The sequence below is a fragment of the Streptomyces sp. NPDC043952 genome (assembly GCF_056435325.1).
This window is the reverse complement of the sequence record NZ_JBWKES010000004.1, coordinates 169961-280593: the sequence shown is the minus strand read 5'-3', so window position 1 is coordinate 280593 and position 110633 is coordinate 169961. Positions and strand designations below refer to the sequence as shown.

General features: G+C 71.7%; 112 protein-coding genes and 1 pseudogene (2 of these 113 running past the window's edge). 63 read left to right on the top strand and 50 right to left on the bottom strand.

The genetic code is table 11. The features are described 5' to 3' along the window. Nucleotides 1-263: the 5' end (the start) of a tetratricopeptide repeat protein gene (locus AC069R_RS06860; RefSeq protein ID WP_478765177.1), read on the bottom strand. It extends 1192 nt beyond the left edge of the window; only the first 263 of its 1455 coding nucleotides appear in the window; it begins with the start codon at nt 261-263; its stop codon lies beyond the left edge, outside the window. A 232-nt stretch (nt 264-495) separates the two neighbouring features. Here AC069R_RS06860 and lipB point away from each other — a divergent pair, with 232 nt between their 5' ends. The 4 genes from lipB to AC069R_RS06840 all read left to right on the top strand — a co-directional run bounded on the left by lipB (nt 496) and on the right by AC069R_RS06840 (nt 3580). Then, the gene (gene lipB / locus AC069R_RS06855) at nt 496-1293 is read left to right on the top strand and encodes a lipoyl(octanoyl) transferase LipB (protein WP_478765175.1); all 798 of its coding nucleotides are present in this window, start codon (nt 496-498) and stop codon (nt 1291-1293) included. Nucleotides 1294-1410: 117 nt separating this feature from the next. Then, nucleotides 1411-2376 carry a lipoyl synthase gene (gene lipA / locus AC069R_RS06850; protein ID WP_478765173.1) on the top strand — a complete coding sequence of 322 codons (966 nt, stop codon included), beginning with the start codon at nt 1411-1413 and terminating at the stop codon, nt 2374-2376. Nucleotides 2377-2618: 242 nt separating this feature from the next. Continuing rightward, nucleotides 2619-2816, top strand: a complete 198-nt coding sequence (locus tag AC069R_RS06845) for an SCO2195 family GlnR-regulated protein (protein ID WP_397987314.1) — start codon at nt 2619-2621, stop codon at nt 2814-2816. A gap of 62 nt (nt 2817-2878) precedes the next feature. Further along, nucleotides 2879-3580, top strand: a complete 702-nt coding sequence (locus tag AC069R_RS06840; protein ID WP_471059258.1) for a DUF4191 domain-containing protein — start codon at nt 2879-2881, stop codon at nt 3578-3580. 93 nt (nt 3581-3673) lie between these two features. Here AC069R_RS06840 and AC069R_RS06835 read toward each other — a convergent pair whose 3' ends face one another. Then, complete coding sequence (locus AC069R_RS06835; protein WP_397986303.1) at nt 3674-4141, bottom strand: RDD family protein; 468 nt, start codon at nt 4139-4141, stop codon at nt 3674-3676. A 210-nt stretch (nt 4142-4351) separates the two neighbouring features. Between AC069R_RS06835 and glnA the strand changes: the two genes are divergently transcribed. Continuing rightward, nucleotides 4352-5761 (top strand): type I glutamate--ammonia ligase, encoded by a 1410-nt coding sequence (gene glnA / locus AC069R_RS06830; RefSeq protein WP_478765171.1) that lies wholly within the window; start codon nt 4352-4354, stop codon nt 5759-5761. Between the two features lie 96 nt (nt 5762-5857). Here the strand turns inward: glnA and AC069R_RS06825 are convergent, their stop codons facing one another. After that, the gene (locus AC069R_RS06825; RefSeq protein WP_478765169.1) at nt 5858-6109 is read right to left on the bottom strand and encodes a hypothetical protein; all 252 of its coding nucleotides are present in this window, start codon (nt 6107-6109) and stop codon (nt 5858-5860) included. 347 nt (nt 6110-6456) lie between these two features. Here AC069R_RS06825 and AC069R_RS06820 point away from each other — a divergent pair, with 347 nt between their 5' ends. The 3 genes from AC069R_RS06820 (at nt 6457) to pspAB (ending at nt 8410) form a co-directional block, all read left to right on the top strand. Continuing rightward, nucleotides 6457-6714, top strand: a complete 258-nt coding sequence (locus AC069R_RS06820) for an SCO2583/SCO2584 N-terminal domain-containing protein (RefSeq protein ID WP_478765167.1) — start codon at nt 6457-6459, stop codon at nt 6712-6714. Between the two features lie 125 nt (nt 6715-6839). Continuing rightward, nucleotides 6840-7763 carry a zinc metalloprotease HtpX gene (gene htpX, locus AC069R_RS06815; protein ID WP_478765166.1) on the top strand — a complete coding sequence of 308 codons (924 nt, stop codon included), beginning with the start codon at nt 6840-6842 and terminating at the stop codon, nt 7761-7763. Between the two features lie 62 nt (nt 7764-7825). Continuing rightward, nucleotides 7826-8410 (top strand): PspA-associated protein PspAB, encoded by a 585-nt coding sequence (pspAB, locus tag AC069R_RS06810; protein WP_478765164.1) that lies wholly within the window; start codon nt 7826-7828, stop codon nt 8408-8410. A gap of 68 nt (nt 8411-8478) precedes the next feature. On the opposite strand, the gene AC069R_RS06805 is transcribed toward pspAB, so the two are convergent. After that, nucleotides 8479-8793: a hypothetical protein gene (locus AC069R_RS06805; RefSeq protein WP_397986297.1), complete on the bottom strand. Its 315-nt coding sequence runs from the start codon at nt 8791-8793 to the stop codon at nt 8479-8481. 164 nt (nt 8794-8957) lie between these two features. Between AC069R_RS06805 and AC069R_RS06800 the strand changes: the two genes are divergently transcribed. Beyond that, a complete protein-coding gene (locus tag AC069R_RS06800; RefSeq protein WP_478765162.1) occupies nt 8958-9332 on the top strand; it encodes an arsenate reductase family protein in 375 nt (124 codons plus the stop codon). A gap of 157 nt (nt 9333-9489) precedes the next feature. Here AC069R_RS06800 and AC069R_RS06795 read toward each other — a convergent pair whose 3' ends face one another. Beyond that, the gene (locus AC069R_RS06795; protein ID WP_478765160.1) at nt 9490-10347 is read right to left on the bottom strand and encodes an alpha/beta fold hydrolase; all 858 of its coding nucleotides are present in this window, start codon (nt 10345-10347) and stop codon (nt 9490-9492) included. Nucleotides 10348-10562: 215 nt separating this feature from the next. On the opposite strand from AC069R_RS06795, the gene glnII reads away from it, so the two are divergent. The 11 genes from glnII to AC069R_RS06740 all read left to right on the top strand — a co-directional run bounded on the left by glnII (nt 10563) and on the right by AC069R_RS06740 (nt 21685). Next, nucleotides 10563-11594 carry a glutamine synthetase gene (gene glnII / locus AC069R_RS06790; protein ID WP_478765158.1) on the top strand — a complete coding sequence of 344 codons (1032 nt, stop codon included), beginning with the start codon at nt 10563-10565 and terminating at the stop codon, nt 11592-11594. Nucleotides 11595-11905: 311 nt separating this feature from the next. Continuing rightward, on the top strand, nt 11906-12028 hold the full coding sequence (locus AC069R_RS06785; RefSeq protein WP_397986293.1) for a hypothetical protein: 123 nt from the start codon (nt 11906-11908) through the stop codon (nt 12026-12028). 117 nt (nt 12029-12145) lie between these two features. Further along, nucleotides 12146-12799, top strand: a complete 654-nt coding sequence (locus AC069R_RS06780) for a winged helix-turn-helix domain-containing protein (protein WP_478765156.1) — start codon at nt 12146-12148, stop codon at nt 12797-12799. 65 nt (nt 12800-12864) lie between these two features. Beyond that, a complete protein-coding gene (locus tag AC069R_RS06775) occupies nt 12865-13908 on the top strand; it encodes an NAD-dependent epimerase/dehydratase family protein (protein WP_478765154.1) in 1044 nt (347 codons plus the stop codon). 101 nt (nt 13909-14009) lie between these two features. Next, entirely contained in the window at nt 14010-15269 is a 1260-nt protein-coding gene (locus AC069R_RS06770; RefSeq protein WP_478765152.1) for a sensor histidine kinase, read from the top strand. Next, nucleotides 15254-15913 carry a LuxR C-terminal-related transcriptional regulator gene (locus tag AC069R_RS06765; protein ID WP_478765150.1) on the top strand — a complete coding sequence of 220 codons (660 nt, stop codon included), beginning with the start codon at nt 15254-15256 and terminating at the stop codon, nt 15911-15913. The genes AC069R_RS06770 and AC069R_RS06765 overlap by 16 nt, the downstream gene beginning before the upstream one ends. A gap of 61 nt (nt 15914-15974) precedes the next feature. Further along, the gene (locus tag AC069R_RS06760; RefSeq protein WP_478765148.1) at nt 15975-16481 is read left to right on the top strand and encodes a tetratricopeptide repeat protein; all 507 of its coding nucleotides are present in this window, start codon (nt 15975-15977) and stop codon (nt 16479-16481) included. A 423-nt stretch (nt 16482-16904) separates the two neighbouring features. Beyond that, nucleotides 16905-18830 (top strand): hypothetical protein, encoded by a 1926-nt coding sequence (locus tag AC069R_RS06755; RefSeq protein WP_478765146.1) that lies wholly within the window; start codon nt 16905-16907, stop codon nt 18828-18830. Nucleotides 18831-18920: 90 nt separating this feature from the next. After that, nucleotides 18921-19835 (top strand): metal-dependent hydrolase, encoded by a 915-nt coding sequence (locus AC069R_RS06750; protein WP_478765144.1) that lies wholly within the window; start codon nt 18921-18923, stop codon nt 19833-19835. Further along, nucleotides 19835-20884, top strand: coding sequence for a PDR/VanB family oxidoreductase (locus tag AC069R_RS06745; protein ID WP_478765142.1), 1050 nt, complete (start codon nt 19835-19837; stop codon nt 20882-20884). The genes AC069R_RS06750 and AC069R_RS06745 overlap by 1 nt, the downstream gene beginning before the upstream one ends. A gap of 84 nt (nt 20885-20968) precedes the next feature. After that, complete coding sequence (locus tag AC069R_RS06740; protein WP_478765140.1) at nt 20969-21685, top strand: TetR/AcrR family transcriptional regulator; 717 nt, start codon at nt 20969-20971, stop codon at nt 21683-21685. Between the two features lie 7 nt (nt 21686-21692). On the opposite strand, the gene AC069R_RS06735 is transcribed toward AC069R_RS06740, so the two are convergent. From AC069R_RS06735 to AC069R_RS06705, 7 genes are all read right to left on the bottom strand, one after another. Continuing rightward, the gene (locus tag AC069R_RS06735) at nt 21693-22055 is read right to left on the bottom strand and encodes a 5-carboxymethyl-2-hydroxymuconate Delta-isomerase (RefSeq protein ID WP_478765139.1); all 363 of its coding nucleotides are present in this window, start codon (nt 22053-22055) and stop codon (nt 21693-21695) included. A 31-nt stretch (nt 22056-22086) separates the two neighbouring features. Further along, nucleotides 22087-27504 (bottom strand): pullulanase-type alpha-1,6-glucosidase, encoded by a 5418-nt coding sequence (pulA, locus tag AC069R_RS06730; RefSeq protein ID WP_478765137.1) that lies wholly within the window; start codon nt 27502-27504, stop codon nt 22087-22089. A gap of 192 nt (nt 27505-27696) precedes the next feature. Next, nucleotides 27697-29070: an alpha-amylase gene (locus AC069R_RS06725; protein ID WP_478765135.1), complete on the bottom strand. Its 1374-nt coding sequence runs from the start codon at nt 29068-29070 to the stop codon at nt 27697-27699. A gap of 135 nt (nt 29071-29205) precedes the next feature. Beyond that, nucleotides 29206-30945 carry a glycoside hydrolase family 13 protein gene (locus tag AC069R_RS06720; protein WP_478765133.1) on the bottom strand — a complete coding sequence of 580 codons (1740 nt, stop codon included), beginning with the start codon at nt 30943-30945 and terminating at the stop codon, nt 29206-29208. Between the two features lie 234 nt (nt 30946-31179). Next, a complete protein-coding gene (locus AC069R_RS06715) occupies nt 31180-32085 on the bottom strand; it encodes a sugar ABC transporter permease (RefSeq protein ID WP_478765131.1) in 906 nt (301 codons plus the stop codon). A 19-nt stretch (nt 32086-32104) separates the two neighbouring features. Next, the gene (locus AC069R_RS06710; RefSeq protein ID WP_478765130.1) at nt 32105-33109 is read right to left on the bottom strand and encodes a carbohydrate ABC transporter permease; all 1005 of its coding nucleotides are present in this window, start codon (nt 33107-33109) and stop codon (nt 32105-32107) included. A gap of 96 nt (nt 33110-33205) precedes the next feature. Beyond that, nucleotides 33206-34477, bottom strand: coding sequence for an extracellular solute-binding protein (locus AC069R_RS06705; protein WP_478765128.1), 1272 nt, complete (start codon nt 34475-34477; stop codon nt 33206-33208). Nucleotides 34478-34801: 324 nt separating this feature from the next. On the opposite strand from AC069R_RS06705, the gene AC069R_RS06700 reads away from it, so the two are divergent. Further along, entirely contained in the window at nt 34802-35836 is a 1035-nt protein-coding gene (locus tag AC069R_RS06700; protein ID WP_397986276.1) for a LacI family DNA-binding transcriptional regulator, read from the top strand. Nucleotides 35837-35905: 69 nt separating this feature from the next. Continuing rightward, nucleotides 35906-36778 (top strand): phosphatase PAP2 family protein, encoded by an 873-nt coding sequence (locus AC069R_RS06695; RefSeq protein WP_478765125.1) that lies wholly within the window; start codon nt 35906-35908, stop codon nt 36776-36778. Here AC069R_RS06695 and AC069R_RS06690 read toward each other — a convergent pair. Continuing rightward, nucleotides 36760-39765 (bottom strand): bifunctional [glutamine synthetase] adenylyltransferase/[glutamine synthetase]-adenylyl-L-tyrosine phosphorylase, encoded by a 3006-nt coding sequence (locus AC069R_RS06690; RefSeq protein ID WP_478765123.1) that lies wholly within the window; start codon nt 39763-39765, stop codon nt 36760-36762. The two genes, AC069R_RS06695 and AC069R_RS06690, sit on opposite strands and share 19 nt — an antisense overlap. 321 nt (nt 39766-40086) lie before the next feature. Next, on the bottom strand, nt 40087-40941 hold the full coding sequence (locus AC069R_RS06685) for a DUF72 domain-containing protein (RefSeq protein ID WP_478765121.1): 855 nt from the start codon (nt 40939-40941) through the stop codon (nt 40087-40089). A gap of 125 nt (nt 40942-41066) precedes the next feature. Here AC069R_RS06685 and AC069R_RS06680 point away from each other — a divergent pair, with 125 nt between their 5' ends. Further along, nucleotides 41067-41954, top strand: a complete 888-nt coding sequence (locus tag AC069R_RS06680; RefSeq protein WP_478765119.1) for an alkaline phosphatase family protein — start codon at nt 41067-41069, stop codon at nt 41952-41954. A gap of 18 nt (nt 41955-41972) precedes the next feature. Here the strand turns inward: AC069R_RS06680 and AC069R_RS06675 are convergent, their stop codons facing one another. After that, a complete protein-coding gene (locus AC069R_RS06675; protein WP_478765117.1) occupies nt 41973-42602 on the bottom strand; it encodes a hypothetical protein in 630 nt (209 codons plus the stop codon). Between the two features lie 183 nt (nt 42603-42785). On the opposite strand from AC069R_RS06675, the gene AC069R_RS06670 reads away from it, so the two are divergent. Beyond that, nucleotides 42786-43145: an ASCH domain-containing protein gene (locus tag AC069R_RS06670; protein ID WP_478765115.1), complete on the top strand. Its 360-nt coding sequence runs from the start codon at nt 42786-42788 to the stop codon at nt 43143-43145. A gap of 201 nt (nt 43146-43346) precedes the next feature. Here the strand turns inward: AC069R_RS06670 and AC069R_RS06665 are convergent, their stop codons facing one another. Then, on the bottom strand, nt 43347-44708 hold the full coding sequence (locus AC069R_RS06665) for a glutamine synthetase family protein (RefSeq protein WP_471059205.1): 1362 nt from the start codon (nt 44706-44708) through the stop codon (nt 43347-43349). A gap of 268 nt (nt 44709-44976) precedes the next feature. Between AC069R_RS06665 and AC069R_RS06660 the strand changes: the two genes are divergently transcribed. Next, entirely contained in the window at nt 44977-46158 is a 1182-nt protein-coding gene (locus AC069R_RS06660) for a globin domain-containing protein (protein ID WP_478765113.1), read from the top strand. Nucleotides 46159-46218: 60 nt separating this feature from the next. Here AC069R_RS06660 and AC069R_RS06655 read toward each other — a convergent pair whose 3' ends face one another. Then, nucleotides 46219-46671 carry an RrF2 family transcriptional regulator gene (locus AC069R_RS06655; RefSeq protein ID WP_478765111.1) on the bottom strand — a complete coding sequence of 151 codons (453 nt, stop codon included), beginning with the start codon at nt 46669-46671 and terminating at the stop codon, nt 46219-46221. Between the two features lie 141 nt (nt 46672-46812). Here AC069R_RS06655 and AC069R_RS06650 point away from each other — a divergent pair, with 141 nt between their 5' ends. From AC069R_RS06650 to AC069R_RS06640, 3 genes are all read left to right on the top strand, one after another. Continuing rightward, the gene (locus AC069R_RS06650) at nt 46813-47517 is read left to right on the top strand and encodes a DUF3105 domain-containing protein (RefSeq protein ID WP_478765109.1); all 705 of its coding nucleotides are present in this window, start codon (nt 46813-46815) and stop codon (nt 47515-47517) included. Then, entirely contained in the window at nt 47514-48161 is a 648-nt protein-coding gene (locus tag AC069R_RS06645; RefSeq protein WP_478765107.1) for a DUF305 domain-containing protein, read from the top strand. The genes AC069R_RS06650 and AC069R_RS06645 overlap by 4 nt, the downstream gene beginning before the upstream one ends. Before the next feature lie 235 nt (nt 48162-48396). Further along, complete coding sequence (locus tag AC069R_RS06640) at nt 48397-50352, top strand: S53 family peptidase (RefSeq protein WP_478765105.1); 1956 nt, start codon at nt 48397-48399, stop codon at nt 50350-50352. 103 nt (nt 50353-50455) lie between these two features. Here AC069R_RS06640 and AC069R_RS06635 read toward each other — a convergent pair whose 3' ends face one another. Further along, nucleotides 50456-50851 (bottom strand): hypothetical protein, encoded by a 396-nt coding sequence (locus tag AC069R_RS06635; protein WP_478765103.1) that lies wholly within the window; start codon nt 50849-50851, stop codon nt 50456-50458. Nucleotides 50852-51051: 200 nt separating this feature from the next. Here AC069R_RS06635 and AC069R_RS06630 point away from each other — a divergent pair. Together AC069R_RS06630 and cutA are read left to right on the top strand one after the other, a co-directional pair. Beyond that, nucleotides 51052-52222: pseudogene (locus AC069R_RS06630) on the top strand (epoxide hydrolase family protein). A 42-nt stretch (nt 52223-52264) separates the two neighbouring features. Next, nucleotides 52265-52597, top strand: coding sequence for a divalent-cation tolerance protein CutA (cutA, locus tag AC069R_RS06625; protein WP_478765101.1), 333 nt, complete (start codon nt 52265-52267; stop codon nt 52595-52597). Nucleotides 52598-52688: 91 nt separating this feature from the next. Here cutA and AC069R_RS06620 read toward each other — a convergent pair whose 3' ends face one another. The 6 genes from AC069R_RS06620 to AC069R_RS06595 all read right to left on the bottom strand — a co-directional run bounded on the left by AC069R_RS06620 (nt 52689) and on the right by AC069R_RS06595 (nt 55679). Further along, nucleotides 52689-53099 (bottom strand): hypothetical protein, encoded by a 411-nt coding sequence (locus AC069R_RS06620; RefSeq protein WP_478765099.1) that lies wholly within the window; start codon nt 53097-53099, stop codon nt 52689-52691. Nucleotides 53100-53298: 199 nt separating this feature from the next. Then, a complete protein-coding gene (locus AC069R_RS06615) occupies nt 53299-53853 on the bottom strand; it encodes a hypothetical protein (RefSeq protein ID WP_478765097.1) in 555 nt (184 codons plus the stop codon). Nucleotides 53854-53867: 14 nt separating this feature from the next. Next, entirely contained in the window at nt 53868-54455 is a 588-nt protein-coding gene (locus AC069R_RS06610; protein ID WP_478765095.1) for a VanZ family protein, read from the bottom strand. 42 nt (nt 54456-54497) lie between these two features. Beyond that, nucleotides 54498-54992: a hypothetical protein gene (locus AC069R_RS06605; protein ID WP_478765093.1), complete on the bottom strand. Its 495-nt coding sequence runs from the start codon at nt 54990-54992 to the stop codon at nt 54498-54500. Beyond that, nucleotides 54992-55225 (bottom strand): DUF397 domain-containing protein, encoded by a 234-nt coding sequence (locus AC069R_RS06600; RefSeq protein ID WP_478765091.1) that lies wholly within the window; start codon nt 55223-55225, stop codon nt 54992-54994. The genes AC069R_RS06605 and AC069R_RS06600 overlap by 1 nt, the downstream gene beginning before the upstream one ends. Further along, nucleotides 55197-55679 (bottom strand): DUF5753 domain-containing protein, encoded by a 483-nt coding sequence (locus AC069R_RS06595; protein WP_478765089.1) that lies wholly within the window; start codon nt 55677-55679, stop codon nt 55197-55199. The genes AC069R_RS06600 and AC069R_RS06595 overlap by 29 nt, the downstream gene beginning before the upstream one ends. A 227-nt stretch (nt 55680-55906) precedes the next feature. On the opposite strand from AC069R_RS06595, the gene AC069R_RS06590 reads away from it, so the two are divergent. Then, on the top strand, nt 55907-56131 hold the full coding sequence (locus AC069R_RS06590) for a hypothetical protein (protein ID WP_478765087.1): 225 nt from the start codon (nt 55907-55909) through the stop codon (nt 56129-56131). Next, a complete protein-coding gene (locus tag AC069R_RS06585; protein WP_478765085.1) occupies nt 56128-56565 on the top strand; it encodes an ATP-binding protein in 438 nt (145 codons plus the stop codon). The genes AC069R_RS06590 and AC069R_RS06585 overlap by 4 nt, the downstream gene beginning before the upstream one ends. Nucleotides 56566-56587: 22 nt before the next feature. Here the strand turns inward: AC069R_RS06585 and AC069R_RS06580 are convergent, their stop codons facing one another. Beyond that, nucleotides 56588-56836, bottom strand: coding sequence for a hypothetical protein (locus tag AC069R_RS06580; RefSeq protein WP_478765083.1), 249 nt, complete (start codon nt 56834-56836; stop codon nt 56588-56590). Between the two features lie 62 nt (nt 56837-56898). Next, a complete protein-coding gene (locus AC069R_RS06575; RefSeq protein ID WP_478765081.1) occupies nt 56899-58053 on the bottom strand; it encodes an MFS transporter in 1155 nt (384 codons plus the stop codon). Nucleotides 58054-58236: 183 nt separating this feature from the next. Between AC069R_RS06575 and AC069R_RS06570 the strand changes: the two genes are divergently transcribed. The 8 genes from AC069R_RS06570 (at nt 58237) to AC069R_RS06535 (ending at nt 63877) form a co-directional block, all read left to right on the top strand. Then, nucleotides 58237-58452: a helix-turn-helix domain-containing protein gene (locus tag AC069R_RS06570; protein WP_478765079.1), complete on the top strand. Its 216-nt coding sequence runs from the start codon at nt 58237-58239 to the stop codon at nt 58450-58452. Between the two features lie 236 nt (nt 58453-58688). Next, nucleotides 58689-59873 carry a helix-turn-helix domain-containing protein gene (locus AC069R_RS06565; protein WP_478765077.1) on the top strand — a complete coding sequence of 395 codons (1185 nt, stop codon included), beginning with the start codon at nt 58689-58691 and terminating at the stop codon, nt 59871-59873. Nucleotides 59874-60021: 148 nt separating this feature from the next. Then, nucleotides 60022-60234, top strand: a complete 213-nt coding sequence (locus AC069R_RS06560) for a hypothetical protein (RefSeq protein WP_478765075.1) — start codon at nt 60022-60024, stop codon at nt 60232-60234. Beyond that, nucleotides 60231-60605 carry a DUF6415 family natural product biosynthesis protein gene (locus tag AC069R_RS06555; protein ID WP_478765073.1) on the top strand — a complete coding sequence of 125 codons (375 nt, stop codon included), beginning with the start codon at nt 60231-60233 and terminating at the stop codon, nt 60603-60605. Before AC069R_RS06560 ends, AC069R_RS06555 begins: the two co-directional genes overlap by 4 nt. 238 nt (nt 60606-60843) lie before the next feature. Further along, complete coding sequence (locus AC069R_RS06550) at nt 60844-61437, top strand: hypothetical protein (protein WP_478765071.1); 594 nt, start codon at nt 60844-60846, stop codon at nt 61435-61437. After that, the gene (locus AC069R_RS06545; protein WP_478765069.1) at nt 61437-61736 is read left to right on the top strand and encodes a hypothetical protein; all 300 of its coding nucleotides are present in this window, start codon (nt 61437-61439) and stop codon (nt 61734-61736) included. Before AC069R_RS06550 ends, AC069R_RS06545 begins: the two co-directional genes overlap by 1 nt. Before the next feature lie 132 nt (nt 61737-61868). Then, nucleotides 61869-62735 (top strand): radical SAM/SPASM domain-containing protein, encoded by an 867-nt coding sequence (locus AC069R_RS06540; RefSeq protein WP_478765067.1) that lies wholly within the window; start codon nt 61869-61871, stop codon nt 62733-62735. A gap of 14 nt (nt 62736-62749) precedes the next feature. Further along, nucleotides 62750-63877 carry a methyltransferase domain-containing protein gene (locus tag AC069R_RS06535; protein ID WP_478765065.1) on the top strand — a complete coding sequence of 376 codons (1128 nt, stop codon included), beginning with the start codon at nt 62750-62752 and terminating at the stop codon, nt 63875-63877. 710 nt (nt 63878-64587) lie between these two features. Here the strand turns inward: AC069R_RS06535 and AC069R_RS06530 are convergent. From AC069R_RS06530 to AC069R_RS06520, 3 genes are all read right to left on the bottom strand, one after another. Continuing rightward, the gene (locus tag AC069R_RS06530; protein WP_478765292.1) at nt 64588-65547 is read right to left on the bottom strand and encodes an endonuclease/exonuclease/phosphatase family protein; all 960 of its coding nucleotides are present in this window, start codon (nt 65545-65547) and stop codon (nt 64588-64590) included. Nucleotides 65548-65815: 268 nt separating this feature from the next. Then, nucleotides 65816-66451 (bottom strand): TetR/AcrR family transcriptional regulator, encoded by a 636-nt coding sequence (locus AC069R_RS06525; RefSeq protein ID WP_478765063.1) that lies wholly within the window; start codon nt 66449-66451, stop codon nt 65816-65818. Nucleotides 66452-66577: 126 nt separating this feature from the next. Then, nucleotides 66578-68164: an MFS transporter gene (locus tag AC069R_RS06520; protein ID WP_478765061.1), complete on the bottom strand. Its 1587-nt coding sequence runs from the start codon at nt 68162-68164 to the stop codon at nt 66578-66580. 228 nt (nt 68165-68392) lie between these two features. Between AC069R_RS06520 and panB the strand changes: the two genes are divergently transcribed. Beyond that, complete coding sequence (gene panB, locus AC069R_RS06515) at nt 68393-69259, top strand: 3-methyl-2-oxobutanoate hydroxymethyltransferase (RefSeq protein WP_478765059.1); 867 nt, start codon at nt 68393-68395, stop codon at nt 69257-69259. 162 nt (nt 69260-69421) lie between these two features. After that, nucleotides 69422-70897 carry a HEAT repeat domain-containing protein gene (locus AC069R_RS06510; RefSeq protein WP_478765057.1) on the top strand — a complete coding sequence of 492 codons (1476 nt, stop codon included), beginning with the start codon at nt 69422-69424 and terminating at the stop codon, nt 70895-70897. Between the two features lie 36 nt (nt 70898-70933). Here AC069R_RS06510 and AC069R_RS06505 read toward each other — a convergent pair whose 3' ends face one another. Next, nucleotides 70934-71812, bottom strand: a complete 879-nt coding sequence (locus tag AC069R_RS06505) for a class I SAM-dependent methyltransferase (protein ID WP_478765055.1) — start codon at nt 71810-71812, stop codon at nt 70934-70936. Nucleotides 71813-71915: 103 nt separating this feature from the next. On the opposite strand from AC069R_RS06505, the gene AC069R_RS06500 reads away from it, so the two are divergent. Continuing rightward, on the top strand, nt 71916-72941 hold the full coding sequence (locus AC069R_RS06500; RefSeq protein ID WP_478765052.1) for an ATP-binding cassette domain-containing protein: 1026 nt from the start codon (nt 71916-71918) through the stop codon (nt 72939-72941). After that, nucleotides 72938-73762: an ABC transporter permease gene (locus tag AC069R_RS06495; RefSeq protein WP_478765050.1), complete on the top strand. Its 825-nt coding sequence runs from the start codon at nt 72938-72940 to the stop codon at nt 73760-73762. Before AC069R_RS06500 ends, AC069R_RS06495 begins: the two co-directional genes overlap by 4 nt. A gap of 14 nt (nt 73763-73776) precedes the next feature. Here AC069R_RS06495 and AC069R_RS06490 read toward each other — a convergent pair whose 3' ends face one another. Continuing rightward, nucleotides 73777-77346, bottom strand: a complete 3570-nt coding sequence (locus AC069R_RS06490; RefSeq protein ID WP_478765048.1) for an AfsR/SARP family transcriptional regulator — start codon at nt 77344-77346, stop codon at nt 73777-73779. 128 nt (nt 77347-77474) lie between these two features. Then, nucleotides 77475-77978, bottom strand: coding sequence for a DUF6578 domain-containing protein (locus AC069R_RS06485; RefSeq protein WP_478765046.1), 504 nt, complete (start codon nt 77976-77978; stop codon nt 77475-77477). A 157-nt stretch (nt 77979-78135) separates the two neighbouring features. Here AC069R_RS06485 and AC069R_RS06480 point away from each other — a divergent pair, with 157 nt between their 5' ends. Continuing rightward, complete coding sequence (locus AC069R_RS06480; protein WP_478765044.1) at nt 78136-78939, top strand: site-2 protease family protein; 804 nt, start codon at nt 78136-78138, stop codon at nt 78937-78939. Here AC069R_RS06480 and AC069R_RS06475 read toward each other — a convergent pair. Continuing rightward, nucleotides 78929-79168 (bottom strand): hypothetical protein, encoded by a 240-nt coding sequence (locus AC069R_RS06475; protein ID WP_478765042.1) that lies wholly within the window; start codon nt 79166-79168, stop codon nt 78929-78931. The two genes, AC069R_RS06480 and AC069R_RS06475, sit on opposite strands and share 11 nt — an antisense overlap. A 51-nt stretch (nt 79169-79219) precedes the next feature. Beyond that, on the bottom strand, nt 79220-79924 hold the full coding sequence (gene npdG, locus AC069R_RS06470) for an NADPH-dependent F420 reductase (protein WP_397986225.1): 705 nt from the start codon (nt 79922-79924) through the stop codon (nt 79220-79222). Between the two features lie 116 nt (nt 79925-80040). Here npdG and AC069R_RS06465 point away from each other — a divergent pair, with 116 nt between their 5' ends. After that, nucleotides 80041-81318, top strand: a complete 1278-nt coding sequence (locus AC069R_RS06465) for an MFS transporter (protein WP_478765040.1) — start codon at nt 80041-80043, stop codon at nt 81316-81318. Here the strand turns inward: AC069R_RS06465 and AC069R_RS06460 are convergent, their stop codons facing one another. Further along, entirely contained in the window at nt 81319-81594 is a 276-nt protein-coding gene (locus AC069R_RS06460) for a hypothetical protein (protein ID WP_478765039.1), read from the bottom strand. Between the two features lie 63 nt (nt 81595-81657). Between AC069R_RS06460 and map the strand changes: the two genes are divergently transcribed. Together map and AC069R_RS06450 are read left to right on the top strand one after the other, a co-directional pair. After that, the gene (map, locus tag AC069R_RS06455; protein ID WP_478765037.1) at nt 81658-82515 is read left to right on the top strand and encodes a type I methionyl aminopeptidase; all 858 of its coding nucleotides are present in this window, start codon (nt 81658-81660) and stop codon (nt 82513-82515) included. A 143-nt stretch (nt 82516-82658) separates the two neighbouring features. Then, entirely contained in the window at nt 82659-83306 is a 648-nt protein-coding gene (locus tag AC069R_RS06450; protein ID WP_478765035.1) for a biliverdin-producing heme oxygenase, read from the top strand. Between the two features lie 20 nt (nt 83307-83326). Here the strand turns inward: AC069R_RS06450 and AC069R_RS06445 are convergent, their stop codons facing one another. From AC069R_RS06445 to AC069R_RS06435, 3 genes are all read right to left on the bottom strand, one after another. Continuing rightward, complete coding sequence (locus AC069R_RS06445; RefSeq protein ID WP_478765034.1) at nt 83327-83971, bottom strand: PhzF family phenazine biosynthesis protein; 645 nt, start codon at nt 83969-83971, stop codon at nt 83327-83329. An 872-nt stretch (nt 83972-84843) separates the two neighbouring features. Beyond that, nucleotides 84844-86331, bottom strand: coding sequence for an HtaA domain-containing protein (locus AC069R_RS06440; RefSeq protein WP_478765032.1), 1488 nt, complete (start codon nt 86329-86331; stop codon nt 84844-84846). 39 nt (nt 86332-86370) lie between these two features. Next, nucleotides 86371-87759 (bottom strand): HtaA domain-containing protein, encoded by a 1389-nt coding sequence (locus tag AC069R_RS06435; protein WP_478765030.1) that lies wholly within the window; start codon nt 87757-87759, stop codon nt 86371-86373. Between the two features lie 138 nt (nt 87760-87897). Here AC069R_RS06435 and AC069R_RS06430 point away from each other — a divergent pair, with 138 nt between their 5' ends. The 7 genes from AC069R_RS06430 to AC069R_RS06400 all read left to right on the top strand — a co-directional run bounded on the left by AC069R_RS06430 (nt 87898) and on the right by AC069R_RS06400 (nt 95095). After that, nucleotides 87898-88866 (top strand): heme/hemin ABC transporter substrate-binding protein, encoded by a 969-nt coding sequence (locus tag AC069R_RS06430; RefSeq protein ID WP_478765028.1) that lies wholly within the window; start codon nt 87898-87900, stop codon nt 88864-88866. After that, complete coding sequence (locus AC069R_RS06425; protein ID WP_478765026.1) at nt 88863-89948, top strand: FecCD family ABC transporter permease; 1086 nt, start codon at nt 88863-88865, stop codon at nt 89946-89948. Before AC069R_RS06430 ends, AC069R_RS06425 begins: the two co-directional genes overlap by 4 nt. After that, nucleotides 89945-90787 (top strand): heme ABC transporter ATP-binding protein, encoded by an 843-nt coding sequence (locus AC069R_RS06420; protein WP_478765024.1) that lies wholly within the window; start codon nt 89945-89947, stop codon nt 90785-90787. The genes AC069R_RS06425 and AC069R_RS06420 overlap by 4 nt, the downstream gene beginning before the upstream one ends. Before the next feature lie 90 nt (nt 90788-90877). Continuing rightward, nucleotides 90878-92014, top strand: a complete 1137-nt coding sequence (efeO, locus tag AC069R_RS06415) for an iron uptake system protein EfeO (RefSeq protein ID WP_478765022.1) — start codon at nt 90878-90880, stop codon at nt 92012-92014. An 11-nt stretch (nt 92015-92025) separates the two neighbouring features. Then, entirely contained in the window at nt 92026-93267 is a 1242-nt protein-coding gene (gene efeB, locus AC069R_RS06410; protein WP_478765020.1) for an iron uptake transporter deferrochelatase/peroxidase subunit, read from the top strand. Between the two features lie 3 nt (nt 93268-93270). After that, complete coding sequence (gene efeU, locus AC069R_RS06405; protein WP_478765019.1) at nt 93271-94143, top strand: iron uptake transporter permease EfeU; 873 nt, start codon at nt 93271-93273, stop codon at nt 94141-94143. After that, nucleotides 94103-95095 carry an SCO2278 family lipoprotein gene (locus AC069R_RS06400; RefSeq protein ID WP_478765017.1) on the top strand — a complete coding sequence of 331 codons (993 nt, stop codon included), beginning with the start codon at nt 94103-94105 and terminating at the stop codon, nt 95093-95095. The genes efeU and AC069R_RS06400 overlap by 41 nt, the downstream gene beginning before the upstream one ends. A gap of 64 nt (nt 95096-95159) precedes the next feature. Here AC069R_RS06400 and AC069R_RS06395 read toward each other — a convergent pair whose 3' ends face one another. The 4 genes from AC069R_RS06395 to AC069R_RS06380 all read right to left on the bottom strand — a co-directional run bounded on the left by AC069R_RS06395 (nt 95160) and on the right by AC069R_RS06380 (nt 99679). Continuing rightward, a complete protein-coding gene (locus AC069R_RS06395; protein WP_478765016.1) occupies nt 95160-95903 on the bottom strand; it encodes a bifunctional DNA primase/polymerase in 744 nt (247 codons plus the stop codon). A 106-nt stretch (nt 95904-96009) separates the two neighbouring features. Beyond that, nucleotides 96010-97002: a small ribosomal subunit Rsm22 family protein gene (locus AC069R_RS06390; protein WP_478765014.1), complete on the bottom strand. Its 993-nt coding sequence runs from the start codon at nt 97000-97002 to the stop codon at nt 96010-96012. Between the two features lie 254 nt (nt 97003-97256). Then, nucleotides 97257-98438 carry a serine hydrolase domain-containing protein gene (locus AC069R_RS06385; RefSeq protein WP_478765012.1) on the bottom strand — a complete coding sequence of 394 codons (1182 nt, stop codon included), beginning with the start codon at nt 98436-98438 and terminating at the stop codon, nt 97257-97259. Then, on the bottom strand, nt 98378-99679 hold the full coding sequence (locus tag AC069R_RS06380) for a multidrug effflux MFS transporter (protein WP_478765011.1): 1302 nt from the start codon (nt 99677-99679) through the stop codon (nt 98378-98380). Before AC069R_RS06380 ends, AC069R_RS06385 begins: the two co-directional genes overlap by 61 nt. A 140-nt stretch (nt 99680-99819) precedes the next feature. Here AC069R_RS06380 and AC069R_RS06375 point away from each other — a divergent pair, with 140 nt between their 5' ends. Further along, nucleotides 99820-100578 carry an SDR family oxidoreductase gene (locus AC069R_RS06375; protein ID WP_478765009.1) on the top strand — a complete coding sequence of 253 codons (759 nt, stop codon included), beginning with the start codon at nt 99820-99822 and terminating at the stop codon, nt 100576-100578. A gap of 170 nt (nt 100579-100748) precedes the next feature. Here AC069R_RS06375 and AC069R_RS06370 read toward each other — a convergent pair whose 3' ends face one another. After that, nucleotides 100749-102029 (bottom strand): D-alanyl-D-alanine carboxypeptidase family protein, encoded by a 1281-nt coding sequence (locus AC069R_RS06370; RefSeq protein WP_478765007.1) that lies wholly within the window; start codon nt 102027-102029, stop codon nt 100749-100751. Between the two features lie 119 nt (nt 102030-102148). Next, complete coding sequence (locus tag AC069R_RS06365; RefSeq protein WP_478765005.1) at nt 102149-102475, bottom strand: nuclear transport factor 2 family protein; 327 nt, start codon at nt 102473-102475, stop codon at nt 102149-102151. A gap of 183 nt (nt 102476-102658) precedes the next feature. On the opposite strand from AC069R_RS06365, the gene AC069R_RS06360 reads away from it, so the two are divergent. Together AC069R_RS06360 and AC069R_RS06355 are read left to right on the top strand one after the other, a co-directional pair. Then, on the top strand, nt 102659-103216 hold the full coding sequence (locus AC069R_RS06360) for a DoxX family protein (RefSeq protein WP_478765003.1): 558 nt from the start codon (nt 102659-102661) through the stop codon (nt 103214-103216). A gap of 87 nt (nt 103217-103303) precedes the next feature. Then, nucleotides 103304-103465 carry a hypothetical protein gene (locus tag AC069R_RS06355; RefSeq protein WP_478765001.1) on the top strand — a complete coding sequence of 54 codons (162 nt, stop codon included), beginning with the start codon at nt 103304-103306 and terminating at the stop codon, nt 103463-103465. 51 nt (nt 103466-103516) lie between these two features. Here AC069R_RS06355 and AC069R_RS06350 read toward each other — a convergent pair whose 3' ends face one another. From AC069R_RS06350 to AC069R_RS06335, 4 genes are all read right to left on the bottom strand, one after another. Beyond that, the gene (locus tag AC069R_RS06350) at nt 103517-103990 is read right to left on the bottom strand and encodes a hypothetical protein (protein WP_478764999.1); all 474 of its coding nucleotides are present in this window, start codon (nt 103988-103990) and stop codon (nt 103517-103519) included. 6 nt (nt 103991-103996) lie between these two features. Further along, complete coding sequence (locus tag AC069R_RS06345) at nt 103997-104536, bottom strand: hypothetical protein (protein ID WP_478764997.1); 540 nt, start codon at nt 104534-104536, stop codon at nt 103997-103999. Nucleotides 104537-104660: 124 nt separating this feature from the next. Continuing rightward, nucleotides 104661-104882 carry a hypothetical protein gene (locus AC069R_RS06340; RefSeq protein ID WP_478764995.1) on the bottom strand — a complete coding sequence of 74 codons (222 nt, stop codon included), beginning with the start codon at nt 104880-104882 and terminating at the stop codon, nt 104661-104663. A gap of 317 nt (nt 104883-105199) precedes the next feature. After that, complete coding sequence (locus AC069R_RS06335; RefSeq protein WP_478764993.1) at nt 105200-105598, bottom strand: hypothetical protein; 399 nt, start codon at nt 105596-105598, stop codon at nt 105200-105202. Between the two features lie 28 nt (nt 105599-105626). Between AC069R_RS06335 and AC069R_RS06330 the strand changes: the two genes are divergently transcribed. The 5 genes from AC069R_RS06330 to AC069R_RS06310 all read left to right on the top strand — a co-directional run bounded on the left by AC069R_RS06330 (nt 105627) and on the right by AC069R_RS06310 (nt 109027). After that, nucleotides 105627-106295: an ATP-binding cassette domain-containing protein gene (locus tag AC069R_RS06330; protein ID WP_478764991.1), complete on the top strand. Its 669-nt coding sequence runs from the start codon at nt 105627-105629 to the stop codon at nt 106293-106295. A gap of 115 nt (nt 106296-106410) precedes the next feature. Then, nucleotides 106411-106695, top strand: a complete 285-nt coding sequence (locus tag AC069R_RS06325; RefSeq protein ID WP_478764990.1) for a hypothetical protein — start codon at nt 106411-106413, stop codon at nt 106693-106695. Nucleotides 106696-106724: 29 nt separating this feature from the next. Beyond that, nucleotides 106725-107699, top strand: coding sequence for a hypothetical protein (locus tag AC069R_RS06320; RefSeq protein WP_478764988.1), 975 nt, complete (start codon nt 106725-106727; stop codon nt 107697-107699). 386 nt (nt 107700-108085) lie between these two features. After that, entirely contained in the window at nt 108086-108628 is a 543-nt protein-coding gene (locus tag AC069R_RS06315; protein WP_478764986.1) for a hypothetical protein, read from the top strand. Nucleotides 108629-108646: 18 nt separating this feature from the next. After that, the gene (locus AC069R_RS06310) at nt 108647-109027 is read left to right on the top strand and encodes a hypothetical protein (protein WP_478764984.1); all 381 of its coding nucleotides are present in this window, start codon (nt 108647-108649) and stop codon (nt 109025-109027) included. A gap of 731 nt (nt 109028-109758) precedes the next feature. On the opposite strand, the gene AC069R_RS06305 is transcribed toward AC069R_RS06310, so the two are convergent. Next, the gene (locus AC069R_RS06305; protein WP_478764982.1) at nt 109759-110247 is read right to left on the bottom strand and encodes a hypothetical protein; all 489 of its coding nucleotides are present in this window, start codon (nt 110245-110247) and stop codon (nt 109759-109761) included. 107 nt (nt 110248-110354) lie between these two features. After that, a protein-coding gene (locus AC069R_RS06300) for a contact-dependent growth inhibition system immunity protein (protein WP_478764980.1) crosses the window boundary here: on the bottom strand, nt 110355-110633 show its 3' end. Its footprint extends 390 nt past the window's final position; only the last 279 of its 669 coding nucleotides appear in the window; its start codon lies beyond the right edge, outside the window; it ends in the stop codon at nt 110355-110357.

Here is a 110633-nt window from a genome sequence, read left to right as displayed (position 1 = left end):
GCGTCCAGGCCGAGGTCCTGGGCGGAGAGCCGGCGGCCGAGCCGGCGGGTGAACACCTCGGCGATCAGCGCGGGCGTCGTACCCCTCGGCTGCTGGCCGCGCAGCCAGCGGGTGACGGAGGTCTTGTCGTATCTGAGATCCAGCCCGTGTTCGAGGCCGAGCTGGTCGACGCGCCGGGCCAGACCCGCGTTGGAGAACCCCGCCTCTGCGATGAGCGCGGCGAGCTGACGGTTGGGGGTGCGCTGCGCGGGTCGGTCCGTCATCGGTGGTGCGGTCTCCTGCCTCCGGGCCTCGTTACGTGCCGGGATTGCCTGTGAGCAGCCCTTTTGGCCTCATGAACGGCGCGAATGTAGCGGAGAGTGAGCACCCGCTCGGATACTTCAGCTTTCATTCATCCGATCGTGTGAGGATTGCCCGCAGGGCTGACGTCCCACGGACGGACGTACAGTGGCGTGGGCGCGTGACGTGCCTGACATCGCTAGGGAGGCGCTTGCCGTGAGTGAATTGCGGTTCGTCCGTATGGGGTTCGGCGCGGAGGCCGTCGACTACCAGGAGGCATGGGACGAGCAGCGCCGGGTGCACGCCGCCCGGTTCGCCGACGAGATCCCGGACACCGTGCTGCTCCTGGAGCACCCCCCGGTCTACACGGCGGGCCGGCGCACCGAGGACAGCGAGCGGCCGCTGGACGGCACCCCGGTGATCGACGTGGACCGCGGCGGCAAGATCACCTGGCACGGCCCCGGCCAGCTGGTGGGCTACCCGATCCAGAAGCTCCCGCGCCCGGTGGACGTGGTGGCGCACGTACGGCGCCTGGAGGAGGCCCTGATCCGCACCTGCGCGGAGTTCGGCCTGGAGACCACCCGCGTCGAGGGGCGCAGCGGGGTGTGGGTGCTCGGCGACCCGGTCGAGCAGCGGCCCGCGCTCGGCGGACTCTCCCTGGACTTCGACCCCCGGCTGACCGACGAGGAGTTCGACCCCCGTCTCAACGGCCCGGAGTACGCGCCCTCCAACGCCGGCCAGCGCCGCGAGGACCGCAAGATCGCCCAGATCGGCATCCGGGTCGCCAAGGGCGTCACCATGCACGGCTTCTCGTTCAACGTCTGCCCCGACATGAAGTGGTTCGACCGGATCATCCCGTGCGGCATCCGCGACGCGGGCGTGGCCTCCCTGGCCGGCGAGCTGGGCCGGGACGTCACGGTGGACGAGGTCGTGCCGGTGGCCGAGAAGCATCTGCGGGACGTCCTGGAGAACGCCGACCTCCGGCCGCGGCCGGTCGAGAAGGCGTCGGCCTGACGGATCCCCCGCGCGGGAATGCGCCCTGCGGTCGTGAGGTTGATCTCGGCGCCAGGGCGTGCAGAACACGGGCGTACCCTGGGGGACGCCGAAGAATCAAAGCTGAGGGAGCCGGTCGTGTCCGCAGTCGCACCCGACGGACGCAAATTGCTGCGCCTGGAGGTCCGCAACAGCCAGACCCCCATCGAGCGCAAGCCCGAGTGGATCAAGACGCGGGCGAAAATGGGCCCCGAGTACACCAAGATGCAGAACCTCGTGAAGAGCGAGGGCCTGCACACGGTCTGCCAGGAAGCCGGCTGCCCGAACATCTACGAGTGCTGGGAGGACCGCGAGGCCACCTTCCTCATCGGCGGCGACCAGTGCACCCGGCGCTGTGACTTCTGCCAGATCGACACGGGCAAGCCCGAGGCCCTGGACCGCGACGAGCCCCGCCGGGTGGGCGAGTCGGTGGTCACGATGGACCTCAACTACGCCACCATCACCGGTGTCGCCCGCGACGACCTGCCGGACGGCGGCGCCTGGCTGTACGCCGAGACCGTGCGCCAGATCCACCGGCAGACCGCCGAGCGCGCGGAGGGCCGTACGAAGGTCGAACTGCTCGCCCCGGACTTCAACGCGGTCCCCGAGCAGCTGGCCGAGGTCTTCGAGTCCCGCCCCGAGGTCTTCGCGCACAACGTCGAGACGGTGCCCCGGATCTTCAAGCGGATCCGCCCCGGCTTCCGTTACGAGCGCTCCCTGAAGGTCATCACCGACGCCCGCGACTTCGGCCTGGTCACCAAGTCCAACCTGATCCTCGGCATGGGCGAGACCCGCGAGGAGGTCAGCGAGGCGCTGAGGCAGCTGCACGAGGCCGGCTGCGAGCTGATCACCATCACGCAGTACCTGCGCCCCTCCGTGCGCCACCACCCGGTCGAGCGCTGGGTGAAGCCGCAGGAGTTCGTGGAGCTGAAGGAGGAGGCCGAGGAGCTGGGCTTCTCCGGGGTGATGTCCGGCCCGCTGGTGCGCTCCTCGTACCGCGCCGGGCGCCTTTACCAGATGGCGATCGAGAAGCGCGGCAGCTACGTCGCGAGCCAGGCCGTGTGAGCGCCATGCGCCTCACCGTGTGTGAATTCGCGCACAAGTAATTACCGGCCAGTAGCGGCCGGTTCGACGCGGTCCTGACCGTCCTCGCTGATGAGGGCACCCGTCAGGGCCGCGTCAGGGTTTGCGGCCGCCGTATCAAGGTTTCATCGGTGTTTGACCGCTCGGACACGCCCTGGTAACACCAATCAGTGACCCTCGAATCACGCCTCGTACACCACCCGCTCGCAGGGGGTATCTCGATCATGCAGGCCCCGCCGGTACGCGCCACCGCCATCCCCTCCCTCACCGACGCCCTCCGCGCCGTCGAGTCGCTGCTGATGAGCGGCGGCCAGCGCACCGCCCGCCGCAACGCCTGGACCTCGGTCCTGGAGGACCGCCGCCGGGCCAGGGACCGGGTGGAGGCGCAGCGCTTCTACGAGCGGTCCGCGGACGGCTCGTAGCCCCGCCGCCCCCGCGGGCACTGCCGTCGTCCGCGCTCCCGGCGGCACGTAGACTTCGTGCCATGGCGAGGAAGGAAACCGCGGCGGACGCCGCGAATGCCGGGCGACTGAAGCAGATCGCCCTCACGTACAAGATGACCCGCAAGGTCGACTCCAAGATCGGCCTTGTGCTCTCGGCCGTCGGGCTCGGCACGCTCGCGGTGTTCCTCGTGATCGGCTTCTTGCTGGGCCACCCGGTCTACCTGGGCATCTTCGGTCTGCTGGTGGGCCTGCTGGGGGCGGCGGTCGTGTTCGGCCGCCGGGCCGAGCGGGCCGCCTTCGGCCAGATGGAGGGCCAGCCGGGCGCCGCGGCGGCGGTGCTGGACAACGTCGGCCGGGGCTGGACCACCACCCCCGCGGTGGCGATGAACCGCAGCCAGGACGTGGTGCACCGCGCGGTCGGCAAGGCCGGCATCGTGCTGGTCGCCGAGGGCAACCCGAACCGGGTCAAGAGCCTGCTGGCCGCCGAGAAGAAGAAGATGAACCGCATCGTCGCCGACGTGCCGGTGCACGACATCATCGTGGGCAACGGCGAGGGCCAGGTCGAGCTGAAGAAGCTGCGCACCACCATGCTGAAGCTCCCGCGCGTGCTCACCGGCCCCCAGGTGACCACCACCAACGACCGGCTGCGCGCGCTCGGCGACCTGATGAGCAACATGCCGGTGCCGAAGGGCCCGATGCCCAAGGGCATGCGAATGCCGAAGGGCGGCAAGAGCGGCCGCTAGGCCGCGCTGCTCGACGCGTTACGACGAGGGGGGGCGCCCGGTGTGACACTGGGCGCCCCCCTCGTCGTACTCCTCGTTCCCGGCCCCTACGGGTCAGACCCGGACCTCGACCGTCTTGGCCAGTCGGTCGTGCAGGCCGCGGCCGTCGCGGTCCCAGACCAGGGCGGGGATGGCGAGGCACAGCAGGACGGTGCGCAGCAGGGAGCGCAGCGGGTTGACGGTGCCGGTGCCCAGGGCCACGACCCGGATGCCGAACAGGCGCTTGCCCGGAGTGAAGCCGATGGTGCCGACCAGCAGGGCGCTCATGACGAAGAAGACGCCGAGGGCCCAGTTGCCGGTGCCCTGGTCGTAGCCATGCGTGATCAGGCTGTATGCGATCAGCAGGCACAGCGCCCAGTCGACCGCGATGGCCCCGAGCCGCCTGCCCGGCCGGGCCAGCGAGCCCGGACCCTCCTCGGGCAGCCCCAGCTGTTCCCCCCGGTAACCGAAGTCCGCGCCGGCGTCTTCCATGGCCGCGCGAGGGCCGGAGAGCCACGATCCGAGTGCCTGCCTGTTGTCCACCCGACCACGGTACTGCGTCCCCATATGACCGGGGGACGCCGGGGTGTCCCGGAGCTACGGTGGACGAGTGCCCGGTTAACTTCAGCGAAACAATCGGGTCACGCCGGAGAAATCACCCGTCCCTAGGGTCGGGACGAGCGTGTGCCACCGCACTGGCCGCACGAACGATCTACCACCCCGGCGCGGACGGCCGGGAGTAGGAGGAGCTGGATGTTCCAGAACGCCGACGAGGCCAAGAAGTTCATCGCGGACGAGGACGTCAAGTTCATCGACGTCCGGTTCTGCGACCTGCCGGGCATCATGCAGCACTTCACCGTGCCCGCCGAGGCGTTCGACCCGGACGAGGAGCTGGCCTTCGACGGATCCTCGATCCGCGGCTTCCAGGCCATCCACGAGTCCGACATGGCGCTGCGGGCCGACCTGTCCACGGCTCGGGTCGACTCGTTCCGCCGGGACAAGACGCTCAACGTCAACTTCTTCATCCACGACCCGATCACGGGCGAGCAGTACTCCCGCGACCCGCGCAACGTCGCCCGCAAGGCCGAGGCGTACCTCGCCTCGACCGGCATCGCGGACACGGCGTACTTCGGCCCCGAGGCCGAGTTCTACGTGTTCGACTCGGTGCGCTTCCAGACCAGCGCGAACGAGTCCTTCTACCACATCGACTCCGAGGCGGGCGCCTGGAACACCGGTGCGGTGGAGAACAACCGCGGCTACAAGGTCCGCTACAAGGGCGGCTACTTCCCGGTCGCGCCGGTGGACCACTTCGCCGACCTGCGCGCCGAGATCTCCCTGGAGCTGGAGAAGTCCGGCCTGAAGGTGGAGCGCCAGCACCACGAGGTGGGCACGGCCGGCCAGGCGGAGATCAACTACAAGTTCAACACGCTGCTCGCCGCCGCCGACGACCTCCAGCTGTTCAAGTACATCGTGAAGAACGTGGCCTGGCGCAACGGCAAGACCGCGACCTTCATGCCGAAGCCGATCTTCGGTGACAACGGTTCGGGCATGCACGTCCACCAGTCGCTGTGGAGCAACGGCGACCCGCTGTTCTACGACGAGGCCGGGTACGCGGGCCTGTCGGACACCGCCCGCTACTACATCGGCGGCATCCTCAAGCACGCCCCCTCGCTGCTCGCCTTCACCAACCCGACGGTGAACTCGTACCACCGCCTGGTGCCCGGCTTCGAGGCGCCGATCAACCTGGTGTACTCGCAGCGCAACCGCTCCGCCGCGATGCGCATCCCGATCACCGGCTCCAACCCGAAGGCCAAGCGCGTCGAGTTCCGCGCGCCCGACTCCTCCGGCAACCCGTACCTCGCCTTCTCGGCGCTGCTCCTCGCGGGCCTGGACGGCATCAAGAACAAGATCGAGCCGGCCGAGCCGATCGACAAGGACCTCTACGAGCTGGCTCCCGAGGAGCACGCGGGCGTCGCGCAGGTCCCGACCTCCCTCGGCGCCGTCCTCGACCGCCTGGAGGCCGACCACGAGTTCCTCCTCCAGGGCGACGTCTTCACGTCCGACCTGATCGAGACCTGGATCGACCTCAAGCGCACCCAGGAAATCGCCCCCCTCCAGCTGCGCCCGCACCCGCACGAGTTCGAGCTGTACTTCGACGTGTGACCGAGCCGTCGCACCACGTGTGACCGACCCGTCGCAGCACCGGGGCCGCCTCCCGCGAGGGAAGCGGCCCCGGACGTGTGTCACGGCGTGAGTGCGTCAGGGCACCACGACCACCACCACGGGCGAGTTGTAGCCGTAGCCGAAGCCGTTGTTGAAGCCGAAGAAGCCGCCGCGATTGAAGCCCCGGTCGAAGCCGAAGCAGTTACGGCCGTAGCAGCCGCGGTTGGTGGTGACGTGGGTCTGGGTCGACGCCGACGCGGTGCTCGCGGTGGCCACGGTGGCCCCGCCCGCCAGCAGCACGCCGACGGCGGACACCGCGGCGAGACGCCTCGCGCGCTGTGCATTCATCGAACTGCCCTCCTTCCATTCCCCCGGCGCCGTTTCGGGCACCGGAAGATGGCCGCACCCGCGCCTTCGGCGGGACACGGTCGTGGGTGATGCCGCCTGTGTTCAGGAAGCAGGGCTGACGTTCCCCTGGTCGGCGGGGATGGCGCACGTCCGGCGCACCCTGCGGCGCGGCTCTGCTGAAAATGCTAGCGGCCGGATCAGCACCCGGCATCCGGACGCGAATCGGGCGTAAACGGGCTGCTCAGGAGCCCTGTGCAACCTTTCGTACCGTTCAGGCTTCCTATTTCCGGGGGGCCGACCAGATCATGCTCCCCGCAGCTGTACGGACGAGAGAGGTTGAACGGGGAATGTCTGAACAGGACGACTGGCAGCGGGAGTTCGATCTTCGCTGGGCGGACTCCGCCCCGCACAAGGAGCCTTCCGCCCGCGCCCGGATGCTCGCCGCCCGCTGGAAGGAGAACCCCCCGGACCCGGCCCCCTTCCGCGCCGACCCGGAGCCCGTGCGGCCCCGCCGCTCCTCCTGGGTGTCCACCGCGGTGGTCCTGGGCTGCGTGGCCGCGGTGATCGTGCTGCTGGGTTACGCTCAGATACGGAACGGTTACTGACCGATTACGAAGCGTCACGGAAGCCGTCGGTCGGGTGAGCGGGCCGTCCGGCCCCCTCCCCACGGCGTGCGGCAGGTGCACACTGGACAGCGGGACGAAGGTGCCTGACTGCGGGGTGATGCAAGATGCAAAGCCGCTTGAGGACCGACCGGCGACTGACCGTGCGGATGACGGTCACGATGTTCCTGCTGGGACTGCTGTACGTGGCGTTCATCGCCGCGCTGCTCGTGCTGCTGAAGTCCTGGCTGCTGGTCGTGGTCCTGATGGGCGCGATGTTCGTGGCCCAGTTCTGGTTCTCCGACCGGATCGCGATGTTCGCCATGCACGGGCGGGTCGTGGAGCGGGAGGAGTACCCGGAGCTGCACGCGGTGGTGGACCGGCTGTGCGCGATCGCGGACATGCCGAAGCCGACGGTCGCCGTGTCCGAGATGGACATGCCGAACGCGTTTGCCACGGGACGCAACGCCGATCACGCCGTGGTCTGCGTGACCACCGGGCTGCTGCGCCGCCTGGAGCCCGGCGAGCTGGAGGGCGTCCTCGCGCACGAGCTGTCGCACGTGGCGCACAAGGACGTCGCCGTGATCACCATCGCCTCCTTCCTCGGCGTGGTCGCGGGCCTGCTGGTGCGCTTCGCCTTCTACTCGCAGATCTTCGGCGGGGGCCGCAGGGACCAGAACACCGCCGTCGTCTTCGCGGGCGTGATGGGCGTCTCGGCGGCCGTGTACGCGATCAGCTTCCTGCTGATCCGGGCGCTGTCGCGGTACCGGGAGCTGGCCGCCGACCGCGCGGCCGCGCAGCTGACCGGGCGCCCCTCGGCGCTGGCCTCGGCACTCACCAAGGTCACCGGGGACATCGCCCGCATCCCGACCAAGGACCTGCGTACGGCCCAGGCGTTCAACGCCTTCTACTTCACCCCGGCGACCGGCAAGGAGCCGGGCATCGAGCGGTTCTTCTCCACCCACCCGACGCTCCAGCAGCGGCTGGACCAGCTGGGCCGGATCTCGGCGGAGCTGGGCGAGACCGTACCGGGGGAGGCCGACCGGGCATGAGCGGGACTCCGGAGAACGACGGAACGGACAACATGGCGCTGTCGCGGAAGGCGGGCTGAGCGTTGGGCCTGCTGGACATCCTGCTGGGGCGTACCAAGCCCGTGGCCCCCGATCTCGACCAGCTGTTCGCACTGCCCTCCGCCGCCATCACGCTCCAGGCGGCGATGGGCTTCACCCCGACCGGGCGGGGAGCGGTGTGCTTCGCCACCGTGGAGGGCGCGGCCTTCGAGCAGACCCACCGGGAGGTGCAGGCGCTGCTGGACGCGGACGCGGAGCGCGCCGGGACGCCGGTGGAGCTGCGCCGGGACGACTACGGCTACTCGTGGCTGGTCTCCCGCCGCTCCCCCGACCAGCTGCCGCAGCTCGTCAACGATCTGCACGCGGTGAACAGCTCCCTGGAGAGCAACGGCTTCGGCCCGCAACTGCTGTGCTCGCTGGCCGGCTTCGCCGACGACTCGGGACGCGCGCTCGCGCTCGTCTACCTCTACAAACGGGGCACCTTCTACCCCTTCGCCCCGCTGGCCGGGGGCGGCGAGCGCCGGGACAACGCGCTGGAGCTCCAGGTGAAGTCCGTACTCGCCGACGACCTGCGGATCGAGCAGGACCTGTCCCGCTGGTTCCCGGTGTGGGGCGCCCCCGGTCTGTGAGCGCCCCGGCCGAGCCGGGCGGGCGGCGCCGGGCGGTCCCGCGGGGGCATGCCCGGCGCCGCGGTGGATCAGCGGCTGTAGCGCATCAGCGCCCGCACCATGCGGCACGTGGTGTCGGACGGCGGGCGCATGCCGATGGTCTCGGCGGTGCCCCGGATGGTGTCGTCGTGCGCCTGGTCCGGCAGGTAGACGCCGGAGTCGAGCAGGGCGATGGCCAGGCGCATGGCCTTCAGGCGCCGGTTGTGCGCGACGTACCACTCGCGGGGGCGGCCGGCCGGCAGGGGGCGCTTCACGGCGGGCTCGTACGGCGAGTCGAACAGCACGGGGTGCCGGGTGGTGGACTGGGTGGGCGACGGCTTCGGCTTGAGAGCGGCAGCGGGCACGGGCATCCTCCAGACGCGATCAGGGCGCCGGCCGGCGAGCCCGGCGGCACCCTCGAACACTGCTTCTATTCTACGGCCGACCACTGACAAAAGGCCCTGGCCACAAGGGCTTTGGGGGCTGTCGGTACAAGGGTGGCGCACGGGTTCTCGCGTACCGTGGAGACATGGAGATCTGGATCAATCCGGCCTGTTCGAAGTGCCGCAGCGCGATCAGCCTGCTCGAAGCCGAGGGCGTCGGCTACACCGTGCGGCGCTATCTGGAGGACGTGCCGAGCGAGGACGAGATCAAGGCCGTACTCGGGCGGCTCGGCCTGGAGCCGTGGGACATCACCCGGACCCAGGAGGCGGCCGCGAAGGAACTGGGGCTCAAGGACTGGCCGCGGGACGAGAGTTCGCGCCAGCGGTGGATCCGGGCGCTGGCCGGACACCCGAAGCTGATCCAGCGGCCCATCATCACGGCGGACGACGGCACGGCGGTGGTGGCCCGCACAGAGGAGGCGGTACGGGAGGCCATCGCCCACGACTCCGCGTCCGGCTGACGGGGCGTCGTACGGGGGCGGCAGTGCGGGCCGGGGGCGGGCGCGAGCCGGACGACGGACGCGAGCCGGACAGCGGGCGCGAGGCGGACAGCGGGCACGAGGCAGGTAGCGGGCGCGAGGCAGGTAGCGGCGAAAACCGGGGGGCGGTGCGTGGGGTTCAGCACGTCAGGAAGTCGGTCAGCCGGTCCGTCAGCTCCGGCGGGGCCGCCTGGGGCGGGGCGTGGTGGGAGACGTCCGGCAGTACCGCGGTCGTGACGCGCGGCAGCAGCGCCTCGGCCGCCGCCGTGACCCGGCTCGGGTCGTGCACCTTGCCGGCCCCGGCCGCGAGCAGCAGCACCGGCACGTCGAGCGCGCGCAGCGCCCGTGCGTCCGGGCGCGGGCGGGTCACCGGTCTCGCGGCCGGGAACCCGGCACCGGCCTCCTGCAACCGCAGCCACTCGGGGGTCCGGGCCGCCGCTCCCCCGGTCTCCCGCTCCAGGAAGGTGCGCACCCGGCCCGGTGTGGGCCGCAGCAGCATCGGCAGGGCGCGCAGCAGATACCCCGGCCGGTATCCGGTGAAGCACTCGGTCGGGTCCAGCAGGAACAGGCGGCGGACCCGGCCGGGGACGTGCAGGGTGTACGACAGCGCGATCCAGGCGCCGTACGAGTGCCCGCCCAGGTCGGCGCGGTCGATGCCGAGGCCGTCCAGGAGCGCGTCCAGCCAGCCGGTCAGGTCGGCGAGTGTCCGGGGGTGCCGGCCGGGGGCGGGGGTGCTCAGGCCGGGGGCGCCGATGATGTCGGGGGCGTACACCCGGCGCGTACGGGCGAGGCCGGCGGCCTGGGCGTACCAGGTCAGGGAGGTGGCTCCGCCGCCGCCCGGCAGCAGGAGCAGCGGGGGCGCGTCGCGCGGACCGCAGACATGGACACGGGTCGCGCCGCAGGGGGTGGGGACGGTGAGCGCCTCGCGGTCGGCGGGCCACCGCGCGAGGAGCCCGTCGTACGCGCGCCGGAAGGCATCGCCGTCGTAACCGGTCACCGGACGGCCCCCTGCTGTCTCGTCGGTCCGCCTCACCCTACCGGCCGGGCCCCTACGTGATCCGGGGCACAAAACCCCCAGGTAACACGGGGTTCACATCAGGGCAATGGCCGGGAAACGGCCTGTTGGCAGGCTTCCGGGCAGATCGAGAGACGGCGCACGGCGCCGCACGGCACCCGCGAGTGCGCCCGAACCACCCCGAAGGATGTGTCCCCGTGACCTTCAAGGCCGAGTACATCTGGATCGACGGCACCACGCCGACGGCCAAGCTCCGTTCCAAGACGAAGATCATCGCGGGCACTCCGGCCGGTCTCGACGCGCTGCCGCTGTGGGGTTTCGACGGCTCCTCCACCAACCAGGCCGAGGGCCACGCCTCGGACCGCGTGCTCAAGCCGGTCTTCACCTGCCCGGACCCGATCCGCGGCGGCGACGACGTACTGGTGCTGTGCGAGGTCCTGAACACGGACATGACGCCGCACGCCTCCAACACCCGCGCCGAACTGGCCGAGGTCGCCGCCCGGTTCGCCGCGCAGGAGCCGGTCTTCGGCATCGAGCAGGAGTACACCTTCTTCGACGGCACCCGCCCGCTGGGCTTCCCCGAGGGCGGCTTCCCGGCCCCCCAGGGCGGCTACTACTGCGGTGTCGGCGCCGACGAGATCTTCGGCCGCGAGGTCGTCGAGGCGCACCTCGACCACTGCCTGAAGGCCGGTCTCGGCATCTCCGGCATCAACGCCGAGGTCATGCCGGGCCAGTGGGAGTTCCAGGTCGGCCCGCTCGCCCCGCTGGAGGTCTCCGACCAGCTGTGGGTGGCCCGCTGGCTGCTGTACCGCACCGCCGAGGACTTCAAGATCTCCGCGACCCTCGACCCCAAGCCGGTCAAGGGCGACTGGAACGGAGCGGGCGCGCACACCAACTTCTCCACCAAGGCGATGCGCGAGGGCTACGACGCGATCATCACCGCGTGCGAGGCGCTGGGCGAGGGCTCCAAGCCGCTGGACCACGTCAAGAACTACGGCGCCGGCATCGACGAGCGGCTGACCGGTCTGCACGAGACCGCCCCGTGGGACGAGTACACCTACGGCGTCTCCGACCGCGGTGCCTCGGTGCGCATCCCGTGGCAGGTCGAGGTGGACGGCAAGGGCTACATCGAGGACCGCCGCCCGAACGCCAACGTCGACCCCTACCTGGTGACCCGCCTGATCGTGGACACCTGCTGCACGGCGCTGGAGAAGGCCGGCCAGGTCTGAGCCACCCCGGAACACCCTCGGGACCCTCAGGGGCGCTCGCCGTTCGCGGCGGGCGCCCCTGACGTGTGTCCGGGTGTGCCTCGACGGGCGCGTCCGGATGTGCATCGATGGGCGCGTCCGGATGTGCATCGATGGGCGCGCCCCGTCCGCATCCTGAGACACCGATTCAGCCGTCTCCACACCGACAACTCGCTGATCAGGCTCTTGACTACGGCCCTCGGGGCCCTCGCAACGCAGACTTCACGCCAATGACACGTCCAACCTGTGAGAGGACTCTCGTGCCCGGCGCGCGCCTCTGCTTCAATGGGCGCATGGCCAGCTTCCAGAAGATCACCGCGACGGGTCGTCACGACCTCGAGCCCTTCTGGCCCTCCCGCCAGCATCACGACTTCGACCGGGTGTGTTGTCGCGCGATCACCGCGCGGGCCCTGTGAAGCCGTAACCCCGGCCTTCGGCCAGCGCGGAACGACGTACGTCCCGGCGCGCCCCGACCACGAATCGCGGCCGCCGTCCCTCCCGACGAACCTCTCGCGCGAAAGAGCTGACCTCTCATGGCGACCACTCGTTCCGTCTCCCCCGTCTCCGCCGTCTCTCCCGCCCCCTCCGCGGCCCCCCTGAACGCCCCCGCCCGGCACCGGCTGCGCGCCGTCGACCGGGACGAGGTGGTCGACGTGGCGGACTTCCTGCCGCCGGGCGCCACCTGGCTGCCCGCCCCGCAGCACACCCTGCCCGTCCTGCCCGGCCGCCCGCCGATGGTCGGCTACCTGGTGCTGGTCCCCGCCGACCAGCAGCCGCCGTTCCTGCCGGTCGCGGTCCCGGACCAGACGGGACAGGCGGAGCAGGCCGGGCGCGCGGGGCAGCCGGGCGCCGACCGTACCGGCCGGGCGGGCGCAGCGGTCCAGACGGCCCCCGAACCGCTGGTGCGGATCGACGCCGGGCGCCGCACCGCCTTCATCGAGGGCCGCGAACTCGACCTGACCTACCTGGAGTTCGAGCTGCTCGCCCATCTGGTGGCGCATCCGCACCGGGTGCACACCCGCGACCAGCTGGTCACCACGGTGTGGGGGTACGGCCATGTCGGCGACGGCCGCACGGTCGACGTCCACATCGCCCGGCTGCGCCGCAAGCTGGGCGCCGAGCACCGCCGGACCATCCAGACCGTGCGCCGGGTCGGCTACAAGTACATTCCGCCGACCGGCCGTTGAACCGCCGCTTCCGCCCTCGGCGTAGTCCCGCACCGCCCACCGCCTGACCGGGCAGGCTGCCCGGTATGAGACTTCTGGTGCTGGGCGGAACGGAGTTCGTGGGACGCGCCGTGACCGAGGCCGCCGTCGGGCGGGGCTGGGAGGTGACCGTCTTCAACCGGGGCAGCCGCCAACCACCGCCCGGCGCAGCGGCGTTGACCGGTGACCGCACCGCGCCGGGCGGACTGGACGCGCTCGCCGAGGGCGCCTGGGACGCGGTGGTGGACACCTGGCCGGCGGCCCCGCGCGCGGTGCGGGACACGGCCCGCCTGCTGCGGGGCCGCGCCGGTCGGTACGCGTACATCTCCAGCTGCTCGGTGTACGCCTGGCCCTGGCCGGCCGGGGCCAGGGAGGGTGCCGCGCTGGTCGAGGGCGCGGCGGCGGACGCGGAGCAGGGCGAGTACGCCCGGGACAAGCGGGGCGGTGAGCTGGCCGCGCTGGAGTCCTTCGGCGCGGACGGCTCGCTGCTGGTGCGGGCGGGGCTGATCCTCGGGCCGTACGAGAACGTGGGCCGGCTGCCCTGGTGGCTGAACCGGATCGCCCGCGGGGGCCCCGTCCTCGCGCCCGGCCCACGCGACCTGCCGCTCCAGTACATCGACGTCCGCGACCTCGCGGACTGGCTGCTCGGCGCCCTGGAGCGGGAGTCGAGCGGCCCGTACGACCTGGTGAGCCCGCCCGGTCACACCACCATGGGCGCGTTCCTCGACGCCTGCCTCGCGGCCACCGGCGCGGACGCCGAGCTGTGCTGGGCCGAGCCGCAGACGGTTCTGGACGCCGGGATCGAGCCGTGGACCGAGCTGCCGGTGTGGGTGCCGCCGGGCGGTGAGATGCACGCCGCCGTCCACGGCTGCGATGTGTCGCGGGCGCTCGCCACCGGGCTGGTCTGCCGGCCGGTGGCGGCGACCGTCGCGGACACCTGGCGCTGGCTGACCGGCATCGGCGGCACCCCGCCCCGGCGGTCCGGCCGCAGCCCGGTCGGCGTCGCGCCGGAGGTGGAGGCGAAGGTGCTGACCGCGCTGCGGGACGGCGTCACCGGCGCCGCTCTCCCAGGTGACGGCCGCGCAGGCTGAGGGAGTACCGGCATCACCCGAATGGGGGTGCACCTAACCCCACCCGGAGAGGGGGGCCCGGACCAGTGACCCGTGCCCCGCGGTTCGGCCAGACTCGCCGTATGAACAGCGACACCATGCGTGACCGGGCCCGGCAGTCTCTGCTCGCCGCCGTGCGGGGACTGGTGCTGGCCCTCATCACGCTGCCCTTCGCCATAGCGTTCCTGGTGCTGACCCTGCTCTCCCTCGTCTTCATCCCGCTCGGCATCGGACTGCTCACGACTCCCCTCGTGCTGACGGGAGTCAGGGCGCTGGCGGACGTGCGCCGCAGGCTGGCGGCCGAGTGGTGCGGGGTGCCGATCCGCGCCGTGTACCGGCCGATACCGCGCGGCACCAACCCGTGGACCCGCGCCTTCACGATGCTGGGCGACCCCCAGACCTGGCGGGACGTGCGCTGGCTGCCGGTGGACATGACGGCGGGCTTCTTCACCGCGCTGCTCCCGGCCGTGCTGCTGTTCTACCCCGTCGAGGGGCTGATGCTGCCCTTCGGGCTGTGGCGGGCGTATGCCCAGGGGGGCACCTACTGGTACGCGTTCGTCCCGGTCAGCGGGGAGGGCGGGGCCATCGTCGCGGCCCTGCTGGCCCTCGTGATCCTGCGGGTCGCCCTGCGGTTCACGCCGAGCCTGCTGACCGCGCACTTCCGGCTCGTCCGGGCGGTGCTGGGCAACGGAGAGGGCGAACTCGTCGAGCGGGTCCGGGTGCTGACCGAGACACGGCGGGACGCGGTGGACACCTCCGCCGCCGAACTGCGCCGCATCGAGCGGGACCTGCACGACGGCGCCCAGGCCCGCCTCGTCGCCATGGGCATGGACCTCGGCACCATCGAGATGCTGCTCGACAAGGACCCGGCGCAGGCCCGGCAACTGCTCGCGCAGGCCCGCCGCAACTCCGCGGACGCCCTGGAGGAGCTGCGCGACCTGGTCCGCGGCATCCATCCGCCGGTCCTCGCCGAGCGCGGACTGGGCGACGCGGTGCGGGCGTTGGCGCTGCGGCTGCCGCTGCCCGCCGAGGTCACGGTGGAGCTGCCGGGCCGCGCCGACCCGCCGGTGGAGTCGGCCGCCTACTTCGCGGTCAGCGAGCTGCTCACCAACGCGGCCAAGCACGCGGGCGCCGACCGGATATGGGTGGATCTGCACCACACCGACGGCCGGCTGCGGGTCACGGTCACCGACAACGGCAGGGGCGGCGCCGCGGTGGGCGCCGGCTCCGGGCTCGCCGGGGTCGAGAAGCGGCTCGGTACATTCGACGGCGTCCTGGCCGTCAGCTCCCCCGCGGGCGGCCCCACCATGGTGACCATGGAGATTCCGTGCGTGTTGTCCTAGCCGAGGACCTATTCCTGCTGCGCGACGGACTGGTCCGGCTGCTTCAGGCGTACGACTTCGAGATCGCGGCGGCCGTCGAGTCGGGCCCCGAACTGACGCGGGCGCTGGCCGAGTCGCGGCCGGACGTGGCGGTGGTCGACGTACGGCTGCCGCCCACGCACACCGACGAGGGCCTCCAGTGCGCCCTGGCCGCCCGGCGCGCCCGGCCGGGGCTGCCGGTACTGGTCCTGTCCCAGCACGTGGAGCAGCTGTACGCGCGCGAACTGCTCGCGGACGGCGAGGGCGGGATCGGGTACCTGCTCAAGGACCGGGTGTTCGACGCGGAGCAGTTCGTGGACGCCGTACGGCGGGTCGCGGCGGGTGGTACGGCGATGGACCCGCAGGTCATCCAGCAGTTGCTGGCCCGCGGCGGCCCGGCCGGCGACCGGCCGCTGGACCGGCTCACCCCGCGCGAGCGGGAGGTGCTGGAGCTGATGGCCCAGGGCCGGTCGAACGCGGGCATCGCCGCCCAACTGGTCGTCACCGAGCGGGCGGTGGCCAAGCACACCTCCAACATCTTCGGCAAGCTCGGTCTGGAGGTGTCCGACGACGACAACCGGCGTGTGCTCGCGGTGCTGGCGTATCTCGACGGAGGGGCCCGCTGAGGACCGGCCGCCGGCTCGATTCCGGGTGACCTCGGGGGTACATGTGTGCGAGGCTGACGCGGTGAACCAGGACTGGGAAGACCGGGTGGACGCCGCCTGGGCCGCCTTCGCGCGCGGCGAGTACCCCGAGGAGCGGGCGGCGGAGTTCCGCGCCCTGATCGACGGCCTCGTCGCCGGACTGCCCGAGGACAGCGCGCGGGGCCCCTTCGAGCGGGCCTGCGCCTTCGACTCGACCGGGCACTCGGACCGTGCCGTGCCGCTGTACCGGGAGGCGCTGGCGCGCGGTCTCGACGGCTACCGGGGGCGGCGGGCGCGGATCCAGCTGGCGAGTTCGCTGCGCAACATCGGGCAACCGGAGGAGGGCGTCAAGCTCCTCACCCCCGAACTGGACGGCCCGAGCGACGAGTTGGACGACGCGGTGCGCGCCTGTCTCGCGCTGTGCCTGTCCAGCCTCGGCCGCGACCGCGAGGGCCTGTCCCTGGTGCTGGAGGCGCTGGCCGCCCATCTGCCGCGCTACCAGCGGTCGATGACCAACTACGCGCGCGCGTTGGTCGCTCCGGAGACCTGAAAGGGCCGGCTCCGGGGCCGCGCGCACGCCGATGTCCGGCCGCGTCGGCATGTCGTGCCGGCGCGGAGCCGCGCACGCACCGGCTCCGGCGGCAGACGCCAGGCGACGGACGGCAAACCGCAGACAGCAGACGGCAGACGGCAGACGGCAGTCGGCAGTCGGCAGTCGGCAGTCGGCGGCAACGCGTCGCGTACCCAAGCCGTGCCCGCGCCGTGCCCGTCCCCCTGAACTCACCGAAGCGCAGGGCCTGAACGCGCTGAACCGGAGAGCCCGGACGCACCGTTTCCGGCAGCCCGGACGCGTCGGCCCCGCGTCCCGAACCGGCCCGGAAACCGGCCTGAAACCGGCCCGAACCCGCCGCCCCGGACGCATCGGCGGGGCGCTTGACGGTGACCAACCAAGGACTCGCTCGTTTTCCCGGACGTGCAGTCACAGGATGTAGCCCAGCGTCACGCACCCGCCTCCGGACCGGCCGACGTCGAGCAGGCCGAAGCCACGCTCGTCGAGCACTACCCACGGCTGGTCCGGCTCGCCTATCTGGTCTTGCCGCCGGGCCTCGGCCGCGGGCGCCGGGTGCTGACCGCACACGCCCTCACCCAGCGCGCCCTGCCACGGGGCAAGCAGGCCGACCGGATCCCGGCGCAGTCCTCGGGCCGTACCCCCGCCCGCCGGGGCCCCGCCGAGCCGGCGGCCCGCCCGGACGACCCCGGCTACGCCTATCTGCGCGAGCGCGTCCTGCGCGCCGCCCTCGCCGCCGCCCGCCCCCGCCGGGCCCTGCCCCAGCCACTCCCCCGCGTCTGGGGCCTGCGGCTGCTCCCGCGCTCGGGCGGCGCCGACGAACTCGCCCTGGACCAGCGGCTGTCCAAGCTGTCCGCACCGGCCCGCGCCGCCTACGTCCTGCGCGGCCTGGACCGGCTGTCCGACGACGACATCCGCGAGATCCTGGACGCCGCCGGGGTGGACGATCCGGGCGGCGCGCTCGCCATGGCGAACAGCGTGCCCGCCCAGCCGGGCCTGCTGTCCTCGCCCGAGTTCGACCCCTGCACCCTCCAGGCCCGGCCCACCGATCTGCTCCGCCGCCGCCAGCACACCAAGGCCGCCCTCGGCGCCGCCGCCGCCCTCGCGGTGTGCGGGGCGCTGCTCGCGCTGCCGCACTCCGGCTGGGGCCCGGACGGCGCCGCCGCCCCCGCCTACGCCGAGAACCCGGCCGCCCAGGCCGCCCTCGACCCGGCGAAGCTGACCCGCGTCTCCCCCACCGCCTGGCACACCGCGGCCCGTACCGACTTCTCGGCCTGGCCCGCGCGCGGTCCGCTCACCGGCGACAAGGACCTGCTGCGCCGCGCCCTCGCGGTCTGGGCCCGGCCGGGTGAGAACGTCCGGGTCTCGGCCACCCCCGGCACCCAGACCGGCGGCCCGGCGGGCCCGCCCCAACTGCTGTACGCGGGCCAGGTCGACGCCGCCCGTGTGGTGATCCTCTACGACGGCCTGCGCATCGCCCGCTACGCCGAACCGGCCGACGGCACCCAGGGCGCCGCCCTGGACTTCGCGCGAGTGGACGGCGCGACCGGCGCCGAGGCGAGCGCCCTGGTCCTCGGCCGCGCCGACGGCAATGTGCAGTACCTGCTGGCCCCCTGGGTGAAGAAGGCGGCCACCCGCGACCTGATGAAGCCGGCCGCCGCGCCCACCCCGCTCGCGGTCCACGGCGGCGTCACCGCCCCGCTGACCAGCCCCGCCCTGGCCACCGGCAACTGCACCTCCTGGACCGTGCTCCAGGTGACCGGCGGGTCCGGCACCCAGCTCGCCACCGACCTCGGCGAGCTGGTCCCGGCCCGCCTCACCGCGGGCCGCCCCGGCGCCACCGGCGAGGCCGCGACCACCGGAGGGCTCCAGGCGTGGGCGCCGTTCGCCTGTTCCCTGGCCACCGAGCGCTCCTCCGGTGTGCGCAGCGTCAACGCCTGGGACTTCGCGGAGCAGCCGCTGCCCGACGGCAGCGGGGCCGGTCAGTGGGCCTGCACCCGCGCCGAGACCTGGCGCGGGGACGGCGCCGCCGCGCTGGCCCAGTTCCGCGTCCCCGGCTCCCGCTACGGCGCGGTCACCGCGAAGGGCACCGGCACCGCGGCGTGCGGCCCGCGCGATCCGCATGTGCTGGCCGGGGTGCTGTGGAAGTCCCGCGGCGGGCACTGGTATCTGCTGGCCGCGGGCTCCCCGGACACGGTGGCGATCCACGCGAGCGGCGGGATCACCGCGTCCGCGCCGGGCTCGCTGCTGGTCGCCAAGGCCGCCCAGGGGGCGCAGGCCCAGCTGAAGGGCACGCTGGCGGGCGGCCGGGCGATCCAGGGGCTGCATTAGGAGGCGCGGAGCGGGGCGCTGCTGACACCGCCGTAAACAACCGGTGCCGTAACCCTTCTCAGGACGTCTACCCGTCAGTACATTGACGCTATGTCTGATAAGCAGGCCCGGCCGGTGGAGTCCGAGCGCATCGCGCTCAAGGCCCGCAACGTGTCCTTCTCGTGGGAGGACACGCCGCTGCACTGGGTGCCCGGCGATCCGTTCACCACGCACACCATCAACGTGCTGCACCTGCTGCTGCCCGCCGGTGAGCGCTGGTTCGTGCACGTGTACAAGCAGGCGCTGCCGCTGATCACGGACGAGCGGCTGCGCGAGGACGTCATCGGGTTCATCGGGCAGGAGGCGATGCACTCCCAGTCCCATGACGAGGTGCTGCCGCACCTGCGCGAGCAGGGCCTGGACCCGACGCCGTACACCGCGCAGGTCGACTGGTTCTTCGAGAAGCTGCTCGGCGACCGCACCCTGCCGCCGGGCCGGGCGCGCCGCTGGTGGCTGCTGGAACGGGTGGCGCTGATCGCGGCCATCGAGCACTACACCGCGTTCCTCGGCGACTGGGTGCTCGGCGCGGCCGAACTGGACCGGCGGGGCGCCGACCCCACCATGCTGGACCTGCTGCGCTGGCACGGCGCGGAGGAGGTCGAGCACCGCTCGGTCGCCTTCGACCTGTTCACGCATCTGGACGGCAGCTACCGGCGGCGGGCCCGCACCTGGGCGAGCGCGTTCTCCGCCCTGCTGTTCCTGTGGCAGCGCGGGGTGCGCTTCTTCCTGGCCAACGACCCGACGCTGACCGACCCCAGGGCGTCCTTCAAGGACTTCTACGACCGCGGTCGCGCGGGCCTGCTGCCCAGCACCGGCGCCATGCTGCGGTCCATCCCGCGCTATCTCGGCCGGGACTACCACCCCTCCCACGAGTTCTCCACCGCCCAGGCCGTCGCCTATCTGGCCGCCTCCCCCGCCGCGCTCGCCGCCGAGCGGGCGGAGCACTCCGCGAAGGGTGCCGCCTGATGCCCAAGCTGCGTACGGTCGCCCTGGTCGCGGGCGCCGCCCTGTTCACCCGGAGCGCGCTGCGCCGCCGCGTGCAGGTCTCGCCGCTGTGGCCGATGCCCGCGCTGGAGACACCGATCTCCGGCCGGCCGCGCTCGCGGGCCCTCAGGCTGCTGCTCACCGCGCACGAGACGATCGCCGACGGTGTCGTACGACTGCGTCTGGAGGGCACGGGGTTGCCGCGCTGGACGCCGGGGGCGCATCTGGACCTGGTGCTGCCCTCGGGGCTGGTGCGGCAGTACTCGCTGTGCGGGGACCCGGAGGACACCTCCTCGTACACGGTCGCCACCCGGCTGGTGGCGGACGGGCGGGGCGGTTCGCGGGAGGTGCACGAGCAGCTGGCCGAGGGGATGGAGCTGGAGGTGCGCGGGCCGCGCAACCGGTTCCCGCTGGTCGGGGCCGAGTCGTACGTCTTCGTCGCCGGCGGGATCGGCATCACCCCGGTGCTGCCGATGCTGCGGGCGCTGCCGGAGGGCGCCGCGTGGCGGCTGCTGTACTGCGGGCGGACGCGCGCCTCGATGCCCTTCCTTGCGGAGGTGCGCGAGCTGGCCGGGGACCGGCTCACGCTCGTCGCGCGGGACGAGGACGGGCGACCTGACCTGGATGCGCTGTTCGCGCGGGTGGCGCCGGGCACGGCGGTGTACTGCTGCGGTCCCGAGGGGTTGATGGAGGCGGTGGCGGAGCGGGTACCGGAGGGGGCCGCGCTGCATCTGGAGCGGTTCGCGCCGCGCGCCGCGGCGGACGGGGACACCGCGTTCGAGGTGGAACTGCGGCGCAGCGGGCGCACGGTGCGCGTGCCGGCCGGCTCCACGGTGCTGGCCGCCGTGCGCCGGGAGCTGCCGGGCACCGTCTACTCCTGTGAACAGGGGTTCTGCGGGACCTGCCAGCAGCGGGTGCTGGAGGGCGAGGTGGAGCACCGGGACGAACTGCTCACGGACGCGGAGCGTGCCGACTCGATGCTGATCTGTGTGTCGCGGGCCCGCGGCGAACGCCTCGTGCTCGATCTGTGACGCGCTGATGCCCTGACCCATCGATGTGAACACCGGTTCGGGTCCGGACCGTTGGCGGCCGGATCCGCTCGGTAAGGTGTTCGTATGAGTACCGGGGTGCGCCGCAGGATGGGTGTCGAGGAGCGACGGCAGCAGCTGATCGGTGTCGCTCTCGACCTGTTCAGCCGCCGCTCGCCCGACGAGGTGTCCATCGACGACATAGCGGCGGCCGCGGGCATCTCGCGGCCGCTGGTGTACCACTACTTTCCGGGCAAACTCAGCCTGTACGAGGCCGCGTTGCGGCGCGCCTCCGAGGAGCTGAAGGCCCGCTTCACCGAGCCGCACGAGGGGCCGCTGGGCGAGCGGCTGCTGCATGTGATGCACCGCTTCTTCGCCCATGTGGAGGAGTACGGCCCCGGTTTCTCGGCCCTGATGCGCGGCGGCCCGGCCGTGTCCGCGACCGGCTCCCGCGAGAAGGAGCACGTCTCGGCCACCAACGCGCTGATCGAGGACGTGCGGCAGGCCGCGTACGACCAGATGCTCGCCCATCTGGGGATCGCCGAGGCGCCCCCGCGGCTGGAGCTGGTCATCCGCTCCTGGATCTCGCTCGCCGAGTCCACGGCGCTGATCTGGCTGGACGGCCGCCGCATCCCGCGCGAGGAGCTGGAGCTCCAGCTGGTGCACGACTTCGCGGCCCTGGTCGCGGTGAGCGCGGCACGGGACGAGGGCATGGCGGACGTGCTGCGCACCATGCTGGAGAACGAACCGGCCGACGGCCCCTTCGCGGAGCTCGTCGGCCGGCTGGTCTCGCTCGGTTCCTAGCGGCCGGTCACCGGTCGGACTTCCGGTACGACGGGTCGAGGTCGCGGACCTCGGCCGAGGCGTGCAGGGTGACCCCGTCCTCGGGGCGCACATGCCGCTCCAGCAGCTCGAGGACGGTCTCCGTGAGCCTCGCCTTCGCCTCCTCGGTGCGGCCGGCGAGGAGACCGATGGTCACGTGCACGATGGCGTGCCGCCGCTCCCCGGTCCCCTCGTACCCGTACACCGCGAACCCGTCGCGGAGCACCGTCTTGCAGGCCTCGGGCTTCGCCGCCGCGATCCGGACGACCGCCTCGTGCAGTTCCCGGACGAAGTCGCCGGCCTGCGCGGGCTCCTTCCAGACGTGGGTGTGGTCGACGGTGATCTGCGGCATGAGCACTCCTGTTCCGGGGGACGGCCCGACCCTACTGCGCCGCCCGGCTGAAGACCGCCACGGTCCGCGCCGGGACGGTGAAGGTGCCCGAGCCGGCCGCGTAGGAGGAGGTCTTCACCACCGGGTCCGCGCCGGACGCCTGCACCGGGTGCAGCCGGTAGGCGGTCCCGGCCAGCGCGGAGACCGTCTGCTTCTGGGCCCGCGGGGTGGCGTTGAAGACGACGACCAGGTCGCCGAGCTTCATCGTGATCACGCCCGGTGTCTCGTCCGTGCCGGACAGCGGGAAGGACAGCTCGCTCTGCACCTGGCCCGCCGTGGCGAGCGAGAACGCCTTCTCGGTCGTACGGATCCTCAGCAGGTCCTGGTAGGCGGCCGAACTGCCCTCGATCTGCGGGCAGCCGACCTTGACGGAGGTCAGCAGCGGCTTGGCGTACGGCCATTTGTCCTGGTTGCCGGAGGCCATGGGCAGGCCCCGGCCGAAGCCGTTGCCGTCGGCGCAGTTCCAGTGGATGGCGTTGAACCAGTCGCCGCTGTCGAAGGAGTTGCGGTCCAGCGACTTCGAGCGCAGCAGATCGGTGCCCGCCTGCGACAGGGACGGGCCCTGGGAGAGGGTGGCGGTGGCCATCGCGAGGACCTGCATCCGGGCCCGGTCCGCCGCGGACGTGTCCTTGGGCAGCTTGTAGGCGAGCGCGTCGAACAGGGTCTCGTTGTCGTGGGCGTCGACGTAGGCGAGGGCGTCGCCGGGCGCGTCGGCGTATCCGGCGGGCGAGCCGTTGTAGTCGATCCCGGCGCCGGTGACCTCCTTGCCGTCGGTGTCGGTGAAGCGGTACTTGGCGAGGTTGCCGGTCAGCCCGACCTTGATCAGGTCCTGGTAGTGCAGCAGCCGGGCCTTCTGCTCGGCCGGAGTGCCGTTCGCGGCCGATCCGTTGGGGTCGGTGTAGAGGCCGGAGGCGAAGCCCTGGACGCCGGGGTCGGCGTCGAAGGGGCTTCCGCCGCGCACCGCGTCGCGGGCCCGGTCGGAGAAGGTGGCGATGCCGGTGCCGGCCATGTTCGCCTGGGTGGCCTGCACGAAGCGGGCGTCGTCGGCGACCTCGCCGAAGTTCCAGCCCTCGCCGTACAGGATGATCTTCTTGCCGTCGACGCCGTCCTTCTCCGGGGTGAGCGCGTCGAGGGCCTTGCGGACGGCGAGGATGTTGGCCTTCGGGTGGTGGCCCATGAGGTCGAAGCGGAACCCGTCGACCTTGTACTCCTTGGCCCAGGTGACGATCGAGTCCACGACCAGCTTGCCCATCATCGCGTTCTCGGGCGCGGTGTTGGAGCAGCAGGTGGAGTTCGCCACCGAGCCGTCGGCGAGCAGCCGCTGGTAGTAGCCGGGCACGATCTTGTCCAGGACGGAGGTGTCCGCCTGGCCGCTGGCCGAGGTGTGGTTGTAGACGACGTCCATCACGACCCGCAGGCCGTCCTGGTTGAGCCCCTGCACCATCTGCCGGAACTGCCGGGTGCGCGCGGTGCCGTCCGGGTCGGTGGCGTAGGAGCCCTCGGGGACGGTGAAGTGGTACGGGTCGTAGCCCCAGTTGTAGGCGTCCTTCGCGGCGCTCGCGGCCACGCACGCCTGCTGCTGGTCGGAGTCGGCCGGGTAGGCGGCGAGGTCGCAGCCGGGGCTCTGCTGGTCGGCCTTCTTCTCGGGCACGGTGGCGAAGTCGAAGGCGGGCAGCAGGTGCACGTACGACGTCCCGGACTTCGCCAGTTCCCTGAGGTGCCGGGAGCCGTCGCTGTTCTTGTCCGTGAAGGCGAGGTAGGTGCCCCGGTCCTCCGCCGGGACGGTCTTGTCCGCGACCGAGAAGTCCCGCACGTGCAGTTCCTGGATCTGCGCGTCCTTCAGCGGTACGGCCTTGGGCTTGCGCAGGGTGGACCAGCCGCTCGGGGCGAGGGACTTGTCGTCCAGATCGGCGACGACGCTGCGCCCGGAGTTCGCGGTGAGGGCGACCGAGTAGGGGTCGGTGACCTTGTTGGTGACCATCCGGCGGACGCTGGGCGCCCACACCCGGACCACGTACCGGTAGGTCTTGCCCTTCCAGGAGGCGGGTCCGGTGAGCGACCAGACGCCGGTGGTGTCGTCGCGGTGCATGGGCCTGACCTGGCCGTCGATCTCCAGACCGACGCTCTGGGCGGTCGGCGCCCACACGGACAGGGTCGGCTTGCCGCCGTGGAAGACCGGGCCGAGCCGGGCCTTGGTGGCGGCCGGGTACAGGTCGTCCAGGACGCCGGCGATCTGCACGCCGGTCGCGGCGAGCACGGCGCCGTCGGCGGCGCGCTGGGAGGCGACGAGCTGACCGGTGAGCGCCTCGCGTACCCGGCCGCGGTCCCGCGGGTCCACGGACCAGGCCGTGTAGTCCTTCAGGTAGGGGAACTTGGCCTTCTGGGCGTCTGTGAGGGTGGTCTTCTCCAGCCGCAGCCAGCGCTCGTCGTCGCTGGTGAGGGCCCCGTCCTTGGCGGTGATGGAGCCGTCGTGGGAGTAGACGAGCTGGGTGGAGGCGGCACCGTCGGCGCCGTCCCAGGCGACGGTGTACGCATCGACCCAGACCGCCTTGGAGGTGGTCAGGTCGAGGGCGGCGGCGCTGCCCGCGGGCTGCGGCAGCAGGTGCTTGTCCTGGCCGTTCAACAGCCACACCTCGTAGCCGTCGGCCTTGAGGTCCAGGGACTGGTCGGCGGCGAGGTCCTTCTCGTCGCCCTTGTGGATGATGTAGCTGAGGCTGGTGGCACCCGCGGCGAGCGGGACCTCGAAGACGGCGCCATAGGCATCAGTCTTCACCGGTTTCAGCGGGGCCGACCAGTCGGTGGGGTTCGCGGCACCCGTCCAGACGTGCAGGCCCCAGCCGTCGTAGTCGCCGTCGGCGCGGTGGTAGTGGATGACCGCCTTGGTGGTGTCCGGCGCGGGGTACGACGACGGCCGCTGGGTCTGGACGCCGTCCTTGCCCTGCTGGACCCAGACCTCACCCGTCTTGGTGACGTCGATGCTCCGGTCGGCGTCGCCGTCCTTGTTCCCGTTCTTGTCGACGACCAGGAAGCCCACGTTCGAGGCGCCCGGCTTGACCTTGACGTAGGCGAAGGCGCCCCAGGCGTCCCGGCCGGCGAAGGGGTGCCCGGCCGGCCAGGTGGTGGCCTCGCCGTCGGCGATGTCGCCCCAGGCGTACAGGTTCCAGTCGGCGTAGTCGCCGTCGGTGCGCTGGTAGTGGACGATCACGTAGTCGCGTGCGGAGGCGGTGGGCGGGGCGGGCGGGGGTACGGCGCCGGTGGTGCCCTGTGCCGTGGCGCTCGCGGTGTGTCCGGCGCTGTCGATCACGACGGCCTTGTAGCGCAGCGCGGTGCCGGCCGGGACCTTGCCGCTCAAGGTCTGGGTGACCTGGTAGGGCGCGTGGTCGGCGGAGCCGAGGACCTGCCACGGGGCGTCGCCGACCTGGGCGGCGAAGACCACCCGGTTCAGCTGGCCACCATCGACATCGGCGCCGACGGTCACCGTGCCGGTGGCGCCCGCGGCCGGGGCGTGCAGGGTGAGCGTCGGCCTGGTGGCCGGCTTGTCGAGCGGGCCGGACGCCTTGTAGACGACGGCGGACTCGGCCGGGACGGTCACGGTGACCTGGCGGTCGCCGTCGGAGCTGACGCTGCCGGTCGCGCCGTAGACGCCCCGGTACGGCATCCCGGCCGAACCGGTGGCGAAGGTGGCCGACTTGGCCTCGCCCGCGTTGTTGAACGCGACGATGTACTCCTGGCCGCTGCCGGCGTCGGTGCGGGTGAAGGCGTAGATCCCGGCGCCGTCGGCCGCGTACCGCTCGCTCTGGACGCCGTCGGTCAGGGCCGGGTTGGCCTTGCGCAGCGCGGAGAGGCCGGCGATCTGCCGGTACAGCGGCGCCTTCGTGTCGTAGGAGTCGCTGGCGTGGGTGCGGTCGGTGCCGATCTCGTCGTCGGCGAGGTAGGCGGGCACCTTGGAGGCGAACATGGTCTGGCGGGCTTCCTTGTCGCCGCCGCTGCCGGTGAAGCCCTGTTCGTCGCCGTAGTAGACGACCGGGTTGCCGCGGCTGAGGAACATCACCTCGTTGGCCAGCTCGTCCTTCTTCAGCAGTTCGGCGTCCGTGGCGTCCGGGTTGTCCTGCTTGAGGAAGTATCCGATGCGGCCCATGTCGTGGTTGCCGAGGAAGGTGACCTGCTCGTAGGCGTTGGCCCGGTCGGTCGTGTACTTGTAGTCATCGCCGAGGACGCCCGCCAGCTTCCGCGCGCTCGCGCCCTGGGAGGCGTAGCCGCGGGCGGCTTGCTGGAAGGGGAAGTCGAGGGTGGCGTCGAGGCGGCCCTGGGTGACGTACGGGGCGGTGACCGAGGTGTCGGTGTCGTAGGTCTCGCCGAACAGGAAGAAGTTCTTCCGGCCGTGCGCCGCCGCGTAGCGGTCGAGTGCGGTGGCCCACTGGGTCCAGAAGGGCAGGTCGACGTTCTTGGCGGTGTCGATGCGGAACCCGTCGACGGCGAAGTCCTTCACCCACCGCTCGTAGATCCGCTCCATGCCGTGCACGACCTCGGGGCGCTCGGTCCACAGGTCGTCCAGGCCGTCGAAGTCGCCGTAGGTGCCGGACTCGCCGGCGAAGGTGGAGTCGCCCCGGTTGTGGTACATCGTCGGGTCGTTGAGCCAGGCCGGCACCTTGGACTCGCTGGTGACCTGCGGGGTGTACGGGAAGGAGGCGGCGGAGACGGCCGGGAACTTCTTGGTGCCGTCCGCGTAGTCGGCGTCGTCGAAGGGCCTGCCGTCCTTGGTGAGGTACGGGTAGGCGCCCTTGGTGCGGTAGTCGGAGGAGTTCTCCTTGTCGGTCACCACGTCGGCGGTGTGGTTGGTGATGACGTCGAAGAAGACCTTCATGCCCTTGGCGTGGGCCTTGGAGATGAGGTCCTTCAGGTCCTGGTTGGTGCCGAAGTGCGGATCGACCTGGGTGAAGTCGGTGATCCAGTAACCGTGGTAGCCCGCCGAGGCGTTGGCTCCGGCCCCCTGCACCGGGATGTTCTTGAAAATGGGTGCCAGCCACAGGGCGGTGGTGCCGAGCCCCTTGATGTAGTCCAGCTTCCGCGTGACGCCCTTGAGGTCGCCGCCCTGGAAGAAGCCCTCGTCGGTGGGGTCGTACCCGGTCGTCATGCGTGAACCGGTGAGGCCGCCTTGGTCGTTGGCCTTGTCGCCGTTGGCGAACCGGTCCGGCATGAGGAAGTAGAACTGTTCACGGGTGTCGCCGTGCCGGGCCGGCTGGGCCGCGAGGGCCGCGTCCGACGGGGGCGGGGGCGGGGCGGCGGCCTGCGCGGCGGGCGCGGCCAGTGGCTGCACGAGTGCGGCCGTGAGCGCGGCGACGGCGAGGGCCGCGGCTCTCCTGCGGTGGGTGGTGCGACGCCGTAGGGGCGTCGGCCATCTCGGTATCACAGGCAAGAACTCCTTGCGATGGCGGCTCGATCGGGTTCGACCCCACGCCGCGGCTCGGCCTCGATGCCGGGCGCCCGCGCGACCGTACCCCTCGCGAAAGGGTTGCAGCAAGAGTCCTGAAACATTGGGCAAGGGATTTCAACTACTGCGGCCCGCACCGCCATAGGGGTGCGGTGCGGGCCAGGTTCCGGTTCAGCAGGAGGACTTGCCGGCGTAGATCGCCAGCGCGGTGTTCGGGGCGACCGAGGCGGTGAACCAGCCGGTGCCGTTGACCGTCACCGTGGTGTTGTTCTGCACGTTGCAGTAGGTGCCGGCGGGCAGCGAGGTCTGGAAGGAGCGATCGGCCGTCGTGCCCTCGTGGTTGATGACCACGTACCCCTTGTCGCCGCGGCCGAAGGCGATCAGGTTGTCGCCGTCGTCCCACCAGTTGGAGACCGCCTGCCCGTGGGTGGTGTTGCGGAAGGCGACCATGGACTTGATCTCCGGCCAGGCGTGCTGGCACTTCCAGCCGTCCTGCCAGCAGGCGTTGACCTGCCCGTTGTTCGGCGGGCCCGCGTCGGCGTCGCTCCACTCGTAGCCGGAGTTGATGTCCGGGGCGCCGTAGGGCCAGGCCAGCATGAAGACGTTGGCCAGCGTGTAGTTGGCGCCGTCCTTGTAGTTCAGGGTGGCACCGTTGCGCTCGGTGTCGTGGTTGTCCACGAAGACACCGGCCACGTTGCTGGGCAAATAGCCCCAGCCCTCGCCGAAGTTGTTCAGGTAGGCGAGCTTTTCGCTGTTGAAGACGCGCTTGAGGTCGTAGGCGTAGCGGAACTCCTGGACGTCGCCGTTGCCCGTGTACTCGGTGGGCTGGACGGCCTCGCCCGCGCCGTAGATGACCTCCTGCTTCCAGTAGACGCTCGGGTTGGTCAGCCGGCTCTTGATGTTCGCCAGGTCGGCGGCGGCGATGTGCTTGGCCGCGTCGATGCGGAAGCCGTCGGCGCCGAGGGAGAGCAGGTCGTTCATGTACCCGGCGATCGTCGCGCGGACGTGCTCGGAGCCGGTGTCCAGGTCGGCCAGGCCGACGAGTTCGCAGTTCTGGACGTTCGAGCGGTCCTGGTAGTCGTCGACCTGCGTCCGGCAGGTGTGGAAGTCGGAGTCCGAGTACAGGCCGGGGTAGTCGTACTTGGTGTACTGCGTGCCGCCGGTGCCGGTGCCGCTGCCGGCCGTCATGTGGTTGATGACCGTGTCCACCACGACCTTCACACCGGCCGCGTGGCAGGTGGAGATCATGTTCTTGAAGGTGGTCCGGTCGCCGAGCCGGCCCGCGATCTTGTACGACACGGGCTGGTACGAGGTCCACCACTGGGAGCCCTGTATGTGCTCCTCGGGCGGCGAGACCTGCACATAGCCGTAGCCCGCGGGTCCCAGCGTGCTGGTGCACTCACGGGCCACCGAGGCGTAGTTCCACTCGAACAGGACGGCGGTGACGTCTTTGGTGCCGGGTGGGGAGGCCACGGCACTCGTCGGGTTCATGACAAGGGCGGCGGCCGCGAGGGCGACCACCCCCGAGAGGGTCTTGCGTACCATGTGGGGTTCCTTCGTCGCTGAAGGTACTTGCTGCAAAGTTTCAGAAACCTTGCGGTGACGCAGATGTTAAGGGCCCGCTGCCGGAAAAGGCAGCGGGCCGCAGAGAAGTTGATGCAAGAAATTTCACACGGGGGGTCAGACCGCCGCGGTCCACCACACGGTGGTGTCGGCGGCCACCTTCGCCTCGCCGCCGGTCTCGGCCACCTCACCGCTCGCCAGCAGCACCCGGCCGTACGCCGGGGTGGTCACCGACTCGCCCGTGGTGTTGGCGACGCACACGAACTCGCCCCGGCAAAAGGCCAGGACGCCCTCGGGGGCGCGCAGCCACTCCAGGCTGTCCCCGGCGCCCAGGTCGGGCTGGGCGCGGCGGGCGGCGAGGGCGGCGCGGTACAGCTCCAGGGTGGAGCCGGCCGCCCCCGTCTGCGCCTCGACGCTCAACTCGCCCCAGTTCGCCGGCTGCGGGAGCCAGCTGCCGCCGTCGCCGAAGCCGTACGACGACCCCGTGCGGGTCCACGGGATCGGCACCCGGCAGCCGTCGCGGAAGCCGTCCTGGCCCGCGCCGCGGAAGTACGCGGGGTCCTGGCGCACCTCGTCGGGCAGGTCCACGACGTCCGGCAGGCCCAGCTCCTCGCCCTGGTAGAGGTAGGCCGAGCCGGGCAGCGCCAGCATCAGCAGGGTGGCGGCGCGGGCCCGGCGCAGGCCGAGTTCGCGGTCGCCGGCGGTGCGGATCTGGGTGCCGAGGCCCGGCGGGTTGGCGAAGCGGGTGGCGTGCCGGGTGACGTCGTGGTTGGACAGCACCCAGGTGGCCGGGGCGCCGACCGGGCGCATCGCCGCCAGCGTGGAGTCGATGACCGCGCGCAGCTCCGCCGCGTCCCAGGCCGTCGACAGGTACTGGAAGTTGAACGCCTGGTGCAGTTCGTCCGGGCGGACGTAGTTGGCGGTGCGCTCGACGGTCGGGGTCCACGCCTCGGCGACGAAGATCCGCCCACCCGTCTCCCACCGCCGCCCTTCTGACGAAGGCCCTTCGGGCCCCATTTTCTTGGCGTACTCGTCGAGGATGGTCCGCCACTGCCGGTAGATGGCATGCACGCCGTCCTGGTCGAAGAACGGCATGACATCGTTGCCCAGCAGCTTCAGCTGCTCGCCCGCGCCGAGGTCGGGCAGGCCCTCGGCCTTGACCAGGCCGTGGGCCACGTCGATGCGGAAGCCGTCCACGCCCATGTCCAGCCAGAAGCGCAGGATGGAGCGGAACTCGTCGCCGACCGCCGGGTGTTCCCAGTTGAGGTCGGGCTGCTCGGGCGCGAACAGGTGCAGGTACCACTCGCCGGGCGTCCCGTCGGGCTCGGTGACGCGGGTCCAGGCCGGGCCGCCGAAGATGGACTCCCAGTCGTTGGGCGGCAGTTCGCCGTCCGCGCCCTTGCCGGGGCGGAAGTGGTAGCGCTCCCGCAGCGGGGAGCCGGGGCCCTCGGCGAGGGCGCGCCTGAACCACTCGTGCTGGTCGGAGGAGTGGTTGGGCACCAGGTCCACGATGATGCGCAGGCCGAGCCCGTGGGCCTCGCGGATCAGCGCGTCGGCGTCCAGCAGGGTGCCGAACATCGGGTCGACCGCGCGGTAGTCGGCCACGTCGTAGCCGGCGTCGGCCTGCGGGGAGGCGTAGAAGGGGCTGAGCCACACCGCGTCGACGCCGAGGTCGCGCAGGTACGGCAGGCGGGAGCGTACGCCCTCCAGGTCGCCCATGCCGTCGCCGTTGCTGTCGGCGAAACTGCGCGGGTAGACCTGGTAGATGACCGCCTCCCGCCACCAGTCGCGGCGGTGGCCCGCGACGGTGGCGGTGGCGGAGTCGGTGGCCGGGGCGGCAGTGTGCTGCTGGCTCATGGCTTCCTTGGTGGTGACGGAAATCGGGTCATGGCGCGTGGGGCGCACGGGCGGCCAGGGCCCGTGCGGGTACGGCGGCGGAGGCGGGCCGGGGGAACGGGATGCGAGGCGGCCGCGATGTCAGCGGGGGCTGGGGGTCCCCCCGGCGCGAGCGAAGCCGAGCGCTGGGGGAGGACACCGCGGCCGCCTGCCCGCGCGGTCAGGCGCGCGGGAGCCTCGGGTGGTGCGGGCGCCTCAGCCCTTGGTGCCGCCGGAGGTGAGACCGGTGACGAGGTTCTTCTGCACCAGGTAGAAGAACACCGAGACGGGTATCGCGATCAGCACCGCGGTGGCGGCCATGTAGTTCCACTCGGCGTCGTGCTCGCTGACGAAGGTCTGGAGGCCGACGGCGAAGGTGTACTTGGAGTCGTCCAGCATGAAGGTGGTCGCGAAGGCCACCTCGGCGACCGCGGTGATGAAGTTGTAGAACGCGGCGACGGCCAGGCCCGGCCGGGCCAGCGGCAGGATCAGCCGGAAGAAGGTGCCGAACGGGGTGAGGCCGTCCACCCGGCCCGCCTCGTCGATCTCGATCGGGATCGTGTCGAAGTAGCCCTTGAGCAGCCAGGCGCTGTACGGCACCGCGGTGGTGCAGTTGACGAGGATCAGCGCCCAGTAGGAGTCGATGAGGCCCAGGTCGCTGAAGATCTGGTACATCGGCACGATCAGGACGGCGATCGGGAACGCCTGCGTGAGCAGCAGGACCCACATCAGCTGCTTGTGGCCGGGGAAGCGCATCCGGGAGACGGCGTAGCCGGTGGTCGCGGCGAGCAGCACACCGACCACGGTGGTGCCGAGGGCCACGATCATCGTGGACTTGAACCAGCTGAAGAACTCGGTGTGCTGGAGCACGAAGCCGTAGTTGGCGAAGCTCATCTTCCCGGCGATGCCGCCGGGGTGCAGGTAGTCGTTCTTGTCCGGGCCGAGCGAGAGGTAGACCAGCCAGGCCACGGGCGCCAGCGCGACGAGGCTCGCGACCATGAGGCCGGCGTGCAGCAGGACGGTGCCGAGGGGGCCGCGCTCGTCCGGTCGGCGGCCCTGGCGGGCGGGCTTCGCGGCGGGGGCCGGTGCGTCGGCCGGCTTTGCGAGGGTGGTGGTGCTCATGGCGGCGGCTCCTGCGGCGTCAGACGGCGAGCTGGTCATTGCGCTTCAGCCAGCGGAAGTAGAAGGAGGTGAAGACGGTGACGATCGACAGCAGCAGTACGCCGTAGGCGGCGGACTGGGCGAAGTCGCGCGGCTGCTGGCCGAAGCCAAGGTAGTAGGCCCAGGTGACGAGGATCTGGGCGTCCGGGGCGCTGGTCGGGCCGAACAGCAGGAAGATGATGGCGAACTGGTTGAAGGTCCAGATGACGCCGAGCAGCACCACCGTGGAGCTGACCGAGCGCAGGCCGGGCAGGGTGACGTGCCGGAAGCGCTGCCAGGCGTTGGCGCCGTCCATCCGCGCCGCCTCGTACAGGGCGGTGTCGATGGACTGGAGGCCGCCGAGCAGCGAGAGCATCATGAACGGCACACCGCACCAGGTGTTGACCATGATCGCGGCGAAGCGCTGCCAGAAGGTGTCCTCCAGCCACTGCGGCTGCGGCAGGTGCAGCGCGTGCAGGAGCTGGTTGAGCACTCCGGAGTCGGAGAGCATGATCCGCCAGGAGAAGACGGTGACGAAGGTGGGCACGGCCCACGGCAGGACGAGCAGCACCCGGTAGACGGTCCGCCCGCGCAGCTTCTGGTTCAGCATCATCGCGAGGCCGAGGCCGATGGTGTAGTGCAGGGTCACACAGGCGACCGTCCACACGATCGTCCAGATCACGTGGGACCAGAAGCGGTCGTAGGACAGCGGGCCCCACAGGATGTTCCTGTAGTTGTCCAGACCGACGAACTTGTAGGTCGCGGCGATGTGGTTGACGCCGATGGTGCGCGCCGAGTTGAGGCTGTTGGCGTCGGTCAGGGTGAGGTAGAAGCCCCGCACGAGCGGATAGCCGACGAGCACCGCGAGCACGATGACCACCGGGGCGATCATCGCGTAGGCGTACCAGTATTTCTGGAGGCTGTTCCTGATGCGCTGCCCCAGCCCTGGCCGAGGCGCGCGGTCACCGCGGCTCTTGCCGGTCGCGCGGTCGATGGCGACTGTCATGGTTCGACACCTTCAGATGGTTCAAGGATGGCCGGGCACGGGGCGGGGGCCGCCGGCTGCCTCCTCGTGGGTGAGGCAGCCGGCGGCCGTCCGGGCTTACTTGGCGAAGTCGGGGACCAGCTTGCCGATCGCGATGTCGGCGTTGCTCAGACCCGTGTCCAGCGATTCCTTGCCGCTGGCGATCTTCGGCAGCTCGGTGTCGAGCGGCGCCCACAGGGAGCCGTACTCGGGCAGCGACGGGCGGGGCTGGGCGGCGGAGAGCACGCGCTGGAAGCCGGCGGTGCCCGGATCGGCCGTCACCTTGGCGGTGTAGGCGTCCATGCGGGTCGGCAGGGTGGCGTTCTTCAGCGCGATGGTCTCCTGGGAGGAGGCCGACGTCATGAAGTTGACGAACTTCAGGGCCGCCGCCTGGTGCGCCTTGTCGGAGCCGGCGTAGACCGAGAGGTTGTGGCCGCCGGTCGGGGCCTCCGCCTTGCCGGTGGAGCCGGCCGGGACGACCGCGACGCCCAGGTTGGTCTTGTCCTTGAAGGCGCTGCCCTTGTAGATGTTCGTGTTCTCCCAGGGGCCCTGGATGATCGCGGCGACCTTGCCGCCCGAGAACGCGTCCATGATGTGGGCGTAGGCGTCCGGGGTGGTGTCGGCCTTGTGCAGGCCCTTGCCGGAGAACAGGCTCAGCCAGGTGCCGAACGCCTTCTTGGCGGCCGGCGTGTCGATGGTGACCTTCTTGGCGCGGACGTCGACGGTGTCGGTGCCCTCGCCGTACAGGAACGGCTGGCCGTAGTAGCCCGCGGTGGAGCCCCAGTAGCCGTCGGCGCCGGTCTTGTCCTTGATCTTGGCGGCGTCGGACTTCAGCTCGTCCCAGGTCTTCGGCGGCGTGGTGATGCCGGCCTTCTTGAACAGGGCCTTGTTGTAGACCAGGGCCAGGGTGTCGGTGACCAGCGGCACGCCGTAGGTCTTGCCCTCGTACTGCGCCTGCTTGACCAGGTTCGGCTCGAACTTGGCCTTGTCGGCGAGGGCCTCGGTGCCGTCCAGCGGCAGGAAGTAGCCCTTCTTGGCGAAGGCGGGGGTCCAGCCGACCTCGGAGCGCAGCACATCCGGGGCGCCGGAGGCACCCGCGGCGGTGTCGAACTTGTTCTGCGCCTGGTCGAAGGGGACGTTGACGTACTTGACCTTGATGTCCTTGTTCGCGGCCTCGAACTTCTGGACGAGGGCCTTGTACGTCGGTGCCTCGTTCGTGGCGTTGGAGGTGTCCCACCAGGTGATGGTGACCGGCCCGTCCGACTTGCTGTCGCCGCTTCCGCCGCCGCAGGCCGTCGCCGCGAGGGCGAGGGACGCCACCAGGGCGGAGGCCGCTATGCCACGCCGCATGAGTTCTCCTTGAGGGTTAAGCCCGAGTGATGCCGACTGCGCCGATGGAGGAGGCTGCCGGGCGACAGGGAACGTAACAGCGATGTAAGCGTTGCGAAAGACCTTGCAGAAAAAAAGTGCAAGTGAACCCGATGGTTACCCTGTCGTTACCGCTCAGCGGCCTGCGACAACGTGTGCAAGACTCTGCAAGCTCTTGCCACCGACGCACACAGACGAACTTGAGGGAGCGCGATGAGGCAGCAACCCGCAGGGGGTCGTTCGACCGGGCGTGCCCGGTGTCCGAGCGGTGTGCAAGGCGGGAGACGCCCGGTACAGTCCAGTGGCGTGACCACACGGCTTGCCGACATCGCAGCGCAGGCGGGGGTGAGCGAAGCGACCGTCAGCCGGGTCCTCAACGGGAAGCCGGGCGTCGCCGCCACCACCCGCCAGTCCGTGCTCGCCGCACTCGACGTGCTCGGCTACGAGCGGCCGGTGCGGCTGCGCCAGCGCAGCGAGGGTCTGGTCGGGCTGATCACGCCGGAGCTGGAGAACCCGATATTCCCCGCCCTGGCGCAGGTCATCGGGCAGGCGCTGACCCGCCAGGGTTACACCCCGGTGCTCGCCACCCAGACACCGGGCGGCTCCACCGAGGACGAGCTGACCGAGATGCTGGTGGACCGGGGGGTTGCGGGCATCATCTACGTCTCCGGGCTGCACGCCGACACCACCGCCGACATGCAGCGCTACGAGCGGCTGCGGGCGCGGGGCGTGCCGTTCGTGCTGGTGGACGGGTTCTCGCCGCGGGTGCAGGCGCCGTTCATCTCCCCCGACGACCGCGCCGCGATGACGCTCGCGGTGACCCACCTCGCCTCGCTCGGCCACACCCGGATCGGGCTGGCGCTCGGGCCGAAGCGGTTCGTGCCCGTGCAGCGCAAGATCGAGGGCTTCCTGCGGGCGATGCAGGACCAGTTGGGGCTCGGCGCCGAGATGGTGGAGACCGAGCTGGTGCAGCACTCGCTGTACACCCTGGAGGGCGGTCAGGCGGCCGCGACGGCGCTGATCGACCGGGACTGCACCGCGGTGGTCTGCGCCAGCGACATGATGGCCCTCGGCGCCATACGGGCCGCCCGGCAGCGGGGTCTGGACGTCCCGCGGGACGTGTCCGTGGTCGGTTTCGACGACTCCCCGCTGATCGCGTTCACCGATCCGCCGCTCACCACGGTCCGCAAGCCGGTCCCGGCGATGGGGCAGGCGGCGGTGCGCACGCTCCTGGAAGAGATCGGCGGTACGCCCGCGCCGCACAGCGAGTTCGTGTTCATGCCGGAGCTGGTGGTGCGCGGCTCGACGGCATCGGCCCCGCATCTCCTGCGTACGTCGTAGGACGTGCGCCGCGGACAAGACTTCGGGATGATCGGGCGCTGAGGCCGTTTTCTGGCAGACTTGATGCCTATGAGTGACTCGACCGTGACGCAGTGGGAAGGTCGCGAAGAGGCGGCCGGACCGCGGGCCGGCACGGGCAGGGACGGCAGCGGGGCGCGCGGCGTGCCGGGCCGGCTGCGGCGCCCGCGCAGACCCCGGCTCTGGTTCGAGATCCTGCTGATCGCGGTGAGTTACTGGACGTACTCGCTGATCCGCAACGCGGTGCCCGAGCAGAAGGCCGAGGCGCTGCGCAACGCGGACTGGATCTGGCGCACGGAGCACGCGCTGGGCATCGACGTCGAGCGGTCCGTCAACCACGCGGTGAACGCGGTGACTTGGCTGATCATCGGCATGAACTACTACTACGCCACACTGCACTTCGTGATGACGCTCGGCGTCCTGGTGTGGCTGTACCGGTGGCATCCGGGCCGGTACGCGGCCGCGCGCCTCGCGCTGTTCGCCACCACGGGGGGCGCGTTGGTGGGCTACTACCTGTTCCCGCTCGCCCCGCCCCGCCTGATGCGGGGCGGGGGGTTCGTGGACACGGTGATGGTGCACCACACCTGGGGCTCGATGGCCTCCGGGGACCTCAAGCACATGTCCAACCAGTACGCGGCGATGCCGTCCATGCACATCGGCTGGTCGCTGTGGTGCGGGCTGACGATCTTCGCGCTGGCGTCGGTGCCCTGGGTGCGGGTGCTGGGGCTGCTGTATCCGCTGGCCACGCTGCTGGTCATCGTCTCCACCGCCAACCACTTCTGGCTGGACGCGGTGGGGGGCGTGGTCTGCCTCTCGTTCGGTTTCGGGGTGGCGCGCCTGTGGTACGGAGCGGGGCCGTACGCCCTGCCCCGGCGGGTGCGCGAGGGCGCGGGCCGCCGGCCCGGTTACGCCTCGTCGTCGTAGAAGAGTTCCTCCATGACCATGCGCGCCTTGCGGGTCGTACGGCCGTAGGCGTCCAGCATGTCGCCGGCGTGGCCCTCGCCGTAGCCCAGGTAGCGGCCCACCGCGGCCAGCTCGCGGGGCTGGGTGGGGAAGGTGTCGCCCGCCCGGCCGCGCACCAGCATCACCGCGTTGCGCACCCGTGTGGCCAGCACCCATGCCTCGTCCAGGGTGGCCGCCTCCTCCTCGCCCAGCAGGCCCGCCTCCCGCGCCGCCGCGAGCGCGGCGCGGGTGCGGGTGGTGCGCAGTCCGGGGATCTCGTGGGCGTGCCGCAGCTGGAGCAGCTGGACCGTCCACTCCACGTCGGAGAGGCCGCCGGGGCCCAGCTTGGTGTGCAGCCGGGGGTCGGCGCCGCGGGGCAGCCGCTCCGACTCCATGCGGGCCTTCAGCCGGCGGATCTCGCGCACGGAGTCGTCGGTCAGGCCGCGCGCCGGGTAGCGCAGCGGGTCGATCAGCTCCACGAAGCGGCGGCCCAGGTCGGCGTCGCCCGCGAACGGCTCGGCGCGCAGCAGCGCCTGGGACTCCCAGACCAGGGACCAGCGGCGGTAGTACGCGGCGTACGACTTCAGCGTGCGCACCAGCGGGCCCGACTTGCCCTCCGGGCGCAGGTCGGCGTCGATCAGCAGCGGCGGGTCGGCGCTGGGCAGCTGGAGCAGCCGGCGCATCTCGGCGACGACCTTGTTCGCGGCGGCGGTGGCCTCGTGCTCGTCCACGCCCTCCTGCGGCTCGTGGACGAACAGCACGTCGGCGTCGGAGCCGTAGCCCAGTTCGTGGCCGCCGAACCGGCCCATGCCGATGATCGCGAACCGGGTGGGCAGCGTGTCGCCCCAGCCGGCCCGGACCACCGCGCGCAGCGTGCCCGCGAGGGTGGCGGCGGTGAGGTCGGAGACGGCACCGCCGACGAGGTCCACCAGGGCGCCCTGGTCGGCCTGGACGGGGGTGGTCTCGGTGCCGTAGGAGGCGATGATGTCGGCGGCGGCGGTGCGGAAGAGTTCGCGGCGGCGGACGCCGCGGGCGGCGGTGACTCCCTGCTCGCTGTTCTCCGCCCGGCCGACGGCGGCCAGGATCTCCTGTTCGAGCGCGGCGCGGCCGCGGGGGGCCAGGCCGCTCGCCGCGCCGTCCCCGTCGCCGAGCAGGGCGACCGCTTCGGGGGCGCGCATCAGGAGGTCGGGGGCCAGCCGGCCCGCCGACAGGACGCGGGCCAGGTTCTCGGCGGCGGCGCCCTCGTCGCGCAGCAGGCGCAGGTACCAGGGGGTCTTGCCGAGGGCGTCGGAGACCTTGCGGAAGTTCAGCAGACCGGCGTCCGGGTCGGCGGAGTCCGCGAACCAGCCCAGGAGGACGGGCAGCAGGGTGCGCTGGATCGCGGCCTTGCGGGTGACGCCCGAGGCGAGGGCCTCCAGGTGGCGCAGGGCCGCGGCGGGGTCGGCGTAGCCGAGGGCGACCAGGCGTTCGCGGGCGGCCTCGGGCCGCAGCCGGGCCTCGCCGGGGGCGAGCTGGGCGACGGCGTCCAGGAGCGGGCGGTAGAACAGCTTCTCGTGCAGCCGTCGTACGACGCCGGCGTGCCGCTTCCACTCGCGGTTCAGCTCGGTGACGGGGTCGGCGCGCAGGCCGAGGGAGCGGCCCAGGCGGCGCAGGTCCTCCTCGGCGGTGGGGACGAGGTGGGTGCGGCGCAGGCGGTAGAGCTGGATGCGGTGCTCCATCGCGCGCAGGAAGCGGTACGCCTCGTCCAGGCGGGCGGCGTCCTCGCGGCCCACGTAGCCGCCGGCGGCGAGGGCGTCCAGGGCGGCCAGGGTGCTGCCGCTGCGCAGGGTGGGGTCGGTGCGGCCGTGGACCAACTGGAGGAGCTGTACGGCGAATTCGACGTCCCGCAGGCCGCCGGGGCCGAGCTTCAGTTCGCGGTCGACTTCGGCGGCGGGGATGTTGTCGACGACACGGCGGCGCATCTTCTGGACGTCCGCCACGAAGTTGTCGCGGTCGGCGGCCTGCCAGACCAGGGGGTGCAGCGCGGCCAGGTATTCCTGGCCCAGGTTCTCGTCGCCTGCCACCGGGCGGGCCTTGAGGAGGGCCTGGAACTCCCAGGTCTTCGCCCAGCGTTGGTAGTAGGCGAGGTGGGAGGAGAGGGTGCGGACGAGGGGGCCGTTGCGGCCCTCGGGGCGGAGGTTGGCGTCGACCGGCCAGATGGAGCCCTCGACGGTGGTCTCGGAGCAGATCCGCATCAGGTGCGAGGCGAGGCTGGTGGCCGCGCGCAGGGCCTTGGTCTCGTCGGTGCCCTCGGTGGCTTCCGCTACGAAGATCACGTCCACGTCGGAGACGTAGTTCAGTTCGTGGCCGCCGCACTTGCCCATGCCGATCACGGCGAGGCGGCAGGCGGCGGCGTCCTCGGGGGCGGCGGCTCGCGCCATGGCCAGGGCGGCGCGGAGGGTGGCGGTGGCGAGGTCGGCCAGTTCGGCGGCGGTCTCGGCGACGTCCGTGGTGCCGCAGACGTCGCGGGCGGCGATGGACAGCAGGCAGCGGCGGTAGGCGACGCGGAGGGAGACGGGGTCGGTGGCGTCCGCCAGGCCGCGTTCGAATTCGGTGACGCCGGGGTGGAGGTCCTGGGGTTCGTAGGTGACCAGGGCCTGCCAGTCGGTGGGGTGGCGGGCGAGGTGGTCGGCGAGGGCGGTGGAGGCGCCGAGGACGCCCAGGAGGCGGTCGCGCAGGGGTTTGGCCGCGATGAGGGTGTCGAGGAGTTCGCGGTGGGAGTCCGGGGCGGGCTGGGCTTCCAGGAGGCGGACGAGGCCGTGCAGGGCGAGGTCGGGGTCGGCGGTGGCGCCCAGGGCTTCGAGGAGGAAGGGGTCGTCGCGGATGTGGGCGAGTTCGGGGGTGTCGAGGAGGCGTTCGGCGGCGGTGGCGTCGGTGAAGCCGTGTCGGAGCAGGCGCGTGAAGGTGCTGCTTCTGCGGCCCGGCGTCATGTTCGGGGCTCCCCTCGGGGTGGATCTGGTCCTGGAGGGGAGCGTAGTCGCCTGCGGCGGGCTGTGCCGGGTCGGGTGGGGGTGGGCTCGGGGGTGGGTGGCTGCGGCACCTTCAGCGCGGTCGCGGTGCGGTTGCGGCGCCTTCGGCGCCGACGGTGCCTGCGGCGGCCTGCTCAGCGTCGTCGTGGCTTGTGTCGCGCCTGCGGGGAGGCGGTGCGTCGGCGCCCCGGCGGGTGGTGTCCGTCCTCGGTCCGGCGGTCTGGGGGTTCAAAGGTGTGGGGGGTTTTCGCCGGCCGCTGCGGGCGGACACCACCCGCCGTGTCACCTCCCCGCCGTGCGCGGGTGCGGCAGCGTCGTGGTGAGGAGGGTCGTCTGCATCGTCTCCGCCGCCTTGACGGCCGCGTCGCCGCAGCAGTTGTTGAAGAGGAGGTGGACTTCGTCGGTGTGGGTGGCCAGGTGGTGGATCTGGGGGAGCCATTCGGCCAGTTCGTCGGGGGTGTAGTGGTGGCGGAAGCGGTCCTCCTTGGTGCCGGTGCCCCAGTGGGGGCTGTGGCCGTGGAAGCGGATCAGGGAGAGGTGGGGGGTGGTGACGAGGGGGGTCGGGGGGAGGGTGGGGGCGTCCACGGATACGGCGGTGGCGTTCAGGTCGGTGAGGAAGGGGAGCGTGCGGGGGCTCTGCCACCAGGCGGGGTTGCGGAACTCCACGGCGAAGGGCCAGTCGCGGGCGCGTTCGCGGGCCGCGCGGATGAAGGACTCGGCGGCGGGGCCGGGGGTGAGGGACGGCGGGTACTGGAAGAGGAGGGTGCCGAGGCGGCCGGCGGTGCGCAGGGGGGTCAGGGCCTCGGCGTAGCGGGTCCACACCTCGGTCAGGAGGGCGTCGTCGCGGGGGTGGCCGCGCAGGTCCGGGGGGAGGGCGGAGGGGCGGATGGGGTGGCCGGTGAGGAGGGCGTGGGCCTTGACGTCGAAGCGGAAGCCGTCGGGGGTGCGCTCGGCCCAGTGGGTGGTGGTGCGGGCGGTCGGCAGGGCGTAGTACGGGGAGTCCACCTCGACCACGGGGAAGCGGGTGGCGTAGTGGCGCAGGCGGCCCTCGGTGTCGCGGTGGCCGGGCGGGTACCAGCCGCTGGTCAGGAGGGCGCGGTCGGTCCAGCCGCAGGTGCCGGTGAGGATGTTCGCCATGGGAGCGGGGGTACCCAGTAGTTCACCGGGTTTTCATCGCGGGGGGACGGGCGGTGCCGGGAAGGAGCATTTTGGCGTGCGCATGCTCGGCTGGTCCGCCAACCCCGCTTTCCCCGGAGGTCGTCGTGTCCGGCAGTTCCCCGTTCCGCCGTACCCGTACCGCCATGGCGTCCGTGGCTTCCCTCGTCGCCGCGACCGGTCTGTGGGCCGGACTCGGCGGTGAGACCGCGCAGGCCGCGGGTGCTGTGCCCCGTCCGGATCACGTGGTGGTCGTGGTGTTCGAGAACCACGCCGACAGCCAGGTCATCGGGTCCTCCAGCGCGCCGTACATCAACTCGCTGAAGGCCGGCGGGGCTTACCTGTCGCAGTCGTACGCCATCACGCATCCCAGTCAGCCGAACTACTTCGCCCTGTTCTCGGGGGCGACCCAGGGCATCACGGACGACAGCTGTTACACGCCGGGGTTCTCGTCGGCGCCGAACCTGGCGTCCGAGCTGATCGCGGCCGGGCGCAGTTGGGCGAGTTACAACGAGTCGCTGCCCGGTCAGGGATCGACCGTATGCAGCAGCGGGAAGTACGCGCGCAAGCACAATCCGTGGTTCGGGTTCGGCAATGTGCCCACGTCGAGCGCGAAGACGTTCGCGCAGTTCCCGGCGGACTACTCGACGCTGCCGCAGGTGTCGTTCGTGACGCCGAACCTGTGCAGTGACATGCACGACTGCTCGGTGGCCACTGGGGACACGTGGCTGAAGAACAACCTCGGCGGGTATGCCAGTTGGGCCAAGACGCACAACAGTCTGCTCGTCGTCACCTTCGACGAGGACGACTCCAGGAGCGGGAACCGGATTCCGACCCTGCTGTACGGGCAGCCGGTGGTCGCGGGGTCGTCGAGTTCCGTCACGTACGACCACTACGACGTGCTGCGCACTCTGGAGGACAGCCAGGGGCTGAGCGCGCACGCGGGCAACGCCGCCGCCGCGCAGGACATCAGCGGGATCTGGGCGTCCTCCTGACGGGCGGGGGGTCCCGGCTCAGGTGCGCTGGGCCGGGAACTCGCCGACGCCGCGCAGGAGTTGGAAGAGTTCGGTGGCGGAGCCGGCCACCCCGGTGCCGCCGGCGTCGGTGATCTCCGCGCGCAGGGCGAGGGCGCGGGCGGTGGCGTAGACGAAGACCGGGATCGCGTCGTCCCGGTCGCGCAGTTCGCGGATCAGGTCGAGGCCGGCGGTGCGGTTGGTGCGGGCCCCTTCCCTGCGGCTCAGGTCCGAGATGACGGCGTCGAAGGGGCGGTGCGGGCGGGCCAGCGCGCGCAGGGCCTCGTCCGTCGACTTGGCCAGGACGACGTCGACGCCGAGGGAGCGGAGTTGGGCCACCTCGGTGGCGTTGTTCTCCGGGCGGTCGTCCACCCAGAGGACGGAGTCGAGGGTGCGCGTGGCGGCCGGCGCGCGTACGGAGGCCAACCGGCCCTGGAGGTCGGCGGTGGCCCGGATCAGGCTCTCCGAGACCTCCTGCACCGACAGCTCGGCCTCGCCCACCCTGATCGTGAAGCCGCGGGAGCGGACCATCTCCTTGATCAGGGGGAACAGGCGCCAGAGCGCGACCCCCGCCATGAGCGGCCAGGCCAGCCCGGTGAGTGCCTTGATCAGTTCCGTCGCATCCTTCAACGCCGCTCCCCCGAGATCGCATAGGCGTGCGCCCGATTCTCGCAGGGGGGAGGGGGGCGGGGCCGGTCGTTTTCGGACGGCGACCCCGAGGGTACGGGACCCCCGCCACTTCTTCCGCTCGTACTCGGCCGGTGAACTCGGCCGGCTCATGTCCACCGCAACCGCTAGGAGCGTTCCCGCCCGATGACGGAAACCGCCGCCGCGCGCGTCCGCGAACTGAACCTCTACCGCCGGTACTTCGGCCTTGTCGCCGCTGGCCGGAAGACGATCGAGGTGCGGGTGAAGTATGCCCACCTCGAAGATCTGGCCGCCGGAGACGTCATCCGCTTCCGCATCAAGGGCACGGACGAGAGCTGTGACGTCCTGGTGAAGCGGGTCACGGAGTACGAGACGTTCGAGGGACTGCTCGACGGGGAGGGGCCGGCGAACGTGAACCCGGCCTCCTCCCGCGAGCAGCAGCTCGCCGACATCCGCGAGATCTACCCGGCGGAGAAGGAAGCGCTCGGCGCGCTCGCCATCGAGATCGAGCTGCTGCCGAAGTAAGCCCGCCGTGCCGCCCTCGCTCCCGCGAGAAGGCGGCACGGCTTCCTGGCGCCCGTCGCTCGCCGCCCGTGCCGCGATCTGCGCGCGTATAAGACGGTCGCGCGAATAAGACGGTCGCGCGAATAAGACGGTGGGGGACGGCGGGCAGTGACCGTCGGGCCCCAACGGATCGCTTCGGCGGAATCCCGCGCCGACCCGCGATTACAGCACCGGCAGGTTCTTCCGCAGCTCGAACGCCGTGACCTCCGAGCGGTACTCCTCCCACTCCTGGCGCTTGTTGCGCAGGAAGAAGTCGAAGACGTGCTCGCCCAGGGTCTCGGCGACCAGGTCGCTGCGTTCCATCAGGGTCAGGGCCTCGCCGAGGTTCTGCGGGAGGGGTTCGATGCCCATCGCGCGGCGCTCGGCGTCCGAGAGGGCCCAGACGTCGTCCTCGGCGCCCGGCGGCAGCTCGTAGCCCTCCTCGATGCCCTTCAGGCCCGCGGCGAGGAGGACGGCGTAGGCCAGGTAGGGGTTGGCGCCGGAGTCCAGGGAGCGGACCTCGACGCGGGCCGAGCCGGTCTTGCCGGGCTTGTACATCGGGACGCGGACCAGGGCGCTGCGGTTGTTGTGGCCCCAGCAGATGTACGAGGGGGCCTCGCCGCCCGCCCCCGCCGTGCGCTCGGAGCCGCCCCAGATGCGCTTGTAGGAGTTGACCCACTGGTTGGTGACCGCGGACGCCTCCGCGGCGTGCTTGAGCAGGCCCGCGATGAAGGAGCGGCCCACCTTGGAGAGCTGGTACTCGGCGCCGGACTCGTAGAACGCGTTGCGGTCGCCCTCGAACAGGGAGAGGTGGGTGTGCATGCCGCTGCCGGGGTGCTCGGAGAACGGCTTCGGCATGAAGGTGGCCTGGACGCCCTGCTCCAGCGCGACCTGCTTCATGACCAGGCGGAAGGTCATGATGTTGTCGGCGGTCGAGAGGGCGTCGGCGTAGCGCAGGTCGATCTCCTGCTGGCCCGGCGCGCCCTCGTGGTGGGAGAACTCCACCGAGATGCCCATCGACTCCAGCATCGTGATCGCCTGGCGGCGGAAGTCCATGCCGACGCTGGTCGGCGTGTGGTCGAAGTAGCCCGAGTTGTCGGCCGGCGTCGGGCGGGAGCCGTCCAGCGGGCGGTCCTTCAGCAGGAAGAACTCGATCTCCGGGTGGGTGTAGAAGGTGAAGCCCAGGTCGGAGGTGCGGGCCAGGGCGCGCTTGAGGACGTAGCGCGGGTCGGCGAAGGACGGGGAGCCGTCCGGCATCAGGATGTCGCAGAACATCCGGGCCGTGCCGGGGGTCTCCGCGCGCCAGGGCAGCATCTGGAAGGTGGACGGGTCCGGCTTGGCGATCATGTCGGACTCGTAGACGCGGGCGAAGCCCTCGATGGCGGAGCCGTCGAAGCCGATGCCCTCGTCGAAGGCCTGTTCCAGCTCGGCGGGGGCCACGGCGACCGACTTGAGGAAGCCCAGCACGTCCGTGAACCACAGGCGTACGAACCGGATGTCGCGCTCCTCCAGGGTGCGGAGCACGAACTCCTGCTGCTTGTCCATCTTCCGATTCCCCATCCTTGCTGGTCAGGAGCATCCCACCACAACACCGTTTCATCCGTGTTGCGGACCTTGATCGCCCCGACGTCCACCTACTGAACGCCTCTCCTACGGCAGGTGTACTGCCCTGCCGCCCATCTTGCCTGTCGGCGGCGGCATCCGTAACGGCCGGGCGGGGCGGGGGCGTGAGGCAGGACACGTCACCTAAATTTGCATCTCAGATGCAAGTTTAAATAGCGTTCGATCCAGCCGAGACCGCAAGGAGTCCGCGATGTTGTCCGAGAAGTCCGCCGCCACCGTCCGCGCCACCCTCCCCGCCGTGGGGGCCGCCATCGAGCGGATCACCGAGCGCTTCTACGCCCGGCTGTTCGAGGCCCACCCCGAGCTGCTGCGGGACCTGTTCAACCGCGGCAACCAGGCCTCCGGCGCCCAGAAGTCGGCCCTCGCGGGCTCCATCGCCGCGTTCGCCGGGTACCTGATCGAGCACCCGGACCAGCGGCCGGACGCGATGCTCGGCCGCATCGCCCACAAGCACGCCTCGCTGGGCGTCGTACCGGAGCAGTACCCGGTCGTGCACGAGCACCTCCTCGCCGCCATCGCGGAGATCCTCGGCGAGGCCGTGACCCCCGAGGTCGCCGCCGCCTGGAGCGAGGTCTACTGGCTGATGGCCAACGCCCTCGTCGCCGTCGAGAAGCGGCTGTACGAGGAGAGCGGCAGCCGGGAGTTCCGGGAGTGGGAGGTCGTGGGGCGCGAGGAGGAGACGCCGGACGTCGTCTCCTTCCGGGTCCGGCCCCTCGGCGGGTCCCCCGTGCGTGGCTTCCGCGCCGGGCAGTACGTCTCCGTAGGGGTGAAGCTCGCCGACGGGGCGCGGCAGATACGGCAGTACAGCCTGTCCGGGGCGCCCGGCGAGGACGTACGGCAGTTCAGCGTCAAGCGGGTGCACGGCGGTACGACCCCCGACGGCGAGGTCTCCACCCACCTGCACGCGCACGTACGGGTGGGTGACGTCCTCCAGCTCTCGGAGCCGTACGGCGACCTGGTGCTCGACGATGCCGACGGGCGCCCCCTGCTGCTCGCCTCCGCCGGCATCGGGGTGACCCCGATGGTCGCCATGCTGGCCTCGCTCGCCGACGACGGGTACGGCGCGCCGGTCACCGTGGTGCACGGCGACCGCTCCCCCGCGGACCACGCCCTGCGCGGCGACCACCGGGCGTACGCGGACAAGCTCGCGGACTCGGCCGTCCACTTCTTCTACGAGCGCGACGCCGAGCCCGGCAGCCGCACCGGACTGGGCGACCTGTCCGGGATCGGCATCGCGCCCGGCACCCGCGCCTACCTGTGCGGACCGCTGCCGTTCATGCGGGCCGTGCGCGCCCGGCTGATCGAGAAGGGCGTGGCGCCGGCCGACATCCACTACGAGGTCTTCGGGCCCGATCTGTGGCTCGCCGCCTGACGGTTCAGAGGGGAAAAGGGCCGCCCGCCGGGATTTCCGGTGGGCGGCCCTGCGCGCCGTTCAGGAGAGCGGGGTTCCGGGCGGGCGCAGGGAGATGCCCAGCAGCACCGGGCCGGTGGGGTCCGTGATCAGCTGGTCCAGGGTGATCGGGTCCAGAAACGTGTAGAACGCCTCCTGGGCCTGGCGCAGGACGCCGCGCAGCCGGCAGTCCGAGCGCAGCGGGCAGGGGGTGGCGCCCTCGCACTCCACCACCTCGTCGCCGCCCTCGAAGGCGCGCACGACCGCGCCGACGGAGGCGGTACGGCCGCGTTCGGTGAGCGCCAGGCCACCGCCGCGCCCGCGGCGGGCGTCGAGCAGGCCCAGGTGCTGGAGTTCGGCGACGACCTTCGCGGCATGCGTGTAGGGCACGCCCATGTCCTCGGCGACCTTGCGGGTCGCGGGCGTGTCGTCGGTGGACACGGCGAGGCGCATCAGGATGCGCAGGGCGAGGTCGGTGGACCGCAGCAGCCTCATGGCGCGAGCGTAAATAATACGCATCCCAGGTGCAAATTTAACCCTTTTGCCGTGCTCGCTCTACGGCACTCCCCCGCTCCCCCATTACGATCAGCGGGCTCCACCCCTGTCCGCCCCCTCTCCCCAGAAGGACATCGCCTCATGGGTTCCGCCAACAACAGCAACAGCGCGGCGCGCAAGGCGCGCATCGAGGAGATGCGGCGCGCGGAGCGTTCGCGGGCGCGCCGGAACCGGGCGCTCGTCGTCGTCGCGTCCGTGGTGGTCGTCGCCGGGCTCGTGGTGGGCGGTGTCGTGCTCATGGACGACGGGTCCGGCAAGAAGGACACGGCGGCGAGCGGCGGCGACGGCAAGAACAGCGGCGATGTGAACAGCAAGAGCTCCGGGGACTCCGGGCACTTCACCACCGGGAAGGACGGCGTGCGCACCTGGCAGGGCACGCTGTCGCGGACGCACGTGACGACCCCGGTGTCGTACCCGATGCACCCACCGGTCGGCGGCAACCACAACCCGGTGTGGGCCGACTGCAACGGTGACGTCTACACGCAGCAGCTGCACGACGAGAACGCGGTGCACTCGCTGGAGCACGGCGCGGTGTGGGTGACGTACACCGCCAAGGCGCCCAAGGCCGATGTGGCGGCGCTCGCGGCGAAGGTGAAGAAGACGCCGTACTCGCTGATGAGCCCCTACGAGAACCAGGCGGCGCCGCTGATGCTGTCGGCGTGGGGCCACCAGGTGGCGGTCAAGAGCGCCAAGGACCCCGAAGTGGACAAGTTCTTCGCGGACTTCGTGCAGGGACCGCAGACGCCCGAGCCGGGCGCCTCGTGCACCGGTGGGGTGATGAAGTGAGCCGGCGCGCCATCGGCTGGGCGGCGGGGGCCGCGGCGGCGGTGCTCGTCGCCGCCGGTGCCGTCACGTACGCGGTCGCCGATTCGGGCTCCGGCTCGGGTGACGGCAAGGCGGTGCTGCGGGTCCCGAGCGCGGACTCGGCGGACGCGGGCTTCGCGCGGGACATGGCCGTGCACCACCAGCAGGCCGTCGAGATGTCGTACATCATCCGCGACCACACGAAGAACGAGGACGTACGGCGGCTCGCCTACGACATCGCGCAGACGCAGGCCAACCAGCGCGGGATGCTGCTGGGCTGGCTGGATCTGTGGGGGCTGCCGAAGGTGTCCGCGGACCCGCCGATGACCTGGATGGGCATGGGCGGCATGGTCACCGCCAAGGACGGCTCGCTGATGCCCGGTATGGCCACCAACACGCAGATGAGGAAGCTCGCGACCCTGAACGGGAAGCAGGCCGAGATCTTCTACCTCCAGCTGATGACGAACCATCACAAGGGCGGCATCCACATGGCGGAGGGCTGCGTGGCCAAGTGCACGGTGGGCGTGGAGAAACGGCTGGCCCAGGGCATGGTGGACGCGCAGCAGTCGGAGCTCCAGGTGATGGCCGGGATGCTCAAGGAGCGCGGAGCCAAACCGCTTTCGTGACCAGGGAACAACTCCCTTCGTAACACAGCCGTAAGGAAAAACAGCCCAAATCCCCCTAGGTGACGGTTACTTGATTCTCTCTTTCCGTCCCGTTTACCTGGCATGAACGGTTCATCGGTCAGAGTTGCCCCCATCGTGTGATCCATTCGCCGGCTGTTCACCACCGCCGCCGGCCGGCGCGGAGCCGCGTGTACCTACCTACTACGTGCATGCGCAACGCATCGCAGGGGGTTCTATGAGATCCAAGAGCGCCAAGACGCGCGCCGTGAGCATGGCAGCCGCGCTGCCCATGATCGCCGGTGCGCTGGCGCTGGGCATACCCGCGGCCCACGCCGCGGACAGCCCCGCCCGTAACGCCCTCAAGGGCACCAAGCCGCTGTGGGCCACGGCCAAGGCGGACAAGGGCGCCACCAGCAATGGTGCCCAGGTCAAGGCCCGCGTCTACCTGGCCGGCCGGAACGCGGCGGGCCTCGCGGCCTACGCCAAGGCCGTGTCGGACCCCAGCTCGCCGTCCTACGGCAAGTACCTGTCGGCCAAGCAGGCCCAGGCCCGCTACGGCGCCACCAAGGCCCAGGTCGCCGCCGTCAAGTCCTGGCTGACGTCGGCCGGTCTGAAGGTCACCGAGGTCACGCAGCACTACGTCGCCGTCTCCGGTGACGTGGCCTCCGCCGAGAAGGCGTTCGGCACCCAGCTGCACAACTACGCCAAGGGCTCGAAGACTTACCGCGCCCCCGTGCAGGCGGCCTCCGTCCCGGCGGCCCTCAAGAGCACCGTGCTGACCGTCACCGGTCTGGACAGCGCCCCGCACAAGGCGGACCACGACGACACGCTGCCGCCCCCGGACGCGGTGTTCAAGAACGCCGGTCCGTTCTCGTCGTACTACGGCTCGAAGACCGCGAGCACGCTGCCGGACGCGTACGGCACCAAGCTGCCGTACGCCGTCAAGGGTTACACCGGCAAGCAGCTGCGCTCGGTCTACGGCGCCGGCAAGTACACCGGCAAGGGTGTCCGCGTCGCCATCACCGACGCCTACGCCTCGCCGACCATCGCCTACGACGCCGGCACGTACGCGGCGAAGAACGGCGACAAGGCGTGGAAGACCGGTCAGCTGCACCAGTCGCTGCCGGCCAACTTCACCCGGACCGACGAGTGCAAGGCGTCGGGCTGGTACGGCGAGGAGACCCTGGACGTCGAGGCCGTGCACGCGGTCGCGCCGGACGCCGACGTCACCTACGTGGGTGCGGCCTCCTGCTACGACGACGACCTGCTCGACTCGCTGAGCAAGGTGGTCGACAACCACCTGGCCGACATCGTCTCCAACTCGTGGGGCGACGTCGAGGCCAACCAGACGCCGGACCTCGCGGCCGCCTACGACCAGGTCTTCCAGCTGGGCGCGGTGCAGGGCATCGGCTTCTACTTCTCCTCCGGTGACGACGGCGACCAGGTCGCCAACACCGGCACCAAGCAGGTCGACACCCCGGCCAACTCCGCCTGGGTGACCGCCGTCGGCGGCACCTCCCTCGCGGTCGGCAAGGGCGACAAGTACCTGTGGGAGACCGGCTGGGGCACCGAGAAGTCGAGCCTGTCGGCCGACGGCAAGAGCTGGGTCAACTTCCCCGGCGCTTTCACCTCGGGCGCGGGCGGCGGCACCAGCAGCACGGTCGCCGAGCCGTACTACCAGAAGGGCGTCGTCCCGGACGCGCTCGCCAAGGCGAACAACGCCTCCGGCAACCGCGTCGTCCCGGACATCGCGGCCATCGCCGACCCGAACACCGGGTTCCTGGTGGGCCAGACGCAGACCTTCCCCGACGGGTCGCAGCAGTACAGCGAGTACCGCATCGGCGGCACCTCGCTGGCCGCGCCGACCATCGCGGCGGTCCAGGCCCTCGCCGAGCAGGCGCGCGGCGGCAAGTCGATCGGTTTCGCCAACCCGTCGATCTACGCGAAGTTCGGCAAGAAGGGCGTCTACCACGACGTCACGGACAACCCCACGGGCCACGGCCTGGGTGTCGTCCGCGTGGACTACGCCAACGGCATCGACGCCACCGGCGGCCTGCTCTACTCCGTCCGCACCCTGGGCAAGGACAGCTCCCTGTCCGCGACCAAGGGCTACGACGACGTGACGGGCGTCGGCTCCCCGGCGGACGGCTACGTCGCGTCATACGCCAAGAGCAACAGCAAGAAGCGCTGAACGGCTCCGCCGAGCTGAACTGAGCTTCGCAAGAAGGGGACGTGTGGCCGCACTGGCCGCACGTCCCCTTCGCGTTGCCTGTACCGCCGGAAGGACCGGCCGGTCAGTGCCCGCGACGGCGGTCGAGCAGGAAGAAGAGAAGGAAGGAAACGGCGAGCAGGAGGACGCCCGCGAGGAGGAAGGGCAGGGGGGTGAACTCGTCCGTGCAGGTGGTTTCCGGCGCCGTCGCCTGGCATACGGTCCCCGGCCCACCCCGGTTGGTGTACGCGAGGTAGAGGAGCGGCAGAGCCGCGCCCGCGAGGGTGCCGATGGCGGTGCTCCGGTGGCCCTTGCGGAGCAGGAGGACGGCGGTCACCGCCGCCACCGCGAGCAGGATCACGCCGACGGACAGCAGGGCGGCCGGCCCCAGCGCGGCACACGCGCCGACCACGGCCCAGGCCAGGAACCAGCCCCAGGGCGCACCATGCCGTCCGACGGCTTCGGCGGTTCTGTCTCGCATGCTGCCTCCCGGTGCGGACGAGGCCGAGTCGCCCCCGAGTTCAGCAGGCTCAGCGTTCCGTGTATCTTCCCAAGTCCACTAATTGGTAGGCGGGTTGAGGGGGCGTGACAGTGGTCACTGAGCGTCCGGGCGCACGGGAACCGGTGGCCCCTCGCGGATCTGCCGGGCTCGCCTGACCCGTGCGCCTAGGCTGCACCTCCATGACCACCGCATCGCAGGACAGCATCCGACCGTTCCGCATCGCGATCCCGGACACCGACCTGGAGGACCTGAGGCGCCGGCTGGGAGTACGGCGTACCGGGCGACTATCTGCGTGAACTCGCGCATTACTGGCGGCACATGTACGACTGGCGGGCGGCGGAGGCCCGGCTGAACCGGTGGCCGCAGTTCACGACCACGGTCGACGGCGCCAACCTGCACTTCGCGCACATCCGTTCCCCGGAACCGGACGCCACACCGCTGATCATCACGCACGGCTGGCCCGGTTCCTTCGCCGAGTTCGAGCGGATCGCCGGCCCGCTCACCGACCCCCGCGCACACGGCGCCGACCCGGCGGACGCCTTCCACCTGGTCCTGCCGAGCATCCCCGGCTTCGGCCTCTCCGGCCCCACCCGTGAGAAGGGCTGGGAGTACCGCCGGGTCGCGGCCGCGCTCGCCGAGCTGATGCGCCGCCTGGGATACGACCGTTACGGCGCCCAGGGCGGCGACTGGGGCGCGGCGATCTCCCGCGAGCTGGGCCGTATCCGCCCGGACCACGTCATCGGCGTCCATCTGAACCTGATCCCCGGCGCGGGCGCCACGGCCGAGCCGACGCCGGAGGAACTCGCCGCGCTCACCCCGGCGGAACAGGAACGCACCCGAGCGTCCTGGGAGCGGATGCGGGCCTGGAGCCGCGACCAGCAGGGCTACGCCGACATCCAGTCGACCCGTCCGCACACCCTCGCCTACGCGCTCTCCGACTCGCCCATCGGCCAACTCGCCTGGATCGCGGAGAAGTTCAAGGAGTGGACGGACTCCACCGACCGCCCGGAGGACGCCGTCGACCGTGATCACCTGCTGACGAACGTGATGCTGTACTGGCTGACCAACACCTCCGCCTCCTCCGCCCGCCTCTACTACGAGCGCGCCCACGCCGCCTACTGGGGCCGCCCGCCGGAGCCCTCCCCGACCCCGACCGCGTTCGCCTCCTTCCCACGGGAGAACTTCATCGCGCTGCGCCATGTCGCCGAGCGCACGAACAACATCGTCCGCTGGACGGAGTTCCACAGGGGCGGCCACTTCGCGGCGATGGAGCGGCCGGAGCTGCTTGCCGGCGACATCCGGGCATTCTTCCGGGACCTGCGCGCCGTGCGCGAGGAACCCTTGTCCTGAGGGTGGATAGGGTCATATCCCCCGACACGGAAGGGCAGTTGCATGACCGGGATCGTGATCGCGCAGACGACCGTGGACGACGAGGAGCGGGCGAGGGCCCTCGCGCGCGGCGCGGTGCAGAACCGGCTGGCGGCCTGCGCTCATATCGACGCGCCGTTCACGGCGGTGTACCGGTGGCAGGGCGCGGTGGAGACGGCGCGGGAGTGGCGGATCTCGTACAAGACGACCGCGGACCGGTTGCCGGAGCTGGAGGCCTGGGTGGCCGAACGGCACGGCTACGAGGTGCCGGAGTGGATCACGCTGCCGGTGACCGGGGGGTCGGAGGCGTATCTGAGGTGGGTGGCCGAGGAGTCCTCGGCGGGGGCGGCCGGGTGACGCGCTACGTCGGGGGTACGTCACCCGGCCCCCTGGATGCGCGCGGTGGCGGTGCCACGCCGACGTGAGCGCCGCGGCCGCGCGGGTGGGGTCAGCGGATGTGGACCGTGGCCACGGTGGAGGTGTGCAGGCGGGTGGGGTGGTGGTCGTACTTGTTCTTCAGGCCGTAGAGGACCGCGCGGAATTGCAGGTCGCCGCGGTGGGCGGCGGAGCCGTGGGCGGTGACGCGGGCGCCCTCCTCGACCGCGGCGCTGCACGTCTCCTGGTGCCACGCCTGCTTGCCGCTGCGCTCCTGAAGGCACAGCTGGTGCAGGAAGCCGGCGCTGTCGTCGTCGCCGTCCGCCTTGATCGTGAACGCCTTGCCGACGTGCGCCGTGCGCGGTGCCGTGATCTCCACGTCGCCCTTGGCGAACGCCGGTACGGCGGCCAGCGTCACCGAGGCGAGCCCCAGTGCGCCGATCACGGCCGCGCGAACGCCCCGCGCCCTCTTCGTCCCGTTCATACGCTTCCCTCCCCCTGGGCCCCCCGGCGTCCGGCGAGACCCGCTTCAATCCGAAAGCGCCCGATTGCGCCTCGCTGGTCCTTGAGAGGGGTGGGGAGGCGGGTCGGGTTGGGTCCCGCGCGACGGCTTTACGAAACCATGCCGAATCCTCCGGGGGTCGCCGGGAGGGACGAGTACGGGGGCGAGTACGGGGTGAGGCTCAGGCGACGGGCAGCCCCAGGGCGCGCAGCGTGCCCGGAGGTACGTCGGCGTCTTCGAGGGCGTCGGCCAGGCGCAGGGCCAGATCGGCAACGCGGAGGTCGGCGGGCGTCTCGGGTACGTCGTCGCCAAGGCCGGTCAGCCATTCGGTGATCTTGCGCCAGGAGTAGAACTCCGTGCCACCGGCACCAGGTTCCGGGTCCGGGAACCCGGTGAATTCCTCTCGCTGCTCGGACAGTTCCCGCCCGCAGCGCTGGGCGGCTTCCTCCAGGGTCACGATGTCGTCGTACCGGACACCGACCGCCCGCAGTCCCGGAATGAGACGGAGGTCGCGGGCGACTTGGGCGACGGCGTCCAGGAGGGTCGGGGCGTCGATGTCGCACGCCAGTTCCTTGAGCGCGCTCGAATCCGGGACACGCACGCAGTCTCCGGGGTTCTCGGGACCCAGCGTGTAGGAGACGGACCCGTCCGCGAACGCGTCGCAGTGATCGAAGGCATCGGCCTGCTCGGCGGTGAGGGGCTGGTTGACCAGAAGGGTGAAGCTCCACTCTGGCACGGCGGCGGGTCCTTTCAGTGCCCGCACGCTTGATCGGCCAGGGGAAGGACCGTCGGGTCGGCAGGGTGGGCGGTCAGGGTTCGGCGGGGGAGGTAGGCCAGGGTGGCGCCGAGTAGGGCGCCCAGGGTGTTGAAGAGGACGTCGTCCACGTCGACCGTGCGGCCGGCGTTCATCGCGTACTGCGCCGCCTCGATCGAGACGCTCAGGGCCAGGCAGACGGCGGTGGTCCGGGCGAGGTGGGGGCGCCGGGTGGAGAACAGCAGCAGGATGCCGAGCGGGACGAACATCAGCGCGTTGGCCAACTGGAGGCGCAGGACCATCTCGTGTTCCATCGCGCCCATGGAGGACAAGCCGTCGTCCCACAGGCCCTCGCCCGGCACCCACGAGATGGAGCGCGGGCCACCGCTGTCCAGGGGCTGGGTGGGCAGCAGCGTGGCGGCGAAGACGATCACGAGGCACAGCGCGAGCAGAACGCGGGACAGCCTCGGAACGGCGTCGCGTGTCCGCGCCTCAAGTGCGGCTGCCGCCCAGGGGATGACCGCGCAGAAGACTGCGAACACCGACACGGTGACGGAGTTGAGGTAGAGGACGACTTTCCACACGGCGGCAGACGGTTCCTTGGGCGAGGGGTGCGCGATGTCCGGTCAGGGGATGGGGACGGCCGCGTGGTCGCCGGGAGTGCACCACCACACGGGGCGCCCGGACGACAGCTTGGGGTGGGTACCGATGCGGTGGACCGGACAGAGGGGCCAGACCTCGCGGTGCCGGTCGGCCAGGTGGCTCTGGAGGGCCTCGGCGACCTCCACGTAGACCTCCGGGGGCTCGGCGGACCAGATCGCCGAGCCCTCGAAGGACGTCACGCCGATGGGAAAGTCGTCGGACGGCTCCTCGGTGTAGAAGTCCGCGGGTACGTCGATGCCGGTGTGGGCGCGCGCCGCCGCGGCCACCTCGGTGAACGCCTCGGTGATGTCCTCCAGCCTGCGGTCGAACGCCGGCACCGCGAAGCGCTCCGCCGGGACCTCCCCGTTCCCCTCGAACACCTCCCGTATCCAGGAGGGCGGGTCCTCGGGATCGGGGTAGCCCAGCGCGCGGTGCAGATTCAACAGCCAGGCGCGGAAGGCCCCTTCGTAGTCCCCCACTACTCCGACTTCAGCGACGCGACGAAGGGGGCCCAGGCGGTGGCGGGGAGGAGGAGGGCGGGGCCGCCGGGCACCTTGGAGTCGCGGACGGGGACGAGGCCGGGCACGTTGTCGGCAACCTCGACGCAGTCGCCACAGCTCGCTGCGGAATAGCTCGACTTGCGCCAGAGGGCGGCTCCGGAGGCGGGCTCGCGCAAGGCGGCGCTACTCAAATCGGAGGGGACGCTTGCCATTTCGGTAGTCCTCAGCTGCTTGCTCGATCAATCTCAGGGAAGTCTCAGGGTCCAGCGCGGCGGCCCTCAGACGACAGTATGCCCGTGAATATTGCTTCACGAGTCCTGGCTCATCGATCAACTGACCGTGGTACATCCCCTCCGTGTACATGACCGGAGGGGCATCGCTGAAGGTCAGGAACCTGGACATGCCCATCATGAAGGGGTGGGGGCCTGAACTCTGGGGAACAACGTGCAAGGAAGTGCGGCGCTTGCGCTTCACCTGCACGATGTGGGCCAGCTGTTCAGCCATGTCATCGGACGGCAGGAAGGGCTGCCAGAGCACTGACTCATGCAGGATCACCCAGCTCTCCGGCGATGCCTTGTCCTCGAACAGCCAGGCACGGGCCCGCCGGTCGGCCACCTTGGCAGCCAGCACCTCCTCGGACTCCCGCGGGTACGCAGAGAGAACCACGGCTCGGATGTACGGCTCCAGTTGAAGCGGTCCGGGGATCCTGCACGTCCTTGCAGTTCCGTTCGAAGAACCCGTCCGTCCCCAGCTTCTTGTCCGCGTGCCGAGCCAGCGCGACGGGAATCCTCCGCCCACCGCGCTCGATGTCGCTGAGGTAGGACTTGCCGTAGTAGCTGCCCTGGAGGCGTCGATTTCCTTGCGCCGGACCACGCGCAGAAGGCAGACCACCCATGTCGGACCCCTCCCCCACGCCCTACGACGTCACCCTCTGCGTAGAAGAACTCCGCGCCGCCCTCGCCCTGCACGGCGTCAAGTTGCCCTCCCTCAGCGTTCATCTGCCGAGCTTCGCGGCCCGGTACGGGGAGTCCGCCGGGCTCGTCGCGCTCGGGAACTGCAACATGGCCACGGCGCGGGCGCTCGCCGGTGTGCTGAAGAAGGCGGCGGGTGAGGGATGAGGGCCGTCGAACTGCGCATCCCGGCGACGCCGAAAGCCGTGCCGGAACTGCGTCACCGGCTCCGGGGGTACGACTACGACGTCCGCCTGTGCGCGACGGAGCTGCTGACGAACGTCATCGAGCACGTCGGGGAGGGAACTCCGGTGTGCGTGAGCGTCGTTCGGGCGGGCGGTCCCGGCCGTACCCGCATCGAGGTGACCGACCCGGACCCTCGCGGAACGCCCGCCGTCCTCTCGGCCGCGGAGACGGCGCAGGGCGGGCGGGGGATCGTCCTGGTGTCCGCGCTGGCGCACAGGTGGGGAGTGGAGCGCGGACCCGGCGGCAAGACGGTCTGGTGCGAGGTGGTCCGCGAGCGGGAGCCGGCCGACCCCGGCGGGCGTGACGGTGAGGAAGGCCGGGACGGCGTGGTGGCCGGGCTCGGCGGGGTGCCGTAGGGCCGGGGCGACGGTCAGAGCGCTACCGGTAGTGCGCGATGGCCGTGCCGATGAGGGAGATGAGGAGCAGGAGGAGGCCGGCCAGGGCGCCGAGGATCGCGGACCTGTCGGAGTGGGACCGGTGTTCGTGGTCCGGGTCGTGCCGTCGGCGCACGCGCTCGGCGATTTCCGGGGCGGCCGGGTCGGCGGCCAGTTCGCGCTCGGCCCGCCGGATCAGGCGGGCGAGGTCGCGGTCGGTCGGTTTCCAGGACGGGGCGGGGTTCTCCGGCATGACGCACCTCGCGGTCGGCGGCGTAGCCGCATCCTCGCACGGGGAACGCCGGTCGCGGAGGATCAGGGGTGCAGTGCCTCCGAGTCCTCCAGAACATGTGATGAAGTGACGACCCGGCCCGTCGAGGGCAGTGCGCGGCGGCGGTCCACCGCGTACGCCGCGCCCGCCACGGCCAGCCCCAGCACCGCGAGCGCCGCGCCCGCGAGCGCCGGGGAGGTCGTACCGAAGCCCGCGGCCAGGGCGATGCCGCCCACCCACGCGCCGCCCGCGTTGGCCAGGTTGAACGCGGCCTGGTTGGCGGAGGAGGCGAGGGAGGGGGCGGCCGCGGCCTTCTCCATCACCATCAGCTGGAGCGGGGAGCCGGTGATGAACGCGGCCATGCCCAGCAGGGTGACCGCCACCGCCGCGCTCCACTGCGCCCGCATCAGCAGCGGGAACAGGGCCAGCACCACCGCGAGGGAGATCAGGCCGCCGAACAGGGTGCCCCGCAGGGAGTGGTCGGCGAGCCGGCCGCCCAGCAGGTTGCCGGCGGTCGCGCCGACGCCGAACAGGGCGAGCAGGAGGGTCACGTTCGTCTCGGCGTAGCCCGCCGCGTCCGTCAGCATCGGCGTCACGTAGCTGTACGCCGCGAACAGGGCGCCGAAACCCGCCACCGTCGTGCCGAGCGCCAGCCACACCGGCAGGGAGCGCAGCGCGGCCAGTTCGCCGCGCAGGCCGGTCGCGGAGGCGTGGGTGTGGTCGTGCGGGATCAGCAGGGCCAGGGCGGCGATGGCGGCGAGGCCGATCGCGCTCACGCCGAGGAAGGTGGCCCGCCAGCCCAGGTGCTGGCCCATCAGCGTCGCCGCCGGGACGCCCGCGATGTTGGCGACGGTCAGGCCGAGGAACATCAGGGAGACCGAGCGTGCCTTGCGCTCCGGCGCGACCATGCCGGTCGCCACCACCGCGCCCACCCCGAAGAACGCCCCGTGCGGCAGCCCGCTGAGGAAGCGCGCGGCGAGCAGGGAGCCGTTGCCGGGGGCGAACGCCGAGAGCGCGTTGCCCGCGACGAACAGGACCATGAGGGCGATCAGGACGGTACGACGGGACATGCGGGCGGTGACGGCGGCCAGCAGCGGGGCGCCGATGACGACGCCGAGCGCGTACGCGGAGACCAGGTGCCCGGCCGAGGGTATGGAGATGTGCAGGTCGGACGCGACGTCGGGGGGCAGTCCCATCATCACGAATTCGGTGGTAATTCGCGCTTGGGTGCGAGGTAGAAGGGGTAACTCACCCACCTGGGAGGGAAAATGGAGCCGGACCTTTCCTAACGCACCGTCAGAAAAAGCGTCACGGCTGGCGCTGACATCTGAACATGATCAGTACAGCTTTGTCGAGTGCCTCGCGACGAACTGGAATGGATCATGAACCGACGTCGTGAGCTGGGTGAACACATCGGCGAGTTACGGTCCGCGGCCCACTTCACCCAGGAATCCTTCTCCGAGGCCACCGGTATCTCCCGGCGCACCCTCCAGCGCATCGAGCGCGGCGACACCGACCCCCGCTACAGCGACCTGCTCCGCATCGCCGCCGCCCTCGACAAGGACATGGCGGCGCTGATGCAGACCAGCGCCTCGTAGTCGAGCCCCAGCTCGGTACATCGATCGCACGTTCGGATTGAATCACGTGTTCGAATTCGTGAGCCAGAGGGTCCTGACGCCGTAGGCGAGTTTCTCCCGACGGGCTCGGATTGCGCACTGCCCGTCCCGGCAAACACGGACGGGCCTCACGGTCGATGACCGTAAGGCCCGTACCAGGTACGCCCGTTGCCGCAAGGGGTACCGTTCTGAGTGTCGAGTTCAGAACGGAGTCCAGTATGCCCCCGCACTCTGAAGAACACACGGGCACACGCATCGCGCACGCGCGTAAAGCCCGTCGCCTGACCCAGCGCGAACTGGCTGAGCTTTCCCACGTCTCCTACAGCACGATCACCAAGGTCGAGCAGGGCGTCATGCCGCCCAGCCCCTCGGTGGTCGGCGCGCTGGCGCGCGCCCTGTCCGTGCCAGTGTCCGACCTCAACGGGCAACCCTACGTTGACGAACTGCGGCAGGACCAGCTCGATGGCCTCATCAATCCGATCCGTGAGGCACTGAACATCTACGACCTCGGGCCCGATCCGGACGTCCATCCGCGCACGCTGGAAGCTCTGGAGGAGCACGCCGATCAGCTGTGCGCGCAAGTCCGCGCCACGAACATCAAGCAGGTCGCGACGGAACTGCCAGGGCTGATCCATGAGGCAACGACGGCGGCACACATCAGCGGCAGCACGCGCAGCTGGCAGTTGCTGGCCAGCACCTACCGGACCGCGTACGACGTCACGACCAAGCTGGGCTTCCCCGACCTATGCACGGTCGCCCTAGACCGCATGGACTGGGCGGCGCAGCGCGCTTCCGACCCCGTGCTGGGCGGTATGCGTCAGTACCTGCGCGCCCTGGCTTACCTGCGGGCCAGCGACTACAAGACGGGCAAACGGCTGGTCCGCCTCGGCATGGCCACCCTGGAACAGGCCGAGCCTAGGCGCGTCTTGGATGTCGTCACCGGGCAGCTACACCTGGGCGCCGCCGTGCTCGCCGGCCGGGACAAGGACACGGACACTGCCGAGGGACACCTCGCCGAGGCGTCCCGCATCGCGAAGCGCACCGGGCCAGCGGAGAAGGTTCACTGGCTGTCCTTCGGGCCCACGAACGTAGGCGCACATCGAGTAAGCGTGCTTGCGGAGTTGGACCTGTACCCGGAGGCCGTGCGCCAGGCAGAGGACATGGTGATTGCGGACGGTTGGCCGCCGTCCCGGCTCGCCCACCATCACGCGGAGGTCGCACGGGCCCAAATGTGGACGGGCCAGACCGATGCGGCCTTCAAGAGCCTGCTCAAGGCGCGCAAGCTGGCTCCGCAGCAGACCCGCTATCACCCGACGGTCCGCGAGACGTACGCCGGGCTGGATGCGGCGAGGCGTCGAATGCCTGACTCCTTCAGCAACTATGGCTCCTGGCTTGGGATGTGACACCCCGTAAACCGTTGGCCCTAGCTATCAGTGATGTCTGATAGTTAGGGCCTTTTCGTGTCGGCATCCTGCTCTTAGACAAACCCCCGCGACCGCGTCCACGGTCCGGGGGCATGGCCAACGCTCGAACCCGAGAGGGAGCGTCGACATGACAAACGCTACCGCCCAGACCTCCGTGAACGCACGGGGTGGCCGGATGACGATGCGGGTCTACACCGTGGACCGCTACGGCACGATCACCCAGGACCGCGGCACGGTCACCGTGGCCGTCGACGGCAAGCTGCCGCCGCTGCCCCTGGCCGACTCCTACCCGGCGTGCCAGTGCCCGCGTCACCGAGCCGAGCAGACGGTGATCCGGTGAGCGCCCCCGTGAAGCAGACCACCGGCACCGAGCCCGTGGACATCGCCACCATGCGCGAAACCGCCGCCCAGGCGCTCGGCCCCGAGGACGAGACCGACGCACCGCTCCCGGCGCCCGAGGCCCTCGACACCCTCATCGGCCAACTGCGCGACCACCTGGAAATGCTCATCCCCGAGGTGGAGAAGAAGCTCGCCCAGCTGCCGAAGGAGAGCAGCCGCCGCTACTGCGCGAGCGCGTGCGCCGGCGAGGCCCGCGGCAAGCTCGCGGCACGGCCGGCGCCCCGCCCCGACGGCGAGGTGGAGTACGCCCGCCGCCTGGCGCGCGTCCTGCGGGCCCTCCTCGACCACTACGAGGGCAACGCCGCGCCGTGAGGGTGATCGTCGGCCTGCTCGTCTACGTGACCGCGGTGACCGCCCCCGCCCTCGCCCTGGTGCTCACAAGGGCCTCGCACTGAAGCGCTCCCATGGCGGCCGTCTCGGGTCAGGGCCGCACCCACCAGCCCCGCCGCCGGAAGGCAGCGGCTCGCCTTCCACCACGAGCGCGGCGGGCCGCCACCCCGCCCGGAGTCCCAGAAGACCCTGGGCGGGGTGCGCGCCACCAAGGAGAACGATGGAACCCGCACAGCCACAGCCGCCGGAGCCGGACCTTGATCCGGCCGAGGAGAAGCGCTTGATCAACCAGCTCATCGTGCTTCACGAGAAGCCGTCGAACAGTGCGATGAGCCCACAAGAGCATGCCGGGAAGAAGTGCATGTGGTGCCCGACCACCGCCGAGGCCGCGCTACGGCCCCTGGACGGAATGCTGGTCGAGCGGGGCCCCCGCGCCTGCGCTTCCTGCATTGAGGCACGGGCCGTGAAGGTGAGGACGTTCCTCGCGTGGGAGAGGCATGCCGCAGACTGCGGCGACTGTCAGCTCATGGGTCGGTGCCCCGTTGCCGTGCCGCTCGCTGAGGCTCATGCCTCGGCAGTCGAGACCGCGACCGGTAGCCAGCTCGTGAGTCTGTCCTGCTGCCAGGTAGAGGACGACTTCTCCAACGTCACCGTCACGCCACTGTATTGGTTCGGCTACTCGGCGGTGTACCACGGCTACGAGCACCGCCCGACGTGCCATGCCTGGCGCACGCCGAAGGGCGTCTTACGGATCGTGGCGTCATCCACGGCGCCCACCGGCGGTGCGACGGCGGACGAGGAAGACCACCGCTGATGGCCGGCGAGGACAACGAGTTACCGGTGCCGATGCCGTTCATGTTCACCTGTGACGGTTGCCGGCAGCTGCTGGTCCTCCTGGCCAGGAAGGTCGCGGCGGACGCCGGCTGCTTCACCGAGCAGATCAACGTCGCGCGGCACATCGCCACGGAGCACCCGGACGAAGTACCCGAGCCCCACGGCGACGACTGCCCCCTCTGCCCCAAGTACGCCAAGCTGCCCGAGCACGCGGACAGATGGTCCGAGCACAGGGCCCGCGACCTGTTCCTCCCCGAAGGCGTCGCACGGCTGCTGTAGGCGCCGGGCGCCCTCACTCCCAAAGACTGCGGCCCCTGTCCCCTAACCCTGGACAGGTCGAGCGTCAGGGGCCGGACTGCAAGACGGCACGCGGACCGACTCCCCGGACCCGCACGGTGAAGGGACAAGCACGTGACCGCCGTACTCGAATTGCCCACCAACGCAGCTCCAGGCGTCTCCTTCCTGGAGCTTGAGATCACCGGCCGATGCCAGCTCACCTGCTCGTCGCACTGCTACGCCGAGGCCGGCCCGAACAAGGGGCACGGAACGATGACCACCGCCGACTGGAAGAGGGTCATCGGCGAGGCAGCTCAGATCGGAGTGGACAAGGTCCAGTTCATCGGAGGTGAGCCCACGCTGCACCCGGACTTTGCCAAGCTGGTGGAGTTCGCCCTCGCATGCCGACTCGGCGTGCAGGTCTACAGCAACCTGTTCCGGGTCCGGCCGGAGCACTGGGTGCTGTTCGAACGGCCGGGCGTCTTCCTGGCCACCTCCTACTACGCCGACACCGCTGACGGCCACGATGCCGTAACCGGCCGCAAGGGAAGCCACGCCGCCACCCGCGCCAACATCGTCGAAGCCGTGCGGCGCGGCATCCACGTCCAAGTCGGCATCGTGGACGTTCTCGATGGCCAGCGGGTAGACGAAGCCCGCGCCGACCTCGTATCCATCGGCGTCACGGACATCAACATCGACCGGGTCCGGGGTGTCGGCAACGCCGCCCCGCTGCTGCCCTCCACGTCTGCCCTGTGCGGGAACTGTGCCCAGGGCCGGGCGGCGATCATGCCGGATGGCACGGTCACCCCCTGCGTGCTTGGCCGATTCCTGCACGCGGGGTCGGTGAAGGATGGCAGCCTGAAGTCCGTATTCGGCAGCGACCGGTGGGGGCAGGTGAAGCAGCTCATCCCTCCGCGCGCGGACGCCGCCTGTACGCCGAACGACTCCAACGACTGCGACCCGAGCCGCACACCGGCCTGCAACCCGAAGTACGAGAGCTAGGACGCGAGATGCCAATGGACTGGCAAGCGCACGCACGGAACCTCGCGGACCAGGTCGTCCGTGCCGAGTCCCGCTGGCATGAACCGCTGAGCACCACGCCCCGGCACGTGCTGGTGCCTCGCTGGTGGGACAACGTGGACGGTCACTGGGAGTTGCAGGACGGTCCGGGTGATCCAGAGCGGTGGATGCGCGCCGCGTACAGTGACCAGACCCTTGTGACGCGGGTCGGGCCTCTGCACGCCGATGACAACCCGCCGCCCACGGTCACCTCCGGGCTGCCCACGTCGTCCAGCACTCTGCCGGGTCTCGTCGTCCAGATGTACCGGCACGCGGTCATCGCCGACGACTCCGAAGTCCTCGTGACGACCGGCTCCGGGTACGGGACTGCGCTCGCGTGTCGCCGCCTCGGATGCGAGCGCGTGACGAGCGTCGACATCGACCCCAACCTGGTCTACACGGCGGGCGAGCGTCTCGACGCGCTCGATCTCCATCCGCAGCTGAGGGTCTGCGACATCACCGGCGCCCTACCGGGCCAGTACGACCGGATCGTGTCCACGGTGTCCGTCCGGCCGGTCCCGGCCTCGTGGCTGGCCGCACTGCGGCCAGGCGGGCGGCTCGTCACCACCATCGCCGGGACTGGGCTGATCCTCACCGCGGACAAGACCGAGGACGGTGGCGCCGTAGGCCGCATCACCGAAGACGGGGCCGGGTTCATGCGGACCCGGCACGGCGACGACTACGATCCCCCGGCCCTGGACGTGTGGGAGACGGCGCAACAGAGCGAAGGCGACGACGTGACCGTGAGCCGGTATCCGCTGCTGTACGTGCCGGATTCCTGGGACATCATGTCCATGCTGGAGCTGGAGCTACCCGGTATCGACCACCGTGTCCGGCAGGACGATGACGAGCGGACGGTGTGGATGCTGCACCCGGACGGCTCCTGGGCTCGTGCCACGGCGAAGGGTTTCCTCCACCCACCGACGGTGCACCAGGGTGGCCCGCGCCGTCTGTGGGACGCCCTGGAACGAATCCGCCATCGACTCAACCGGGAGGGCCGACTCCCCGTATACGGTGCCCAGGTCGTCATCGCGCCAGACGGAGAGACCACTCTGTCCCGAGGCGCCTGGTCCATCACCCTGTAACCCCCCGACCGGCCCCGCTCGTCTGCTACCCCCGAGGCGGGCGAGCGGAGCCACAGGCACGCCGAGGAGCCCCCGCCGCATTCCTGCGGCGGGGGCTCGGTGCTCAGGAACGCCAGGTGCCAACCCCACGCCGTCGCCAGCCAGCTCAGCGGAGGCACCGAGACCGACGACGACCGGCACGTTGGTCCCCGTCGCCGACGACTCCAGCCCGCCAGGGAAGTTGTCTCCAGCCGGAAGCTCCTCGCCGCTCGGCGATGCGCCCACGACCCAGCGGCTCCCGTTCCCGACGCCCACCGGCGCGCTTCCGTCGGTGCCCGTCCCCACTCTGCCGGCCACGCCAGCCGATCCCGGCTCCAGTGCACCGGCGACACAATCACCGGACACGCTCCTGTGCGTGACAGTCGCCGCGGCTGGCCTGCCCAGCGGCAGAGCGTGCATGACCGGCTAGCCCGTGCAGGGGGCTCCCCAGGTGGCTGATAAGCCGCCAGAGCGTAGCGCGCACCCGGTCGGAGCGCGCTACGCTCACTCAACCCACGCGCGAATTACTACCTCGGTGGTGCCGATACCGAAGGCGCCGACGGCCAGCGCGAGCAGGGCCAGGGGCATGGAGGGGCCTGTGCCTTTCGGGAGCGTAGGGGAGAGCGTCGTACCGGGGACGCAGCAAAGTTCAGGTACGGAACAAACTCTCTCAGGCCCGCTATTCCGGCAGGTTACGAGGGCGTGTCCAGGCTCACACGGGCCGCCACCGGGAGGTGGTCGCTGCTTGTGCGGGGCAGCGTCCAGCTGCTCTCCGGCTCGACGCCCTTGACCATGATCTGGTCGATCCGCGCCATCGGGAACGCCGCCGGCCAGCTGAAGCCGAAGCCGCTGCCCGCCGCGCCCTGGGTGGAGCGCAGCTGGGAGGTGACGCCGTTGAGCGAGCGGTCGTTCATCGTGCCGTTGAGGTCGCCGAGGAGGATGACCCGGCTCAGCGTCTCGTCGGCCACGGCCTCGCCGAGCGCGGTGGCGCTGGTGTCCCGCTGCCGCGCGGTGAAGCCGGCCTTCAGCTTCACCCGTACCGAGGGCATGTGGGCGACGTACACCGCGACCGGCCCCTCGGGCGTGGTCACGGTCGCCCGCATCGCCCGCTTCCAGCCGAGCTTGATGTCCACGGCCCGTACGCCAGTCATCGGGTACTTGCTCCACAGCCCGACCGTGCCCTCGATCGCGTGGTACTTGTACGTCGAGGCGAGCGCCCGCTCGTAGACCGGCACCTTGGACGCGGGGATCTCCTCCAGCGCGAGGACGTCGGCGCCGGAGCCGGCCACGGCGCGGGCGGTGCCGACCGGGTCGGGGTTGTCGGCGTTGACGTTGTGCGTGGCCACCATCAGGTCGCCGCCGCCGCTCGCCTTGTCGGTGAGCAGCCCGCCGAAGAGGTTGAGCCAGACGATCGCCGGGAGGAGTACGGCGATGAGGGTGATCGCCGACTTGCGCCACAGGCCGAGCAGCAGCAGGAGCGGGACGAACACGCCCAGCCAGGGCAGGAACGTCTCGGTGAGGCTGCCGAGGTTGCCCACGGTGTTGGGCACGTGCGCGTGCAGCAGCATCACGAGGGCGAGCAGCAGCGCGAGCGCGGCGAGGACGGCGCCCCGGCGCCAGATGCCTGGATCGTTGCGCCAGGGGGCGAGCATCCGGTGCAGCAGGCGTCGGAGCCGGGATCCCGGTCGCTCGGGCCCCGAGCCGCCGTCCGCCGTCTCCGTCATGTATGCCTGCTGCGCCATGCCGCCTGCCTCACTGCCCGCCGTGCACACCGTTCGCCCCCGATACTCCGACCCTAGGGGATGATCGGCTCCGTTCTCGCCGTCCCATGACGGCCGTACGGAAGACGATGACGAACGGGTGGCGCGGGGAGTTCCGGTCAGCGGTGCGTCACGCGCGGTCTGTGACAGAACATGCACATCAGTGCGACGAGACTGTGGAGCTGACGGGCCGTAGGCCCTCCAGGGTGCTGTCCACGATGCGTGCCGCCAGGTCCTCGGGCAGGTCCCCGTCGGGGCGCATGACGGTGCGCACCAGCATGGCGCCGACGAACATGTCGTTGGCCAGGTCGAGGTCGATGTCGGCGCGCAGTTCCCCGTCGCGCTGGCCGCGCCGCAGCACGTCGAGCATGAGGACGCGCCGGGGGGCGACGACGCCCGCGTGGTAGGCGGCCCAGATGCGGGGGCTGGACTTCATCTGCACGTACACGTTGTGCAGGATCGCCGAGGAGCGGCTGACCAGACCGCGCTGGCGCAGGGACTCCAGGATGACGATCAGATCGTCGCGCATGGAGGTGCCGGGGAGTTCGGGGTCGGGGGGTTCAGCGGTGCGCAGCACGTCGACGAACAGTTCCTCCTTGCCGCTCCACCGGCGGTAGATGGTGGCCTTGCCGACCCCGGCGGTGCGGGCGATGCGCTCGATGGAGAGCTCGGCGAGGGGTACGCCGTCCTCCAGGAGCTGCATCACGCCCTCCAGGATGGCCTGTTCCACGGCCTCGCTGCGGGGCCGGCCCCGAGCGGGTCCGGCCGGGCAGGACCGGTTGTCGGCAAGGCTCACGTCAATCCGTCCTCTCACTGTGCTGCGGGAATTCTCCCGCAGCCGCCTCCCTCCCCCGTGGAGCCGCTGTCAGCCGGTCATGGATGCCGGGCCGGCTCATCGGCCGGCCCCCGCGGGTTCATGACGTCAGTCCATCGCGGCGACCAGTTCCTGTCCTTCGTTCTCCTGCTCGTCCGGCCGCGCCTTGCCCGGCAGGTACAGGGCCGTGATCACGGCGCCGATCAGCGCCACGCCCGCGCCCCAGAAGGCGGTGACGTGCATGGCGTGCAGGAAGGCGTCGTCGGCCGGGCCGACCAGGAGCCTGCCCCGCGGGCCGAGCTTGTCGGCGATGCCGAGGGTGGCCTCGATGGAGTCGCCGGCCTTGCCGCGCAGGGCGGCGGGCAGCACGGTGAGCTTGTCCTCGATGCCGTTGCGGTAGGCGGTGGCAAGCACCGAGCCGAGGACGGCGATGCCGAGGGCGCCGCCGACCTGGCGGAAGGTGTTGCTCAGCGCGGAGGCGGAGCCGGCCTTCTCGCGCGGCAGCGCCTGCATGATGACGACGGAGGTCGGCGTCATGATGTGCGCCATGCCGGTGCCCATCAGGAAGAAGACGACCTCCAGCAGCCAGATCGGCGTGTCGGCGTCGAAGGTGGCGAAGGTCGCCAGGGTACCGGCGATCACCACCAGGCCGGCGGTCGTCGTGGCCTTGTTGCCGAACCGCTGGACCACCAGGCGGGCGCGCGGTGCGAAGATCATCTGCGCGGCGGCCAGCGGCAGCATCAGCAGGCCGGACTGGAGCGGCGAGTAGCCCCGCACGCTCTGGGTGTAGAAGACCGAGAAGAAGGTGACGCCCATCAGCGCGAAGAAGACCAGCGCGATGGCGGCCATGGCGCTGGAGAACACCTTGTTCTTGAAGTAGGTCACGTCCAGCGACGGGTGGTCGCTGCGCTTCTCGAACACCACGAACGCGGCGAGTACGACGATGCCCGCGCCGATCGTCGCGAGCACGGTCGGGTCGGTGAAGTCGGCCAGCTGGCCGCCCTTGATGATGCCGTAGACCAGCAGGACGAGGCCGACGACGGACAGGACGACGCCGACCGGGTCGAGGCGGCCGGGGTTCGGGTCGCGGGAGTCGGGCACGAGCCAGATCATCAGCACCAGCGCGATGATCACGATCGGCACGTTGACGAAGAAGACCGAGCCCCACCAGAAGTGATCGAGGAGGGCGCCGCCGGTGATCGGGCCGATGGCGATGGCGAGGCCGACGCCGCCGGCCCAGATGCCGATGGCCTTCGGCTGCTCCTCGCGCTCGAAGACGTTCATCAGGACGGCGAGCGTGGCCGGCATGACGAACGCGGCACCGAGGGCCATCAGCGCGCGGTAGGCGATCAGCTGGCCCGGCGAGCCGGACTCGGCGGCGAGGGCGGAGCCGATGCCGAAGACGGCGATGCCGCCCAGCAGCACCTTCTTGCGGCCGAGCCGGTCACCGATCAGACCGGAGGTGAACAGCAGGCCCGCGAAGACGAGGGTGTACGCGTTGATCGCCCACTCGATCTGGCTCTGCGTGGCGCCCAGGCCGACGGGGGCCGGGGTGGAGATGGTCTTGATGGCGACGTTCAGGATCGAGTTGTCGAGCACCACGATGAGCAGGCTCAACATCAACACGCCGAGGATCGCCCAACGGCGGCGGTGCACCGCCTCGGGTATGCGAGAGGCAGGGACGGAAGTTGTCATGTGTTCGAGCGTAGAGGCATTCCGATACGGAACCGTCTCGTATCGGAATCTCTTTGCCGATAACTTACCCGTTCGGGGGATTGACATTGCCCGGAAACGGAGGGACGGGTTCGGTGCCGGGGAGGAACACGGGACCCCCTCTGGCCCTGGATGGCACGAGGTGCCACCATGGGAGCGATCCGGGGACGCCGTCAGGGCGCCTCGAGATGACGTGAAGGAGCCGTTGCCATGACGCAGCTTTCGGCTGCCCAGAACAAGCCCTCCGACGGCAGCAAGACGCTGTACGGAGGGAAGGGCACACGCCGCATCACGGTCCGCGACATCGCCCTCGCCAAGGAGCGCGGCGAGAAGTGGCCCATGCTCACCGCCTACGACGCGATGACCGCGTCCGTCTTCGACGAGGCCGGCATCCCGGTCCTGCTGGTCGGCGACTCGGCGGGCAACTGCCACCTCGGCTACGACACGACGGTGCCCGTCACCCTGGACGAGATGACGGTGCTCTCGTCGGCGGTCGTCCGGGGCACCAGCCGCGCCCTGATCGTCGCCGACCTGCCCTTCGGCACGTACCAGGAGGGCGCGGTGCAGGCGCTGCGCTCGGCCACCCGGCTGGTGAAGGAGGCCGGAGTCGGCGCGGTCAAGCTGGAGGGCGGCCAGCGCTCGCACGAACAGATCCGGCTGCTGGTCGAGGCCGGCATCCCGGTCATGGCCCACATCGGGCTGACCCCGCAGTCCGTCAACGCGATGGGCTACCGCGTCCAGGGGCGCGGCGAGGAGGCGGCCGCGCGGCTGCTCCAGGACGCCAAGGCGGTCCAGGACGCGGGCGCGTTCGCGGTCGTGCTCGAACTGGTCCCGGCCGAGCTCGCCGCCGAGGTGACGCGCTCGCTCCAGATCCCCACGGTCGGCATCGGCGCCGGTCCCGACACCGACGCGCAGGTCCTGGTGTGGACGGACATGCTGGGCCTGACCTCCGGGCGCGTGCCCAAGTTCGTCAAGAAGTACGCCGATCTGCGCGAGGTGATGGGCACCGCGGCGAAGTCCTTCGCCCAGGACGTGGTCGGCGGTTCCTTCCCCGCGGAGGAGCACTCCGTCCACTGACCGTGCCCTGAGCGGCCCGGCCCCGGACCACCGCGGCACCACCCGGCAGCCCCGTCGGTCGTCCCCCGTCGGCGGGGCTGCCCCCGTGCCGGATATCGTGAGGCCCGGTGGATGTCCGGGGGGATGTCCGCTGTGATGTCCGGTGGATCACCTGGGGGGAAGATGACCGCGCCGCGCCATGCGCCGGACGAGCCGCGCGAACCGGACGGCGGGAACGGCAGTCTGACGGCGGCCGACGTGAACGGCAGTCTGACGGCGGCCGACGTGAACGGCAGTCTGACGGCGGCCGACGTGAACGGCAGTCTGACGGCGGCCGACGTGAACGGCCGGCTGGTAGCGGCGGTGCTGGCCGGGGACGCCCGCGCGGTGGCGGACTGCCTGGCCGACGGCGCCGATCCGAATACGCCGGGGCCCGACGGGCTCCCGCTGCTGTGCACCGCCGTGCGCGGGTTCGACCACGCGAGCGCCGAGGCGCTGACGGACGGCGGCGCCGACCCGGACGTCGTCCTGCCGGACGGGACGACACCGCTCCTGCGGGCCGTCGACCTCGGTTCCCCGGCACTGGTCGGCGCCACGCTCGGCACGGACCCGCGGCTGCGGATCGCCGGGAGCGAGCGGCAGCGGCTGCTCGATCTCGCCCGGCACTGGCACGAGACGGGTGCGGTCGGGGAACTGCGCCGCCGCACAGGGGACTTGGGCCCGGTCACCCGGCGGATGGTCGAGGAGGAGTACACGGACATCGAGGAGCTGACGCTCGGCGGGCTCACTGTCCGGGCGGGCCACAGCGGTGTACTCAGCGATCTGGAGCTGGCGTTCGGCGTGCTGCCGCCGGTGGCCGAGCTGGTGGCGCGGGCCGTGCCGTACCCGGACGCGCTCCACGCCAACTGGTCCGCCGCGTCCCACGCTCTCGCCCGCCGCGAGGACCCGCGGGACTGGTCGGAGGTGGCGGCCCTGCGCCGGCACCCCGATCCTGTCCACCGCCGGCTGCTCGCGAGCGTCCTGTGGTCCCGGCGCTTTCTGGCGGACCACTTCAGCCTCCCGGACACCGCGGGTGACGCCGAGTTCCTGGCCCAATGGGCGCTGGACGAGCCGGACGGCGAGGTGCTCGCCGCCGTCCTGGACGTCTACGCGGACGACGACCATCCCGGCCGGGAGGCCATCGGGCTGCGCCATGCCGGTCATCCCGATCCGCGGGTGCGCCGCGTGGTGCCGTACTGCCTGCCGCCGACCGGGCCCGCCGGGACCGTCCTGCTCGGTCTGGCGCGGGACCCCGACCCCGAAGTCCGGCGTGTCGTCGCCGAGGTCCTCGGCCGCTCCCGCGAGCCGGCGGCGGCGGTCCGGGAGAGCCTGCTCGCCCTGTTCCGGGACCCCGATCACGCCGTCCGGGTGCAGGCCGCCGCCTCCCTGGCCGGCTCCCGCGACCGGACGGCCGCGGTCATGGAGGCGCTCGTCGCCCTGCTGGACGAGGAGGACCAGAGCCTGCGCCTTGAGGCGGCCTACGCCCTCGCCGTCCGGGACGACCCGCGCACCGACGCGGCGTACGAGCGGGTGGGTCCGCTCGGGCCCGGCTTCGAGGAGGACCACCGGGTGTCCGCGCACTGGCACTACCGGTTCCGCAACCGGCCCGGCGGAAGCTGAGGAGAGCGCCGCGGGCCGCTGCCGGAACCGCCCGCCTCAGCGGCGCTCCGCCACGGCAACACGACCCGAGGCCAGGGACGTTCGGCTCCGGGACGGGGTGCCCAGGGAGCGGGAGACGGTGAGGAGGTCGTCGTCGGAGGTCACGCGCAGGCCGTACGCGCCGAGCAGGACGGCCATCCGCGCCGGCTGCCACAGGGAGAGCCAGGGCTCGCCCGCGGTGACGGAGTCGCCGAGCAGCCGGGCCAGCAGGCGGCCCGCGGCGGCCTTCAGGGACGGGGTCTGGTAGTTGACGACGAGGGTGCTGCCGGGGGCCGTCCGGGCGGTGAGGGCGGTCAGGGTGGCGCGCACCTGGTCGCGGGTCAGATAGGGGACGACGCCCTCCCACAGCCAGGTCGTCGGCGCCGAGGGGTCGTGTCCGGCGGCGTCCAGCGCGGCGCCGAGATCACCGGTGGCGAAGTCGACGGGGGTGAACCGTACGGACCGGGCGGTGGCCGGCAGGCCGGGGCCCGCCTCCGCGAGGCGGGCGCGCTTGTCCCGCTGGGAGGCCGGATGGTCGGCCTCCCAGACATCCGTCCGCGCCAGCTCCGGCAGCCGCCACGCACGGGTGTCGAGACCGGCGCCCAGGATCACCAGCTGGCCGGCCGGGTGGGCGCGCAGCGCCTCGTCGATCGCGACCGTCCGCGCCACCACCACCTCCGCGCACGCCCGCACGCCCTCGTACGCCATGCGCGCCTGCCGGCCCCGCGGCGGGGCGCCCGCGCGCACCTCGTCCACCGGCGCCCGCTCCCCGGCCCGCAGCAGCCGTACCGCCACCGGATCGGCGAACCGGCCCACCGCCGCCCTGCCGTCGGCGGCCGCCCGCCCCTGGCAGACCAGCACCGCCGTACGGCTCGCCGCCCGCTCGTTCTCGCTCATGCGGCCGATTCAACACCACCCGCGCCGCCCCGGTGCGGGGCTGTCGGCGCTCTGTCGGCTCGCTGTCGGCGGTTTGTCGGTGGGGCCTGGCACTGTCGGGGGCATGACGCGAATCGATGAGAACCCCGGCGGCGTACGCAACGCCGTGACTGTGCGGGGACTGGTCAAGCACTACGGCGAGACCAAGGCGCTGGACGGCGTCGACCTGGATGTGCGCGAGGGCACCGTGATGGGCGTGCTCGGGCCGAACGGCGCCGGCAAGACCACGCTGGTGCGGATCCTGTCGACCCTGATCACCCCGGACGCCGGACAGGCGACGGTGGCCGGGTACGACGTGCTGCGGCAGCCCCGGCAGCTGCGCAAGGTGATAGGCCTGACCGGCCAGTACGCCTCCGTGGACGAGAAGCTCCCCGGCTGGGAGAACCTGTACATGATCGGCCGGCTGCTGGACCTGTCCCGCAAGGACGCCCGCAGCCGCGCCGACGAGCTGCTGGAGCGGTTCTCCCTGACGGAGGCCGCCAAGCGCCCGGCGAGCACCTACTCCGGCGGTATGCGCCGCCGGCTGGACCTCGCCGCCTCGATGATCGGCCGCCCGGCCGTGCTGTACCTGGACGAGCCGACCACCGGCCTCGACCCCCGCACCCGCAACGAGGTGTGGGAGGAGGTCCAGGCGATGGTGGGCGAAGGCGTGACCGTGCTGCTCACCACCCAGTACATGGAGGAGGCCGAGCAACTGGCCTCGGAGCTGACCGTGGTGGACCGCGGCAAGGTGATCGCGACCGGCGGCATCGAGGAGCTGAAGGCGCGGGTCGGCGGCCGTACCCTGCGCGTGCGCCCCGCGGACCCGCTGGAGCTGCGCCCGCTCGCCTCGATGCTGGACGAGCTGGGCATCACCGGCCTCGCCGCCACCACCGTGGACGGTGAGACCGGCACCCTGCTGGTGCCGATCCTCAGCGACGAGCAGCTGACCGCGGTGGTCGGCGCGGTCACCGCGCGCGGCATCACCCTCTCCTCCATCACCACCGAACTGCCCAGCCTGGACGAGGTGTTCCTCTCCCTCACCGGCCACCGCGCCGGCGACACCCAGGACCCCGAGCCCGCCGACGCCCGCCAGGAGGTCGCCGTATGAGCGCCGTCACCACCGCCACCGCCACCGCCACCACCACCGACGTCCGCATCCCGCTGCGCGGGCACCTGCGGCACACCGGCGCGCTCATCCGGCGCAACCTGCTGTGGATCCGGCAGGACCCGGAGTCGATGTTCGACGCGCTGCTGATGCCGATCGTCTTCACGCTGCTGTTCGTGTACGTCTTCGGCGGCTCGATCGGGCAGGCGCTCGGCGGCGGCCAGGAGAGATACGTCCAGTACGTCATTCCGGGCATGCTGGCGATGATGAGCATGACCCTGTCCCAGGGCGTCGGCACCGGCTTCAGCCAGGACTTCAACAGCGGTGTGATGGACCGGTTCCGGTCGCTGCCGATCGGGCGCGGCTCGGTGCTGTTCGCGAAGATCGCGGTCGAGCTGGGCCGGATGCTGTTCGCGACCGCCATCTTGATGGTCGTCGCCGTGCTGGTCGGTTTCCACATCACCAGCTGGCCGGGGCTGTTCGCGACCGTGGGTCTGTCGGCGCTGTTCGCCTCCTCGATCATGTGGGTGTTCCTCACCCTCGGCGTGATCCTCAAGAGCGCGCAGTCCGTGCAGGGCGTGGGCTTCCTGGTGCTGTTCCCGCTCCAGTTCGGCTCCTCGATCTTCGCGCCGACCTCGTCGATGCCGGGCTGGCTGCGGGCCTTCACCGACTACAACCCGCTGTCCACGCTCGCCGACGCGGCCCGCGGCCTGATGACCGGCGGCCCGGTGACGCACGATCTGTGGGTGACCGTGGGCTGGTCGGTGGCGATCACCGCGGTGATGGCGCCGGTCGCGATCCACAAGTTCCGCACCAAGAGCTGACGTTCACACCGGTCTCACAGCAGGGCGGTGGCCTCCGCGAGGGAGAGGCCACCGCCTTCGGCGTACGCCCGCTCGTACGACTCCTCGTCCAGCGCCTCCCGGATCCGGCCCTCGGTGATGGCGCGGCCCCGGCGCTCCACACCGGAGAGGACATGGCCGGCGGGCAGCAGCCGGTCGGCGGCGGCCAGTATCCGGGCGGCGTCCGCGGCGCGGGCGCCGGAGTCGGTGCGGGCGAGCGCCATGGCGCCCACGGTGAGGGCGGTGGAGGACAGTTGGGGGATGACGGCCTCGGCGAGCGGGTCGGTCGCGTGCCCGAGTGCCGTGCGGATCTTCTCCAGCGCCTCCTCGTCGCGGTCGTCCATCGCGTCCACCCATGCCTCCTGGCAGAGCAGCAGCGCGTCGAAGACGACGAAGTTGGAGATCCTGAACTCCTCGCGCAGCAGCTGAAGTTGTTCCCGCGCCTCCGCGGTGCGCCCGGTCAGGCCCAGCCAGCAGGCCAGGAAGAGCCGGGCGGCGGGCATCGCCTCGGTGTGCGTGGCGTGCTGGCTCTCCACGACCTCCCGCAGCATCCGCTCACCCTCCTCCGGCTCGCCCGACTCCATGAGGACACTGCCGAGGCGGGCGCCGAGCACGGCGGTCTGGGCGCGGGCGCCGAGGCGTTCGGCGTGCTCGATGGCCGCCCGGTAGTCGGCGGCGGCCGCGTCGTACAGGCCCTTGCGCTCATGGGCCTCGCCGCGCGCGGACAGCGCCTCGGCGGTGCCCCAGTCGTCGCCGAGGCGGCGGTAGATGGCGAGCGCCTCGTCGGCGTCGCGGGTGGCGTCACCGGCCCAGGCGGTGCGGTTGGCGAGGAAGTTGGCGCGCATCTGGAGGGCACCGGCCAGCTCCCACTCGAAGCCGGGGGCGTTGCGGCAGGTCTGCACGTTGGCGTCGGCGATCGTCCGGATCCGCTCCGCCCCGCCCGTGAGCATCACGGCGAAGAACCACACCATGCCGGGCGACCAGCAGGTCTGCGGCAGTCCCGGCTCGTAGACCTGGGCGACGATGCGCAGCTTGGCCTGCGCCTCGGGGGTCTGCCAGGCGTCCAACTCGGTGTCCATGCAGGCGATATGGGCGAGGTGGACACCGCGCCGGGCCTCTTCGAGGACTTCGCCGGTGTAGGGCGGCGGGGTCTCGGTGCAGCGCTGCCACACCGGCTCGGCGCGGCGCAGCGGTTCGGTGAACGGGTCCGGTCCGAGCGCCATCACCTCACGGCACCAGGTGCGGGTCTCCAGGCGCTGGTCCCGCATCTGCCAGAACCACAGCAGGGACAGCACCAGGCACAGCCCCTCCTGTTCGTCGCGCGCGGCGACGGCGTGCCGCAGGGCGGTGCGCAGGTTCTCGTACTCCAGCTGGAAGCGTTCGATCGCGGCGCGCTGCCGGGGGCCGCGCAGCAACGGGTCGGTGGTGCGGGCGAGTTCGCGGTAGTACGTCAGATGGGCGCGCTCGGCCCCGGCGCGGTGACCGTTCTCCGCGAGCCGCTCGGCGGCGTACTCGGCGACGGTCTCCAGGAGCCGGTAGCGCATGGTGCCGTCGGCCGAAGGGGCGGCCACCACCAGGGACTTGTCGACCAGGGAGCCGACGGCGTCCAGGGCGGCGGGCCCGCACACGGCCTCGGCGGCGGCCAGGTCGCAGCCGCCCGCGAAGACGGACAGCCGGGCGAGCACCTCGCGTTCGCCGGCGTCCAGCAGGTCCCAGGACCAGTCCACGACGGCGCGCAGGGTCTGCTGGCGGGGCAGCACGGTGCGGCTGCCGGAGGTGAGCAGCCGGAACCGGTCGTCGAGACGGTCCGCGATCTGTCGGGGCGTCAGCATCCGCAGCCGGGCCGCCGCCAGTTCGATGGCGAGGGGCAGTCCGTCGAGGCGGCGGCAGATCTCGGCGCACGCCGCCGGATCGTCCGCGACCCGGAAGCCGGGCCGGGCCGCCGCGCCGCGCTCGGCGAACAGCCGCAGCGCGACGGGTTCCGGCAGCGGCTCCACCGGGCGCACCAACTCCCCCGGCACGCCGAGGGGTTCGCGGCTGGTGGCGAGGACGGTCAGCTCGGGGCAGCGGGCCAGCAGCCGTTCGGCGAGCCGGGCGGCGGCGTCGATGACGTGCTCGCAGTTGTCGAGGATGATCAGCATCCGGCGCCGGGCGCAGTGCTCCACCAGCCGGTCCAGCGGTTCGTGCCCGTCGACCACCGCGCGCATGGACTCGGCACCGGCGCCGTGCAGCACGGTCTCGCGGGCGCCGATCGCGGTGAGGACGGCCTGGGGTACGGCCTCCGGGTCGTCCACGGGGGCGAGTTCGGCGAGCCACACCCCGTCGCGCACGGAGTGCCGTACCGCCGCCGCGGCCTCCTGGGAGAGCCGGGTCTTGCCCGCGCCGCCGGGCCCGAGCAGGGTCACGAGGCGGGCGGTCGCGAGGTCGGCGCCCAGGGCCGCGAGGTCGGCTTCGCGGCCGACGAAGGAGGTGAGGCGGGCGGGGAGGTTGCCCTGGGCGGGCCCGTCGGGGGCGTGGGAGCGGGCGGGCGGGTGGAGCGGGGCGGGGGCGGGGAGCGGGCCGGGGGCGGGGGACGTGTCGGACGACCGGGACCGGTCGGGCGTGTGCAACTGGTAGGGCGTGTGGTGACGGTCGGGGGCGTGATGCCGGCCGGGCGTGTGGGACTGATCGGGCGTGTGGTGCCGGTCGGTGGGGGTACGTGGGCCGGGGTGGAGATCCTGGACGACATCACCGGGCCGGCCGCCGGTCGGCGCGCCGGTGCCGCCGCGGGCGCCGGACCCGTCACGCCGGCCGCTCCAACCGCCCCGCGCCGCACCCGGATCGCGTCCGGACCCGCCGTCCGCGCCCAGCAACTCCGCGTGCAGGGCGCGCAGTTCGGCGCCCGGATCGGAGCCGAGGCGGTCGGCGAGGAGGCGTCGTACGTCCTCGTACCCGGCGAGTGCCTGGGCCGGGCGGCCGAGGTCGCGCAGGGCGCGCAGCCGCAGCGCCTGGAGGGGTTCGTCCAGGGGGTGGGCGTCGCACAGGGCGGTCAGTTCCGGCAGGGCGCTCTCGGCCTGCCCGAGGGCGAGGGCCGCGGCGTGCCGGGCGCGCTGGGCGTCGAGGCGGCGCGTCTCCCAGCGGGCGGCCTCGGCGGTGCGGTCGGGCAGGTCGGCGAGGGCCTGGCCGTGCCACAGCGCGAGGGCGTCGTCCAGCAGTCCGGCGGCCTTGGCGGGGTCGCCCTCGGCGAGGGCGGCGAGGCCGTCGCCGGTCAGCCGGTCGAAGCGGGTGAGGTCGATGTCGTCGGCGGTGGCGGCGAGCCGGTACCCGCCGTCGGCGGAGGCGACGGCGTCCGCGCCGAGCGCGCGGCGCAGCCGGCCCACGAGCGCCTGGAGCGCGCCGGCGGCGTCGGCGGGCGGTTCCCCGCCCCACACCTCGTCCACCAGCACGCCCACCGGCACGGTCCGCCCGGCCCGCAGCGCCAGCACGGTGAGCAGCGCACGCAGCCGCGCTCCGCCGACCGGGACGGCCGTACCGTCGGGGCGGAGCGCCTGTGTGGGGCCGAGAAGGCGATAGCGCACGGGGTCCATTGTCTCCGGAGGCTCGGGAAGCGGTCAGGGGGTGGTCACCGGAGGCGATCGGCGCATCCGGCGGGGTCACCGGGGCGGCGGGCGCTCCCGGCGGGGTCACCGGAGGCGGCGTCCGCTTCCGGCGGGGGTCATCGGGCGCGGCGGGCGCTCCCGGTGATGTCCAGGGTGACGAGGACGCCCACGGTACGACGGATGCGGACCGGGCCGTCCGCCGCGCCGGGGGTGGTCTCCTCGAACCACCTCGGGCAGGTGTCGGCGGACTCCATTGTCACGGACCCGGCAACCGGGTCGAGGCGGCACCCCGCGGACCGGAGGACCAGCCCCGGCCCGGACTCCGGCTCGGCCCCTGGCGCCGGCCCCGGCCCCGGTCCCGGCGCGGGCCCAGGCGCGGGAGCGGCGGGGTGAGGGGTGTGGTCCAGGCGCACGAGTTCGATCGCGCGGACCCGGCCCACGGACCGCTCGTCGGGCCTGCCGTGGTTCTCCACCCATGCCTCGGCGCCGTAACCCGCACCGCTGCGCCGGTCCTTCCCGTCGTAGGGGACCAGCGCCCAGGTCACCTCGTCGCCCACCGCGAACGGCTCCCCGCAGCAGCCCAGCTGCCAGTCCGCGTAGAACACCCTCTTCCGTGGCATTCACCCACTCTCCAGGAACCGGACGGCGCGTGCGAGACGTTTTCCGCGTGTCGGCCGGGACCGCCCCGCCGACCCGATCCGCCCAGTTGTCCACCGCCCGTCCACCCAGCGCCCGTACGGTCGTGCGTACATCCGTCCCCCAGCTCAGGAGCCGCCCATGACCACCGCCACCACCCGACGTCCCGGCGACCGCGGGATCAGCCCGGTGTTCATCGGGATCCTGGCCGTCGCCGCCGTGGCCGGCTGGGCCACCTGGACCGGGTACGCGGCGCGGCCGGGCATCGCGGTGTTCCTGTTCGTGACCGCCGCCTGGGTCGTCTCGCTGTGCCTGCACGAATACGCGCACGCGCGCACCGCCCTGCACAGCGGCGACATCACGATCGGCGCGAAGGGCTATCTCACGCTGAACCCGCTGAAGTACACGCACGCGCTGCTGAGCATCGTGCTGCCGGTGCTGTTCGTGATCATGGGCGGGATCGGCCTGCCGGGCGGTGCGGTGTTCATCGAGCGCGGCCGGATCCGGGGCCGGGCGCGGCTGAGCCTGATCTCGGCGGCGGGCCCGCTGACGAACGCGCTGTTCGCGGCGGTGTGCACCGCGCCGTTCTGGCTGCACGCGCTCGACGGGGTGCCGATGGCCTTCCGCTTCGCGCTGGCGTTCCTCGCGCTGCTCCAGGTGACGGCGGCGCTCCTGAACCTCCTGCCGGTGCCGGGCCTGGACGGGTACGGCGTGCTGGAGCCCTGGCTGCCGTACGGCGTGAAGCGGCAGGTGGAGGCGTTCCCGATGTTCGGGCTGCTGATCGTGTTCGCGCTGCTGTGGATCCCGTCGCTGAACAGCGCGTTCTTCGGCGTGATCGACGACATCCTGCGCGGGCTCGGGGTGGAGACGGCCTACTCGGACTGCGGGTACTGGCTCTACCGCTTCTGGAGCGGCACCCCGGCGGTGTGCGCGGTCAGTTCGTGACCGGCTCCTGGCTCGCGGCGGCGCGGGCGCGCTTGACGTAGTACCAGGTCATGTTGGACGACAGGCCGGCCAGCAGCACCCAGACGATCCCCAGCCAGCTGCCCTGCACGAAGGAGACCACGGCCGCGGCCAGCGAGAGGACGCAGACGACGAGGGTGTAGAGGGCGATGCGGGGCATGACGGGTGGCTCCTGTCGGGGGACACTGCTACGGCGAACAGTGTCCCCCATGGCCATGGCCGGCTCACAGGAAGGTCGGCCCGCGCGTGCCGGACGAACGGCTCACACGTCGGTGAGCCGGAGTCCCGCGTGCGCCTTGTAGCGGCGGTTGACCGAGATCAGGTTGGCGACCAGGGACTCGACCTGGTGGGCGTTGCGCAGCCGCCCCGCGAAGATGCCGCGCATGCCGGGGATGCGGCCGGCCAGCGCCTGGACGATCTCCACGTCGGCGCGCTCCTCGCCGAGCACCATGACGTCGGTGTCGATCTGCTCGATCTCCGGGTCCTGGAGCAGCACGGCGGACAGGTGGTGGAAGGCGGCGGTGACCCGCGAGTCCGGGAGCAGCGCGGCGGCCTGCTCGGCGGCGCTGCCCTCCTCGGGCTTGAGCGCGTAGGCGCCCTTCTTGTCGAAGCCGAGCGGGTTGACGCAGTCCACGACGAGCTTGCCGGCCAGGTCGGCGGCGAGCGACTTCAGCGTGTCGCCGTGCCCGTCCCACGGTACGGCGACGATCACGATGTCGCTGCGGCGCGCGGCCTCGGCATTGTCGGCGCCCTCGACACCGTGCCCGAGTTCGTCCGCGGCGGCGCGGGCGCGGTCGGCGGACCGGGAGCCGATGATCACCTTCTGGCCGGCCCTGGCGAGCCGGTAGGCGAGGCCCTTGCCCTGCGGTCCGGTACCGCCGAGCACGCCGACGACGTACCCGGAGACATCGGGCAGATCCCAGGGGTCCTTGGCGGGGGCCTTCTGTGCGCTGTCGGTAGAGGTCATGGGGCGACTCTACGTCGCCGGACACGGACCGCGGCCGGGGATGAGCGGGGTGCGGGCGGGGCAGGCAGGGAAAAAAGAGATTGCTCTGGTGCTCCCCTCGTCCGAGCATGCTCAGGATGACCTCCGCGCTGCTTCCCGATCTCGCTCCCTGGCGGGCCTCCGCCGACTTCCGACGGCTGTGGAAGTCCGGGCTGATCAGCAACTTCGGCAGTTTCCTGACCCTCGTCGCGCTGCCCGTCCAGCTGAAGGACCTCACGCACTCCACGGCGGCCGTCGGGGCGATCGGCGCGGTGGAGCTGCTGCCGCTGATCGTGTGCGGTTTGTACGGCGGCGCGCTCGCCGACGCACTGGAGAAGCGGGGCCTGATCATATGGACGGAGGCCGGCCAGGGCCTGCTCAGCGCGGTGCTGCTGCTCAACGCCCTGCTGCCGAGCCCCGCCGGCTGGCCGCTGTACGCCGTCGCCGCGCTCTCCTCCGGGCTCGGCGCGGTGCAGCGCCCGGCCCTGGAGTCGCTGTGGCCGAGGATCGTCGCCCATGACGACATGCCCGCCGCGGCCTCGCTGAACTCGCTGCGCTGGACGGTGGGCGGCGTCGCCGGCCCGGCGCTCGCGGGCGTGGTCGTGGCCTACGCGGGCCTGGCCTGGGCGTACGCCGCCGATGTGCTGACCTTCGCCGTCTCGCTGGCGTACCTCGCGCGGATCGCGGTCTCCCCCGCCGCCCACGAGGCCGCGAAGCCGTCGCTGCGGGCGATCGCGGAGGGCGCCCGGTACGCGTGGCGCCGCAAGGAACTCCTCGGCACGTACGTCGTGGACATCGCGGCGATGACCCTGGCGATGCCGCTCGCGGTGCTGCCGTTCCTCGCCGACGAGCTGGGCGCCGACTGGGCGCTCGGGCTGATGTACGCGAGCATCCCGGCGGGGTCGCTGCTGGTGAGCCTGGTCAGCGGCTGGGCCTCGCGGGTGCACCGGCACGGCCTGATGGTGGTGCTGGCGGCGGCCGGCTGGGGCCTGTCGATCGCGGCGGTGGGGCTGACCCAAAACGTCTGGCTGGTGCTGCTCCTGCTCGCCGTCGGCGGCGGGTTCGACATGGTCAGCGGCATCTTCCGGTCCGCCATGTGGAACCAGACGATCCCCGACGAGCTGCGCGGCCGGCTCGCCGGGATCGAACTGCTGTCCTACTCCGTGGGGCCTCAGCTGGGCCAGGTCCGCGCGGGCGGCCTCGCCGCGTGGACGGGGCTGCGCACGTCCATCGCGTGCGGCGGCCTGGCCTGCGCGGGCGTGGTGGGGCTGCTCGCGCTGTGCCTGCCGGGCCTCATGGCCTATGACGCGCGGACGAACGAGCACGCGGTGCGGATGCGGGAGCGCCGCGCCGAGGCCGCCGCCGCGAGGGCCTGATCACTTCCCGCCCGAGCCACCGGAGCCCCCCGAGTCACCGGAGCCCCCGGCGTCACCGGAGTCCGTCCTGGAGGCGTCGTGCCACCGCGGGTCGTTCTCCCACTCCAGATTGCGCTCGGCCGCCAGCTCCATCGCGTGCCGGGCCTCCTCGGGTGAGGCGTACGGCCCGAACCGGTCCTTGCCCGGACAGTCGGGCCCTTCCTCGACCTTCTTGTGCTCCAGGCAGTAGTACCACTCGCCCGGCTTGCCCACGGTGCGCTTCTTGAACAGGGCCATGGACCGCTCCTCTCGCCGACCACCGACATGTTCCCCCATGTCCGCGTGGATAGACTCCCTGACATGTCTGGCCAGTCGCTGCTCGTACCGGGGGAACAGTCCCCCATCCGTTCCGTTCCGGGGAACATCCGTCGCCCCGAGTACGTCGGCAAGCCCGCGCCGACGCCGTACACCGGGCCCGAGGTGCAGACCCCGGAGACCGTCGAGGCGATGCGGGTCGCCGGGCGGATCGCCGCGCGGGCGATGGAGGAGGCCGCGAAGATCATCGCGCCCGGCGTCACCACGGACCAGCTGGACAAGGTGGCCCATGAGTACATGTGCGACCACGGCGCCTACCCGTCCACGCTCGGCTACCGCGGTTTCCCCAAGTCCCTGTGCACCTCGGTCAACGAGGTCATCTGCCACGGCATCCCGGACTCGACGGTCCTCAGGGACGGCGACATCGTCAACCTGGACGTGACCGCCTACATCGGCGGGGTGCACGGCGACAACAACGCCACGTACCTGGTCGGGGACGTGGACGAGGAGTCGCGGCTGCTGGTGGAGCGCACCCGCGAGGCCCTCGACCGGGCGATCAGGGCCGTCAAGCCGGGCCGGCAGATCAACATCATCGGCCGGGTCATCGAGTCGTACGCCAAGCGGTTCGGCTACGGCGTGGTGCGGGACTTCACCGGGCACGGCATCAACTCGTCGTTCCACTCCGGGCTGATCATCCCGCACTACGACAGCCCGCACGCGACCACGGTGATGCGGCCGGGCATGACCTTCACCATCGAGCCGATGCTGACGCTGGGCACGCACGAGTACGACATGTGGGACGACGGCTGGACGGTCGTGACGAAGGACCGCAAGCGGACCGCGCAGTTCGAGCACACGCTGGTGGTCACGGACGACGGCGCGGAGATCCTGACGCTGCCCTGAGCGCCGCCCATCGACGGAAACCCGCCCCTGCGAGGGCGGGTTTTCTCTTGTACGATTTTACCGACACAGTGTCGGCAAAGGTGCCGACATGAAGTCGGCAAGGTTATTGACTTAGGTAAGGCTTACCTTAGAGGATGTGGGTCATGGACTCCTTCTCGCGCCTCATCCGCACCGCGTCCCACGAACAGCACACGGAGGCGGAAACCTCGACGTTCATGAGCGATCTGCTCGGCGGCCGGCTCGGTGTGGACGCCTACGCCCGCTACACCGAACAGCTGTGGTTCGTGTACGAGGCGCTGGAGAGCGCGGCCGGGCGGCTGGCCGGGGACCCGGTGGCGGGTCCGTTCGTCCGGCCGGAACTGCTGCGGCTGGCCGCCCTGGAGCAGGACCTGGCACATCTGCGGGGCCCGGACTGGCGGGCGGGCCTGAGCGCCCTGCCCGCGACCCGCGAGTACGCCGACCGGGTGCGGGAGTGCGCCGCGCGGTGGCCCGGCGGTTATGTCGCCCACCACTACACCCGGTACCTGGGCGACCTGTCGGGCGGTCAGATCATCCGTGACCGGGCGGAGAAGACCTGGGGCTTCGCCCGCAAGGGCGACGGCGTGCGCTTCTACGTCTTCGAAGAGATCGCCAACCCGGCCGCGTTCAAGCGCGAGTACCGGGAGCTGCTGGACCGGATACCGGCGGACGACCTGGAGAAGCAGCGCGTCGTGGCCGAGTGCAAGCGGGCGTTCGCCCTGAACACGGCCGTCTTCCGGGCGCTGGGCGAGGAGTTCGCGCTCTCCGCCTGACCCCGCGGCCCGCGGCCGGGTCAGCGCTCCAGGAAGACCCGGCCGCCCAGTTCCACCCAGCCCGCCGGCTGCGGCGCGGTGAGGAGCTGGGAGCCCTTGCCCTGGGTGATGTTGAGGGCGCGGCCCAGCCGGGCGGTGAGCTGGATCGCGGCCGCACCCGTGGCCTCGTCCTCCTCGACACCGTCGCCGCGACCGGGAAAGCCGCGCGCCCGGATCCGCCCGGCCGCCTCGTCCTCCCACGCCCACGCGTACAACCACTCGCCGGGTGCGGGCACTTGGAGCGCGTCGACCTCCGCCGGGGTGGCGTACTGGCGCAGGGTGCGCGGCTCGGGCCACTCCGGGCGGGCCTCGATCCAGCAGAACTCGCCGTCCTGCCGGGCGCCCACCGCACCGGCGGGTACGACGAGTTCGGGCACGTCCAGCAGCCAGGCGGCGCCGACGCACGGGTATCCGGCGAACGGCAGCCGGGAGGAGGGCGTGTAGATGTCGATCACGCCGCGCTCGGGGTCGTCCACGAACACGGTCTCGCTGAACCCGAGTTTGCCGGCGAGCGCCTGCCGGTCGGCGCGCTCGGGCAGCCTGGAGCCGTCGCGGACGACGCCGAGCTCATTGCCGTAGCCGCCGTTCGGTGCGCAGAAGACGCGCAGTACGTCGTAGTCGGTCACCAGGGAATTGAAACACCGCGCGCGCCGCGAGCGCGTCCCGGACGGGGGCGCCGCCGGGCAGGGGCCAGGTGGGGAGTCCCGCGGGCTCGTCAGGCAGCCCGGCCAGGAGGTCGCCGTACCCCTGGTCGATAGGTGCGGGGACAACGGTGAGCCGCGCCGCACGCTGCCGGTGGGCCGCCCTCGGCGAGCGCGGCGACCGCGCGGTCATGGCCGTCGAGGATCAGCCAGCCGTCGGGGAAGGGCACCCACCACAGCAGGACGGGCGCGAGCGTGCCCGCGCGGGCGTGCTTGCGGTACGCCTTCACCCTGGGCCGCGTCCGGCGCGGACAGCTGCCGCAGCGGCACGACGCCGTGCCAGCCGCCGCCGCAGTACAGTCCGATGCTCCCGCCGGGCCACTCGCGCACCAGGTCCTCGGTCCGGGCGCCGGGCTGGAAGCGGGTGCGCAGGGCCGGTTCCCAGCGGCCGTCGGCGAGCGGGGTGCCGGGCGGCGGTCGGGGGCGGCAGCGGGGAGCGGTAGCCGTCGGCGCGGTGGAGGTGCAGGTCGGGGCAGCAGGGCGCGCTCCCGGTGACCGAACGCCCGAGCAGCAGCGGCCGTTCGCCCTGGCGCAGCAGCAGCCGGCCGTCGGCGGCGGTCTCGAAGCGCAGGGACGGGGGGTCCGGACGGTCCGTGATCTCCAGCACCAGGCGCCCCGACCCCAGCGGTTCCCTGCGCGCCTCCGCCATGCCCGCTCCTCTCCCCGCCGCGGGACGCCCCGAGGCTCCGGCCCCCGAGATGTCCCGAGGGTCCGAGACGGCCCGGTCCTGAGCGTCCAGGACCGGGCCGTCGGTCTTGTGCCTCGGCTCTTGTACCGAGGTTCTTACGCCGAGGTTCTTACGCCTCGGCGTTCGCCGGGCGCCGCCTGCGGACCGCGATCACCACGCCCGCGCCCGCCGCGACGGCGACCGCGGCTGCCGCGCCCAGGGCGCCGACCGGGGTGTCGGAGCCGGTGGAGGCCAGGCTGCCACCGGCCACGCCACCGCCGCCGACGGTGGACCCCATGGCCTCACCGGCCGTGCCGGAGCCGCCCGCCGTGCCGGAGCCGCCGGTGCCCCCGCCCGTGCCCGTGCCGCCGTCGCCGGAGGGCAGGTCGGCGTCGTCGGTCAGGGCCACGGACAGGGCGACCGGGTCGAGCGCGGTGCCCTTGGTGTAGTAGCCGCTGAACGCCTTGGCGCCCGCGTCGGTGAGCGTGGCGGTGACGCCGTTCACCGTGATGACGTCGTTCTTCGCGGTGAGGCCGGTGGACTTGGCCTTCAGGTCGGCCAGCACCACGTCCTCGGACTTCTTGCCGAGGCTGGTGACATCGGCGGTCAGCGTGCCGGTGCCGTGGTTCAGCCTGGCGTGCAGATCGCTGAGGGTGAGGTCGAGGCCGTATGTGCCGTTGCTCTCATGGCCCTTGAAGTTCACCGCGCCCTTGAAGGCGGCGGAGAGGGTGCCGGCCTTGGTGTCGTAGCTGCCGGTGGCGCCCGGGAAGGTGAACGCGCCGTTGCCGGAGGCCTGCTTGGCGCCGCCCGAGGTGGTGATCTTCCCCTGGGCCGGGCCGCTGACGACGTAGGTGCGGAAGGTCTCCTTGACGCCCCAGCCGAGCGTGCCGTCGGCTATGGCGCCCTTGGCGGGAACCGTCGAGGGGGACGGGCTCGGGCTCTTGGAGGTGGAGTCGGTGGGCTTCGGGGTCGTGGTCTTCGTCGGCTGCGGGCTCGCCGTCTTCGTGGGCTCCGGGGACGGGCTCGTGGTCTTCGTCGGTTCCGGCTCCGGGGTCTGCTTCGGCGCGGCCACCGTCAGCGGGTCGCCGGCCGCGCCCGCGTAGGAGGAACTGCCGAGGAAGCCGCCCGCCTCGGTGGTGAGCGTCGTCGCGAGGCCGCTCATGTCCGGGCCGGTCGGCGCCGCGACCCGGGCGAGCGGTACGTCCTGCTGCTTGGCGCCGCCGTCGGAGACCAGATCGGCGGTGAGGGCGCCGGTGGCACTGTCGTACTGGACGTCGGAGATCTCGCGGGTGAACCCGTGCAGCGTGGACTTGATGGTAAGGGTGCCCTGGAAGGCCAGGTGCACGGTGTGCCTGGCGCTGTCGTAGGTCCCCTTGCCGTCGGTGAACGTGAAGGCGCCGTTGTCCGCGGCCTGGGAGGCGCCGTCGGTGGCGGTGAAGGTGCCCTGGGCGAAGCCGGTGACGTAGGAGCGGTACGACTGCTTGATGCCCCAGGTCAGCTGGTAGCCGGTCAGGGGGACGTCGGCGGCCGAGGCGGCGGTCGCGGTGAGGGTGCCGCAGCCGAGGGTGACGGCGACGGCGGCGGTGAGGGCGAGTCGTCTGGGGGTGATGGCGGGCATGGGCGGTTTCCGTCTCCTTGGAAAGGGGGTGGGCGGGGGTCAGTTGGTGTCGGCGGCGCGGCGGGCGCGGTGCCTGCGCAGGGCGTAGCCACCGGCCGCGGCGAGCAGCAGCGCACCGGCCGCGGCGCCGAGGGTGAGGGGCAGGGCGGAGGTGCCGTCGTCGGCGGTGCCGGCGGCCTTCGTACGGGCCGGGGCCGCCGCGGCGGGCGCGGGCGACGACGGGGTGGCGGTGATGCGGCCCGGGTCCGGCAGGGCGGGCAGCTCGGCCTTGGCGTCGAGGGCGACGGCGACGGACACGGGGTCCATCGCGGTACCGGGCCGGTACATCCCGCCGAACGCCTCGGCGCCCTCGGTGGTGAGCTTCGCCGGGGCCTCGGTCAGTTCGGCGAGGCCCTTCACCGGGGTGAAGTCCTTGGCGGTGAAGGTCACGAGCGGGACCTTCCGGCGGGTGGTGTCCGCCGTGGTGACATCGGCGTAGAGGGTGCCCTTGCCGTCGCGGACGGCGACCTGGACCGCGCTGAAGCGGAGGTCGAGACCGTGCTTGCCGGTGAAGCGGAGCGCGCCCCGGAAGCGGGCGGTCAACTCGCCCTTGGCGTAGGTGCCCTGACCGTCCGTGAAGCGGAAGAGGGCACCGCCGTCGCGGGCGCCGTCGGTGAGCTTCCACACGCCGCGGGCGATGTCGCCGGTGACGTACTCGCGGAAGGTGCGGCGCACGCCCCAGTCGACGGCGCCGTCCACGAGGGCGCCGGGCGCGGCGGGCTTCTTGTGCTCTGCGGTCTTGGACGGCGCGGGCGAGGGCGACCCGGCGGGCTCGACGTCGACCGCGAGGCTCACCGGGTCCAGCGCGGTCCCGGCCGTGTAGTACCCGGCGAAGGACGTGGCGCCCTGCGCGGTGAGCGTGGCGGGCACATTGTCCAGGACGACCTCGCCGCCCGCGCCGCGCATGTCGACACCGCGCAGCGAGAGGGCGGCGAAGGGCACCTGTGAGGACGCCGTGACCGCCCCGGTGCCCTTCGCCTTGCCGGTGACGTCCAGATACAGCGTGCCGGTGCTACCGGAGATCCGGACGGTGGGGTGGCTGAGGGTGAGGTCGAGCTGATAGCCGCCGTCGCTCGCCCGGTGGCCGACGAAGCGGACCCCGCCGGCGAAGGAGGCGCCGAGTCTCCCCGTGTCGCCGTCGTAGGTGCCGGTCGCCGAGGGGAAGCGGAACTGGCTGCTGCCCACGGTGCCGGCGCCCCCGGTGAGGGAGTAACCGCCGTGCGCGATGGGCCCGGTGACATAGCTCTGGAAGGAGGATTTCACTCCCCAGTCGAGCCGTCCCCCTTGCACGGTACGGCTCATGGCGTGCGCGGTACCGGCCGGGAGCAGCAGGGCTCCCAGGACGGCCGTGCACACCACGGTGACCAGGGCACGAAGGCGCGCGGGCATGGGAATCCTCCGGAAACGACGGCCGGTAGCGAACTAAGGTAAGGCTAACCTAAACTCCCCTGGGGGGATCAAGAAGCCGACCGAAGGGAACGGGACGAGGCCGTGAGACGGTTCCGGACACAACTGGCGGGGACACTGATGTCCTTGGCCGTACTCCTCGCGGGCGCCACCGGATGCGGAGGCTCCCCGAAGGCCGCCGCACAGGCACCGGCGGCCGCCGCGGCCGACCGGGTGGAGCCGCTGAAGGACACTCCGGTGCCACGGCTGCCGGTCACGGTCGCCTCGGCCGACGGGCGGAAGGTGACCGTGCGCGAGGCGCGCCGGATCGTGCCGCTGTCCGGCAGCCTCAGCGAGATCGTGTTCACCCTCGGGCTGGGCGAGCGGGTCGTGGCGCGGGACATCACCGCCACCTTCCAGCAGGCGGCGAAGCTCCCGGTCGTCACCCGCAACCACGATGTCTCCGCCGAGAGCGTGCTGTCCCTCAAGCCCGATCTGGTCATCGCCGAGACGACGTCCGGGCCCGCGGAGGCCGTCGACCAGATCCGCGCGGCCGGGGTCCCGGTGCTCGTCGTCGCCCCGGCCAAGGGCCTGTCCGATGTGAGCCCGCGCATCGAGACAGTGGCCCGCGCGCTGGGCGTCCCGGACGCGGGCAAGGAGCTGGCCCAGCGTTCGCAGGCGCGGATCGCCGCCGTGCGCAAGGAGATTCCGGCGCACAAGGACAAGCCCCGCGTCGCGTTCCTCTATCTGCGCGGCTCGGCCTCCGTCTATCTCATCGGCGGCAGGAACTCGGGCGCGACCTCGCTGCTCGAAGCCGCCGGAGCGGTGGACGCCGGAGCCGCGTCCGGGCTGACCAAGGACTTCACCGCCATCACCGCCGAGGCGCTCGCCAAGGCGGCGCCGGACGCGATCCTGGTGATGACCAAGGGACTTGAGTCCGTGGGCGGCGTCGACGGCCTGGTGAAGATACCGGGAGTCGCCGAGACACCGGCCGGGATGCACCGCAGGGTCGTCTCGGTCGGGGACGGGGTGCTGCTGAACTACGGGCCGCGCACCGACCAGGTGCTGGCGACCGTGGTGCGCCAGCTCTACGGGGGCGGAGACAAGTGACCGTGCTCGACAAACCGGCCGGGCGTACGGCACCCGCCCCGGCCCCCGCCCGGCGGCGCGGCACCGCCTGGCTGCTGACCGCCGCCCTGATCCTCGCCCTGCTGGTCCTGGTGCCCCTGGCCGCGGGCCTCGGCGCCTATCCGATCCCGGTCGCCGACGTACTCGGCTCGGTGCTGCACCGGGCGCACCTCGGCGGGCCGGCACTGGACCAGGTCGCCGAGTCGGTGCTGTGGAACGTGCGGTTCCCGCGGATCGCGCTGGCGCTGCTGGTCGGCGCCTCGCTGGGCTGCGCGGGGGCGCTGATGCAGGGCGTGTTCGGCAATCCGCTCGCCGAACCGGGTGTCATCGGCGTCTCCTCGGGCGCGGCGGTGGGCGCGGTCGCCGCGATCGCGTTCGGCCTGGACTTCCTCGGGATGTGGACCGTGCCGGTCCTCGCCTTCTGCTCCGGTCTCGGCACGGTGCTGCTCGTCTACGCCATGTCCCGCTCCGGCGGCCGTACCGAGGTGGTGACGCTGATCCTCACCGGGATCGCGGTGAACGCCTTCGGGGGCGCGCTGATCGGTCTGTTCCTCTTCTTCGCGGACACCGCCGCCGTGAACCAGATCACCTTCTGGCAGCTCGGCTCGCTGTCCCAGGCGACCTGGCCGAAAGTGCTCGCGGTGCTGCCCTGCGCGCTGCTCGGCCTCGGCGTCGCGCCGCTGTACGCGCGCCGGCTGGACCTGCTGGCCCTCGGCGAACGCCCGGCCCGGCACCTGGGTGTGGATGTGGAGCGGCTGCGCCTCGTCCTGGTCCTGGTGATCGCGCTGCTGACGGCGGCGGCGGTCAGTGTCGCGGGGATCATCGGCTTCGTCGGCCTGGTCGTCCCGCATCTGCTGCGGATGATGGCGGGTCCCGGCCATCGCTTCCTGGTGCCGGGCAGCGCCCTGCTCGGCGCGCTGGTGCTGCTCGCCGCCGATCTGGTCGCGCGCACCGCCGCCGCCCCGGCCGAACTGCCCCTCGGCGTACTGACCGCCCTGATCGGCAGCCCGTTCTTCTTCCTGCTGCTGCGCAGGACCCGGCGGCGGCAAGGGGGGTGGGCATGAGCGCCCTGTTCGACCGAGCCCGGACTCGGCTGCGCCGCCTTCCCGCCCCGCCCGCTCCTACCGCCCCCGGTGAGGTGCTCGCCGAGACCGAGGACCTTCAGGTACGACTGGGCGCCGGGCCGGTGCTCAAAGGGGTCGACGTGGACGCCCGAGCCGGTGAGGTGCTGGCGCTCGTCGGGCCCAACGGGGCGGGGAAGTCGACCCTGTTGGGCGCGCTCGCGGGGGACGTACCGGCCGCCGGGGGTGTCGTACGACTGCACGGGCGGCCGGTCGCCGGGTGGACGGCGGCCGAACTCGCGCTGCGCCGGGCGGTGTTGCCGCAGTCGGCGGCGCTGGCCTTCCCGTTCAGCGTGGCGGAGGTCGTGCGGATGGGCCGGGCGCCGCACACAACCTCGCCCGCCGAGGACGACCTGGCCGTCGCGGAGGCGATGGCGGCGACCGAGGTCACCGGCTTCGCCGGGCGGCCGTTCGGCGCGCTCAGCGGCGGCGAGCGGGCCCGCGTCGCGCTGGCCCGGGTGCTGGCCCAGCGCGCCCCGCTGCTGCTGCTCGACGAGCCGACCGCCGCGCTCGACCTCAAGCACCAGGAGGCGGTGCTGCGGCTGTGCCGGGAGCGGGCGCGGGCCGGGGACGCGGTGGTGGTCGTACTGCACGATCTGGCGCTCGCGGCCGCCTACGCGCACCGGGCGGTCGTCCTGCGCGGCGGCCGGGTCGCGGCGGCGGGGCCACCGGCGGAGGTGTTCACCGAGCCGCTGCTGTCCGAGGTGTACGAACACCCGGTGGAGGTGTTCGCCCATCCCCGCGGCACCGGCGTCGTCGTCGGCCCGCGCCGTACGCCGTGAGATCCGGATCACGCCCCCGGAGGGTATGAGGAGGGTAAGGGTCAGGTAAGTTAGGGCAGCCTCACCACACTGGATCGTCAGGGAGTCCGTATGCGTGCCGTCCGTCCGACCGTCATCGCCGCCGCCACCGCGGCCGCCCTGACCGCGCTTTCGGCCTGCACCGCCAAGAGCGAGGCCGGGGGCGGCGACGCCATCCGGGTCACCGCCGCGGACTCGGCGTGCGACACCTCCGCCACCTCGGTCCCGGCCGGCCAGGTCACCCTGAAGATAGAGAACAAGGGCTCGCGGGCCACCGAGGTGGAGATCCTCTTCCCGGACGACCGGATCGTCTCGGAGAAGGAGAACATCGGCCCCGGCACCAAGTACACGCTGACCGCCGAGGTGAAGGCGGGGTCGTACGAGATAGCCTGCCGCCCCGGCATGAAGGGCCACGGCGTCCGGCAGAAGCTCACCGTCACCGGTGGCTCGGCGGCGGCCCGGCGCGATCCCAAGCTGGACCAGGCGGTCGCCGCGTACCGGCAGTACGTCCAGGACCAGGCCGACGCCACCGTGCCGCTCGCGCGGAAGTTCGCCGATGCCATCAAGGCGGGCGACCTCGACGCCGCGAGGAAGGCGTACGCCCCCTCGCGCCTGGGCTGGGAGCGCACCGAGCCGGTCGCGGAGTCCTTCGGTGACATCGACCCGAAGACCGACACCCGCGCCGACGGCCTGGAGAAGGGCCAGAAGTGGACCGGCTGGCACCGCCTGGAGAAGGCGCTGTGGGCCGACAACAAGATCGGCGCCGAGGAGAAGACCCTCGCCGACCAGCTCGTGAGCGACCTGGAGGACTGGCAGCGGCGGGTCGGCAAGGCCGAGATCACCCCGACGTCCATGGCCAACGGCGCCAAGGAGCTGCTGGACGAAGTCGCCACCGGCAAGGTCACCGGCGAGGAGGACCGCTACGCGCACACCGACCTGGCCGACTTCGAGGGCAACGTCGAGGGCGCGCAGAAGTCGTACGAGCTGCTGAAGCCGGTCGCCGCGAAGAACGACCCGGCGCTCGCCAAGGAGCTGGACAAGCAGTTCGCCGCGCTGGACAAGGTGCTGGACGGCTACCGCTCGCAGCAGACGTCGTACGGCTTCGTCTCCTACGACAAGGTCACCGAGGCCCAGCGCAAGGAGCTGTCGGACGCGGTGAACGCGCTCGCCGAGCCGCTGTCGAAGCTCGCCGCCGCGGTCGTCAGGTAAGGGCCGGGCGGATGACCGAGGTTGAGGAAAGCCGTCCCTCGCGCCGGGCGCTGATCGGCTGGGGCGGGGCCGGGATCGCGCTCGGGGCCGTGGCGGCCGGGGGCGCGGTGGCGCTGACCGACGCGGGGGCGGGAACGGCGGAGGCGGCCGGCGGCGCGGTGGAGTTCCACGGCGCCCACCAGGCGGGCATCGCGACGCCCGTGCAGGACCGGCTGCACTTCGCCGCGTTCGACGTGAAGACCGACGACCGCGAGGAGTTCGTCCGGTTGCTGAAGGACTGGACGGCGGCGGCCCGGCGGATGACCGCGGGCAAGCCGGTCGGCGCGGGCGCCTACGGCGGGCTCCCCGAGGCCCCGCCGGACGACACCGGCGAGGCGCTGGACCTCACCCCGTGCCGGCTGACCCTGACCATCGGCTTCGGCCCCTCCCTGTTCGACAAGTTCGGGCTGCGCGGCAGGCGGCCCGCGGCCCTCGTCGACCTGCCCGCGTTCCCCGGCGACAACCTGGACAGGACCCGCACCGGCGGCGATCTGTGCGTCCAGGCCTGCGCGGACGACCCGCAGGTCGCCGTGCACGCCATCCGCAACCTCGCCCGCCTCGGCTTCGGCAAGGTCGCCGTGCGCTGGTCCCAGCTCGGCTTCGGCAAGACCTCCTCGACCACCCCCGACGCGCAGACCCCGCGCAACCTGTTCGGCTTCAAGGACGGCACCCGCAACATCGCGGGCACCGAGACCGGCCGGCTGGACCAGCACGTGTGGGTCGGCGACGGGGACGGCCCGGACTGGATGACCGGCGGCTCGTACCTGGTCGCCCGGCGCATCCGGATGAACATCGAGACCTGGGACCGCACGTCGCTCCAGGAGCAGGAGGACGTGTTCGGGCGGGACAAGCGCGAGGGCGCGCCGGCCGGCAAGGCGGGCGAGCACGACGAGCCGTTCCTGAAGGCGATGAAGCCCACCGCGCACGTACGGCTCGCGCACCCGGACGCCAACGGCGGGATCACCATCCTGCGCCGCGGCTACTCCTTCACCGACGGCACCGACGGCCTCGGCCGGCTGGACGCGGGTCTGTTCTTCCTCGCCTACCAGCGCGATGTGCGCCACGGCTTCATCCCGCTCCAGCGCAGGCTGGCGGCGCACGACGCCCTCAACGAGTACATCCAGCACGTGGGTTCGGCGGTCTTCGCCATCCCGCCGGGCGTCCGGGACGCCGGCGACTGGTGGGGCCGTTCACTGTTCTCCAAGGAGGCGTAGCCCGTGTTCTCCAACTACCTGATCGGCCTGCGGGAGGGCCTGGAGGCGTCGCTCGTCGTCTGCATCCTGGTCGCGTACCTGGTCAAGACCGGCCGCCGGGACGCCCTGCGGCCGATCTGGACCGGCATCGCCGTCGCGGTCGCGCTGGCGCTGGGCTTCGGCTGCGCGCTCGAATTCGGCTCCCAGGAGATGACGTTCCAGGCGCAGGAGGCGCTCGGCGGCTCGCTGTCGGTCCTCGCCGTGGGCCTGGTGACCTGGATGGTGTTCTGGATGCGGCGCACCGCCCGGCACCTGAAGTCCGAGCTGGGCGCCAAGCTGGACGCGGCGCTCGCGATGGGCACCGGCGCGCTGGTCGCCACGGCGTTCCTCGCGGTCGGCCGGGAGGGCCTGGAGACCGCGCTGTTCGTGTGGGCCTCGGTGCACGCGGCCGGCGACGGCACCCCGCGCCCGCTGATCGGCGTCGCCCTCGGCCTCGCCACCGCGGTGCTGCTGGGCTGGCTGTTCTACCGGGGCGCGCTGCGCATCAACCTGGCGAAGTTCTTCACCTGGACCGGCGGGATGCTGGTCGTGGTCGCGGCGGGCGTGCTGGCGTACGGCTTCCACGACCTCCAGGAGGCCGGCTGGCTCCCCGGACTCACCCACCTGGCCTTCGACATCAGCGACACCGTCGAGCCGGACAGCTGGTACGGCACGCTGCTGAAGGGCGTGTTCAACTTCCAGCCGGACCCGACGGTCGTCCAGGTCACGGTCTGGGCCCTGTACTTGGTCCCGGTGCTCACGGTGTTCCTCGCCCCGGTAGGGTTCGCCTCCGGGAAGGGGAAGGTGAAGGAGCCCGATGACCAGGGAACGCAGCCCTCGACGGCTTCGCCGGCGTGACCGGAACGCACTGCTCGCGGCGGCGCTGACCGCCTTGTCCTGCACGGCGAGCGGGTGCGTGGTGGTGCACGGGGAGCGGGTGGTGCTGCCCGGCGCCACCCGGACCGAGGCCGCGAAGGCGGTGGCCGCGTTCACCGAGGCGTACAACAGGGCCGACAAGGCGTACGACCGTTCGCTGGACGCGCCCTATGTCACCGGTCCGTTCGCCGACATCGACGCCGCCCGGCTGAAGGCGGGGCACGTCGCCAGCCCGTCCGGCAACGCGGGTCACGTCCCGCTGAAGCTGTCGGACGTGCGGATCACGATCCCCGAGAAGGCGGGCTGGCCCCGCTGGTTCCTCGCGGACGCGCGGGCCAACAAGGGCGGTGACTACCGCTGGCTGCTGGTGTTCACGCGGGCGGATCTGGGCGAGCGGTGGCGGGTGGCGTATCTGACGCTGGCGGCGCCCGGCGCCGTGCCGGAGTTCGCCAAGGACAAGGACGGGTGGGGCGAGGCGGTGCCGGTGTCCTCGACTCGACTGGCCGTTCAGCCCGATGAGTTGAGCCGCTCGTACGCCGACTACCTGAAGAAGGGCGGCACGACGTTCGCCGACGGGCCGAACACCAGCGAGTTGCGCGCTTATCGGCGGACCCAGGCCCGCAAGCCGGGTCTCGTGCGCCAGTACATCGACCAGCCGCTGACCCATGGCGACTACGCCCCGCTCGCGCTGCGCACGGCGGACGGCGGCGCGCTGGTCTTCTTCAGCACGCACCACTACGAGAAGGAGACCGCCGCCGCGAACACCTCGGTGCCGACGCCCAGCAAGGCCGTACAGGCCCTCACCACGGGCGAGATCCACCAGTCCCTCACGCTGGAGTCGGTGGCCGGGCAGGCCGCGCTGGACCCGGCGGGCAGGGGGAAGGTGTCGATCGTGGCGAAGGTGAACGGGGTGACGGGGGCGAAGGGCGAGTAACCCCGCCCGGTCACGAAGGGCGAGCAGCCCCGCCCGGTCAGTTGCGGGCGGTGGCCAGGGCCGGTCAGTTGCGCAGTGGCCAGGGCCGGTCGAGGTGGGAGGCGGTCTCCCCCGCGGCGTGCCGGGCGCAGGCGTCGGTGAGGGATTCCAGCAGGGTCAGGGGCTCGGGCAGCGGATGCTCGGGGCCGCGCACCCAGCGGACCTGCCGGCCGTCGTCGCCGGGCAGGCGGGCCGGGGGTACGAGGACGTAGGAGCCCCGGCAGTGCCAGCGCAGGCCGGGGTGCTCGGCCATGGTCTCGGGGTGGCAGTCCAGCTCGCAGGGCCACCACTCGTCCTCGTCCTCGGGGGTGCCGCGGGTGAGGGTGAAGAACAGCATCCGTCCGTCGTCGCTCTCGGCGACCGGCCCCACCTCGACGCCCTCGGCGAGCAGCCGCTCCAGCGCCTCCCGGCCGGCCTCCAGGGGCACGTCCAGGACGTCGTGGACCATGCCGGTCGCGGTGATGAAGTTGGCCTGCGGCTGGTGCCGGGCCCAGCGCTCGATCTGCGGGCGGTCGATCGTGGACTGCGTCTGCCAGGCGAACGACACCGGGTGCCGGGCCGGGGTGGGACAGCCCACGCGGTCGCAGGAACAGCGGTAGCCGGGCGCCGGGTACGCGGCGGGCGCGAGCGGCAGGCCCGCCTCGGCGGCGGCGAGCAGCAGGGCCTCACGGCCGCCGTCGCCGGTGGCGTCCTCCTTGGGGCGCCGTCCGCGCAGCCACTGGGAGAGTTTGCCCTGCCGGCCGCTGTGGCCGCCGAACGTCCCGCTCATCAATCCCCTCGCCTCGCTGGTGTGCGGACAGCATGCCTCATGGTCCCACCTTCGTGCGCTCCGGGGGGCGGCAGGTGGATACGGGGGGAATCGGGCGAGACGTACCTCACAGCGCCGATTCCGGGGGCCAGGCCGCGCCCCAGTCCGTGTCGCGGGCCGCCTTGTACAGGTCGCCGTGGCGTTTGGTGATCGTCGTACGGCTCAGTCGCTCGTCCGCCTCGCACAGGTCCAGGAGCACCTGGCCCTTGCGGATCTGGGGGCGGCGGACGACGCGGGCGGGGGCGGGTCCGGCGGGCAGGCGGGTGGCGGCGACGTAGGAGAACTTCTCGTCCTCGTAGGCCAGGGAGCCGCCCTTGACCCGGCGGTGCAGGGAGGAGCGGGGGACGCGGGCGGAGAAGTGGCACCAGTCGGTGCCGGGCGCGATCGGGCAGGCGGCGCTGTGCGGGCAGGGCGCGGCGACGCGGAACCCGGCGCGGATCAGCCGGTCGCGGGCCTCGATGACCCGCGCGTACCCGGCGGGGGTGCCGGCCTCCACGATCACCACGGTCTGCGCGGCGGCCGCGGCGGCGTCCACGAGCGCGGTGCGGTCGGCCTCGGCCAGCTCGTTCAGGACGTACGACACCGTGAGCAGGTCGGTGGGGTCCAGGGCGAGCGCGGCACCGATGCGGGCGCGCTGCCAGCGGGCGCCGGCCAGGGCGGGGTTGGCGGCGGCCAGCTCCCGGCCGAGGGCGAGCGCGGGCTCGGCCCAGTCGAGGACGGTGACCGGGCGGGTGCCGGCCCAGGTGTCGGTGACCGCCCAGGTCGCGGCGCCGGTGCCGCCGCCGACGTCCACATGGCTGCCGGGCACCCAGCCGGGAACGGCGTCGGCGAACGCCGCGAGGGCCGAGCGCACGGCCTGGAAGGTGGCCGGCATCCGGTAGGCGGCGTAGGCGGCGACGTCGGCGCGGTCGCGGAGGATCGGCGCGTGGGTCGGGGTGTCGCCGCGGTAGGTGGCGATCAGCCGTTCGACGGCGCCGGCGGCCTGGCTGGGCGGGAGCCCGTCGAGCATCTCGGCGAGACTCCGGCGGAGGACGTCGGCCGGTGGTACGGGGGCGGTCACCTGGAGATTCTACGGCGCGCACCGAGAGCGAGGGCCCGGCCCCCGGCACGGCCGGCGGCCCCCGCGGCGAGAGCGGCGGACCGGCCCCCACCCGGCCGACGGCCCACGCGGCGAAGGCGACGGACCAGCCCCGACCCGGCCGACGGCCCACGCGGCGGGGACAGCCGACCAACCCCGACCCAGCCGACCCTCCACGCGGCGGAAGCGACAGATCAGCCCCGGCCCCCGCCCGGACCCATGTCGTCCGCCCCCCCTCACACCACCGCCCGTGCCAGCCACGTTCCGAGTGTCGCCCTCGGGGTGCTGTCCGGTGGGCGGCGGCGTGGGTGGACCGTGTTCGCGAGGAGGATCAGGAAGGTGTCCGTCGCCCGGTCGAGGACCAGGGAGGTGCCGGTGAAGCCGGTGTGCCCGGCGGCGCCGTGGCCGGCGAGGGCGCCCATGAACCAGGGCTGGTCGAGGGCGAAGCCGAGGCCGGGCGGGGCCAGGAGGAGGTCGGTGAGGTCGGGGGCGAGGATGCGGGCGGGGCCGTAGGAGCCGCCGGCCAGCAGGGCGCGGCAGAAGACGGCGAGGTCCCGCCCGGTGGAGAAGAGGCCGGCGTGCCCCGCGATGCCGCCGACGGCCCACGCGTTCTCGTCGTGGACGACGCCCCGCAGCATCCCCCGGTCGGCCTTCGCCCACGGCCGCCACTGGTCCTCGGTGGCCGCGGCGCCCGGACAGGGCCCGAACCCGGTGGCGGTCATGCCGAGCGGGCGGGTGATGCCGTTGCGCACGAGGACGTCGAGGGTGCGGCCGGTGACGCGCTCCAGGACGAACTGGAGGAGCAGCATGTTCAGGTCCGAGTAGCGGTACGTGCCGGGCGGGCCCGACGGCGCCTCGGCGCGCAGCATCGTCAGGCGGGCGGCGCGGTCCGGGCAGTCGTACAACGGGAGTTCGGGGCGCAGCCCGGAGGTGTGGGTGAGCAACTGCCGTACGGTGACCCGGTGTTCCGCGAGGGTCCGGAACTCCGGCAGGTAGTGGCCCACCGGGGTGTCCATGCCCACGGTGCCGCGCTCGATCTGCTGCACCGCCGCGACCGAGGTGAACAGCTTGGTCAGGGAGGCCAGGTCGAAGGGGGTGTCGACGGTGGCCGGCACCCGGTCCGCGGGCGGCAGTTCGACGCCGCTGTCGGTGCGGGGGTCGTAGGAGGAGTAGCGGACCGCCCAGCCCGCCGCCTCGGCCACGGCGATCACGGGTCCGCGTCCGGCCACCACGACCGCGCCGGGTGCCCAGGGGCGCGGTCCGGCGGTGCGGGCGTGCACCTCGTCCACCAGGTGTGCCAGCGCTCCGGGGTCCAGCCCGGCCCGCTCGGGTGTGTCGCCGCGCAGTCTCGGTGCGCTCAGCTCTGGTCTCCTTCCGTCCCCGCACGGGTGTTCTCCCGCGTGTTCCAGGGACGGCACATTCCCACGAAGCAGGCCCCCGCGACCAGTGCGGCCGCCAGTTGGACGACGGCCATCGGGACGGCGGTGCGCTCCCCGGCGATCCCGACGAGCGGCGAGGCGACCGCGCCGACGAGGAAGGAGGAGGTGCCGAGCAGCGCGGACGCCGATCCGGCGGCGTGCTTGGTGCGCAGCAGGGCGAGGGTCTGCGCGTTGGGCATGGTCAGGCCCATCGCGGACATCAGCACGAACAGCGCGGCGGCGATGGGCGCGAGCCCCACCTCGCCGAACACGCCGGTGGACATCAGCAGCAGCGCGGTCGCGGCGAGCGTGATCACCGCGAGCCCGGCGGCCAGCACCTTGTCCAGGCTGACCCGGCCGACCAGCACCTTGCCGTTGATCTGCCCGGCGACCACCAGACCGACCGAGTTGAGGCCGAACAGCAGGCTGAAGGTCTGCGGGGAGGCGCCGTAGATTTCCTGGATCACGAACGGGGACGCCGATATGTAGGCGAACAGCGCGGCGAAGGCGAAGCCGCCGGCCAGCATGTAGCCGGTGAAGGGCAGGTCGGCGAGGAGCGCGCGCATCGAGCGCAGGGCGTGCCCCACTCCCCCGCCGTGCCGGCCCGCCGGCGGCAGGGTCTCCGGCAGCCGCAGCCAGACCAGCGCGCCGAGCAGCGCCCCGATCACGGTGAGCACCAGGAACACCCCGCGCCAGTCGGTCACCCGCAGGATCTGCCCGCCGATCAGCGGGGCGACGACCGGCGCGACCCCGGAGATCAGCATCAGGGTGGAGAAGAAGCGGGCCATGGCGACACCGTCGTACAGGTCGCGTACGACGGCCCGCGCGATGACGATGCCGGCCGCGCCCGCGAGGCCCTGGACCAGCCGGAAGGCGACCAGCGTCTCGACGTTCGGGGCGAGGGCGCACAGGGCGGTCGCGACGAGGTTCACGGCGAGCCCGGTCAGCAGCGGGCGGCGCCGGCCCCAGCGGTCGCTCATCGGGCCGACGACCAGTTGCCCGAGGGCCATGCCCAGCAGGCAGGCGGTGAGGGTGAGCTGCACGGTGGCGGCGGGCGCGTGCAGGGAGCGGGTGACCTCCGGCAGCGAGGGGAGGTACATGTCCATGGCGAGCGGAGGCGTCGCGGTGAGGCCGCCGAGGACGAAGGTGACGAGGAGGCCGGTGCGGCGGGCGGCGGGGGACGCGGTGGCGGTCTCCGGATCTTCCGTCCGCGGTGTCGGTCCCGCCGCGTGCTCGGGCATGAGTCCCCTCCCTGGGTCGAGGTGTCCCGGCCGGGACACCTTGCTTGAAACTTCCACTGAAGCGCGCCTCCCATGTTCCCAGCTCGGACAAACTGCCGAGGAACATACGGACGACGAAGTGGACGCCTACGCTCCGTGGCATGACTGACACCCATTCGAAGATCGCGGTGGTGACCGGCGCCGGTTCCGGGATCGGCCGGGCCGTCGCCGTGGAGCTGCTGCGCACCGGCTGGTCGGTGGCGCTGGCCGGGCGGCACGTCGAGACGCTTGAGGAGACGGCGGCGCTCGCGCCCGCGGCGCCCTCGATCGCCGTACGCACCGACGTGTCCCAACCCGAGGACGTGGCGGCGCTGTTCGAGGCGGCCGTGGACCGGTTCGGCCGGCTGGATCTGCTGTTCAACAACGCGGGCACGTTCGGGCCCGGCGGGGTCCCGGTCGAGGAACTCCCCTACGACGCCTGGCGGCACGTGGTGGACACCAACCTGAACGGGGCGTTCCTGTGCGCGCAGGCGGCGTACCGGACGATGAAGGAGCAGAACCCGCGGGGCGGCCGGATCATCAACAACGGCTCGATCTCCGCGCACGCGCCCCGCCCGCACTCGGTCGCCTACACCGCGACCAAGCACGCGCTGACCGGCCTCACCAAGTCCCTCTCCCTGGACGGGCGTCCGTACCGGATCGCGGTCGGGCAGATCGACATCGGCAACGCGGCGACCGAGATGACGCGGCGGATGAGCACCGGCGTGCTCCAGGCGAACGGCGAGACGGCGCCGGAGCCGATGATGGACGTGGCCGAAGTGGCGCGCACCGTACGGCACATGGCGGAGCTGCCGCTGGAGGCGAATGTGCAGTTCGCGACGGTGCTGGCGACGGCGATGCCGTACATCGGCCGCGGCTGACCCCCGACTCCCGCCCCCGGCGCGCACATGCGTGCCACCGGAGTTCCACCGGCCGTTTCACAGGAGGCAGGAGGCGGGACGGCCGCCGGCAGGCGACCGCCGGCAGGCGACGCCGGACGCCGGTAGGCGACCGCTGGCAGGCGACGCCGGCAGGCGACCGCCGGGCGGCGTCAGCGCCGGTGCCGGCCGCCCGGCTGGTCGGTGGGGGCCGGCGGCTCCTGGAGGTCCGGCTCCGCCGCGCGGGGCGCGGGGGGCCTGCCGGTGCCGGCCGCGTTCCGGGCCGCGAGGGACTGGCGGCGGCGCCGCAGCAGGAAGCCGCCGGCCGCCGCGAGCAGGACCGCGGTGCCCGCCGCGCCCTCCACGAGGCGTCCGGCGGAGGGGCCCTTGGCCGGTGTGTCCGTCCCGCCGGCCGCCTGGCCGCCCGCGTGTCCGGGCGCCGGGGACGCGGTCGCGCCGCCCTCGCTGAGCGGCTCGACCAGCGTGCCCACCGGCCGGGCCGTACGGCCGTGCGTGAAGCCCCAGTCGAGGAGGGCGGCGGTCTGCTCGTAGACGGCGTTGCTGCCGGTGGCCGGGTGCATGACCGTGACCAGCAGGGTGCGGCCGTCGCGGGTGGCGGCGCCGGTGAAGGTGTTGCCGGCGTGGCTGGTGTAACCGTTCTTCACGCCGATCAGGCCGTCGTACGTCTTCAGACCCCACGCCCCGGTCAGCAGGCGGTCGGTGTTCTGGATCTGGAAGGTCTTCTTGCCGCCGGCCGGGAAGTTCGCGGTGCGGGTGCCGCAGTAGCCCCGGAAGTCGGGGTCCTTCAGCCCGTGCCGGGCGAAGAGGGTCAGGTCGTACGCCGAGGAGAGCTGGCCGGGGTGGTCGAAGCCGTCGGGGCTGACCACATGGGTGTCGAGGGCCTGGAGGTCCCGCGCCCTGGCCTGCATCTCGGCGACGGTCTTGGCGATGCCGCCGTTCATGTGCGCGAGGACGTGCACGGCGTCGTTGCCGGAGCGCAGGAACACGCCCTGCCACAGCTGCTCGACGGTGTAGGTGATGCCCGCCTTGATCCCGACGAGGCTGGAGCCGGCCGGGACGTCGGAGATGTCGGAGTCCTTGACCGTGTACTTCTCGGTGCGGTCGAACTTCTTCAGCACGGTGTCCGCGAACAGCATCTTCAGCGTGGACGCGGGCGCGAGGCGCTGATGGGCGTTGAAGGAGGCGAGCACCTCACCGGTCGTACCGTCGGCGACCAGCCAGGCGCGGGCCGTGAGCAGCTTCGTGGGCACCCCGGTGGCGCCCTCCACCTGGAGCCCGGCGCGGGCCAGCCGTTCGCCGCCGATGGCGGTGACGCCGGACGCGGCGTGGGCCGGGGCGGCCGCGGACAGGGGAAGGGCGGCGGCGGGCAGGGGAAGGGCGGCGGCCGTCAGCCCGAGGACGGCACGCCGGCTGAGCCGGGAGGATTCGCGCACTCCGGGACGGTACACCGCGCCGAGCAGCGGATTCGGCAGCGAAGGGGGATGACGGCTAGGGAATTTGCCACGTTATGAAAATCTGACCGGTTAACGTGACGTAGCCAACGTGAGCAGCTTCACGCCTGGCCGGTTTCGAACCGCGAGATCCGGCCGTCCTCGTCGACGGTGAAGCTCCACCGGGTCTTCATCTCGCCCCAGGTGTCATTGCGGTAGCGGGCGACCAGGGCGCGGCCACCGCGGGACTCGTTGTCGACGTCGATATGGCCGTGGGACGAGAAGATCTCCCGGTCGATCCAGTCGGCGAGATCGCGGTCGGTGCCGTCGTCGGACATGGTCGCGCCGGGCGCGAGCAGGGCCAGGAAGCCCTCGCGATCATGGGCGTTCACGGCGCTGACGAAGGCCCGGACGACCGGATCGCTGAGTTTGGCTGGCTGAATCGTCATGGCGCCAGGCTCACACCGGACCCCCGGCCGCGCCACCGGAACGCACGCTTGGATGCGTCCGATGGTGTGACCGGTGTGGCGGTGGTAACACAGGAGAGGCCCCGTCGTCCGACCTCTCCTCTGCCCCTCCGTCTCTCCGTCCCCCTGTCTCTCTGTCTCTGTCGCCTTGGCTTGGGAGTCACCATGACCTGTTACGACCGACGTGATCTGGGCCTGCTGCTGCTCCGGCTGGGCACGGGCGGGGTGCTCGCGGCGCACGGCACGCAGAAGCTGTTCGGCTGGTTCGGCGGCCATGGCCTGGAGGGCACCGGCCAGTTCATGGAGTCCGTCGGCTACGCCCCCGGCAAGATGAGCGCCACGGCGGCGGGCCTCGCGGAGACCGGCGGCGGCACGCTCCTCGCGCTGGGCCTGGCCACCCCGGCGGCGGGCGCGGCGGCGGCGGGCGCGATGGCGGGGGCGACGGCGGTGCACGCGCCCAACGGCTTCTTCGCCCAGGAGGGCGGCTACGAGTACGCGGCGACCCTGGGCCTGGCCGCGATCGGCCTCGCGATCACCGGTCCGGGCCGGCTCTCCCTGGACCACGCGCTCGGCAACGTCCTCAACCGCGGCTGGATGGTCCCCGCCGCCCTCGCGGCGACGGCGGCGGGCACGGCGGCGGTGGTGGGGGCACGGACGAGGCGGGTACGGGCGAAGCGGGAGGGCCGGCAGGAGGCGCTGTTCGAGGAGTTCGAGGAGGAGTGAGCCGGGCGCTGTTCGAGGAGTGCGAGGAGGAGTGAGCCGGGCGCCCGTACGACGTGCCGGGCACCCGCCCGTGGCAGGCTGCTCCGCATGACCGACCAGCACCCCGCTCCCCTTGCCCTCTGGCCCGCCATCGACGAACTCTTCTCCCGCCTGGAGGCCACGCAGACGCCCCAACCGGGCCGGGAGGGCCTGCTGTTGCGCATCCTGAAGCTGTCGGAGGAGGCCGGGCGTTTGAGGAGTCCATGGTGACCACGGGCACATGATGGCCAGGGAGCCGCAATCCCTCGCGGTCGGCCAGCGCTAGCGGACGGGGCCCTGCTCGTCGATGAAGAAGTCAGGTCTTCCACAGAACAGATCAGTGGTCACCGGTCCGTAGGCGATGTTGAAGGTGTCCAGCCAGTAGGACCAGTCCCGGATTCCCAGTGCGCTGCTGAAGCGATAGTTCAGCTGCCAACGGACCCACTGCCCGGGGACAAGGCGCACGGCCGGCAGGCGTCGTCGCCGCGGCGGCAGGGCAAATAGAGGCTGCACTCGCGGGAAGACCCGCAGGCATCCTTCGGCTTCACGGAGTTGGACATCGACCCTGCCCAGGTCCTCAAGAGTGTCACGAGGCTGGAAACCGCCCTCCTCACGCATGCGCACCACGTGCGCCAGCGACCTCGATGCATGGGGAAGAGGGAACCCGATCGGGGCGGCATTCCTGCGCGCGGCACTCTCACCTCCCCGAGACTCCTTGGTCCACGATGTCCGGACCCACTGCACGGTGATCTCCACGTCGCCTCACTCCCCGTTCAGCTCGTCCAGGATCTCGCCGTAGTAGCGGCGCCGCTGGCTCAGTTTCTGGGCGACGTCCTCGTTCGTGACCTGGGAGATCTTCCCGAGGTGCTCCAAGAGGTTGTCCCGTTGGGGATGGTCGGAGTCTCTGACGTACTCCGCGGTAGCGGACACCCCGGCGGCGAGCAGCAGGTGGTGTGGAAGGCCGCACCAGGTGTCGAAGCTCCGGCAGACGGCTTCCCACAGGAGCCAGACGTCCTCGACGCGCCGTTCTTCGGCGACCCGCAGGGCGGCAAGTTCGATGCTGTGGCTGAATCCCCAGGAGTGCCCATGCCACCGTGTCTCCTGAAGCAGCAGGAACCGGGCGAAGTCCCCGTCTTCCTGACAAGGGTCCCGGACCAAGGCTTCGAGGACCTGCTGCCTGTCCTCCCAGCAGGAATCTATGGGCAGCCCGTCCTCGGTGTGCTGCCCGTCGAACTCCAGAAGCTCCCATCGCTCGGGGTCCCCGCGCCACCAAACCAGGTCGGGTATAGCGGGACGGCTCATTGGCGTGTCTTCCGTGCGAGGGAGGGGACGTCGTTGCATGTGCGCGATCAGCATCGGCAGAGGCGACCCCAGCTGCGCATGGCTGCTGCTGGTCCTGGCCGTCTGCGAGCCACCTGAGGGGCGATCACGCTGAGTCGCGGTTCTGGCCGCGCATCATGTTCCGCGGGGCAGTCCGGGCGGCGGCCAGGTCCTCCTGCGCCTCGGCCAACCCATCCTGCAGGTTGTCGCGGTCCGCTTCGGCTCGGGCCAACTCCGTGGCGAGCCGTTGCTTGGCGGTGGTCAGCTCCTGAACACGGGCGAGCAAGTCCTTGGTCGAGACGGCGTCGATCCGCTCGCCGGGCTGCACTGTACTGCGGCCCTGAGCCGGTCGCGTCCCTCGGTGAGCGCCCGGACCTGGGCACGCGCGAACTCACGGTCGGTTTCAGGCTCGCGGTGCTGGCTACCACCTCTTCCTTGCACTGCCGAGTTACGCCGACCGCCGGGCCCGCACGAGCGGCTTCGATGTGCTCGCGGGCCCCCTCGGCGTAGACAAGCCAGTTTGAGACGCCAGCCCGCTTGGCGACTGCGAGGAACGTGATCGGGTCGCGTACCTTGGCCCTCTTCTCCCGCTGGCCTTCTGCCGGGATTCGAGGAGCACCTGAGCTGGCGTACGCGGCTCCTTCGTCATGCGACTACCTCCGGAGGACCGAATGCGGGCATGCCCAGGCTCACAGCACCCTTCGAGACTCCAGCAGAGAGCTCTCGCGGAACCTTGCTGGCCTCCTCGACCTCGTGTCGCATCTCATCGGGCATCGAAGCCAGCTTCTCCTTCTGATTCTCACGGGCGGCCTGGAACGCAGTGATCTGGTCATCCAGGTTCCGGATGACGAACTCGGCTGCTCCCGCCGCGGCAGCGACCTCACGGTCCGCCTTCAAGGCGCGTACGTGTTCCTCAATCGCGGGCAGGTAGGACGGATCAGGGCAGTAGGAGCCGCAGCCAGCGCATTGGAACCGGATGGGGCAGGCCTTCCCACCAGCCTTCACGTTGGTAGGTTCGATGCAGTTCCCGAATGCCACTGCCACCGACAACCGCGGTGGTGTCGGCAGATTTGTGATCCATCAGATCCTGCAGGACGTGCGGCCAGGCCGGATCTACGGCCTGCTCGGCCCCAACGGCGCGGGCAAGTCGGCCACCCTGAAGATGATCCTGGGCCTGCTGCCTCCCGACCGGGGAGAGGTACGGCTGTCCGGCTGGCCGTGGGAGAGGCGAGCCCTGTCCCGCATCGGAGCGAGCATCAACGGCCCCAGTTTCTACGGCCATCTGTCCGCCCGGCAGAACCTGATGGTGCACGCCCATCTGCTCGGGCTGTCCGAGGCGGAGGTCGACCGTACGCTGGACACGGTCGAACCGAGCAGCACCGACCGGAAGAAGGCGAAGACCCTCTCCACCGGCATGAAGGGACGCCTGGCCCTGGCCATCGCCATGCTGGGCAACCCGGACCTGCTCATCCTGGACGGACCGCAGAACGGCCTCGACCCGGAGGGCATCGCCGCGCTGCGCGCCATGATGCGCCGCTTCACCGGCACCGGCCGCACCATCGTGCTCTCCAGCCATCTGCTGGGCGAGGTCGCCTCGGTCGCCGACGACATCGGACTGATCGCGCAGGGCCGCTTGCGCTACCAGGGAAGCCTGGCCGATCTGGCGCCGGACGGGGACCTCGAAAGCGCGTACTTCACGCTGACCGGCACCACCGGCGAAGCCCGGACGGCGGCACGATGACGGCCGCCGCGCCCATGACGCCGCTCGTCGCCCTGCCCGCGACCCTGCGTGCCGAGTGTGCCGTCTGACGACGCAGCACCGTGTCGTATCTGCCCCTGAGCGGGACCTGTGGGCGATGTTCGCCGGTCCCATGCTCACCGTGCTGCTGGCGGTCACCGCCGCCCACATCGACCGCGGCGCCCGAGGCGGCGGCACCTGGTACCGGCCTGTGCCGCCGGAGTACCGGCACCTGAGCCGGCTCGCCGTCCTGGCCGCGCATTCCCTCCTGCTCAATGTGCTCGGCGCCGGGACACCCCTGCCGGCGCTCGGGCTGCTGTCCGGCGCCCAGCGTGTTCCCGCCGACCGCGCGGTCGCGGCCGTCGTGGTCCCCTGGATCTCCCAACTCGCCTGCTGGCACTGACCCTGTGGCTGGCCCGGCAACTGCCCGCCGTGGCGGCCCTCGCCGCGGGGTTCGTATGGGCGGTGCTGGGAGTGGTGAACGCCGAGTCGGCCGACTGGGCGGTCCTGCCGTTCACCTGGCTGGACCGCGGGGCCCTGCCGGTCCTCGGCACGCACGCCAACGGTGTCGCCCTGGAAAGCCATTCCGCGCTGTCCGGCGCCTCACCCTGGCCGCCCGCACTCCTGGGCGCGCTGCTCGCCGTCCCGTTCCTGCTGGTGCCACGGCTGCGTCTGTCCCGTACCCGGACTGCCCGGCACCGCACTTCACCCGACCGGCAGGTCTTCGCCCCAGGAGCCACGGCGATCCTGGGCACAGTGACGGAACCGGCCCCGCGCCCCGAACCCGGCAGGCCCCGGTTGGCCGCGCCTGTACTCGGCATGGTCCGCGGCACCGCACTGGCCTGGCTGTGCCCCGGCGTTGTCGCGCTGATCGCGCTGTGGCTGTCCTGGCACGACCCGAACGCCAGCGTCCAGCTGTTCACCCTGCTGGTCCTGCCCATCGGTTCCCTGGTTCTGGGCCTGGTGGTCTGGAACGCCGCCGGTCAGGGCTGGCGGGCGGTCGCCTGCCGCGCGACCGGCACCTCGGGGCCCGCTGTCGTGCTCACGCTCGTCACGGTCGCCATCGCGCTCGCCGTCTCGCTGATCACGACGCTTCTCTATCTCACGGCCGGCATCCCGGCCGGGCATGCCTGGCCGCTCGCCCTCACCAGCGCGGCGGTCGGCGCCATGCTCACCGCGCTCACCCTCTGGCTGGCGATCCGTACATCGCAGGCCGTCGTGGCGGTCCACTCGCGCACACGCACGGCGCGAGCCGGCGTACTGCTCGCCACGGCCGCCGGCCTGGTGCTGCCACTGGCCCTCACCGGCTGCTCTTCGCAGGAGGGCGACGCCGTCACGAAATGGCCGGCCGCGACGCACAACCCGCAGCACATCACCGCCGCCAACTCGGCTCCGCCTGGCCGGTGAAACCCCAGGAAGGCGACGTCCGCTGCGACACAACCCCGTACAACGGCTTCGCCCTCAACAACGTCGCCCACGACGACAAGGGCTACCCCAGTGCCGACGCCATCCGGAAACCCTCTCGAAGACGATGTGGCGACTGCGGTCGTGCGGGATGCAGATCTGCAGCGTCTACCGCGCCAAGTACCTGACGCAGACATCGGGACCTCCGAAGAACCCCTGATGAATTCCGCAGTGAGACTCCGTGGCGCACACCGCTTGGCAGCGCACTGGCGACAGCGGAGCCACGACTCCCGCCACACATTTGCCGATCTTTACCAACTTTGCTTAATCTTGGCTAACGGGGCGCGCATCTGCGCCCACATCTCCAACTACCGGATGTATAGGGACAGATGTCTGTCAACGTAAGCGATCGCACATCCTTCACGCGCGGCACCGCGATGCTCGTCTCCGCCCTTACCGCAGGGGCGATCCTGGCCATGGCCACAGGCGCGCACGCAGCCGAGGCCGCACACCGCACCACTGCCCCGGTATCCGTATCCGACGAGATGTCCGATGACGCCCAGTGGGAAGCCCTGCTCAACACCATGATGTCCATCCCCGAGGACGTCCTGGAGCAGGGGGACGCGGCGACCATCGCCTACCTGAAGCAGCGGGAGCAGGGCGGAGAACCGCCGCAGGGGCAGGTGCAACCTCGTTTCGGATGGCCGAGTTTCGGCTGCATGGGGGCGGTCGCGGTGGCCGTCGGGAGCAGTCTGCTTCCGGCGGCGAAGATGGTGAAGATCGTGAAGATAGCGAAGCGCGTCGGGGTCAAGCGGGTCGTGAGCGCGATCAAGGCGATCCGGAAGGGCAAGGGGCACACGCTCGCCAACGACCTTCAGTGGGCCGGTGCCCAGCTCCTGGGACTCGAGGGCGTCAAGGCAGCCTGCTCCTAACGGCGATCGGAGGAAGACATGCTGGCGGCAAACATCGTCTTCGCCTGCGAAACCCTGCTCGTGGCGGCAGGCATCATCTGGATGTTCGCGGTTGCCCGGACCGGGGCCCGGGTCGCCGGGGCCAACCGGCCTCGCCTTGGACTGATACAGCCGACCGGCGAGCTGATCACGGCTGCGGCACTCAGCCTGGGCGCCGGGTGGGCCATCGCCCGCCACTCCGTACCCAACTTGCTGGTGCTGGCGGTCCTCGGAATCGCTCTCCCCGCCATGGCGGGCATGGCCCTCGCACTGATGATCCGTCAGGAAGAGTCGCCTTTGCGCAGCGTACGGGGGTGGCTGGTCCTGCTCGTTCCCGTCATCGGAGGCGGCACCGCGGGCATGGCACCCCAGCTGTTCTGATCAGACCGGCGGTGTCCGGCGGATACAGCCCGCCGGACACCCCGCCCACCCGGCACCACCGGCCGGCGCCGGCAGCGGGAAGGCGCGCTGCCCGCTGCTGGTGAGGCAGATCCGCGGCACCTCGGACGGCCGTTGCACGGCACGGCTGGACTCGAACGGCACGGTGAAGGCAAGCAGCGCGGTGACCGCGCCGACCATGGCGAAGACCGCCGAGCCGGCCTCCCGGAGGCGCGTACCGTCCGATCAGACCGCCGATGAACTGGGCGCCGCCCATCGCCGTGATGAACGCGAGCGACAGCGCCGGCAGACGCTTGGCCATCTCGTCGCCGCTCCACCGGTCCCGCACCCGCATGCGCGCGATGCCCGCGGCGGCACCGACACCGATGCCCTGCGACGCGCGCAGCGCCAGCGAGGCCGGCAGCGGTCCCGGCAGCCGTACCGGTCCGGCGCCACGTCCCACAGCACCGCCGGAGCCGCGGCGTCGATCATGAACGCCGAACCCAGGCAGCAGCCCACGAACGGTCCGCGCAGAAACACCGGTGTGTTCCGCCTTGCGGCCCGCCCCCCATCGACGGACTGGCCTCCCGCCTGGAGGCCCCGCAGACGGCTCAAGCCATCACGGCCCTGGTGGCCCCACGGACACTGACCCCGGACGCGGGCGAGGTGTTCGAACGGCATCTGAGGGGGTGCTGGAGCGGCCGTTGAAGCCGTCGGTGTAGCTCGCGGAGGGGTCAGTCGTCCTCGAAACGCCAGAGCACCAGGACGTTCTCGTCCGACACCCCGATGAGGCAGATGTCGATGGTGAGTCCCGCGAGGACGTCGGCGTGGAACGACGAGGCCAGGAAATCGGCCTCCGCGCCGTCCTCCCCGTGCCCGTGATTGGTGAAGAAACGCGCGCCGCCCCCGACGGTGGCGAGGACTTCGCGCAGACAGCTGTCGCGTTCCGCGTTCGGCACGCGAAGGGACGGATGAGGGCCGTACAGAAGAGATCCGACCGAGATCAGCCCGGCCAGCTCCAGGGCCTGGGCAGCGGAGATCTCCAGGAGGCTGTCCCGCAATTCCCCGGAATCGACTTGCCGGAGTACGGGATGTCCACGGATCGTGTTCATCACCGTGTCGCGCCAGTCCGGTTCCCCTCGGGCGGCGAGCGCGGCGAAGGACTGACGCCCGTCGAAGCGCCCTCGCCCACGGGCGAGCAGTTCTGCCCTGCTTTCCGTCATAGGTCCTCCGCGGGTGTGTCTCCTCGATGAACAGGCGGGCTCCGTCCTCCACGGTGGAGTCCTGGCAATTGCGTGCGAGCCCCTGTAGATGCAGGAGGCCGCTCGGCTCAGCCTTCGTCGGTCGGTGCGGCGAGTTGGCCGGCGACGGCTGCCAGCCAGCCGCTGGGTGAGTAGGGCGTGGGAGGGTCGACCTCCATGCCGAGTTCCGAGACGGCGAGGGCGTAGTCGGACTCGTCCAGGTCGAGCGCGAGCAGTTCCTGGAGCTCTCCGACGAGGCGGACCACAAGGTGACGGTCGGTGGAGTTCCGGTAGTCCTGGACGGCAGCGTGATGGTCGTCGAACTCGTCCGGCATGTCCTGGGAGAACCATCCCCCGAGGAACTGACC

Coding starts and splice junctions, on each gene's coding strand:
- AC069R_RS06825 (WP_478765169.1), bottom strand. CDS start 6,109: ATGAATGCACAGCGCGCGAGGCGTCTCGCCGCGGTGTCCGCCGTCGGC.
- AC069R_RS06435 (WP_478765030.1), bottom strand. CDS start 87,759: ATGCCCGCGCGCCTTCGTGCCCTGGTCACCGTGGTGTGCACGGCCGTC.
- AC069R_RS06720 (WP_478765133.1), bottom strand. CDS start 30,945: ATGAGCCAGCAGCACACTGCCGCCCCGGCCACCGACTCCGCCACCGCC.
- AC069R_RS06585 (WP_478765085.1), top strand. CDS start 56,128: ATGAGGGCCGTCGAACTGCGCATCCCGGCGACGCCGAAAGCCGTGCCG.
- htpX (WP_478765166.1), top strand. CDS start 6,840: ATGCAAAGCCGCTTGAGGACCGACCGGCGACTGACCGTGCGGATGACG.
- AC069R_RS06535 (WP_478765065.1), top strand. CDS start 62,750: ATGGACTGGCAAGCGCACGCACGGAACCTCGCGGACCAGGTCGTCCGT.
- AC069R_RS06845 (WP_397987314.1), top strand. CDS start 2,619: ATGCAGGCCCCGCCGGTACGCGCCACCGCCATCCCCTCCCTCACCGAC.
- AC069R_RS06345 (WP_478764997.1), bottom strand. CDS start 104,536: ATGAGCCGTCCCGCTATACCCGACCTGGTTTGGTGGCGCGGGGACCCC.
- AC069R_RS06600 (WP_478765091.1), bottom strand. CDS start 55,225: ATGGCAAGCGTCCCCTCCGATTTGAGTAGCGCCGCCTTGCGCGAGCCC.
- AC069R_RS06485 (WP_478765046.1), bottom strand. CDS start 77,978: ATGCCACGGAAGAGGGTGTTCTACGCGGACTGGCAGCTGGGCTGCTGC.
- AC069R_RS06310 (WP_478764984.1), top strand. CDS start 108,647: ATGCTGGCGGCAAACATCGTCTTCGCCTGCGAAACCCTGCTCGTGGCG.
- AC069R_RS06650 (WP_478765109.1), top strand. CDS start 46,813: ATGGGTTCCGCCAACAACAGCAACAGCGCGGCGCGCAAGGCGCGCATC.
- map (WP_478765037.1), top strand. CDS start 81,658: ATGTCTGGCCAGTCGCTGCTCGTACCGGGGGAACAGTCCCCCATCCGT.
- AC069R_RS06550 (WP_478765071.1), top strand. CDS start 60,844: ATGGAACCCGCACAGCCACAGCCGCCGGAGCCGGACCTTGATCCGGCC.
- AC069R_RS06520 (WP_478765061.1), bottom strand. CDS start 68,164: ATGACAACTTCCGTCCCTGCCTCTCGCATACCCGAGGCGGTGCACCGC.
- AC069R_RS06375 (WP_478765009.1), top strand. CDS start 99,820: ATGACTGACACCCATTCGAAGATCGCGGTGGTGACCGGCGCCGGTTCC.
- AC069R_RS06505 (WP_478765055.1), bottom strand. CDS start 71,812: ATGAGCGAGAACGAGCGGGCGGCGAGCCGTACGGCGGTGCTGGTCTGC.
- AC069R_RS06690 (WP_478765123.1), bottom strand. CDS start 39,765: ATGACGCCGGGCCGCAGAAGCAGCACCTTCACGCGCCTGCTCCGACAC.
- AC069R_RS06685 (WP_478765121.1), bottom strand. CDS start 40,941: ATGGCGAACATCCTCACCGGCACCTGCGGCTGGACCGACCGCGCCCTC.
- AC069R_RS06565 (WP_478765077.1), top strand. CDS start 58,689: ATGCCCCCGCACTCTGAAGAACACACGGGCACACGCATCGCGCACGCG.
- AC069R_RS06710 (WP_478765130.1), bottom strand. CDS start 33,109: ATGACAGTCGCCATCGACCGCGCGACCGGCAAGAGCCGCGGTGACCGC.
- AC069R_RS06745 (WP_478765142.1), top strand. CDS start 19,835: ATGCCCAAGCTGCGTACGGTCGCCCTGGTCGCGGGCGCCGCCCTGTTC.
- AC069R_RS06655 (WP_478765111.1), bottom strand. CDS start 46,671: ATGAGGCTGCTGCGGTCCACCGACCTCGCCCTGCGCATCCTGATGCGC.
- AC069R_RS06770 (WP_478765152.1), top strand. CDS start 14,010: ATGAACAGCGACACCATGCGTGACCGGGCCCGGCAGTCTCTGCTCGCC.
- AC069R_RS06750 (WP_478765144.1), top strand. CDS start 18,921: ATGTCTGATAAGCAGGCCCGGCCGGTGGAGTCCGAGCGCATCGCGCTC.
- cutA (WP_478765101.1), top strand. CDS start 52,265: ATGACCGGGATCGTGATCGCGCAGACGACCGTGGACGACGAGGAGCGG.
- AC069R_RS06460 (WP_478765039.1), bottom strand. CDS start 81,594: ATGGCCCTGTTCAAGAAGCGCACCGTGGGCAAGCCGGGCGAGTGGTAC.
- AC069R_RS06475 (WP_478765042.1), bottom strand. CDS start 79,168: ATGGGGGACACTGTTCGCCGTAGCAGTGTCCCCCGACAGGAGCCACCC.
- AC069R_RS06365 (WP_478765005.1), bottom strand. CDS start 102,475: ATGACGATTCAGCCAGCCAAACTCAGCGATCCGGTCGTCCGGGCCTTC.
- AC069R_RS06530 (WP_478765292.1), bottom strand. CDS start 65,547: ATGCTCGCCCCCTGGCGCAACGATCCAGGCATCTGGCGCCGGGGCGCC.
- AC069R_RS06620 (WP_478765099.1), bottom strand. CDS start 53,099: ATGAACGGGACGAAGAGGGCGCGGGGCGTTCGCGCGGCCGTGATCGGC.
- AC069R_RS06450 (WP_478765035.1), top strand. CDS start 82,659: ATGGACTCCTTCTCGCGCCTCATCCGCACCGCGTCCCACGAACAGCAC.
- AC069R_RS06465 (WP_478765040.1), top strand. CDS start 80,041: ATGACCTCCGCGCTGCTTCCCGATCTCGCTCCCTGGCGGGCCTCCGCC.
- AC069R_RS06420 (WP_478765024.1), top strand. CDS start 89,945: ATGAGCGCCCTGTTCGACCGAGCCCGGACTCGGCTGCGCCGCCTTCCC.
- AC069R_RS06665 (WP_471059205.1), bottom strand. CDS start 44,708: ATGGACAAGCAGCAGGAGTTCGTGCTCCGCACCCTGGAGGAGCGCGAC.
- AC069R_RS06740 (WP_478765140.1), top strand. CDS start 20,969: ATGAGTACCGGGGTGCGCCGCAGGATGGGTGTCGAGGAGCGACGGCAG.
- AC069R_RS06705 (WP_478765128.1), bottom strand. CDS start 34,477: ATGCGGCGTGGCATAGCGGCCTCCGCCCTGGTGGCGTCCCTCGCCCTC.
- AC069R_RS06430 (WP_478765028.1), top strand. CDS start 87,898: ATGTCCTTGGCCGTACTCCTCGCGGGCGCCACCGGATGCGGAGGCTCC.
- AC069R_RS06315 (WP_478764986.1), top strand. CDS start 108,086: ATGTCTGTCAACGTAAGCGATCGCACATCCTTCACGCGCGGCACCGCG.
- AC069R_RS06500 (WP_478765052.1), top strand. CDS start 71,916: ATGACGCGAATCGATGAGAACCCCGGCGGCGTACGCAACGCCGTGACT.
- AC069R_RS06800 (WP_478765162.1), top strand. CDS start 8,958: ATGGAGATCTGGATCAATCCGGCCTGTTCGAAGTGCCGCAGCGCGATC.
- AC069R_RS06780 (WP_478765156.1), top strand. CDS start 12,146: ATGGCGACCACTCGTTCCGTCTCCCCCGTCTCCGCCGTCTCTCCCGCC.
- AC069R_RS06560 (WP_478765075.1), top strand. CDS start 60,022: ATGACAAACGCTACCGCCCAGACCTCCGTGAACGCACGGGGTGGCCGG.
- AC069R_RS06360 (WP_478765003.1), top strand. CDS start 102,659: ATGACCTGTTACGACCGACGTGATCTGGGCCTGCTGCTGCTCCGGCTG.
- AC069R_RS06545 (WP_478765069.1), top strand. CDS start 61,437: ATGGCCGGCGAGGACAACGAGTTACCGGTGCCGATGCCGTTCATGTTC.
- AC069R_RS06715 (WP_478765131.1), bottom strand. CDS start 32,085: ATGAGCACCACCACCCTCGCAAAGCCGGCCGACGCACCGGCCCCCGCC.
- AC069R_RS06635 (WP_478765103.1), bottom strand. CDS start 50,851: ATGCGAGACAGAACCGCCGAAGCCGTCGGACGGCATGGTGCGCCCTGG.
- AC069R_RS06785 (WP_397986293.1), top strand. CDS start 11,906: ATGGCCAGCTTCCAGAAGATCACCGCGACGGGTCGTCACGACCTCGAG.
- AC069R_RS06660 (WP_478765113.1), top strand. CDS start 44,977: ATGTTGTCCGAGAAGTCCGCCGCCACCGTCCGCGCCACCCTCCCCGCC.
- AC069R_RS06400 (WP_478765017.1), top strand. CDS start 94,103: ATGACCAGGGAACGCAGCCCTCGACGGCTTCGCCGGCGTGACCGGAAC.
- efeO (WP_478765022.1), top strand. CDS start 90,878: ATGCGTGCCGTCCGTCCGACCGTCATCGCCGCCGCCACCGCGGCCGCC.
- npdG (WP_397986225.1), bottom strand. CDS start 79,924: ATGACCTCTACCGACAGCGCACAGAAGGCCCCCGCCAAGGACCCCTGG.
- AC069R_RS06725 (WP_478765135.1), bottom strand. CDS start 29,070: ATGGTACGCAAGACCCTCTCGGGGGTGGTCGCCCTCGCGGCCGCCGCC.
- AC069R_RS06670 (WP_478765115.1), top strand. CDS start 42,786: ATGACGGAAACCGCCGCCGCGCGCGTCCGCGAACTGAACCTCTACCGC.
- AC069R_RS06775 (WP_478765154.1), top strand. CDS start 12,865: ATGAGACTTCTGGTGCTGGGCGGAACGGAGTTCGTGGGACGCGCCGTG.
- AC069R_RS06490 (WP_478765048.1), bottom strand. CDS start 77,346: ATGGACCCCGTGCGCTATCGCCTTCTCGGCCCCACACAGGCGCTCCGC.
- efeB (WP_478765020.1), top strand. CDS start 92,026: ATGACCGAGGTTGAGGAAAGCCGTCCCTCGCGCCGGGCGCTGATCGGC.
- AC069R_RS06580 (WP_478765083.1), bottom strand. CDS start 56,836: ATGCCGGAGAACCCCGCCCCGTCCTGGAAACCGACCGACCGCGACCTC.
- panB (WP_478765059.1), top strand. CDS start 68,393: ATGACGCAGCTTTCGGCTGCCCAGAACAAGCCCTCCGACGGCAGCAAG.
- AC069R_RS06570 (WP_478765079.1), top strand. CDS start 58,237: ATGAACCGACGTCGTGAGCTGGGTGAACACATCGGCGAGTTACGGTCC.
- AC069R_RS06480 (WP_478765044.1), top strand. CDS start 78,136: ATGACCACCGCCACCACCCGACGTCCCGGCGACCGCGGGATCAGCCCG.
- AC069R_RS06305 (WP_478764982.1), bottom strand. CDS start 110,247: ATGACGGAAAGCAGGGCAGAACTGCTCGCCCGTGGGCGAGGGCGCTTC.
- AC069R_RS06640 (WP_478765105.1), top strand. CDS start 48,397: ATGAGATCCAAGAGCGCCAAGACGCGCGCCGTGAGCATGGCAGCCGCG.
- AC069R_RS06820 (WP_478765167.1), top strand. CDS start 6,457: ATGTCTGAACAGGACGACTGGCAGCGGGAGTTCGATCTTCGCTGGGCG.
- AC069R_RS06395 (WP_478765016.1), bottom strand. CDS start 95,903: ATGAGCGGGACGTTCGGCGGCCACAGCGGCCGGCAGGGCAAACTCTCC.
- AC069R_RS06590 (WP_478765087.1), top strand. CDS start 55,907: ATGTCGGACCCCTCCCCCACGCCCTACGACGTCACCCTCTGCGTAGAA.
- AC069R_RS06735 (WP_478765139.1), bottom strand. CDS start 22,055: ATGCCGCAGATCACCGTCGACCACACCCACGTCTGGAAGGAGCCCGCG.
- AC069R_RS06325 (WP_478764990.1), top strand. CDS start 106,411: ATGTTCGCCGGTCCCATGCTCACCGTGCTGCTGGCGGTCACCGCCGCC.
- AC069R_RS06355 (WP_478765001.1), top strand. CDS start 103,304: ATGACCGACCAGCACCCCGCTCCCCTTGCCCTCTGGCCCGCCATCGAC.
- AC069R_RS06495 (WP_478765050.1), top strand. CDS start 72,938: ATGAGCGCCGTCACCACCGCCACCGCCACCGCCACCACCACCGACGTC.
- AC069R_RS06575 (WP_478765081.1), bottom strand. CDS start 58,053: ATGATGGGACTGCCCCCCGACGTCGCGTCCGACCTGCACATCTCCATA.
- AC069R_RS06840 (WP_471059258.1), top strand. CDS start 2,879: ATGGCGAGGAAGGAAACCGCGGCGGACGCCGCGAATGCCGGGCGACTG.
- AC069R_RS06440 (WP_478765032.1), bottom strand. CDS start 86,331: ATGCCCGCCATCACCCCCAGACGACTCGCCCTCACCGCCGCCGTCGCC.
- AC069R_RS06380 (WP_478765011.1), bottom strand. CDS start 99,679: ATGCCCGAGCACGCGGCGGGACCGACACCGCGGACGGAAGATCCGGAG.
- glnA (WP_478765171.1), top strand. CDS start 4,352: ATGTTCCAGAACGCCGACGAGGCCAAGAAGTTCATCGCGGACGAGGAC.
- AC069R_RS06695 (WP_478765125.1), top strand. CDS start 35,906: ATGAGTGACTCGACCGTGACGCAGTGGGAAGGTCGCGAAGAGGCGGCC.
- AC069R_RS06510 (WP_478765057.1), top strand. CDS start 69,422: ATGACCGCGCCGCGCCATGCGCCGGACGAGCCGCGCGAACCGGACGGC.